115 protein-coding genes and 3 tRNA genes (2 of these 118 cut by a window edge) are annotated in these 108,754 nt (G+C 70.1%); 54 read left to right on the forward strand and 64 right to left on the reverse strand.

All coding sequences use genetic code 11. The features are described from left to right. From AC3ANR_RS05110 to AC3ANR_RS05150, 9 genes are all read right to left on the reverse strand, one after another. On the reverse strand, positions 1 to 708 hold the 5' portion of the coding sequence (locus tag AC3ANR_RS05110; RefSeq protein WP_488290795.1) for an ABC transporter substrate-binding protein. The gene continues 507 nt to the left of window position 1, outside the view; only the first 708 of its 1,215 coding nucleotides appear in the window; the start codon lies at positions 706 to 708; its stop codon lies beyond the left edge, outside the window. A gap of 30 nt (positions 709 to 738) precedes the next feature. Next, entirely contained in the window at positions 739 to 1,443 is a 705-nt protein-coding gene (locus tag AC3ANR_RS05115; RefSeq protein ID WP_488290796.1) for an ABC transporter ATP-binding protein, read from the reverse strand. Between the two features lie 85 nt (positions 1,444 to 1,528). Continuing rightward, positions 1,529 to 2,302, reverse strand: coding sequence for an ABC transporter ATP-binding protein (locus tag AC3ANR_RS05120; protein WP_488290797.1), 774 nt, complete (start codon positions 2,300 to 2,302; stop codon positions 1,529 to 1,531). A 168-nt stretch (positions 2,303 to 2,470) separates the two neighbouring features. Beyond that, complete coding sequence (icmF, locus tag AC3ANR_RS05125; RefSeq protein ID WP_488290798.1) at positions 2,471 to 5,764, reverse strand: fused isobutyryl-CoA mutase/GTPase IcmF; 3,294 nt, start codon at positions 5,762 to 5,764, stop codon at positions 2,471 to 2,473. Positions 5,765 to 5,947: 183 nt separating this feature from the next. Continuing rightward, positions 5,948 to 7,714, reverse strand: coding sequence for a sensor histidine kinase (locus AC3ANR_RS05130; RefSeq protein ID WP_488290799.1), 1,767 nt, complete (start codon positions 7,712 to 7,714; stop codon positions 5,948 to 5,950). 117 nt (positions 7,715 to 7,831) lie between these two features. Then, on the reverse strand, positions 7,832 to 8,191 hold the full coding sequence (locus AC3ANR_RS05135; protein ID WP_488290800.1) for a PA2779 family protein: 360 nt from the start codon (positions 8,189 to 8,191) through the stop codon (positions 7,832 to 7,834). A gap of 117 nt (positions 8,192 to 8,308) precedes the next feature. Next, positions 8,309 to 10,333, reverse strand: coding sequence for a TRAP transporter large permease subunit (locus AC3ANR_RS05140; protein WP_488290801.1), 2,025 nt, complete (start codon positions 10,331 to 10,333; stop codon positions 8,309 to 8,311). Further along, positions 10,333 to 10,986, reverse strand: a complete 654-nt coding sequence (locus AC3ANR_RS05145; RefSeq protein WP_488290802.1) for a TRAP transporter small permease subunit — start codon at positions 10,984 to 10,986, stop codon at positions 10,333 to 10,335. The genes AC3ANR_RS05140 and AC3ANR_RS05145 overlap by 1 nt, the downstream gene beginning before the upstream one ends. An 89-nt stretch (positions 10,987 to 11,075) precedes the next feature. Continuing rightward, positions 11,076 to 12,191, reverse strand: coding sequence for a TRAP transporter substrate-binding protein (locus AC3ANR_RS05150; RefSeq protein WP_488290803.1), 1,116 nt, complete (start codon positions 12,189 to 12,191; stop codon positions 11,076 to 11,078). A gap of 169 nt (positions 12,192 to 12,360) precedes the next feature. Here AC3ANR_RS05150 and AC3ANR_RS05155 point away from each other — a divergent pair, with 169 nt between their 5' ends. From AC3ANR_RS05155 to AC3ANR_RS05175, 5 genes are read left to right on the forward strand one after another with little or no spacing between them, the layout of a single operon-like run. Continuing rightward, on the forward strand, positions 12,361 to 13,146 hold the full coding sequence (locus tag AC3ANR_RS05155) for a fumarylacetoacetate hydrolase family protein (protein ID WP_488290804.1): 786 nt from the start codon (positions 12,361 to 12,363) through the stop codon (positions 13,144 to 13,146). Positions 13,147 to 13,180: 34 nt separating this feature from the next. Beyond that, positions 13,181 to 13,618, forward strand: a complete 438-nt coding sequence (locus tag AC3ANR_RS05160) for a rhodanese-like domain-containing protein (protein WP_488290805.1) — start codon at positions 13,181 to 13,183, stop codon at positions 13,616 to 13,618. A 21-nt stretch (positions 13,619 to 13,639) separates the two neighbouring features. Then, positions 13,640 to 14,866 (forward strand): bifunctional glutamate N-acetyltransferase/amino-acid acetyltransferase ArgJ, encoded by a 1,227-nt coding sequence (argJ, locus tag AC3ANR_RS05165; protein ID WP_488290806.1) that lies wholly within the window; start codon positions 13,640 to 13,642, stop codon positions 14,864 to 14,866. After that, positions 14,863 to 15,732: an ATP-binding protein gene (locus AC3ANR_RS05170; RefSeq protein ID WP_488290807.1), complete on the forward strand. Its 870-nt coding sequence runs from the start codon at positions 14,863 to 14,865 to the stop codon at positions 15,730 to 15,732. The genes argJ and AC3ANR_RS05170 overlap by 4 nt, the downstream gene beginning before the upstream one ends. Beyond that, positions 15,729 to 16,220: an NUDIX domain-containing protein gene (locus AC3ANR_RS05175; RefSeq protein WP_488290808.1), complete on the forward strand. Its 492-nt coding sequence runs from the start codon at positions 15,729 to 15,731 to the stop codon at positions 16,218 to 16,220. Before AC3ANR_RS05170 ends, AC3ANR_RS05175 begins: the two co-directional genes overlap by 4 nt. A gap of 6 nt (positions 16,221 to 16,226) precedes the next feature. Here AC3ANR_RS05175 and AC3ANR_RS05180 read toward each other — a convergent pair whose 3' ends face one another. The 9 genes from AC3ANR_RS05180 to AC3ANR_RS05220 form a co-directional block, all read right to left on the reverse strand. After that, positions 16,227 to 16,433 (reverse strand): DNA gyrase inhibitor YacG, encoded by a 207-nt coding sequence (locus tag AC3ANR_RS05180; protein ID WP_488290809.1) that lies wholly within the window; start codon positions 16,431 to 16,433, stop codon positions 16,227 to 16,229. Between the two features lie 9 nt (positions 16,434 to 16,442). Beyond that, entirely contained in the window at positions 16,443 to 17,198 is a 756-nt protein-coding gene (zapD, locus tag AC3ANR_RS05185; RefSeq protein ID WP_488290810.1) for a cell division protein ZapD, read from the reverse strand. A gap of 37 nt (positions 17,199 to 17,235) precedes the next feature. Further along, the gene (gene coaE / locus AC3ANR_RS05190) at positions 17,236 to 17,778 is read right to left on the reverse strand and encodes a dephospho-CoA kinase (RefSeq protein WP_488291755.1); all 543 of its coding nucleotides are present in this window, start codon (positions 17,776 to 17,778) and stop codon (positions 17,236 to 17,238) included. Between the two features lie 64 nt (positions 17,779 to 17,842). Beyond that, complete coding sequence (locus tag AC3ANR_RS05195; RefSeq protein WP_488290811.1) at positions 17,843 to 18,682, reverse strand: prepilin peptidase; 840 nt, start codon at positions 18,680 to 18,682, stop codon at positions 17,843 to 17,845. After that, a complete protein-coding gene (locus AC3ANR_RS05200) occupies positions 18,682 to 19,902 on the reverse strand; it encodes a type II secretion system F family protein (protein ID WP_488290812.1) in 1,221 nt (406 codons plus the stop codon). The genes AC3ANR_RS05195 and AC3ANR_RS05200 overlap by 1 nt, the downstream gene beginning before the upstream one ends. 31 nt (positions 19,903 to 19,933) lie before the next feature. Beyond that, a complete protein-coding gene (pilB, locus tag AC3ANR_RS05205; protein ID WP_488290813.1) occupies positions 19,934 to 21,676 on the reverse strand; it encodes a type IV-A pilus assembly ATPase PilB in 1,743 nt (580 codons plus the stop codon). Positions 21,677 to 21,882: 206 nt separating this feature from the next. Further along, positions 21,883 to 22,335, reverse strand: coding sequence for a hemerythrin domain-containing protein (locus AC3ANR_RS05210; protein ID WP_488290814.1), 453 nt, complete (start codon positions 22,333 to 22,335; stop codon positions 21,883 to 21,885). 261 nt (positions 22,336 to 22,596) lie between these two features. Continuing rightward, positions 22,597 to 22,673 (reverse strand) — tRNA-Pro (locus tag AC3ANR_RS05215). A gap of 32 nt (positions 22,674 to 22,705) precedes the next feature. Beyond that, a complete protein-coding gene (locus AC3ANR_RS05220; protein ID WP_488290815.1) occupies positions 22,706 to 23,689 on the reverse strand; it encodes a polyprenyl synthetase family protein in 984 nt (327 codons plus the stop codon). A gap of 154 nt (positions 23,690 to 23,843) precedes the next feature. Here AC3ANR_RS05220 and rplU point away from each other — a divergent pair, with 154 nt between their 5' ends. From rplU to proB, 4 genes are all read left to right on the forward strand, one after another. Beyond that, positions 23,844 to 24,155 carry a 50S ribosomal protein L21 gene (gene rplU, locus AC3ANR_RS05225; protein WP_488290816.1) on the forward strand — a complete coding sequence of 104 codons (312 nt, stop codon included), beginning with the start codon at positions 23,844 to 23,846 and terminating at the stop codon, positions 24,153 to 24,155. Positions 24,156 to 24,170: 15 nt separating this feature from the next. Then, positions 24,171 to 24,431 (forward strand): 50S ribosomal protein L27, encoded by a 261-nt coding sequence (gene rpmA / locus AC3ANR_RS05230; protein ID WP_488290817.1) that lies wholly within the window; start codon positions 24,171 to 24,173, stop codon positions 24,429 to 24,431. Between the two features lie 62 nt (positions 24,432 to 24,493). Further along, positions 24,494 to 25,576, forward strand: a complete 1,083-nt coding sequence (gene cgtA / locus AC3ANR_RS05235) for an Obg family GTPase CgtA (protein WP_488290818.1) — start codon at positions 24,494 to 24,496, stop codon at positions 25,574 to 25,576. Between the two features lie 38 nt (positions 25,577 to 25,614). Further along, positions 25,615 to 26,736 carry a glutamate 5-kinase gene (proB, locus tag AC3ANR_RS05240; protein WP_488291756.1) on the forward strand — a complete coding sequence of 374 codons (1,122 nt, stop codon included), beginning with the start codon at positions 25,615 to 25,617 and terminating at the stop codon, positions 26,734 to 26,736. Between the two features lie 6 nt (positions 26,737 to 26,742). On the opposite strand, the gene AC3ANR_RS05245 is transcribed toward proB, so the two are convergent. Then, positions 26,743 to 27,249 carry a CNP1-like family protein gene (locus AC3ANR_RS05245; RefSeq protein ID WP_488290819.1) on the reverse strand — a complete coding sequence of 169 codons (507 nt, stop codon included), beginning with the start codon at positions 27,247 to 27,249 and terminating at the stop codon, positions 26,743 to 26,745. Beyond that, positions 27,239 to 27,889, reverse strand: coding sequence for an RNA pyrophosphohydrolase (locus AC3ANR_RS05250; RefSeq protein ID WP_488290820.1), 651 nt, complete (start codon positions 27,887 to 27,889; stop codon positions 27,239 to 27,241). Before AC3ANR_RS05250 ends, AC3ANR_RS05245 begins: the two co-directional genes overlap by 11 nt. An 86-nt stretch (positions 27,890 to 27,975) precedes the next feature. Between AC3ANR_RS05250 and AC3ANR_RS05255 the strand changes: the two genes are divergently transcribed. Beyond that, complete coding sequence (locus tag AC3ANR_RS05255; protein ID WP_488290821.1) at positions 27,976 to 29,721, forward strand: proline--tRNA ligase; 1,746 nt, start codon at positions 27,976 to 27,978, stop codon at positions 29,719 to 29,721. Further along, positions 29,718 to 30,374 (forward strand): lytic transglycosylase domain-containing protein, encoded by a 657-nt coding sequence (locus AC3ANR_RS05260; RefSeq protein WP_488290822.1) that lies wholly within the window; start codon positions 29,718 to 29,720, stop codon positions 30,372 to 30,374. Before AC3ANR_RS05255 ends, AC3ANR_RS05260 begins: the two co-directional genes overlap by 4 nt. Positions 30,375 to 30,392: 18 nt before the next feature. On the opposite strand, the gene AC3ANR_RS05265 is transcribed toward AC3ANR_RS05260, so the two are convergent. The 5 genes from AC3ANR_RS05265 to hemA form a co-directional block, all read right to left on the reverse strand. After that, positions 30,393 to 31,391, reverse strand: coding sequence for an AAA family ATPase (locus AC3ANR_RS05265; protein WP_488290823.1), 999 nt, complete (start codon positions 31,389 to 31,391; stop codon positions 30,393 to 30,395). A 141-nt stretch (positions 31,392 to 31,532) separates the two neighbouring features. Then, entirely contained in the window at positions 31,533 to 31,868 is a 336-nt protein-coding gene (gene grxD / locus AC3ANR_RS05270) for a Grx4 family monothiol glutaredoxin (protein WP_488290824.1), read from the reverse strand. Positions 31,869 to 31,913: 45 nt separating this feature from the next. After that, entirely contained in the window at positions 31,914 to 32,741 is an 828-nt protein-coding gene (gene prmC / locus AC3ANR_RS05275) for a peptide chain release factor N(5)-glutamine methyltransferase (protein WP_488290825.1), read from the reverse strand. Next, positions 32,738 to 33,835: a peptide chain release factor 1 gene (prfA, locus tag AC3ANR_RS05280; protein ID WP_488290826.1), complete on the reverse strand. Its 1,098-nt coding sequence runs from the start codon at positions 33,833 to 33,835 to the stop codon at positions 32,738 to 32,740. The genes prmC and prfA overlap by 4 nt, the downstream gene beginning before the upstream one ends. A gap of 96 nt (positions 33,836 to 33,931) precedes the next feature. After that, positions 33,932 to 35,203: a glutamyl-tRNA reductase gene (hemA, locus tag AC3ANR_RS05285; RefSeq protein WP_488290827.1), complete on the reverse strand. Its 1,272-nt coding sequence runs from the start codon at positions 35,201 to 35,203 to the stop codon at positions 33,932 to 33,934. A gap of 61 nt (positions 35,204 to 35,264) precedes the next feature. Here hemA and AC3ANR_RS05290 point away from each other — a divergent pair, with 61 nt between their 5' ends. From AC3ANR_RS05290 to queF, 5 genes are read left to right on the forward strand one after another with little or no spacing between them, the layout of a single operon-like run. Then, on the forward strand, positions 35,265 to 35,540 hold the full coding sequence (locus tag AC3ANR_RS05290; RefSeq protein WP_488290828.1) for a hypothetical protein: 276 nt from the start codon (positions 35,265 to 35,267) through the stop codon (positions 35,538 to 35,540). A gap of 11 nt (positions 35,541 to 35,551) precedes the next feature. Further along, complete coding sequence (gene yaaA / locus AC3ANR_RS05295) at positions 35,552 to 36,328, forward strand: peroxide stress protein YaaA (RefSeq protein WP_488290829.1); 777 nt, start codon at positions 35,552 to 35,554, stop codon at positions 36,326 to 36,328. Continuing rightward, on the forward strand, positions 36,325 to 37,185 hold the full coding sequence (locus tag AC3ANR_RS05300; protein WP_488290830.1) for a 2OG-Fe(II) oxygenase: 861 nt from the start codon (positions 36,325 to 36,327) through the stop codon (positions 37,183 to 37,185). The genes yaaA and AC3ANR_RS05300 overlap by 4 nt, the downstream gene beginning before the upstream one ends. 16 nt (positions 37,186 to 37,201) lie before the next feature. Beyond that, positions 37,202 to 38,092, forward strand: coding sequence for an alpha/beta fold hydrolase (locus AC3ANR_RS05305; protein ID WP_488290831.1), 891 nt, complete (start codon positions 37,202 to 37,204; stop codon positions 38,090 to 38,092). Beyond that, positions 38,089 to 38,934 (forward strand): NADPH-dependent 7-cyano-7-deazaguanine reductase QueF, encoded by an 846-nt coding sequence (gene queF, locus AC3ANR_RS05310; protein ID WP_488290832.1) that lies wholly within the window; start codon positions 38,089 to 38,091, stop codon positions 38,932 to 38,934. Before AC3ANR_RS05305 ends, queF begins: the two co-directional genes overlap by 4 nt. On the opposite strand, the gene AC3ANR_RS05315 is transcribed toward queF, so the two are convergent. The 3 genes from AC3ANR_RS05315 to dinB form a co-directional block, all read right to left on the reverse strand. Continuing rightward, positions 38,902 to 39,204, reverse strand: coding sequence for a hypothetical protein (locus AC3ANR_RS05315; protein ID WP_488290833.1), 303 nt, complete (start codon positions 39,202 to 39,204; stop codon positions 38,902 to 38,904). The two genes, queF and AC3ANR_RS05315, sit on opposite strands and share 33 nt — an antisense overlap. Positions 39,205 to 39,285: 81 nt before the next feature. Next, positions 39,286 to 40,401, reverse strand: coding sequence for a hypothetical protein (locus tag AC3ANR_RS05320; RefSeq protein WP_488290834.1), 1,116 nt, complete (start codon positions 40,399 to 40,401; stop codon positions 39,286 to 39,288). 158 nt (positions 40,402 to 40,559) lie between these two features. Further along, a complete protein-coding gene (dinB, locus tag AC3ANR_RS05325; protein ID WP_488291757.1) occupies positions 40,560 to 41,747 on the reverse strand; it encodes a DNA polymerase IV in 1,188 nt (395 codons plus the stop codon). Positions 41,748 to 41,971: 224 nt separating this feature from the next. On the opposite strand from dinB, the gene AC3ANR_RS05330 reads away from it, so the two are divergent. From AC3ANR_RS05330 to AC3ANR_RS05360, 7 genes are read left to right on the forward strand one after another with little or no spacing between them, the layout of a single operon-like run. Beyond that, positions 41,972 to 42,367: a group III truncated hemoglobin gene (locus AC3ANR_RS05330; RefSeq protein WP_488290835.1), complete on the forward strand. Its 396-nt coding sequence runs from the start codon at positions 41,972 to 41,974 to the stop codon at positions 42,365 to 42,367. After that, the gene (locus AC3ANR_RS05335) at positions 42,367 to 44,010 is read left to right on the forward strand and encodes a cbb3-type cytochrome c oxidase subunit I (RefSeq protein ID WP_488290836.1); all 1,644 of its coding nucleotides are present in this window, start codon (positions 42,367 to 42,369) and stop codon (positions 44,008 to 44,010) included. Before AC3ANR_RS05330 ends, AC3ANR_RS05335 begins: the two co-directional genes overlap by 1 nt. Next, complete coding sequence (locus AC3ANR_RS05340; RefSeq protein WP_488290837.1) at positions 44,000 to 44,602, forward strand: cbb3-type cytochrome c oxidase subunit II; 603 nt, start codon at positions 44,000 to 44,002, stop codon at positions 44,600 to 44,602. Before AC3ANR_RS05335 ends, AC3ANR_RS05340 begins: the two co-directional genes overlap by 11 nt. Positions 44,603 to 44,606: 4 nt before the next feature. Continuing rightward, the gene (locus tag AC3ANR_RS05345; protein WP_488290838.1) at positions 44,607 to 45,209 is read left to right on the forward strand and encodes a c-type cytochrome; all 603 of its coding nucleotides are present in this window, start codon (positions 44,607 to 44,609) and stop codon (positions 45,207 to 45,209) included. A gap of 16 nt (positions 45,210 to 45,225) precedes the next feature. After that, on the forward strand, positions 45,226 to 45,687 hold the full coding sequence (locus tag AC3ANR_RS05350) for an RrF2 family transcriptional regulator (RefSeq protein ID WP_488290839.1): 462 nt from the start codon (positions 45,226 to 45,228) through the stop codon (positions 45,685 to 45,687). Beyond that, positions 45,687 to 46,310 carry an SCO family protein gene (locus AC3ANR_RS05355; protein ID WP_488290840.1) on the forward strand — a complete coding sequence of 208 codons (624 nt, stop codon included), beginning with the start codon at positions 45,687 to 45,689 and terminating at the stop codon, positions 46,308 to 46,310. Before AC3ANR_RS05350 ends, AC3ANR_RS05355 begins: the two co-directional genes overlap by 1 nt. Before the next feature lie 14 nt (positions 46,311 to 46,324). Then, a complete protein-coding gene (locus AC3ANR_RS05360) occupies positions 46,325 to 46,906 on the forward strand; it encodes a hypothetical protein (RefSeq protein WP_488290841.1) in 582 nt (193 codons plus the stop codon). A 135-nt stretch (positions 46,907 to 47,041) separates the two neighbouring features. Here AC3ANR_RS05360 and AC3ANR_RS05365 read toward each other — a convergent pair whose 3' ends face one another. Both AC3ANR_RS05365 and AC3ANR_RS05370 read right to left on the reverse strand, forming a co-directional pair. Then, positions 47,042 to 48,214, reverse strand: coding sequence for an alpha-hydroxy acid oxidase (locus AC3ANR_RS05365; RefSeq protein WP_488290842.1), 1,173 nt, complete (start codon positions 48,212 to 48,214; stop codon positions 47,042 to 47,044). 125 nt (positions 48,215 to 48,339) lie between these two features. Continuing rightward, complete coding sequence (locus tag AC3ANR_RS05370; RefSeq protein ID WP_488290843.1) at positions 48,340 to 48,753, reverse strand: VOC family protein; 414 nt, start codon at positions 48,751 to 48,753, stop codon at positions 48,340 to 48,342. Positions 48,754 to 48,814: 61 nt separating this feature from the next. Between AC3ANR_RS05370 and serS the strand changes: the two genes are divergently transcribed. From serS to AC3ANR_RS05415, 9 genes are all read left to right on the forward strand, one after another. Next, complete coding sequence (serS, locus tag AC3ANR_RS05375) at positions 48,815 to 50,125, forward strand: serine--tRNA ligase (RefSeq protein ID WP_488290844.1); 1,311 nt, start codon at positions 48,815 to 48,817, stop codon at positions 50,123 to 50,125. A gap of 57 nt (positions 50,126 to 50,182) precedes the next feature. Further along, positions 50,183 to 50,273, forward strand: a tRNA-Ser gene (locus AC3ANR_RS05380). A 281-nt stretch (positions 50,274 to 50,554) separates the two neighbouring features. Then, on the forward strand, positions 50,555 to 51,784 hold the full coding sequence (locus AC3ANR_RS05385; protein WP_488290845.1) for a tyrosine-type recombinase/integrase: 1,230 nt from the start codon (positions 50,555 to 50,557) through the stop codon (positions 51,782 to 51,784). Positions 51,785 to 51,791: 7 nt separating this feature from the next. Then, positions 51,792 to 52,433: a hypothetical protein gene (locus AC3ANR_RS05390; protein ID WP_488290846.1), complete on the forward strand. Its 642-nt coding sequence runs from the start codon at positions 51,792 to 51,794 to the stop codon at positions 52,431 to 52,433. A gap of 113 nt (positions 52,434 to 52,546) precedes the next feature. Next, positions 52,547 to 52,756, forward strand: a complete 210-nt coding sequence (locus AC3ANR_RS05395) for a DNA-binding protein (protein ID WP_488290847.1) — start codon at positions 52,547 to 52,549, stop codon at positions 52,754 to 52,756. Between the two features lie 217 nt (positions 52,757 to 52,973). Continuing rightward, positions 52,974 to 53,801, forward strand: coding sequence for a DUF7146 domain-containing protein (locus AC3ANR_RS05400; RefSeq protein ID WP_488290848.1), 828 nt, complete (start codon positions 52,974 to 52,976; stop codon positions 53,799 to 53,801). Further along, the gene (locus tag AC3ANR_RS05405; RefSeq protein ID WP_488290849.1) at positions 53,798 to 55,108 is read left to right on the forward strand and encodes an AAA family ATPase; all 1,311 of its coding nucleotides are present in this window, start codon (positions 53,798 to 53,800) and stop codon (positions 55,106 to 55,108) included. The genes AC3ANR_RS05400 and AC3ANR_RS05405 overlap by 4 nt, the downstream gene beginning before the upstream one ends. A 45-nt stretch (positions 55,109 to 55,153) precedes the next feature. Beyond that, complete coding sequence (locus AC3ANR_RS05410; protein ID WP_488290850.1) at positions 55,154 to 55,432, forward strand: hypothetical protein; 279 nt, start codon at positions 55,154 to 55,156, stop codon at positions 55,430 to 55,432. A 184-nt stretch (positions 55,433 to 55,616) separates the two neighbouring features. Next, a complete protein-coding gene (locus tag AC3ANR_RS05415; RefSeq protein WP_488290851.1) occupies positions 55,617 to 56,675 on the forward strand; it encodes a phage major capsid protein in 1,059 nt (352 codons plus the stop codon). 125 nt (positions 56,676 to 56,800) lie between these two features. Here the strand turns inward: AC3ANR_RS05415 and AC3ANR_RS05420 are convergent, their stop codons facing one another. From AC3ANR_RS05420 to AC3ANR_RS05430, 3 genes are all read right to left on the reverse strand, one after another. Beyond that, a complete protein-coding gene (locus AC3ANR_RS05420; RefSeq protein WP_488290852.1) occupies positions 56,801 to 57,289 on the reverse strand; it encodes a hypothetical protein in 489 nt (162 codons plus the stop codon). Positions 57,290 to 57,671: 382 nt separating this feature from the next. Beyond that, a complete protein-coding gene (locus AC3ANR_RS05425) occupies positions 57,672 to 58,184 on the reverse strand; it encodes a hypothetical protein (protein ID WP_488290853.1) in 513 nt (170 codons plus the stop codon). Continuing rightward, the gene (locus AC3ANR_RS05430; RefSeq protein WP_488290854.1) at positions 58,181 to 58,996 is read right to left on the reverse strand and encodes a DUF4145 domain-containing protein; all 816 of its coding nucleotides are present in this window, start codon (positions 58,994 to 58,996) and stop codon (positions 58,181 to 58,183) included. Before AC3ANR_RS05430 ends, AC3ANR_RS05425 begins: the two co-directional genes overlap by 4 nt. A 365-nt stretch (positions 58,997 to 59,361) precedes the next feature. Here AC3ANR_RS05430 and AC3ANR_RS05435 point away from each other — a divergent pair, with 365 nt between their 5' ends. Further along, positions 59,362 to 59,667, forward strand: coding sequence for an antibiotic biosynthesis monooxygenase (locus AC3ANR_RS05435; protein WP_488290855.1), 306 nt, complete (start codon positions 59,362 to 59,364; stop codon positions 59,665 to 59,667). A gap of 50 nt (positions 59,668 to 59,717) precedes the next feature. Here the strand turns inward: AC3ANR_RS05435 and AC3ANR_RS05440 are convergent, their stop codons facing one another. From AC3ANR_RS05440 to AC3ANR_RS05450, 3 genes are read right to left on the reverse strand one after another with little or no spacing between them, the layout of a single operon-like run. Beyond that, positions 59,718 to 60,374: a class II aldolase/adducin family protein gene (locus AC3ANR_RS05440; RefSeq protein WP_488290856.1), complete on the reverse strand. Its 657-nt coding sequence runs from the start codon at positions 60,372 to 60,374 to the stop codon at positions 59,718 to 59,720. Further along, positions 60,371 to 61,627 (reverse strand): 3-oxo-tetronate kinase, encoded by a 1,257-nt coding sequence (gene otnK, locus AC3ANR_RS05445; RefSeq protein WP_488290857.1) that lies wholly within the window; start codon positions 61,625 to 61,627, stop codon positions 60,371 to 60,373. Before otnK ends, AC3ANR_RS05440 begins: the two co-directional genes overlap by 4 nt. 48 nt (positions 61,628 to 61,675) lie before the next feature. Further along, complete coding sequence (locus tag AC3ANR_RS05450) at positions 61,676 to 62,056, reverse strand: TraR/DksA family transcriptional regulator (RefSeq protein ID WP_488290858.1); 381 nt, start codon at positions 62,054 to 62,056, stop codon at positions 61,676 to 61,678. Between the two features lie 253 nt (positions 62,057 to 62,309). Between AC3ANR_RS05450 and AC3ANR_RS05455 the strand changes: the two genes are divergently transcribed. Continuing rightward, the gene (locus tag AC3ANR_RS05455; RefSeq protein WP_488290859.1) at positions 62,310 to 62,537 is read left to right on the forward strand and encodes a hypothetical protein; all 228 of its coding nucleotides are present in this window, start codon (positions 62,310 to 62,312) and stop codon (positions 62,535 to 62,537) included. A gap of 58 nt (positions 62,538 to 62,595) precedes the next feature. On the opposite strand, the gene AC3ANR_RS05460 is transcribed toward AC3ANR_RS05455, so the two are convergent. The 4 genes from AC3ANR_RS05460 to AC3ANR_RS05475 all read right to left on the reverse strand — a co-directional run bounded on the left by AC3ANR_RS05460 (position 62,596) and on the right by AC3ANR_RS05475 (position 64,847). Then, on the reverse strand, positions 62,596 to 63,090 hold the full coding sequence (locus AC3ANR_RS05460; protein ID WP_488290860.1) for a hypothetical protein: 495 nt from the start codon (positions 63,088 to 63,090) through the stop codon (positions 62,596 to 62,598). Position 63,091: 1 nt separating this feature from the next. Continuing rightward, positions 63,092 to 64,081: a non-homologous end joining protein Ku gene (gene ku, locus AC3ANR_RS05465; RefSeq protein WP_488290861.1), complete on the reverse strand. Its 990-nt coding sequence runs from the start codon at positions 64,079 to 64,081 to the stop codon at positions 63,092 to 63,094. A 105-nt stretch (positions 64,082 to 64,186) separates the two neighbouring features. Then, positions 64,187 to 64,486, reverse strand: coding sequence for a hypothetical protein (locus AC3ANR_RS05470; protein ID WP_488290862.1), 300 nt, complete (start codon positions 64,484 to 64,486; stop codon positions 64,187 to 64,189). Positions 64,487 to 64,586: 100 nt separating this feature from the next. Continuing rightward, positions 64,587 to 64,847, reverse strand: a complete 261-nt coding sequence (locus AC3ANR_RS05475) for a KGG domain-containing protein (protein ID WP_488290863.1) — start codon at positions 64,845 to 64,847, stop codon at positions 64,587 to 64,589. A gap of 214 nt (positions 64,848 to 65,061) precedes the next feature. Between AC3ANR_RS05475 and AC3ANR_RS05480 the strand changes: the two genes are divergently transcribed. Continuing rightward, positions 65,062 to 65,346, forward strand: a complete 285-nt coding sequence (locus AC3ANR_RS05480; protein ID WP_488290864.1) for a hypothetical protein — start codon at positions 65,062 to 65,064, stop codon at positions 65,344 to 65,346. 81 nt (positions 65,347 to 65,427) lie between these two features. After that, positions 65,428 to 67,002, forward strand: a complete 1,575-nt coding sequence (locus tag AC3ANR_RS05485) for an amidase (protein ID WP_488290865.1) — start codon at positions 65,428 to 65,430, stop codon at positions 67,000 to 67,002. Here AC3ANR_RS05485 and AC3ANR_RS05490 read toward each other — a convergent pair. Next, complete coding sequence (locus tag AC3ANR_RS05490) at positions 66,999 to 68,375, reverse strand: sigma-54-dependent transcriptional regulator (RefSeq protein ID WP_488290866.1); 1,377 nt, start codon at positions 68,373 to 68,375, stop codon at positions 66,999 to 67,001. The two genes, AC3ANR_RS05485 and AC3ANR_RS05490, sit on opposite strands and share 4 nt — an antisense overlap. Before the next feature lie 448 nt (positions 68,376 to 68,823). Here AC3ANR_RS05490 and rpoN point away from each other — a divergent pair, with 448 nt between their 5' ends. Together rpoN and AC3ANR_RS05500 are read left to right on the forward strand one after the other, a co-directional pair. Beyond that, on the forward strand, positions 68,824 to 70,215 hold the full coding sequence (gene rpoN / locus AC3ANR_RS05495) for an RNA polymerase factor sigma-54 (RefSeq protein ID WP_488290867.1): 1,392 nt from the start codon (positions 68,824 to 68,826) through the stop codon (positions 70,213 to 70,215). Positions 70,216 to 70,320: 105 nt separating this feature from the next. Continuing rightward, positions 70,321 to 71,841 (forward strand): sensor histidine kinase, encoded by a 1,521-nt coding sequence (locus tag AC3ANR_RS05500; protein ID WP_488290868.1) that lies wholly within the window; start codon positions 70,321 to 70,323, stop codon positions 71,839 to 71,841. A 73-nt stretch (positions 71,842 to 71,914) separates the two neighbouring features. Here AC3ANR_RS05500 and AC3ANR_RS05505 read toward each other — a convergent pair whose 3' ends face one another. Genes AC3ANR_RS05505 through pcp form a run of 7 tightly spaced genes read right to left on the reverse strand, consistent with a single transcriptional unit; the run spans position 71,915 to position 77,702 of the window. After that, on the reverse strand, positions 71,915 to 72,529 hold the full coding sequence (locus AC3ANR_RS05505) for a response regulator transcription factor (protein WP_488290869.1): 615 nt from the start codon (positions 72,527 to 72,529) through the stop codon (positions 71,915 to 71,917). 49 nt (positions 72,530 to 72,578) lie between these two features. After that, positions 72,579 to 73,862 (reverse strand): tryptophan--tRNA ligase, encoded by a 1,284-nt coding sequence (locus tag AC3ANR_RS05510; protein WP_488290870.1) that lies wholly within the window; start codon positions 73,860 to 73,862, stop codon positions 72,579 to 72,581. A gap of 6 nt (positions 73,863 to 73,868) precedes the next feature. Next, positions 73,869 to 74,537, reverse strand: coding sequence for a site-2 protease family protein (locus AC3ANR_RS05515; RefSeq protein WP_488290871.1), 669 nt, complete (start codon positions 74,535 to 74,537; stop codon positions 73,869 to 73,871). A gap of 49 nt (positions 74,538 to 74,586) precedes the next feature. Beyond that, positions 74,587 to 75,222, reverse strand: coding sequence for an L-threonylcarbamoyladenylate synthase (locus AC3ANR_RS05520; RefSeq protein ID WP_488290872.1), 636 nt, complete (start codon positions 75,220 to 75,222; stop codon positions 74,587 to 74,589). Between the two features lie 3 nt (positions 75,223 to 75,225). Next, complete coding sequence (locus AC3ANR_RS05525; protein WP_488290873.1) at positions 75,226 to 76,134, reverse strand: DMT family transporter; 909 nt, start codon at positions 76,132 to 76,134, stop codon at positions 75,226 to 75,228. Then, the gene (locus tag AC3ANR_RS05530; protein WP_488290874.1) at positions 76,131 to 76,982 is read right to left on the reverse strand and encodes a 3',5'-nucleoside bisphosphate phosphatase; all 852 of its coding nucleotides are present in this window, start codon (positions 76,980 to 76,982) and stop codon (positions 76,131 to 76,133) included. Before AC3ANR_RS05530 ends, AC3ANR_RS05525 begins: the two co-directional genes overlap by 4 nt. A gap of 51 nt (positions 76,983 to 77,033) precedes the next feature. Further along, entirely contained in the window at positions 77,034 to 77,702 is a 669-nt protein-coding gene (pcp, locus tag AC3ANR_RS05535) for a pyroglutamyl-peptidase I (protein ID WP_488290875.1), read from the reverse strand. 29 nt (positions 77,703 to 77,731) lie between these two features. Between pcp and ypfJ the strand changes: the two genes are divergently transcribed. Together ypfJ and AC3ANR_RS05545 are read left to right on the forward strand one after the other, a co-directional pair. Continuing rightward, positions 77,732 to 78,604 carry a KPN_02809 family neutral zinc metallopeptidase gene (ypfJ, locus tag AC3ANR_RS05540; protein WP_488290876.1) on the forward strand — a complete coding sequence of 291 codons (873 nt, stop codon included), beginning with the start codon at positions 77,732 to 77,734 and terminating at the stop codon, positions 78,602 to 78,604. A 101-nt stretch (positions 78,605 to 78,705) separates the two neighbouring features. Further along, positions 78,706 to 80,145 (forward strand): DEAD/DEAH box helicase, encoded by a 1,440-nt coding sequence (locus tag AC3ANR_RS05545; RefSeq protein ID WP_488290877.1) that lies wholly within the window; start codon positions 78,706 to 78,708, stop codon positions 80,143 to 80,145. 108 nt (positions 80,146 to 80,253) lie between these two features. Here AC3ANR_RS05545 and AC3ANR_RS05550 read toward each other — a convergent pair whose 3' ends face one another. Next, complete coding sequence (locus tag AC3ANR_RS05550; RefSeq protein WP_488290878.1) at positions 80,254 to 81,087, reverse strand: symmetrical bis(5'-nucleosyl)-tetraphosphatase; 834 nt, start codon at positions 81,085 to 81,087, stop codon at positions 80,254 to 80,256. 24 nt (positions 81,088 to 81,111) lie between these two features. Here AC3ANR_RS05550 and AC3ANR_RS05555 point away from each other — a divergent pair, with 24 nt between their 5' ends. From AC3ANR_RS05555 to AC3ANR_RS05565, 3 genes are all read left to right on the forward strand, one after another. Then, positions 81,112 to 82,419: a hemolysin family protein gene (locus AC3ANR_RS05555; RefSeq protein ID WP_488290879.1), complete on the forward strand. Its 1,308-nt coding sequence runs from the start codon at positions 81,112 to 81,114 to the stop codon at positions 82,417 to 82,419. Continuing rightward, positions 82,416 to 83,168, forward strand: a complete 753-nt coding sequence (locus AC3ANR_RS05560) for a SapC family protein (RefSeq protein WP_488290880.1) — start codon at positions 82,416 to 82,418, stop codon at positions 83,166 to 83,168. The genes AC3ANR_RS05555 and AC3ANR_RS05560 overlap by 4 nt, the downstream gene beginning before the upstream one ends. A gap of 79 nt (positions 83,169 to 83,247) precedes the next feature. Then, positions 83,248 to 84,342 (forward strand): response regulator transcription factor, encoded by a 1,095-nt coding sequence (locus AC3ANR_RS05565; protein WP_488290881.1) that lies wholly within the window; start codon positions 83,248 to 83,250, stop codon positions 84,340 to 84,342. Between the two features lie 54 nt (positions 84,343 to 84,396). On the opposite strand, the gene AC3ANR_RS05570 is transcribed toward AC3ANR_RS05565, so the two are convergent. From AC3ANR_RS05570 to AC3ANR_RS05590, 5 genes are all read right to left on the reverse strand, one after another. Then, positions 84,397 to 85,077, reverse strand: a complete 681-nt coding sequence (locus tag AC3ANR_RS05570) for an OmpW/AlkL family protein (RefSeq protein ID WP_488290882.1) — start codon at positions 85,075 to 85,077, stop codon at positions 84,397 to 84,399. A 26-nt stretch (positions 85,078 to 85,103) separates the two neighbouring features. Continuing rightward, positions 85,104 to 86,261, reverse strand: coding sequence for an SGNH/GDSL hydrolase family protein (locus AC3ANR_RS05575; protein WP_488290883.1), 1,158 nt, complete (start codon positions 86,259 to 86,261; stop codon positions 85,104 to 85,106). Between the two features lie 100 nt (positions 86,262 to 86,361). Next, on the reverse strand, positions 86,362 to 87,204 hold the full coding sequence (locus AC3ANR_RS05580) for a class I SAM-dependent methyltransferase (protein ID WP_488290884.1): 843 nt from the start codon (positions 87,202 to 87,204) through the stop codon (positions 86,362 to 86,364). A gap of 221 nt (positions 87,205 to 87,425) precedes the next feature. Next, positions 87,426 to 88,544, reverse strand: a complete 1,119-nt coding sequence (locus AC3ANR_RS05585) for an ABC transporter substrate-binding protein (RefSeq protein WP_488290885.1) — start codon at positions 88,542 to 88,544, stop codon at positions 87,426 to 87,428. Positions 88,545 to 88,694: 150 nt separating this feature from the next. Next, positions 88,695 to 88,832, reverse strand: a complete 138-nt coding sequence (locus AC3ANR_RS05590) for a DUF3096 domain-containing protein (RefSeq protein WP_488290886.1) — start codon at positions 88,830 to 88,832, stop codon at positions 88,695 to 88,697. A gap of 239 nt (positions 88,833 to 89,071) precedes the next feature. Between AC3ANR_RS05590 and AC3ANR_RS05595 the strand changes: the two genes are divergently transcribed. Next, positions 89,072 to 89,551 (forward strand): hypothetical protein, encoded by a 480-nt coding sequence (locus tag AC3ANR_RS05595; protein WP_488290887.1) that lies wholly within the window; start codon positions 89,072 to 89,074, stop codon positions 89,549 to 89,551. A 90-nt stretch (positions 89,552 to 89,641) separates the two neighbouring features. After that, positions 89,642 to 90,202: a hypothetical protein gene (locus tag AC3ANR_RS05600; protein ID WP_488290888.1), complete on the forward strand. Its 561-nt coding sequence runs from the start codon at positions 89,642 to 89,644 to the stop codon at positions 90,200 to 90,202. A gap of 80 nt (positions 90,203 to 90,282) precedes the next feature. Here AC3ANR_RS05600 and AC3ANR_RS05605 read toward each other — a convergent pair. From AC3ANR_RS05605 to AC3ANR_RS05625, 5 genes are all read right to left on the reverse strand, one after another. Next, positions 90,283 to 90,358, reverse strand: a tRNA-Thr gene (locus AC3ANR_RS05605). Between the two features lie 34 nt (positions 90,359 to 90,392). Further along, complete coding sequence (locus AC3ANR_RS05610) at positions 90,393 to 92,201, reverse strand: alpha/beta fold hydrolase (protein WP_488290889.1); 1,809 nt, start codon at positions 92,199 to 92,201, stop codon at positions 90,393 to 90,395. After that, positions 92,198 to 94,714, reverse strand: coding sequence for a glycosyl hydrolase 2 galactose-binding domain-containing protein (locus AC3ANR_RS05615; RefSeq protein WP_488290890.1), 2,517 nt, complete (start codon positions 94,712 to 94,714; stop codon positions 92,198 to 92,200). Before AC3ANR_RS05615 ends, AC3ANR_RS05610 begins: the two co-directional genes overlap by 4 nt. Before the next feature lie 8 nt (positions 94,715 to 94,722). Next, complete coding sequence (locus tag AC3ANR_RS05620; protein ID WP_488290891.1) at positions 94,723 to 94,980, reverse strand: acyl carrier protein; 258 nt, start codon at positions 94,978 to 94,980, stop codon at positions 94,723 to 94,725. A gap of 15 nt (positions 94,981 to 94,995) precedes the next feature. Then, positions 94,996 to 95,451, reverse strand: coding sequence for a holo-ACP synthase (locus AC3ANR_RS05625; RefSeq protein WP_488290892.1), 456 nt, complete (start codon positions 95,449 to 95,451; stop codon positions 94,996 to 94,998). A gap of 86 nt (positions 95,452 to 95,537) precedes the next feature. Here AC3ANR_RS05625 and AC3ANR_RS05630 point away from each other — a divergent pair, with 86 nt between their 5' ends. The 3 genes from AC3ANR_RS05630 to AC3ANR_RS05640 are packed head-to-tail and all read left to right on the forward strand — an operon-like array spanning position 95,538 to position 98,637. Beyond that, the gene (locus tag AC3ANR_RS05630; RefSeq protein WP_488290893.1) at positions 95,538 to 96,710 is read left to right on the forward strand and encodes an acyl-CoA dehydrogenase family protein; all 1,173 of its coding nucleotides are present in this window, start codon (positions 95,538 to 95,540) and stop codon (positions 96,708 to 96,710) included. Then, on the forward strand, positions 96,710 to 97,624 hold the full coding sequence (locus AC3ANR_RS05635) for an amino acid--[acyl-carrier-protein] ligase (protein WP_488290894.1): 915 nt from the start codon (positions 96,710 to 96,712) through the stop codon (positions 97,622 to 97,624). Before AC3ANR_RS05630 ends, AC3ANR_RS05635 begins: the two co-directional genes overlap by 1 nt. 23 nt (positions 97,625 to 97,647) lie before the next feature. Beyond that, on the forward strand, positions 97,648 to 98,637 hold the full coding sequence (locus AC3ANR_RS05640) for a DUF1839 family protein (RefSeq protein ID WP_488290895.1): 990 nt from the start codon (positions 97,648 to 97,650) through the stop codon (positions 98,635 to 98,637). A gap of 46 nt (positions 98,638 to 98,683) precedes the next feature. On the opposite strand, the gene AC3ANR_RS05645 is transcribed toward AC3ANR_RS05640, so the two are convergent. Continuing rightward, on the reverse strand, positions 98,684 to 99,118 hold the full coding sequence (locus AC3ANR_RS05645; protein ID WP_488290896.1) for a YciI family protein: 435 nt from the start codon (positions 99,116 to 99,118) through the stop codon (positions 98,684 to 98,686). Between the two features lie 114 nt (positions 99,119 to 99,232). Beyond that, positions 99,233 to 100,522 carry a TIGR03862 family flavoprotein gene (locus AC3ANR_RS05650; RefSeq protein WP_488290897.1) on the reverse strand — a complete coding sequence of 430 codons (1,290 nt, stop codon included), beginning with the start codon at positions 100,520 to 100,522 and terminating at the stop codon, positions 99,233 to 99,235. 57 nt (positions 100,523 to 100,579) lie between these two features. On the opposite strand from AC3ANR_RS05650, the gene AC3ANR_RS05655 reads away from it, so the two are divergent. Further along, positions 100,580 to 101,017 carry a VOC family protein gene (locus AC3ANR_RS05655; RefSeq protein ID WP_488290898.1) on the forward strand — a complete coding sequence of 146 codons (438 nt, stop codon included), beginning with the start codon at positions 100,580 to 100,582 and terminating at the stop codon, positions 101,015 to 101,017. An 80-nt stretch (positions 101,018 to 101,097) separates the two neighbouring features. On the opposite strand, the gene AC3ANR_RS05660 is transcribed toward AC3ANR_RS05655, so the two are convergent. Together AC3ANR_RS05660 and AC3ANR_RS05665 are read right to left on the reverse strand one after the other, a co-directional pair. Beyond that, complete coding sequence (locus AC3ANR_RS05660; RefSeq protein ID WP_488290899.1) at positions 101,098 to 101,235, reverse strand: hypothetical protein; 138 nt, start codon at positions 101,233 to 101,235, stop codon at positions 101,098 to 101,100. Further along, a complete protein-coding gene (locus AC3ANR_RS05665; RefSeq protein WP_488290900.1) occupies positions 101,214 to 103,121 on the reverse strand; it encodes a hypothetical protein in 1,908 nt (635 codons plus the stop codon). The genes AC3ANR_RS05660 and AC3ANR_RS05665 overlap by 22 nt, the downstream gene beginning before the upstream one ends. A gap of 276 nt (positions 103,122 to 103,397) precedes the next feature. On the opposite strand from AC3ANR_RS05665, the gene AC3ANR_RS05670 reads away from it, so the two are divergent. Next, positions 103,398 to 103,865, forward strand: a complete 468-nt coding sequence (locus AC3ANR_RS05670; RefSeq protein ID WP_488290901.1) for a hypothetical protein — start codon at positions 103,398 to 103,400, stop codon at positions 103,863 to 103,865. 62 nt (positions 103,866 to 103,927) lie between these two features. Here AC3ANR_RS05670 and AC3ANR_RS05675 read toward each other — a convergent pair whose 3' ends face one another. Beyond that, positions 103,928 to 104,233, reverse strand: a complete 306-nt coding sequence (locus tag AC3ANR_RS05675; RefSeq protein ID WP_488290902.1) for a plasmid stabilization protein — start codon at positions 104,231 to 104,233, stop codon at positions 103,928 to 103,930. Positions 104,234 to 104,483: 250 nt separating this feature from the next. Between AC3ANR_RS05675 and AC3ANR_RS05680 the strand changes: the two genes are divergently transcribed. The 4 genes from AC3ANR_RS05680 to ftsH all read left to right on the forward strand — a co-directional run. Beyond that, positions 104,484 to 105,725, forward strand: coding sequence for a glycosyltransferase (locus tag AC3ANR_RS05680; RefSeq protein ID WP_488290903.1), 1,242 nt, complete (start codon positions 104,484 to 104,486; stop codon positions 105,723 to 105,725). A gap of 73 nt (positions 105,726 to 105,798) precedes the next feature. Beyond that, positions 105,799 to 106,107: an ATPase with chaperone activity gene (locus AC3ANR_RS05685; protein WP_488290904.1), complete on the forward strand. Its 309-nt coding sequence runs from the start codon at positions 105,799 to 105,801 to the stop codon at positions 106,105 to 106,107. A gap of 214 nt (positions 106,108 to 106,321) precedes the next feature. Further along, positions 106,322 to 106,774 carry a YbhB/YbcL family Raf kinase inhibitor-like protein gene (locus AC3ANR_RS05690; RefSeq protein ID WP_488290905.1) on the forward strand — a complete coding sequence of 151 codons (453 nt, stop codon included), beginning with the start codon at positions 106,322 to 106,324 and terminating at the stop codon, positions 106,772 to 106,774. A gap of 73 nt (positions 106,775 to 106,847) precedes the next feature. Beyond that, positions 106,848 to 108,754, forward strand: partial view of an ATP-dependent zinc metalloprotease FtsH gene (ftsH, locus tag AC3ANR_RS05695; protein WP_488290906.1) — the 5' portion only. It continues 97 nt past the right edge of the window; the window shows 1,907 of its 2,004 coding nt (coding positions 1–1,907); its start codon is at positions 106,848 to 106,850; the stop codon falls past the right edge of the window.

Raw genomic sequence — 108,754 nt, forward strand, 5'->3', positions numbered from 1 at the left:
CGTGTCGCCGCCGGCGTTGGCCAGGCCCAGGATCTGGGCCTTGCTGCCCTGTGCCTGCAGCAGGAAGGACGAGAAGTCGCTCGCGTTCAGCGGTGCGCGCACGGAGCCCACCACCTTGCCGCCGTTGGCCTCGACCACCTTGGTGGTGTCGGCCTGCAGCTGGTGGCCGAAGGCGTAGTCGGCCGTCAGGAAGTACCAGCTCTTGCCGCCCTGCTTGACCACGGCGGCGCCGGTGCCCTTGGCCAGGGCGGTGGTGTCGTACGCCCAGTGCAGGGTGTACGGGGTGCACTGGTCGTTGGTCAGCGCGGAGGTGGCGGCGCCGATCGACAGGAAGGGCTTCTTCTTCTCGGCGGCGACCTTGGCCATGGCCAGGTTCGTGCCGGAGTTGGTGCCGCCGATCAGCATGTCCACGCCCTGGGTGTCGAACCACTCGCGCGCCTTGGTGGCAGCAACGTCCGGCTTGTTCTGGTGGTCGGCCGAGAGGACCTCGATCTTCTTGCCGGCCACGTTGCCGCCCATGTCGGCGATTGCCATGCGGATGGCTTCCACGCCGCCCTGGCCGTCGATGTCGGCGTACACGCTGGACATGTCGGTGATGATGCCGATGCGGATCACGTCGCCCGAGTACTGCGCCTGCGCCGGGGTGGTGGCGCCGAACAGGGCGGCCGCAGCGAGGGCGCTGGCGGCGAAGAGTCGTTTGAGCTTCATGCTTGTCTCCTTCGAAAAGTCGGGCGGCGCCTAGACGCCGAGGTACTCCTGCAGCATGGACATGTTGTCCTGCAGCTGGTGCTGGGCGAATTCACGCACGATCTTGCCGTGCTCCATCACGTAGAAGCGGTCGGCCAGCGGCGCGGCGAACCGGAAGTTCTGCTCCACCAGCACGATGGTGTAGCCCTTGGCCTTGAGCGTGCGGATCATCTCGGCGAGTTTCTGCACGATCACCGGGGCCAGGCCCTCGGAGATCTCGTCGAGCAGCAGCAGCCGGGCGCCGGTGCGCAGGATGCGGGCGACGGCCAGCATCTGCTGCTCGCCGCCCGACAGGCGCGTGCCGGGGCTGGCGGCGCGCTCCCGCAGGTTCGGGAACATGCCGTAGATCTCTTCCACGCTCATGCCGCCGCTGGCGATGGTGGGCGGCAGCATCAGGTTCTCCTCGGCCGAGAGGCTGGCGAAGATGCCGCGCTCCTCCGGGCAGTAGCCCACGCCCAGGCGCGCCACCTTGTGCGGCGGCAGGGCGATGGCCTCGGTGCCGCGGATGCGGATGGAGCCGGTGCGCCGGCCCGTCAGGCCGACGATGGCGCGCATCGTGGTGGTGCGGCCGGCGCCGTTGCGGCCCAGGAGCGAGACGACCTCGCCCTCGCCGACGGTCATGTTGACGCCGTGCAGGACGTGCGACTCGCCGTACCAGGCGTTGAGGTTCTCGATGTGCAGCAGGTCGGTGGACATCAGTGGTCTCCGCACGGCCGCCCGAAGGAGACCACAGCCCCCTCGGGGGGCAGCGCACTACACGAAGTGAGAAGCGTGGGGGCCATCAGTGCGCCCCCTGGAGTTCGGTGACGGTGGAGCCCATGTAGGCCTCGATCACCTGCGGGTTGCGCGAGACCTCGGCGTACGGGCCGTCGGCGATGACCGCGCCGCGCTGCAGCACGGTGATGCGGTCGGCGATGGACGAGACCACGTTCATGTTGTGTTCGACCATCAGGATGGTGCGTCCGTGCGACACCTTCTTGATCAGCTGCGTGACCCGGTGCACGTCCTCGTGGCCCATGCCCTGGGTGGGCTCGTCCAGCAGCATCAGGTCGGGCTCGAGCGCCATCGTGGTGGCCAGCTCCAGCGCGCGCTTGCGGCCGTAGGGCAGGTTCACCGTGAGCTCGTCGGCGAATTCCTCCAGGTCCACCTCGGCCAGCAGGGCCAGCGCGCGCTCGTGCAGGTGGAACAGCGATTTCTCGGGCTTCCAGAAGTGGAACGAGGTGCCCAGGTTGCGCTGCAGCGCGGCGCGCACGTTCTCCATCACCGTCATGTGCGGGAACACCGCCGAGATCTGGAAGGAGCGCACGATGCCGCGCCGGGCCGTCTGCGCCGGCTTCTCGTGCGTGATGTCCGTGCCCAGGTAGGTGATCGTGCCGCGGGTGGGCGGCAGGAACTTGGTGAGCAGGTTGAAGAACGTCGTCTTGCCGGCGCCGTTCGGGCCGATCAGCGCATGGATGTCGCCCCGCCGCACCGTCAGGTCGACGTTGTTGACCGCGACGAAGCCCTTGAACTCCTTCGTCAGGCCCTTGGTCTCCAGGATGATCTCAGCCGACAAGCGCACGCACTCCTATGGGCGTGCTGGACACGCCGGAAGCCGGAATGCTAGGAATGCGTGCTGCAGTGCGGTAGCGGGGAACCCCCTAGGTAGTTCTGCGTGGCAGGGCTGCCCCGGCGGACCGGGCGGCCGCCAAGCTTGCGCGATCCTGACGCTGGGCGACCCGCCCTACATGTTCCGCCGGTACTGCCCGCCCACCTCGAACAGGGCGCTGGTGATCTGGCCGAGCGAGCAGACCCGCACGGCGTCCATCAGCACCTCGAACACGTTGCGGTTGTCGATCACCGCCTGCTGCAGGCGCCGCAGCAGGGCGGGCGCATCGCCGGCGTGGCGGGCATGGAAGGCCTGCAGGCGCTGCAGCTGCCCCTGCTTTTCCTCCTCGGTCGAGCGGGCCAGCTCCAGCTTCTCGGGGATCGGGTCGCCGTGCGGGTTGCGGAAGGTGTTGACGCCGATGATCGGCAGCTCGCCGGTGTGCTTGAGCATCTCGTAGTGCATGCTCTCGTCCTGGATGCGGCCGCGCTGGTAGCCGGTCTCCATGGCGCCCAGCACGCCGCCGCGCTCGGCGATGCGCTCGAACTCCGCCAGCACCGCCTCTTCCACCAGCTCGGTCAGCTCCTCGATCACGAACGAGCCCTGGCTCGGGTTCTCGTTCCTGGCCAGCCCCCACTCGCGGTTGATGATCAGCTGGATGGCCATCGCGCGGCGCACGCTGTCCTCGGTCGGGGTGGTGATCGCCTCGTCGAACGCGTTGGTGTGCAGCGAGTTGCAGTTGTCGTAGACCGCGATCAGCGCCTGCAGCGTGGTGCGGATGTCGTTGAACTGGATCTCCTGCGCGTGCAGGCTGCGTCCGGACGTCTGGATGTGGTACTTGAGCTTCTGGCTGCGCTCGTTGGCGCCGTACTTGTCCTTCATCGCCACGGCCCAGATGCGGCGGGCCACCCGCCCGAGCACCGTGTACTCGGGATCCATGCCGTTGGAGAAGAAGAACGACAGGTTGGGCGCGAAGTCGTCGATGTGCATGCCGCGCGCCAGGTACGCCTCCACCAGCGTGAAGCCGTTGGACAGCGTGAACGCCAGCTGGCTGATCGGGTTGGCGCCCGCCTCGGCGATGTGGTAGCCCGAGATCGACACCGAGTAGAAGTTGCGCACGTTGTGGTGCACGAAGTACTCGGCGATGTCGCCCATGACCTTGAGGCTGAACTCGGTGGAGAAGATGCAGGTGTTCTGGCCCTGGTCCTCCTTCAGGATGTCCGCCTGCACGGTGCCGCGCACATTGGCCAGCACCCACTCGCGGATCTTGGCCGCCTCGGTGTCGGTGGGCTCGCGGCCGTTGTCGGCGCGGAACTTCTCCAGCTGCTGGTCGATGGCGGTGTTCATGAACATCGCCAGGATGGTGGGCGCCGGGCCGTTGATCGTCATCGACACCGACGTGCTGGGGCTGCACAGGTCGAAGCCCGAGTACAGCACCTTCATGTCGTCCAGCGTGGCGATCGACACGCCGGAGTTGCCGACCTTGCCGTAGATGTCCGGGCGCTCGTCGGGGTCGTTGCCGTACAGCGTGACCGAGTCGAACGCGGTGGACAGCCGCTTGGCCGGCATGCCTTCGGACAGCAGCTTGAAGCGCCGGTTGGTGCGGAACGCGTCGCCTTCGCCCGCGAACATGCGGGTGGGGTCCTCGTTCTCGCGCTTGAACGCGAACACCCCGGCGGTGTAGGGGAAGCTGCCCGGCACGTTCTCCAGCATCAGCCACTTGAGGATCTCGCCGTGGTCCTCGAACGAGGGCAGGTAGACCTTGCGGATCGTGGTGCCGGAGAGCGACTTGCTCGTGAGCGCGGTGCGGATCTCCTTGTCGCGGATCTTCACCACGTACTCGTCGCCCGCGTACGCCTTGCGCATGTCCGGCCACTGCTGCAGCAGGTGGCGGGCGTCGGCATCGAGCCGTTCGCGCCGCTTGCCCGCCAGGTCCAGCGCGGCTTCCGACGCGGGAGCGCGGTCGGGCTTGCCCACGCGCAGCATGGTGGCGGCGGCTTCGAGCTGCTGGATCTCGCGCGCGAGCACCGCCTGGCCGCGGGCGCGCTTCTTGTACCCGCGCACCGTGTCGCTGATCTCGGCCAGGTAGCGCGTGCGGGCCGCCGGCACGATCGGCGTCTGGTTGGTGCTGTGGCGCACGGCCGCGGCGGGCAGGCGCCCTTCGGCCAGTGCGAGTCCCAGCGCCTGCAGGCGCGGCTTGAGCGCCTGGTACAGCGCGGTGACGCCGTCGTCGTTGAAGCGCGCGGCCATGGTGCCGAACACCGGCATCTCCTCGGGCTTCTTGCCCCAGGCCTCGCGGTTGCGCTGCACCTGCTTGGCGACGTCGCGCAGGGCGTCGGAGGCGCCCTTGCGGTCGAACTTGTTGATGGCCACGAACTCGGCGAAGTCGAGCATGTCGATCTTCTCCAGCTGGCTGGCGGCGCCGAACTCCGGCGTCATCACGTACATCGGCACGTCCACCAGCGGCACGATGGCCGCGTCGCCCTGGCCGATGCCCGAGGTCTCGACCACCACCAGGTCGAAGCCGGACGCCTTGCAGGCGGCGATGACGTCGGGCAGCGCGGCGGAGATCTCGCTGCCGAAATCGCGCGTGGCCAGCGACCGCATGAAGACGCGCGGCCCGGACCGCCACGGCCCGATCGCGTTCATGCGGATGCGGTCGCCCAGCAGCGCGCCGCCGCTCTTGCGGCGCGACGGGTCGATGGAGATCACCGCCACGCGCAGCCGGTCGTCCTGGTCGAGGCGCAGGCGCCGGATGAGCTCGTCGGTGAGCGAGGACTTGCCGGCGCCGCCCGTGCCGGTGATGCCCACCACCGGCACCTGGCGGGCCGCCGCGCGTTCGCGCAGCTGGCCCAGGAGCGCGCCGTCGGCGGCGCCGTTCTCGATCGCGGTGATGAGCTGGGCGAGGGCGCGCCAGTGCGCGTCGTCCTGTCCTTCGATGGCGCGCAGGTCCGTCGGCGCGTACGGCGCCAGGTCCCTGTCGCACCGCATCACCATCTCGCCGATCATCCCCTGCAGGCCCATGCGCTGGCCGTCCTCGGGGCTGTAGATGCGGGTGACGCCGTAGCCGTGCAGTTCGCGGATCTCCGCCGGCACGATGACGCCGCCGCCGCCGCCGAACACCTGGATGTGCTCGCCGCCGCGGCTGCGCAGCAGGTCCACCATGTACTTGAAGTATTCGACGTGGCCGCCCTGGTAGGAGCTGACGGCGATGCCCTGCACGTCCTCCTGCAAGGCGGCGGTCACCACCTCGTCGACGCTGCGGTTGTGCCCGAGATGGATCACCTCGGCGCCCATGCCCTGCAGGATGCGGCGCATGATGTTGATGGCCGCGTCGTGGCCGTCGAACAGGCTGGCCGCGGTGACGAAGCGCACCTTGTGCGTGGGACGGTAGTCGGCAAGCGCCTTGAATTCGGCGGACAGGTCGGTCATGGGATGGGTCTTCCGGAGGTCCCGCTCGCGCGGCGGGCTGGTGCGGCGAGTCTGCACCCGGCAGCTTAATTGACGTTTACGTCAACGTCAATTGAGTCCGCCTCGCGGCCATCCTGCCGAGCTCGGATGGCGGGGGTCCGGATGGCGCGGGCGGCCGGGCGCGCCGCCACCCCGAAGCGCCGGTCACGCCGCTTCGCGCGGCAGGGAGAAATAGAAGCGGGCGCCGCGGCCGGCCTGCGCGCGGCACCACACGTTGCCGCCATGGAGCATGACGATCCGCTGCACGGCGGCGAGTCCCACGCCGGTGCCGGGAAACTCGTCCTGCCCGTGCAGCCGCCGGAAGGGCTGGAACAGGCCGGCGGCCTGCTCGTCGTCGAAGCCCTCGCCGTCGTCGCCGACGACGAACACGGTCCAGCCCTCGGTGGAGGTCGCGCCGTCGCGCCCGAACGTGATGCGCGCCGGGGACCGGTAGGCGGTGAACTTCCAGGCGTTGCCCAGCAGGTTCTCCAGCACCTGGCGCAGCAGGGCGCGGTCGCCCTGGGCGCGCAGGTCCGCCTCCACGCTGGCATGGACCTCGCGATCGGGTTGGGACTCGCGCAAGCCGGCCAGCACCTCCAGTGCCAGGGCGCCGAGATCCACGTCCTGGCGCGCCAGCGGCGCCCGTGCCAGGCGACCCAGCTCCAGCAGGTGCCGGGTGAGTTCGTCCATGTGCGTCGCATTGGCCTGGATGCGCCTGAGGTAATGCTGGTGCTTCTCGTTGGTCGATTGCGCGACGGCCGGCGCCAGCGCCTCAGCGAATCCCGCGATGCTGGCCAGCGGCGCCCGCACGTCGTGCGCCACCGCATAGGAGAACGTCTCCAGGTCGCGGCAGGCCTGTTCGAGCTGCGCGGTCCGCTCGCGCACCTTGCTGTCCAGTTCCGCGTTCAGCAGGTGCAGGTCCGCCCTGGCCTGGATCAGGGAGTGCGCGCGGGCGTCGCTCTCGGCGTGCATCTGCGCCAGCAGCCCGAAGACCCCCGCCAGGCCGATCGTGACCAGCACGCACAGCACGAGGAACCGCGTCCGGCGCGCATGGAACTCGGCCAGCGCGTCGACGCCGGCGGTGGCCACGGCGATGCGCAGGCCTGCCTGCGGCATCGCGACGGACGAAACGAAGTAGTCCTGCCCGTCGATCGCGGCAATGCCCGCGTGGCCGGACTGCAACTGCGCCAGCGCCGCGAAGCGGGCGGGGTCGGAGACATGGCCCGCGTGCGAACGCCATGCCGCCCGGGGCCGGCCGTCGGCGCCCGTCACCAGCACGGCGGTGTCGTCGCGCAGCACGGCCGATTGCATGATCCCCAGCATCTTCTCGACGGGCACGAGGCCGACCGCCACCGCCAGGCGCCTTGCCCCGGGTCCCTCGATCGGCAAGGCCATCGGCACCAGCATCGCTCCGGCGGGACCGACCGGCGCCAGCACGGTCAGTGCCGGTCCGGGCGGCGTCTCGGCCCCTAGTTGCCTGCAGGCGGCCGCCGTCAGGCGTGCGCCCGGTGCCGGTGGCGGCAGGATTCGGCCATCGGCCAGGCACAGGCCGAGCTCCTGGAAGACGTCGTTGGCTCGCAGGCGGTCGGTGAGCAGGGAGGTCAGTTCGGCGTCGCCATGCCCGTGGGCCAGCAGGCCGCCGAGCAGTCCGTGCACCGCCTCCGCCGTGCGCAGCACCCGCACCAGGTAGTGCTCCACCGCCGTGGCCAGGTTGGTGTCGCGCTGGGCCAAGGCCGCGCGGGTCAGCTCATATTCGTGCCTGCCTTCCTCGATGAAGGCGAGCCAGACCAGGACCACGAGACCCAGGAAGACGGCGCGCAGCACGAGGCGCCAGCGCCGCGCCAGATGGACCAGCCGCGCCTCCTGTTCGTCCGGCGTGCTCTGGGCGAAGTCCGAGTCCGGTCGTACAAGAGAGGTTGCGCCTTCGCCCACGGCCGGCATGTTACCCGTGCATGAGGCATCGCCAGCTGCGCAACGGCGTGGCCGCGGGCTGGAAGGTCGGGCGGATCGCTCCGGTGGCTGCGACGACCGGCAGCCGCCGTGCGCGCCTTAGAGGACGACGATGATCAGCAGGGTCACCAGCAGGATCAGGATGATGTCCCGGTCGCTGATGGCGCCGCCCGCCGGCATGCCGTCGATGCGCTGCGCCAGGGCGTGCACTTCCTCTTCGCTCAGCGCGGCGACCCGGTCATGGGCGTTCAGGCCGGCCACGCCCATGGCCTCGAGCTTCTGGCGCACGTTGGCCCGCTCGAGGAACTGCTGCACCTTCGCCCTGTCGGTGTCGGCCTGGCTCGAGGCCGGGGAGGACATCGCGGCTTCCGGCGGCAGCATGCCTGCGTGGACGACGGATGCTTGGAGCGCCAGGGCGCCAACGAGGCTGCAGCAGAAGCGGCGGACCAGGGGTTGCATGCTCGGACCTTGGAATCGTGGAAAAGAGAAGGTCCCAATATATCGGCTTCGACCCTGCCGAGGGGCTGCCCGCCCCTGGATGAGTTGGGGAGGCGCGACGGCGCCTCCCCGTTGCTTCTAGCCGTACAGGTAGTTGGGCAGCCAGAGCGTCAGCGACGGCCAGATGTACATCAGGACCATGCAGACGATGACGATCAGCATGTAGGGCATCATGCCCGCGAAGATCTGGTTGATCGTCACGTGCGGTGGCGACACGCCCTTCAGGTAGAACGCCGACATCGCGACCGGCGGCGAGAGGAAGGCGGCCTGCAGGTTCACGAACACCAGCACGCCCCACAGCATCGGGTCGATCTGGAAGTGCTGCAGCAGCGGCAGGAAGATCGGCACGAAGATCACGATGATCTCGGTCCACTCCAGCGGCCAGCCCAGCACGAAGATGATCGCCTGCGACAGCAGCAGGAACTGCAGCGGCGTCATGTTCAGGCTGAGCACCCACTCCTCGACCAGGCGCTGGCCGCCCAGGATGGCGAACACCGCCGAGAAGATGGCCGAGCCGATGAACAGCCAGCACACCATGGCGGTGGTCTTGGCGGTGAGGAAGACCGCTTCCTTGATGCGTTGCCAGGTGAGGGTGCGGGCGTGCCAGGCCATCAGGAATGCCCCCGCCGCCCCCACGGCCGCCGATTCGGTGGCCGTGGTGATGCCGAACAGGATGACCGCCAGCACCACGAAGGTGAGGATGGCCAGCGGCATCACCGAGGAGGTGAGCATGCGCAGGATCTCGAACTGCTCGGCGTCGAAGCGCCAGTAGTACCAGAGCAGGAGCGCGGCGGCGATGGCGCAGGTGATCCAGAAGCCGATGTAGAAGCTCTGCGGGACGGCGACATGCGTTTCCTCCGCTGCCGCTTCGCCGAGCCGCGTGAGCGGCTGGTCGCCGCCGGAGGGCGCGGCGCCTGGCGGTTCGGACACGCCTTGCGATGCCGTCGCCGGCGCGTCGGGGCCCGGCGGCTCCTTCAGTCCACCGTTCGATGCAGGCCCACCCGCGTCGGCGGGCGGCTCCTTCAAGGCGCCAGTGTTGTCGGCCGGGGGTTCCTGCAGTCCGCCGCTGTTGTCCGCCGGCGGTTCCTTGAGGGCGCTGCCGTCCGCCGGCGGTTCCTGCAGGCCGGACGCGGCGCCGGCACCGGAAGCGGTCGCAGGCGCCTTCTGCGTGACCTGCGCCTTGGCGGGCTCGGGCGCATCGGTCTGTTGCGAATAGATGACGACGTACCACCACACCGTGCCGAGCGTGACGACGGCGAGCAGCACCGGCACGAGCGACAGCGCCAGGCTGCGGGCAAGGAAGCCCCAGGTGACCGCCGCGCCGTCGGCAGTGGCGCGCAGCGCGCGCGCCGGGGCGGCCACCGCGGCGGCCAGGGCGGGCAGCACCCGGCGGCCGTACGCGGTGGAGAGGTGCTGCAGCCACGGCGGGATGGGAACCGTCATCTTCTCCGGCGGCAGCTTCGGCGCGATCTTCGGGTTGAGCAGCACCCAGCCGATCACGTACACGAGGTAGAGCAGCGACAGGAAGAAGCCGGGGAACATCGCGGCGGCATAGAGCTTGACCACCGACTGCCCGGCGACCGCGGCATACACGATGATCATCACAGACGGCGGGATCAGGATGCCCAGCGTGCCGCCGGCGGTGATCACGCCGGAGGCCAGGCGCACGTCGTAGCCGGCGTTGAGCATCGGCCGCATGGCGATCACGCCCATCAGCACGACCACCGCGCCGACCAGGCCGGAGGCGATGCCCCAGAAGGTGCAGATGATCAGCGTGGTGACGGCCAGCGAGCCGGGGACGCTGCGAAAGGCGAGCTGCACGCTGTGGAACATCTTGTCCACCAGCGCGCCGCGTTCCATCACGTAGCCCATCAGCACGAACAGCGGGATGGACAGCAGCGTGTCGTTGTTCATCGCCCCGAAGGCGCGCTGCACCATCAGGTCGAAGATCCGGTTGTCCCAGAAGTGGACGCTCGGGTCGTAGAAAGCAACCCAGCCGAACATGATGCCCAGCCCCATCAGGGTGAAGGCGGTCGGGAAGCCCATCATGATCACGACCACGATCAGGCACAGCATCGTCAGGCCGAGGGCGGCGTTGGACATCATTCCTGCTCCATGCGCTGGCGCGCCGCTTCGTCGATGGACTTGGCCTTGGCGATCGCCTCGCGCCGCGCGTCCTCGTCCACGTAGGTGCTGCCGGCGAGCTGCTGCTCGACGACGTCGATCTCCTCGGCGTCGTCCAGCCGCGGGGTCCATTGGCCGGTGCGCAGGCACACCACGCACCGCAGGATCTCCGACAGGCCCTGCACCAGCACCGTGGCGCCGGCCACCGGGATGACGAACTTGAAGGGGTAGATCGGCAGCGGCGTCGCGTTGAAGGTGGTCTCGTGGATCGCCAGCGCGTCACCGGCGTACACCCAGCCGGCCCAGGTGAGCGCCAGGATGCCGGGCAGGAAGAACAGCACGTAGAGCACCAGGTCCAGCGCGGCCTGCCGGCGCGGCTTCATGCTGCCGTACAGGAAGTCGCCGCGGACGTGGCCGTCGTGCGCCAGGGTGTACGCGCCGCACATCATGAACAGCGTGCCGTACATCATGTTGCTCACGTCGAACACCCAGGCCGTGGGCATGTTCAGGATGTAGCGCTTGAACACCTCGACGCAGACGAGGAGCATCAGCGCCACGATCAGCCAGGCGAATGCCTTGCCGATCCAGGTGCTCATCGACTCCACGCCTTGCAGGAGCTTCTCGACGGTCATGCTCTCGGATCCCCTTGGCTTGGTTGGCGGAAAAAAGGCCAGCCGGCGGTACTCCCGCGCGGCTGGCCGCGGTCAGGCGGCGGCGCCCGTCAAGCCTTCTTGCCGCCGAAGTAGCGGTTGTAGGCCATCTTGAAGTCCACCATGTAGTCGTTCTGCCACTGGCCGGCGCGGCGGGCGAAGGACTTCTGCGAGTCGAGCACCTTGGAGAAGAAGGGGTTGTCCTTGGACTTGCTGGCGACCACCTTGTCCCACGAATCCAGCTGCGCGCGCAGGATGGCGTCGGGGGTCTTGTAGAAGTTGACCTTGTCCTTGGTCTTGAGGTCGACGTAGTCCTTGGAGTTGCGGTCGATCGCCTTCCAGCTGAAGTCGGCCGACGCCGCCTGCACGGCGTAGTCGATGATCGACTTCAGGTCCTGCGGCAGGCCGTTGTACTTGGTCTTGTTGAACAGCACCTCGAACTGTTCGCCGCTCTGGTGGAAGCTTTGCAGCATGCAGTTCTTGGCGACGTCGGGAAAGCCAAGGGCCTTGTCGGACGAGGCGTTGTTGAACTCGGCCGCCTCGATCAGGCCGCGGTCGAGCGCGGGCACGATCTCGCCGCCGGGCAGCGGGTTGACCGCGGCGCCCAGGTCGGTGAACAGGTCCACGGCCAGGCCCACGGTGCGGTACTTCAGGCCCTTGAGCTGCGACACGTTGGAGATCGGCTTCTTGAACCAGCCGAGCGGCTGCGTGGGCATCGGTCCGTACAGGTAGGAGACGACGTCCATGTTGATGGACTTGTAGATCTCCTCCAGCAGCGCCTTGCCGCCGCCGTAGTAGTGCCACGCCAGCACCATGTTGGGGTCCATGCCGAAGGCCGGGCCGGAGCCCCACAGGGCCAGGGCGGAGTTCTTGCCGTAGTGGTAGGCAACCACGCCGTGGCCGCCATCGAGCGTGCCCTTGTTCACCGCCTCGAGCAGCTGGAAGGGGGGCACCACCGCGCCCGCGGGCAGCACCTCGATCTTCAGGCGCCCGCCCGCCATGTCGTTCACCTTCTTGGCGAAGTCCAGGGCGAACTCGTGGAAGATGTCCTTGGCCGGCCAGGTGCTCTGGAACCGGAACGAGACGGCTTGCTGCGCGCGCGCCACCATCGGTGCGGACATGGCGCCGGCGGCGATCGCCGCGCCCTTGAGCAGGCTGCGGCGACGGGGGGTCTGGGCTTCCTTCATGGCTTGTCTCCTTGGGGCTTGGCTGTTGAACCGTGCTTGTTAGCACGCTATCTTTGGAGCCCCGTTCCGTCCGCGTTAAGAGGGTTTACACCAACGGTTGCAGGCGGGGCGCGCGGCGGGATACTCCCTGCGGGAGTCCATCCCGAAGACAAACCAAGGAGACAAGCAGATGGATCGCAGGACGTTTTTCGGCGGCACGGCCGCAGCGGCAGGCACGGTGCTGGCCGGATGCGCAAGCACCGCGGCGGGGTCGGCGGGCGGGCGCACGCCATTCGCCGTGGCCGGTACCACCATTCCCATCGTCGGGTCCGACGAGGTGTTTCCGGTGCGGCGCATCTACTGCATCGGGCGCAACTACGCCGCGCACGCCCGGGAGATGGGTTCGGACCCGAACCGCGAGCCGCCGTTCTTCTTCCAGAAGCCGACCGACGCGATCCAGTACGTGCCCAGCGGGACGGTGGCCGACCACCCCTACCCGTCGCTGACCAGGAACTACCACTACGAGGCCGAACTGGTGGCGGCGATCGGCAAGGGCGGACGCAACATTCCGGTGGCCCAGGCGCTGGAGCACGTCTACGGCTACACGCTCGGACTGGACATGACCCGCCGCGACCTGCAGCGCGCCATGGGCGACGAGAAGAAGCCCTGGGAGATCGGCAAGAGCTTCGACCATTCGGCGCCGCTCGGGCCGGTCCACCGCGTCGCCCAGACGGGGCACTTCACCAAGGGGGCGATCTGGCTCAAGGTGAACGGGCAGACCAAGCAGAACGCGAACCTGAACCAGATGATCTGGTCGGTGGCCGAGCAGATCAGCAAGCTGTCCGAGGCCAACGAGCTGTTTCCCGGCGACATCATCTACTCGGGCACGCCGGAGAACGTCGGGCCGGTGGTGCGCGGCGACGTCATCGAGATGCACATCGACGGCCTGCCCAACCTCAGCGTGCGCATCGTCTGAAGAAGGGCGCGGGCGCGCTGGCAAAATCGGGCGCATGAGCGCGCCCGATTCCCCTCCCCACGCCGATGGCGTGCGCCCCGCCCAGGGCTATGCCGGCGACGTCTCGCCGCAGCTGGCCCATGACTGGTGGCGGGCCGGCGACGCGGTGCTGGTCGACGTTCGCAGCGACGCCGAGCGCGAATGGGTCGGCTTCGTGCCCGGCGCGCTGGCACTGGCCTGGAAGCAGTGGCCCGGCATGGCGCCGAACCCCGCTTTCGACGACGGCATCCGCCAGGCCGTTCCCGCCGGCAAGAAGGCGGTCCTGCTGTGCCGCAGCGGCGTGCGCTCGATCGCCGCCGCCAGGCGCGCCACCGAACTGGGCATCCAGGCCTACAACATCCTCGAAGGCTTCGAAGGCGACGCCGACGAGCAGGGCCACCGCGGCCGCAAGGGCGGCTGGCGCCTGCGCGGGCTGCCCTGGCGCCAGAACTGATTTCCCCACCCGGACACACCCATGGCCGTCAACCTTTCCGCCCCGCAGGCGGACCAACTCCGTCCCGTGCGCGGGCTGTCGATCGGCGTGGCCGAGGCGGGCATCCGCAAGGCCAACCGCAAGGACCTCACCGTCTTCCTGCTCGAGCCGGGCGCCAGCGTGGGCGCCGTGTTCACCCGCAACCGCTTCTGCGCGGCGCCGGTGCAGGTCTGCCGCGAGCACCTGGCGGGCGGCGACATCCGCGCGCTGGTGATCAATACCGGCAATGCCAACGCCGGCACCGGCGAGGAGGGGCTGGTGCGCGCGCGCGCCACCTGCATCGCGCTGGCGCGCCACCTGAACGTGTCGCCGCAGCAGGTCCTGCCGTTCTCCACCGGCGTGATCATGGAGCCGCTGCCGCTGGACCGCATCGAGGCGGGCCTGCCCAAGGCGCTGGCCGACGCCCGGCCGGACCACTGGCTGCGCGCGGCCGAGGGCATCATGACCACCGACACGATCGCCAAGGCGTTCAGCGCCACGGCGCGCGTCGGCGGCAAGGACGTCACCGTCACCGGCATCAGCAAGGGCGCGGGAATGATCCGGCCCAACATGGCCACGATGCTGGGCTTCCTGGCCACCGATGCCTGCGTGGCGCAGCCGCTGATGCAGCAGCTCGCCTTCGAGCTGGCCGAAGGGTCCTTCAACCGCGTGACGGTCGATGGCGACACCTCGACCAACGACTCGTTCATCGTCATCGCCACCAACCAGGCCGGCCACGCGCCGGTCACGTCGCTGGACTCGGCCGATGGCCGCGCGCTGCGTGACGCGATGCTGCAGGTGGCGCGCCAGCTGGCGCAGGCGATCGTGCGCGACGGCGAAGGCGCCACCAAGTTCATCACGGTGCGCGTCGAAGGCGGCCGCGATGCGCAGGAGTGCCGCCAGGTGGCCTATGCCATCGCCCACTCCCCGCTGGTCAAGACCGCCTTCTTCGCCAGCGATCCCAACCTGGGTCGCATCCTGGCGGCCGTCGGCTATGCCGGCATCGACGACCTCGACCAGGCCGGCATCGACCTGTGGCTGGACGACGTGCACGTCGCCGTTCGAGGCGGGCGCAACCCGTCCTACCGCGAGGAGGACGGCCAGCGCGTGATGAAGCAGCAGGAGATCACGGTGCGCGTGGGGCTCGGCCGCGGCCAGGCCGCGGACACGGTCTGGACCTGCGACTTCAGCCACGAGTACGTGACCATCAACGCGGACTACCGGTCATGACCGACCGGCTGGACGAACTCCTGTCGCGGGCCAATCGCCTGCTGGACCGGCTGGAGGCCGTGCTGCCGCGGCCGCTGTCGGCGCCCGCCTGGCAGGAAGCCATCGCCTGGCGCTACCGCAAGCGCTCGTCGGGCCACGGCTCGCTCGAGCCGGTGCGGCACGTGGCGGGCATCCGCCTGGGCGACCTGAAGGAAATCGAGCCGCAGAAGGAACGCATCCAGCGCAACACCGAGCAGTTCGTCGCCGGCCAGCCGGCCAACAACGTGCTGCTCACGGGGGCGCGGGGCACGGGCAAGTCGTCGCTGATCAAGGCCTGCCTGAACGAATACGCCGCGCGCGGGCTGCGCCTGGTCGAGGTCGACAAGGCCGACCTGGTGGACCTGCCGGACATCGTGGACCTGGTCGCCGACCGACCCGAGAAGTTCATGGTCTTTTGCGACGACCTGAGCTTCGAGGAGGGCGAGGCCGGCTACAAGGCGCTCAAGTCCATCCTCGACGGCTCGGTGGCGGCGGCCTCGCCGAACGTGCTGATCTACGCCACCAGCAACCGGCGCCACCTGCTGCCCGAGTACATGAAGGAGAACCTCACCTACACCCACACCGAGGATGGCGAGGTCCATCCCGGCGAGGTGGTGGAAGAGAAGATCTCGCTGTCCGAGCGCTTCGGCCTCTGGGTGAGCTTCTATCCGTTCACGCAGGACGAGTACCTGGCGATCGCCTCGCAATGGCTGTCGTCCTTCGGCGTCTCCGAGCAGGGGATCGCGGCTGCCCGGCCCGAGGCGCTCGTGTGGGCGCTCGAGCGCGGCTCGCGCAGCGGACGCGTGGCCTACCAGTTCGCGCGCGACTGGGCCGGCCGCCATCCATGACGGGCGTTCCCGCGCAGGCCGGCGTGCTGGTGGCCGATGGCGACCGGCCGCGCGAGGGTGGGCCGCAGCGCGCCATCGTCGAAGTCGCCGTCGGCGTGCTGCTGCGCGCCGACGGCAGCTTCCTGCTCACCAGCCGGCCCGAGGGCAAGGTGTACGCCGGCTACTGGGAATTTCCGGGCGGCAAGGTCGAAGCGGGCGAAACGGTCGAGCAGGCGCTGCGCCGAGAACTGATCGAGGAGATCGGCCTGGTGATCGGCCCGGTGCAGCCCTGGCGTGTCGAGCTGGTGGACTATCCGCACGCGCTGGTGCGACTGCACTTCTGCAAGGTGGTCGACTGGAGCGGCGAGCTGCACATGCACGAGGGCCAGAGCTTTACGTGGCAGTCGCTGCCCGTGCAGGTGGGGCCGGTGCTGCCGGGCGCGGTGCCGGTGCTGCAGTGGTTCGCGCAGGAGCGCGGCTTCACCGGCGCCACGCAGCGCCCGGCCTGATGCGGCTCACTGCTGCTTGGGATCGCCGAACGGCTGGTCGTCGGGCGGCGTTTCGTCGGGCACGCGGAAACTCTCGCTGGCCCAGGCGCCCAGGTCCAGGTTCTTGCAGCGCTCGCTGCAGAACGGCCGGTACGGGTTGCTCGGCGCATAGATGCTCGGCCCGCCGCAGTGCGGGCAGGCCACGGTCCTCGGCTTGGGCGTGTTCTCCGGCATGGCGCGCTCCTACGAGCACAGGGTGAGTTCGAACTCGCCGTTCTCGTTGCTCGCGACGAGCTTGTCGCTGCTTTCCTGCCGCATCAGGCGCACCGACACCATCAGGCGGTTGCCGCTGATCTCCGGCACCAGGCGCGTGGCCGGATCGATGCGCAGCCGCAGCAGCTGGAAGGTGCGCCCCTGCGGCAGCGTCTGCTGGAACTGGCCGCCCGTCGCGATGACCTTCTGCGGCGTGCCCGAATCGCGCAGCAGTCGCAGCAGCACGTGGATCGATTCGGCCAGCGTGCCCAGCGGCCGGGCCCAGCGCCCGAGGTCGGCCTGGCGCGTGGCGGCGTCGAGCTGCTGCCAGGCGTAGTAGCCGGGCAGGTCGAATTCGCAGGTGCCGCCGGGGATGCCGATGCGGCTGCGGATGCTCATCAGCCACTCGTTGTCGGTGAGCGACTGGCCGGCCTTGCCGGGCACGCTGTTCAGCGCGGAGAAGCACTCGTCGAGCTTGCCGACCACCTCGTCCAGCACCGATTCGGCCACGCCCGGGTTGCCGCGGTAGCCATTGAGCAGCGTCTTTTGCTTCTCCAGGTCCTTCATCACGTCGGACTTGAGGTCGGCCCGGGCCGCCACGTCCATCACCTCGAAGATGGTGGCGAGCGCGTAGTGATGGTCGAGCGGATGGTCGCGGGGAACCAGCTCGCCGAGGCGCCGGAACAGGTGCTCCAGGCGCAGGTAGGTTCGGATGCGTTCGTTGAACGGGTATTCGTAGAGGATCACGCTCGAGGGTGCGTCAGGGGTTCACGCGAACGCACCATCATAGCCCGAAGGCCCGGGCCAGCCACCGCACTTCGGCCTGCAGCTGCTGCAGCGACAGGCCGTCGTTGAAGATGACCGCGTCGGCGGCCTGCAGCCGCAGGGCCCGCGGGGCCTGCGCGGCGATGATCGCCTCCACCTCGGCGGGCGCCAGGCCGCTGCGCGACTGCACGCGGGCGACCTGCGTGGCCGGCAGGCAATCGACCACCAGCACGCGGTCGACCTGCCGGCGCCAGCGGCCCGACTCCACCAGCAGCGGGATGTCGAACACGATGCAGCGCGCGCCCCGCGCCTCGGCCTGCCGCACCTGGCGCTCGGATTCGGCCCCCACCAGCGGGTGGATGATGGCCTCGAGCTCGCGCCGCGCCGCCGGGTGCGCATAGACGTGCACGCGCATGCGCTCGCGGTCCAGGGCGCCGTCGGCGGTGACGAATTCGGGTCCGAAGTGGCGGGCGATGGCGGCGATGGCCGACCCGCCGGCGGCGGTGGTCGAGCGCGAGATCGCGTCGGCGTCGATGGTGGCCGCGCCCAGCTGGCGCAGCATCTCCAGCACCGTGCTCTTGCCGCTGCCGATGCCGCCGGTCAGGCCGATGCGCACGGCGCCCCCGCTACAGGCCGATGGCGCGCAGGATCGACGCCGGGCCGAACACCAGCGCGGTGAGGCCGGCGACGGCCAGGAAGGGGCCGAACGGCACGTAGCCGCCCTCGCGCAGTTGGCTCGCGAACTTCATGGCGATGCCGATGATGGCACCGATCACCGAGGCCATCAGGATGATGGGAATGAGCGCCTGCCATCCGAACCAGGCGCCCAGCGCGGCGAACAGCTTGAAGTCGCCGTAGCCCATGCCTTCCCGTCCGGTGGTGAGGCGGAACAGGTGGTAGATGCTCCACAGCGACAGGTAGCCGGCGACGGCGCCCCACAGGGCCTGCGGCAGCGTGACGGGCGTCCAGCGCATGGCGGCCAGGATCAGGCCGGCCCACAGCAGCGGCAGCGTGATGTCGTCCGGCAGCAGCGTCGTGTCCCAGTCGATCAGGGCCAGGGCCAGCACGGCCGCACAGAAGCCGCACCAGGCCAGACCGGTGACGTTGGCGCCCCAGGTCCAGATGCACCAGGCGAAGAGCGCGCCCGTGGCCAGCTCGACCAGGGGGTAGCGCAGGCCGATCGGCGTGCCGCAGGAGGAGCACTTGCCGCGCAGCGCGAGGTAGCTCAGGACAGGGATGTTCTCGTACCAGCGGATGACGTGCCCGCACTGGCGGCAGCGCGAGCGCGGCACCAGCAGGTTGAACGGCTCGGCCGGTTCGGGCGTCTTGCCCGCCAGTTCGGCGCACTCGGCCGCCCACTGCCGCTCCAGGATCCTGGGCAGCCGGTAGATGACCACGTTGAGGAAGCTGCCCAGGAGCAGCCCGAAGACGCCCGCGAGGAGGGCGTCCAGTGCCGGCGAGACCATCAGACGACTTGGCCGAGCTTGAAGATCGGCAGGTACATCGAGACGACGATGCCGCCGATGATGGTGCCCAGGAACACGATGATGATCGGCTCCATCAGGCTGGACAGGCCCGCGACCATGTCGTCGACCTCGGACTCGTAGAAGTCGGCGGCCTTGCCCAGCATGTGGTCGATGGAGCCGGACTCCTCGCCGATGGCGCACATCTGCAGCACCATGGTCGGGAAGACGTTGGCGTTGGTCATGGCGGCCGTCAGGCTGGTGCCGGTGGACACTTCCTGCTGGATCCGGGTGGTGGCCAGCGCGTAGACCGAGTTGCCGGAGGCGCCGCCGACCGAGTCGAGCGCTTCCACCAGCGGCACGCCGGCGGCGAACATGGTGGACAGGGTGCGCGTCCAGCGGGCGATGACCGACTTGTAGACCAGGTCGCCGAACACCGGCAGCTTGAGCATCAGCCGGTCCATGAACATCTGCACCTTCTCGTTGCGCTTCCAGGCCTGCATGAAGAAGTAGAAGCCGCCGCCGAGGCCGCCGAAGATGATGTACCAGTACTTGACGAAGAACTCGCTCATGCCGATGACGAACAGCGTTGGCGCGGGCAGGTCGGCGCCGAACGAGGTGAACACCTGCTTGAACGCCGGGATCACGAAGATCATGATCACCGAAACGACGACGAAGGCCACGACGACCACCGCGATCGGGTACATCAGGGCCGACTTGATCTTCGACTTGATGCCCTCGGTCTTCTCCATGTAGACCGCCAGGCGGTCCAGCAGCGCCTCCAGGATACCGGCGGCCTCGCCGGCCTCGACCAGGTTGCAGTACAGGTTGTCGAAGTACAGCGGGTACTTGCGGAACGCGGCCGACAGCGACGTGCCGGTTTCGACGTCGGTGCGGATGTCGTTGAGCAGCTTGGTGACGCTGGCGTTGGCGTTGCCGCGGCCCACGATGTCGAACGCCTGCAGCAGCGGCACGCCGGCCTTCATCATCGTGGCCAGCTGGCGGGTGAAGATCGCGATGTCCTTGGGCCTGATCTTCTGGCCCGAGCGCATCTTGCGCTTCTTGATCTTGAGCGGCGTGACGCCCTGGCGCCGCAGCGAGGCCTGCACCTGGTTCTCGCCCGCGGCGCGCGTCTCCCCGCGCACGGACTTGCCGTTGCGGTCCCGGCCTTCCCATTCGAAGACGAATTCGGTCACTTTTGCGGTCGCTGCGGTGGTGGCCATGAAGGGCTACTCCTCTTGTCCTGCCTGATGGCTATTCGTTCGTGCAGCCGAGCACTTCCTCGAGCGAGGTGACGCCCAGCTTGACCTTGTGCAGGCCTGACTTGCGCAGGCTCCTGACGCCTTCGAGTTCCGCCTGCGCCGCGATCTCCATCGAGCTGCCGTCGCGCAGGATGATGCGCTGGATCTCGTCGCTGATCGGCATCACCTGGTAGATGCCGACTCGGCCCTTGTAGCCGTTGTTGCACATCGTGCAGCCCACCGGCCGGTAGGGCGTCCAGCTGCCGTCGACTTCTTCCTCGCTGTAGCCCGCGTCCAGCAGCGTCTCGTGCGGGATGTCGGCGGGCTGCTTGCAGTTGGGGCACAGCCGCCGCGCCAGGCGCTGGGCGGTGATCAGGATCACGCTGGAGGCGATGTTGAACGGCGCGATGCCCATGTTGCGCATCCGCGTGAGCGTGGTGGGCGCGTCGTTCGTGTGCAGCGTGGACAGCACGAGGTGGCCCGTCTGCGCGGCCTTGATCGCGATGTCGGCGGTCTCCAGGTCGCGGATTTCGCCCACCATGATCACGTCCGGGTCCTGGCGCAGGAACGACTTCAGGGCCGCGGCGAAGGTCAGCCCGGCCTTGTCGTTCACGTTGACCTGGTTCACGCCCGGCAGGTTGATTTCCGACGGGTCCTCGGCGGTGGAGATGTTCACCCCCGGCTTGTTCAGCATGTTCAGGCAGGTGTACAGCGACACCGTCTTGCCCGACCCGGTGGGGCCGGTCACCAGCACCATGCCGTAGGGGCGGTTGATCGCGTTGACCAGCCGCTCCTTCTCCTCGATCTCGTAGCCGAGCGCTTCGATGCCCAGCTTGGCGCTGCTCGGGTCCAGGATCCGGATCACGATCTTCTCGCCGAACAGCGTGGGCAGCGTGCTGACGCGAAAGTCGATCACCCGGTCGGGGCCGACCTTGAGCTTCATGCGCCCGTCCTGGGGGACGCGCTTCTCGGAGATGTCCATCCGCGAGATCACCTTGATCCGCGAGGCGAGCTTGTCCTTGATGGCCACCGGCGGCGAGGCGATCTCGCGCAGTTCGCCGTCGATGCGAAAGCGCACGCGGTAGGTGTGCTCGTAGGGCTCGAAGTGCAGGTCGGACGCGCGCATGCTGAACGCGTCCAGCAGCATCTTGTGCAGGAACTTGACGACCGGCGCGTCCTCGACCTCCGAGCCGCCCGCGCCCTTGTCGCCCTCGTCGACGACCGATTGCTCGACCGACTCCTCGTCGAATTCGAAGTCCTCGCCGATGATGCTGTCCATCGCCTCGCTGGCGCTGGTGGCGTTGGCCTCCACCATCTTGGTCAGCTTGTCGTACTCGGCGATGATCCAGTCCACGCCCATCTGGGTCGCGAACTTGATCTTCTCGGCGGCCTCCTGGTCGGACGGGTCGGCGGTGGCGACGATCAGCCGGTTGTTGCGCTTGGACAGCACCACCACCCGGTAGGACTGGCAGATCTTCTGGTCCAGCAGGTTCTTGGGCAGGCGCTGGACGTCGATCGCTTCCAGGTCCAGCAGCGGCGCGCCGAAGGCCGCGGACATCGTGTGCGCCAGGTCGGCCGCGGAGACCGCGCCCGAGCCGGTGAGTTCGGCGATGAAGCTGCTGCGGTTGGCCTGCGCCTTGCGATACAGGTCCTCTGCCGACTTCTGCCCGAGCTTGCCGGCGGACACCAGCGCGCGCGCCAGGCCGGGAAGGGCCAGCGACGGGGCTTCGGGTGCAGCGGGATCGACGGCAGCCATCGTTTTTGAGTGAGCGGTCACGCGCCTCCGGTGAACCGGACAACGCTCAGCTGATCATCGCCGAAAGGTGCTCAGCTGTAAATCTTGAGTGTGGTATGGCGCGCGAATGCCGCGGTGCGGTACCTGTCATTTCGCGCAGGAGTTCACGGCGGCCGCCGACCGGGCCGTTGCGCCGCGCATTTCAAGGCGCGCCGTGGCCGGCCGGATCAGCGCGGCTGGAGCGCGATGAATTCGCCCACGAGGATGGCTGCCGGGTAGAGGACCGCCTCCTCGGTTTGCGCATGCAGCACCAGCGCGTCCGCAAAGCGCTCGTATTCATTGCGTCCGGCGGCGCGTGCCGCTGCGCGCAGTGTCCCGAGCGCGGCGACGATCTGCTGGTGCTCGGCCAGCATGGAAGGCAGCTCGGCTTTCAGTCGCCGCGTCATCGTCAACACCTGCGCCGCGTGCTCGATGGGCTCGCCACGGGCCAGCGCACCGAGCAGGCCCAACGGCGGCATGGCGAACGCTTCCTCGCGCACGAGGTGCGGGTGCAGCAGGCGCGCGACCTCGCGCGCCGCGGCGCCGATGTCGCCGGGCTCGGCCGTCGCCGCGGCCAGTCGTGCATGCAGTTCTTCGTGCTCGGCGCGCAGGGGCGCGGGAATGTCGAGTCGGCTGGGCATGATCGTTCTCCGCGGGCAACGGCCCACACCGAGCTTGCGGGCGCGGCGCCGGTGCGCGCTTGACCGGCGTCACGCAGGGAGAAATTTTCCTGGTGCCATGGCGGCGGCGCAGGGCCGATTCGCGGACACGCCAGCGGTCCGGCTGGGCGGAAGAAAGGGGAGAAGGCGTTCGGCGTCGGTGCGTGCGCACCGTTGCCTGGCTGCGCAGGAGGCCGGGTGGCCGCCGCGAGATGATCCGAAGAGGATCTGAAGAAGGAAACCTGGTCGGGGTGAGAGGATTCGAACCTCCGGCCTCTACGTCCCGAACGTAGCGCTCTACCAGGCTAAGCTACACCCCGATTTCTTGCTGCGCGGGCAGCGTCGTCACCAGTCAGTTTCGACGTTGCAGCAATTGAGCCGCCAATTGTACCAAACCCTCGGCGTACTCATTTCGCGGCAGCTGGTTGGCGCAGTCGATCGCGACCTGGGCCTCGGCAGCCGCGGCTGCGCGGGTGACGTCGAGCGCCCCCGTTTCGCGCACGATCGCCACGATGGCATCGAGCTGATCGACCGCTCCGTGCTCGATGGCCTCGCGGATGGTGGCGCGTTGCGTCGCGGTGCCGCGCTGCATGGCGGCGATGAGGGGCAACGTCGCCTTGCCTTCGCGCAGGTCGTCACCGAGGTTCTTGCCCATCTCGGCGGCGTCGCCGTCGTAATCGAGCACGTCGTCGATCACCTGGAATGCGGTGCCCATCGCACGGCCGTAGCCGGCGCATGCTTCTTCCAGCTCGGGGGGCGTCCTGGCCAGCACGGCGCCCAGACGGGCGCTGGCTTCGAACAGCTTGGCGGTCTTGGAGCGGATCACGCGCAGGTAGCCCGCCTCGTCGAGCGAGGCGTCGTGCATGTTCATCAGCTGCAGCACCTCGCCCTCGGCGATGACGTTGGTGGCATCGGCCAGGATGGCCATGATGCGCATGTCGCCGGCGTCCAGCATCATCTGGAACGCACGCGAATAGAGGAAGTCGCCCACCAGCACGCTGGCGGGATTGCCGAAGCTCTCGTTCGCCGTGGCGCGCCCGCGGCGCAGGGTCGACTCGTCGACGACGTCGTCGTGCAGCAGCGTGGCGGTGTGGATGAATTCCACCACCGCGGCCAGGTTGAAGCGCTGCTCGCTGCGGCAGCCCAGGGCCGCGCTCACCAGCAGCAGCAGGGCCGGGCGAAGGCGCTTGCCACCGGCGGAGATGATGTAGCGGGAAACCTGTCCCACCAGCGGGACCCCCGAGTCGAGGCGGCGGGCGATGACCGCGTCGACTTCGAGCATGTCATCGGCGATCAGGGAGAGCACCGAGGCGGTGCTGGCGGAAGAAGCGGTCAAGGCGAGGAACGGCAGTTCGCGGTAATTATAGGAAGGGGGCCCCGCTCCTCCGGGCGGCCCGGACGCCTGACTTGTTAGTGACCGCAAACTATGCTATAGTCGCGGGCTCCTCGGAAATTCGTCCGGGGAGCTTCACGTTTTCAAGAGGTCCTCCATGTACGCGGTCATAAAAACCGGTGGCAAGCAGTATCGCGTTGCTTCCGGCGAAAAGATCAAGGTAGAACAGATTGCTGCGGACGTTGGCCAGGAAATCGTGCTCGACCAGGTGCTCGCTGTCGGTGACGGCGGCGGGTTGAAGGTCGGCACTCCCCTGGTGTCCGGGGCCACCGTCAAGGCGACGGTGGTGGCGCACGGCAAGCACGACAAGGTGCGCATCTTCAAGATGCGCCGGCGCAAGCATTATCAGAAGCACCAGGGGCATCGCCAGCAGTTCACCGAACTGCAGATCGGCGCGATCGCCGCTTAACCGGGAGCAGTTGAAATGGCACAGAAAAAAGGCGGCGGCTCGACTCGCAACGGCCGCGATTCGCAGCCCAAGATGCTGGGCGTCAAGGCGTTCGGCGGCGAGCTGATCAGCGCCGGCTCCATCATCGTGCGCCAGCGCGGCACCAAGTTCCATCCCGGCACCAACGTCGGCCTGGGCAAGGACCACACGCTGTTCGCGCTGGTCGACGGCCACGTGTCGTTCGCGGTCAAGGGCTCGCTGAACAAGCACACCGTGAGCATCATCCCGGCGGCTTGAGGTAACCTCCTGCCGCAGGTCCGAAGCCCCGACTTGCTCGGGGCTTCGTCATTTGGAATCCCATGAAATTCGTCGACGAAGCCTTCATCGACGTCGCCGCCGGCGACGGTGGAAACGGCTGCGTCTCGTTCCGCCACGAGAAGTACAAGGAATTCGGCGGCCCCAACGGGGGTGACGGCGGCCGGGGCGGGCATGTGTTCGCCGTGGCGGACCCGAACCTCAACACGCTGGTGGACTACCGCTTCTCGCGCCGGCACGAGGCCAAGCGCGGCGAGCACGGCATGGGCTCGGACATGTTCGGCCATGCCGGCGCCGACATCACGCTGAAGATGCCCGTGGGCACCATCATCACGGACGCCGAGACGGGCGAGGTGCTGCACGAGCTGCTCGAGCCGGGCGAGACCATCGTCCTGGCCAAGGGCGGCGATGGCGGCTTCGGCAACATGCGCTTCAAGAGCTCGATCAACCGGGCGCCGCGGCAAAAGACGCCCGGCTGGCCGGGCGAGAAGAAGAACCTGAAGCTCGAGCTGAAGGTGCTGGCCGATGTCGGCCTGCTGGGCATGCCCAACGCCGGCAAGTCGACGCTGATTGCGGCCATCTCCAACGCGCGGCCGAAGATTGCCGACTATCCGTTCACGACGCTGCATCCCAACCTGGGTGTCGTGCGCGTCGGGCCGGAGCAGAGCTTCGTCGTCGCCGACGTGCCGGGCCTGATCGAGGGCGCCGCCGAAGGCGCGGGCCTGGGCCACCAGTTCCTGCGCCACCTGCAGCGCACGCGCCTGCTGCTGCACCTCGTGGACATCGCGCCGTTCGACGAGGGTGTCGACCCGGTCGCGCAGGCCAAGGCCATCGTCGCCGAGCTGAAGAAGTACGACCAGGCGCTGTACGACAAGCCGCGCTGGCTGGTGCTGAACAAGCTGGACATGGTGCCGGCCGACGAGCGCGAGGCGCGGGTGAAGGACTTCATCAAGCGCATGCGCTACAAGGGGCCGGTGTTCCAGATCTCCGCGCTCACGCGCGAAGGCTGCGAGGAACTGGTGAAGGCCGTGTACCAGCACGTGCGCGCGCGCCAGGTCGAGGAACAGCCGCCGGCAGCCGTCGACCCGCGTTTTGCGGACGCCGACGGCGCCGCACCCACGGAGTGAGCGCCATGGTCGGCACGGAGCCCGGGCTCGACCCCGCCATGCAGGACCTGCTGCGCCAGGCGCGCCGCATCGTCGTGAAGGTCGGCTCGAGCCTGGTCACCAACGAAGGGCGGGGCCTCGACGAGGCCGCCATCGGCGAGTGGTGCCGGCAACTCGCGGCGCTGGCGCGCGACGGGCGCGAGGTGATCATGGTCTCCAGCGGCGCCATCGCCGAAGGCATGAAGCGGCTCGGCTGGACCGCCCGCCCGCACGAGCTGAACGAGCTGCAGGCGGCCGCCGCGGTCGGCCAGATGGGGCTGGCGCAGATGTACGAGACCAAGCTGCGCGAGAACGGCCTGGGCTCGGCACAGGTGCTGCTCACGCACGCGGACCTGGCGGACCGCGAGCGTTACCTCAACGCGCGCTCCACGCTGCTGACCCTGCTGTCGCTAGGCGTCCTGCCCGTCATCAACGAGAACGACACGGTCGTCAACGACGAGATCAAGTTCGGCGACAACGACACGCTCGGTGCGCTGGTGGCCAACCTGGTCGAGGCCGACGTGCTGGTCATCCTCACCGACCAGAAGGGGCTGTACACGGCCGACCCGCGCAAAGAACCCGCCGCCCAGTTCGTGCACGTCGCCCGCGCGGGCGATCCCGATCTCGAGGCAATGGCCGGCGGTGCCGGCTCCAGCATCGGCAAGGGCGGGATGATCACCAAGATCCTCGCCGCCAAGCGCGCGGCCCGCTCGGGGGCGTCGACCGTCATCGCCTGGGGCCGCGAGCGCGACGCGCTGCTGCGCCTGTCCCGCGGCGAGGCCATCGGCACGCTGCTGGCGGCGCCCACCCAGAAGAGCCAGGCGCGCAAGCGCTGGATCGCCGACCACCTGCAGCTGCGCGGCGCCGTGCTCGTCGACGACGGCGCCGTGGCCAAGCTGGTGCGCGAGGGCAAGAGCCTGCTGCCGATCGGCATGACGGCGGTGGAGGGCGAGTTCTCGCGCGGCGAGGTCATCGCCGTGCGCGACGCCGCGGGCCGCGAGGTCGCGCGCGGGCTGGCCAACTACGCCAGCGCCGAGGCCCGGCTGCTGTGCCGCAAGGCCTCGGGCGAGATCGAGCGCCTGCTCGGCTACATGGCCGAGCCGGAGATGATCCACCGGACGAACCTGGTGGTCACGGGGTAGGGCGCCTCAGCGCGCCTCGTTCTGGAAGCGGTACTTGACCGAGGCGCCCAGGTCGCGGGCGATCTGCTCGGCCGAGACGTTCGTGCCATGGCCCATGCAGGCGCCGTTGCGGGCGACCTCGAGGCTGTGCCGCGTGGCGGAGGCGCCTCGCAGCGGTTTCCATTCCGGCTTGGCGGGCACCCAGCCGCCGTCGCGCGACTGGCGGGCATAGACACGCACCTCGGCCGTCTCGCACCGGATGCCTTCGTAGGAAGCGTTGAGCGCGCCGTCACGGCCGAGCGCAACCACCACGTAGCGCACCACGCGGTCGGGACCGATGACGATGGATGCCGGATCGACACCCCAGCGCAGGTCGGTCGCCCGGCCCAGGTCGAGCGGCACCAGGGCGTCGGTCCTGAGCGGCGGCGGCACGGGCGAGTCGGCCTCCTTCCAGTCGGGGTCGGGCGGAACGAGCTGCGCACCGGCGGCGCCGCAAAGCAGGGCGAGCGAGGCGGCCAGCAGCTTACGGTGCACGGTTGCCTTCTTCCGGGTGCGCTTTCAGGCCGGCCTGCGGGTCCGGCTCGAAGGTCGCGCCAGGGGGCAGCTCGAACGGCGCGACGGCGTGCGGCTCCGGCGGATGGTCGTGGTGCAGGTGGTCGCGCGTGCGCATGCCGCTGCGCAGGTAGCGGTTGCGGTGGTCGTGCCGCGGCACGAAGCGCGCGAGCTCGGTGAGCGCCATCTCGTACACCCCGCGCTTGAATTCGACCACCACGTCCAGCGGAACCCAGTAGTCGTTCCAGCGCCAGGCGTCGAACTCGGGATGGTTGGTGGCGCGCAGGTTCAGGTTCCAGTCCTGGCCCGTCAGCTGCAGCAGGTACCAGATCTGCTTCTGGCCCTTGTAGTGGCCGCGCGCGTCGCGGCGGATGTAGCGGTCGGGCACCTCGTAGCGCAACCAGTCGCGCGTGCGGGCGATGATGCGCACGTGCTCGGGCATGAGCCCGACCTCCTCGTGCAGCTCGCGGAACATCGCCTGCTCGGGCGTCTCCCCGCGATCGATCCCGCCTTGCGGAAATTGCCAGCTGTGGGTGCGGATCCGCTTGCCCCAGAACACCTGGTTTTTCTGGTTGAGCAGGATGATGCCGACGTTGGGCCTGAAGCCGTCCCGGTCAAGCATAATCAAACCCCAAACTTGTGAACTGAGTCCATTATGCACGCCGCCTTGCGTGCGCGCCAAGAGCTCAGCCGTCCTCGCTTCCCCGAATGAAAGCCTCCCAGTTCCTGATCTCCACGCTCAAGGAAGCGCCCGCCGATGCCGAGGTGGTGAGCCACCAGTTGATGATGCGCGCCGGCATGGTCAAGAAGCTCGGTGCCGGCATCTACACGTGGCTGCCCATGGGGCTGCGGGTGGTGCGCAAGATCGAGGGCATCGTGCGCGAGGAGATGGATCGCGCCGGCGCCGTCGAACTGCTGATGCCGGTCATCCAGCCGGCCGAGTTCTGGCAGGAGACCGGTCGCTGGGACAAGATGGGCCCGGAGCTCATGCGGGTGAAGGACCGGCACGACCGCGACTTCATCGTGCAGCCCACCAGCGAGGAAGTGGTCACCGACGTCGCCCGGCAGGAGCTGCGCAGCTACAAGCAGCTGCCCAAGAACCTGTACCACATCCAGACCAAGTTTCGTGACGAGCGGCGGCCGCGCTTCGGCGTGATGCGCAGCCGCGAGTTCATCATGAAGGACGCGTACAGCTTCGACCGCGATCCCGCCAGCGCGAAGGCCAGCTACGCCGTGATGGCCAGGGCATACCGCGCGATCTTCGATCGCTTCGGGCTGCGCTACCGCGCCGTGGCGGCCGACAGCGGCGCCATCGGTGGCGACCTGTCGGAGGAGTTCCAGGTCATCGCCGCCACCGGCGAGGACGCCATCGTCTTCTGTCCGGACAGCGAGTACGCCGCCAACATGGAGAAGGCCGAGGCGCTCGCGCCGACCGGCCCGCGCGGCGCGGCGAAGCACCGCATGGAGAAGGTGCCCACGCCGGGCAAGAGCACGTGCGCCGACGTGGCCGCGCTGCTCGGCCTGCCGCTGCACGACACTGTCAAGTCGCTCGTGCTGGCAACCGACCGGCTGAACGAAGCCGGCGAGATCGTGCAGACGCAGGTCTGGCTGCTGCTGCTGCGCGGCGACCACGACATGAACGAGATCAAGGTCGCCAAGGTGCCGGGCCTGGATGCGGGCTTCCGCTTCGCCACCGGCGCCGAGATCGCCGAGCACTTCGGCGCGCCGCCCGGTTATCTGGGGCCGGTGGGCCTGAAGCAGCCGGTGAAGGTCGTCGCCGACCGCGAGGTCGCCGTCATGGCCGACTGGGTCTGCGGCGCCAACGACGAGGGCCATCACCTGACCGGGGTGAACTGGGGCCGCGACCTGCCCGAGCCCGACGCCGTCGCCGACCTGCGCAACGTGGTCGAGGGCGACGTGTCGCCCGACGGCAAGGGCCGCCTGGCCATCGAGCGCGGCATCGAGGTCGGCCACGTGTTCTACCTCGGCACCAAGTACAGCAAGCCGATGAACGCGACGTTCCTCGACGAGACGGGCAAGCCGCAGCTGATGGAGATGGGCTGCTACGGCATCGGCATCACGCGCCTGCCGGCCGCGGCCATCGAGCAGAACCACGACGAGCGCGGGATCATCTGGCCCGACGCCATCGCGCCGTTCACCGTGGTGCTGTGCCCGATCGGCATGGACCGCAGCGCGGAGGTGAAGGCCGCCGCCGAACGGCTGCACGACGAACTCGCCGCCGCCGGCGTGGACGTCATGCTCGACGACCGGGGCGAGCGCCCCGGCGCCATGTTCGCCGACTGGGAACTTGTCGGCGTGCCCCACCGCGTCGTCGTGTCCGACCGCGGCCTGAAGGAAGGCCAGCTCGAATACCAGCACCGCCGCGACGCCGCGGCCACCAAGGTGCCGGTGGCCGAGGTGGTGTCGTTCCTGCGCGGCCGCCTGGCCGTGTGATCACCCGCCGGGCCTGGTGGCCCGCCACGGCGGCGGCCCTGGCGGGCTGGCGCTGGGCGCCGGCCCACGCCGGCGCGCAGGTCGAGGAGCCGCTCGCCGATTCGGTGCGCACCGCGCTCAGTTCCGCCATCGGCCGCGCCGCGCCCCCGGTCCCCGAGTTCGGCAGCACCGAAGCGCGCCTGGCCTACCTGCGGTGGCTCGGCGCGATGAGCCCGCGGCTGGCCCGGCGCAAGGTCGACTGGCAGGAGCGCAAGGAATTCCTGCAGACCGTCTGGTACGAGTCGCGCCGCGCCGGCCTGGACACGGCGCTGGTGCTGGGCCTGATCCAGGTCGAGAGCGGCTTTCGCAAGTACGCGGTCAGCGTGGTGGGCGCGCGCGGCTACATGCAGGTGATGCCGTTCTGGAGTCGCCTGATCGGCGATGGCGACGCGGGCAAGCTGTTCCACATGCAGACCAACCTGCGGTTCGGCTGCGTGATCCTGCGGCATTACCTGGAGCGCGAGCGCGGCAACCTGTTCCTCGCGCTCGGCCGCTACAACGGCAGCCGCGGGCAGGCGCCGTATCCGAACGCGGTGCTGGCCGCGCGCCGGCAGTGGGAGCACGACGACACCGGCGCGCCCAGGGCGGCCGAAGCCGCGCGTGGCGGCCCCTGACGCGGCCGGGGCCGCGGGTTATTGCAGGAAGCCCATGCGGCCCTTGCCGGCGCCGGCCCGGGGCAGGTCGTCGACGGCGACCTGGCCGCGCTGGTCCAGCCGCGCGTTGCCGAATCCGGTCATGAGCGCGCGGCGCATGTCGCGCGGCGCCAGTTCCGCCAGGGCATCGAGCAGGTCGTCGGCCGGTTCCGGATCGAAGCGGCTGCCCCAGCCGTGTTCGCCGCGGATCGACAGGTAGAGGTTGCGTGCGATCTGGCGCGCCGCCTCCAGCGACGGCGGCTCGATCTCGAACACGTTCATGCGGTTGAGGATGGGCTCGGGGATGCAGCGTTCGTCGTTGGCCGTCATGATCCAGATGACCTGGCTGGCGTCGATCGCGATCTCGGCGAACTCGTCGATGAAGGAGCCGGCGGTGTCGTGCTCCAGCAGCCCGTAGAGCGCGCCCAGCGGGTCGTACTGCGCATCGGCCGCCGCCTTGTCGATCTCGTCGACCACGATCACCGGATTGGCATACTGCCCGTCCACGATGGCCTCGAACACCTTGCCCGGCCTGGCGCCCTTCCACTGCGAGGAGGCGCCCGACAGCAGCCAGCCGGCCGTCATGGAACTCATGGGGACCAGGTTCATCCCGGTGCCCAGCAGGTCGGCGAGCTTGCGGGCGAAATGCGTCTTGCCGATGCCCGGCGGGCCCAGCAGCAGCATCGGCGTGACCTCCAGGCCGTCGCGCGAATCCTGTGCCAGGGCGACGTGGCGCTTCACGTCGTCGAGGGCGTCGGTGAAGTTGGGAAGCTGCTCGTAGAGCGCGGCCATGTCCGGAATGCCGCTGGGCTTGACCTGGAAGCGTTCCGGGCCCCGCTCGAGCATGCGCTCGTACGTGGTGCGCAGGCTGTCGTGGTCCTTGCCGGGCAGCTTGGCCAGCTTGCGCTCGACCTCGTGGGGCCGGAACACGCTGCGCACGTTCGCGATGGGAAGCTTGAACGAGGACGCCTGATGGGGCACCAAACTGCGGCTGTCCATGCACACTCCTTGATCGGCTGCTGGTTGATTCCAGCATAGGCCGTGCCAGAGTTCAACCGGGCGCAGCCGCAGCCGCAACCGGATGTCAGGAAAATGCCGAAGAGGTTGGCAGCCGCGCGCTGCGGCTGCTGACGCGGCCCGTCAGGCCGCCGAGCCGCCGTCGGAGCCCAGCACCTGCTGCAGCTCGCCGCTCTGGTACATCTCCATCATGATGTCCGAGCCGCCGATGAATTCGCCCTTGACGTACAGCTGGGGAATCGTCGGCCAGTTGCTGTATTCCTTGATGGCCTGGCGGATCTCGTCGTCCTCCAGCACGTTGACCGTGGTCACGGCCTTGGGATCGACCCCGCAGGCCTTGAGGATCTGCACGGCGCGGCCCGAGAAGCCGCACATCGGGAAGCTGGCGCTGCCCTTCATGAACAACAGGACGTCACTGCCCTTGACCAGCTGGTCGATGCGTTGTTGAACGTCGCTCATTCGAATCACTCCTTGGTGGGCCCTGCCCGCTGACTTGAGGTTGGATTATCCGTGTTCGGGCCGGCACCCACCGGTGCAGCGCCCGATGCCCGCAAGGTCCGTGCGGGAGCCCACTTGCGCCAGTCCCGCCTGGCCCAGCAGCTCGCGCACCGCCGCCGCCTGGTCCCAGCCGTGCTCGAGCAGCACCCAGCCGCCGGGATTCAGGTGGTCGCGGCACTGGCGCGCGATCGCCCGCAGGTCATCCAGTCCGTCGGCGCCGGCCGCGAGCGCGCTGCCCGGCTCGTGGCGCAAGGCGGCCAGGTGCGGATCGTCCTCGGCCACGTACGGCGGGTTGCTCACGATCAGGTCGAAGCGGCCCGGGTCCGGGCGCAACCAGTCGCCGTGGCGCCAGTCGACGGCCAGGCCGAGCCGCTGGCCGTTGGCCCGTGCGACGGCCAGCGCCGCCTCGCTCGCGTCCACCGCCATCACCCGTGCGTCCGGCCGGGCATGGCGGATCGCCAGGGCGATGGCGCCGCTGCCCGTGCCCAGGTCGACGACCGCGGGGGCGGGCAACGGCGCAAGCACCTCCAGCGCCCATTCCACCAGCGTCTCCGTCTCCGGCCGCGGCACCAGCACGCGGGCATCGACGAGGAGGTCCAGGCCGAAGAATTCCTTGTGCCCGACGATGTAGGCGACGGGCTCGCCGGCGAGGCGGCGCTGCCAGGCTTCGTGGCAGCGCGCCTGCACCTCGGGCGGCACCACGTCGCCGTCATGGGCGACGAGCCATGCGCGATCGGTGGCCGGGCGGCCCAGCGCGTGCAGCAGCAGCAGCTGTGCGTCCAGCCGCGCGACCCCGGCGGCGGCGGCCTGCGCGAGCAGCTGCGCGACCGTCATGCGGCCGGGGCGCCCAGGCCCAGTTCCAGGTCCTCCAGCTGCTCGGCCTTGCGCGCCAGCAGCAGCCCCTCGACCAGTTCGTCGAGCTCGCCTTCCATCACGAACGTCAGCTTGTACAGCGTGAGGTTGATGCGGTGGTCGGTCACCCGCCCTTGCGGGAAGTTGTAGGTGCGGATGCGGTCGCTGCGGTCGCCGCTGCCGATCAGGCCCTTGCGCGTGGCGGCCTCCCTGGCCGCGCGCTCGGCGCGTTCCTTCTCCTTGATCCGCGCGGCCAGCACCTGCAGCGCCTTGGCCTTGTTGCGGTGCTGGCTGCGGTCGTCCTGGCATTCGGCGACGATGCCGGTCGGGATGTGCGTGATGCGCACCGCCGAATCGGTCTTGTTGATGTGCTGGCCGCCCGCGCCGCTGGCGCGGAACGTGTCGATGCGCAGGTCGGCGGGGTTGATCTGCACCGCCTGCGCCTCGTCCGGCTCGGGCAGCGCCGCCACCGTGCAGGCGCTGGTGTGGATGCGCCCCTGCGTCTCGGTGGCCGGCACGCGCTGCACGCGATGGCCGCCCGACTCGAACTTGAGCTTGCCGTAGGTGCCGTCGCCCACGACCCGCAGCACGACCTCCTTGAAGCCGCCGACGTCGCCCGCGCTCTCGCTGACGATCTCGCAGCGCCAGCCCTGGCGCTCCGCGTACCTGGTGTACATGCGCAGCAGGTCGCCGGCGAACAGGGCCGATTCGTCGCCGCCCGTGCCGGCGCGGATCTCCAGGAAGGTGTTGCGAACGTCGTCCGGGTCCTTGGGCAGCAGCAGCTTCTGCAGTTCCTCCTCGAGCTGCGGCAGTTGCGTCTCGAGCGTGGCCACCTCGTCCCGGGCCATCTCGGCCAGGTCCGGATCGCCGAGCATCTCCTGCGCCTGCGCCAGCTGCGATTCGTGCTCGCGAAAGCGCTGGTACAGGCCCGCGACTTCGCTCACCTCGGCGTGCTCGCGCGTGAGGGCGCGAAAGCGCTCCATGTCCTGCACGACTTCGGGCTGCTGCAGGAAGAAATCGAGTTCCTGCAGGCGGACCGGGTAGCGCTCGAGTTGCTGGCGGAGGAAGGGTTTCAAGGAAGGCCGGGATCGGTGGTGGAGGAAGGCGCGGCACCACCGGCGGGTGGCACCCACCCGGCAGGCGGCGCCGGCGCGGAACGCGCCGGAAGGCCGCTAACGGCCCTTGCGCAGGAAGAAGTGCTGGATGGCGTCGCTGGCGCGCTCGCGCGAGGCGGCGTCGCCGGCGTGCAGTTCGGCCATCGCGCCGTGCAACATCTTCTGCGTCAGGCCCCGGGAAAGCGCCTCCAGCACCGCGTCGACGTCCTCGCCGCGGGCCAGCAGCCGGCGGGCACGGGCCAGTTCCGCCGAGCGCCACTCGTCGGCCTGCGCATTGAGCTGCTGGATCAGCGGCACGGCGTGGCGCTGGTCCATCCAGTGCAGGAAGCTCTGGACGCCGGCGTCGATGATCGCCTCGGCCTGCGCCACCGCGGCCTGGCGCTGGGCCTGCCCGGTCTGCACGACGTGCGCGAGGTCGTCCACGGTGTAGAGGTACACGTCCTCCAGCGCCTTGACCTCGGGTTCGATGTCGCGCGGCACGGCCAGGTCCACCATGAACATCGGGCGGTGCTTGCGCGCCTTGATCGCGCGCTCCACGGCGCCCAGGCCGATGATGGGAAGCTGGCTGGCGGTGGAGCTGACCACCGCGTCGAATTCATGCAGCCGCCCCGGCAGGTCCGCCAGCCGCATCACCTCGCCGCCGAATTTGGCGGCGAGCTTCTCGCCGCGCTCGAGCGTGCGGTTGGCGATCGCGATGCCAGCCGGGTTCTTCGCCGCGAAGTGGGTGGCGGCCAGCTCGATCATCTCGCCGGCGCCCACGAACAGGACCCGGATCTTGCCCAGGTCCTCGAACAGCTGGCCGGCCAGGCGCACCGCGGCGGCCGCCATGCTGATGGAGTGCGCGCCGATCTCGGTGGCCGAGCGCACTTCCTTGGCGACGGCGAAGGAGCGCTGGAACAGCTGGTTCAGCGTGGTGCCCAGGGCGCCGGCCTGCTCGGCCACCCGCACGGCGTCCTTGAGCTGGCCGAGGATCTGGGCCTCGCCCAGCACCATGGAATCGAGGCCGCTGGCGACGCGGAAGGCATGGCGCGCGGCCTGGCCGTCGCTCAGGGTGTAGGCATGCGAGCGCAGCACCGAGGTCGACACGCCGCCCGACTGGGCCAGCCACTCGATGGTCGGATCGAGGGCGTGCTCCGGACCGGCGCAGTAGATCTCGGTGCGGTTGCAGGTCGACAGGATGGCGGCTTCCGGCCGGCGCGACAGGCCGCCGTGCAGGCTCTGGCGCAAGGCGGCCAGCGTGGGCTCGATCTGGTCGATGGCGAACGCGAACCGGCCGCGCAGGTCCACCGGCGCGGTCGTGTGGTTGATGCCCAATGCCCAGACAGCCATGACGGGGATTATAAAATTCGCCGCTCCTTCAAGTACTTACGCTGGATCAAGTCCCTCGCGGATGGGCCCCTTCGACACCCTGCTGCACCTCCTTGGCCTGCTGGCGCCGGCGATCTTCCTGGCCGCCGTCCTGCCTCCGGCCGCCCGGCTCGCGCTGCGGGGGGGCCGGCCGGTGCTCCCCGGCTGGGCGCAGGCGCTGGCCGTGCTGCTGGCTGGCTCGGCCGTTCTGGCCGCCGGCCTGTGGTGGTTCGGCCGCGACGGCAAGATGGCCACCTATGCGGCCCTGGTGGCCGCGGCGGCCACCGTGCAGTGGCTGGCGCTGCGTCCCTGGCGCTGAGCCACGACCCCATGCTGTTCCTCCTTTCGCCGGCCAAGACCCTCGACTACGAATCCCCCCTGCCGGACCTGCCGCAGACCCTGCCTGCCTTCGACGACCATGCGGCCAAGCTGATCGGCGTGCTGCGCAAGAAATCGGCGCGCCAGGTCGCCCAGCTGATGGACCTGTCCGACAAGCTCGCCGCCCTGAACGTCGAGCGCTACGCGGCCTGGACGCCCACGGCCACCGCCGCCGGCGCGCGGCCCGCGGTGCTGGCGTTCAACGGCGACGTCTACGAGGGCCTGCAGGCCGCCAGCCTGTCGCGGGACGACCTCGACTGGGCCCAGCAGCACCTGTGCATCCTGAGCGGCCTGTACGGGCTGCTGCGGCCGCTGGACCGCCTGCAGCCGTACCGGCTGGAGATGGGCACCGCGCTGCCGGTCGGGCGGGCGCGCAACCTGTACCAGTACTGGGGCGGCGCCATCGCCGAGGCGCTCAACGCGCGGCTCGCGGCCGACGCCACCCCGGTGGTGGTGAACCTCGCCTCGCAGGAGTACTTCCGCGCCGTCGACGCCTCGCGCCTGAAGGCGCGGGTGGTCGAATGCGTGTTCGAGGAAGGTCGCGCCGGGCAGTTCAAGGTCGTGAGTTTCTTCGCCAAGAAGGCCCGCGGCCGCATGGCGCGGTTCGCGATCCAGCAGCGCATCCGCACCCCACGCCGCCTTGAAGAGTTCGACCTCGACGGTTATGCCTTCGATCCGGCCGCATCGCAGCCGGACCGGCTGGTGTTCCGTCGCACAATGCAGGCATGACCACGCAGACCCAGCAGCAGATCACGCCCGAACTTCGCAAGTGGATCGTGGACCAGGCGCAGGCAGGTCACCCCGCCGAAGCCGTGCTGCGCTCCATGCTTGCCTCCGGGTGGGAGCACGACGTCGCCGTCGAGGCGATGGAGACGACCCTGCGCGAGCACCTCGCGGCCCAGGCCGCGCAGCAGGGCATCCCCCCGGCCGTGCCGGTGCCGGACCCGAAGCTGGAGGAATCGCCGCTGTACGTGGATGCGGGCGACCGGCGCGTGCACGTGCTGCAGACCCTGTACAACCCGCGCGTCGTCGTGTTCGGCAACGTGCTGTCCGACGAGGAGTGCGACGCGCTGATCGAGCAGGCGCGTCCGCGCCTGGCGCGCTCGCTCACGGTGGCCACCAAGACCGGCGGCGAGGAGGTCAATGACGACCGCACCAGCCACGGCATGTTCTTCCAGCGCGGCGAGACCGAGCTGGTGCGGCGCATCGAGGCGCGGCTGGCGAAGCTGGTGAACTGGCCGGAAGAAAACGGCGAGGGGCTGCAGGTGCTGCACTACCGGCCGGGTGCCGAATACAAGCCGCACTACGACTACTTCGACCCGAAGGAGCCGGGCACGCCGACCATCCTCAAGCGGGGCGGCCAGCGCGTGGGCACGATCGTGATGTACCTGGCCGAACCCGAAAAGGGCGGCGGCACCACGTTCCCCGACGTGCACCTGGAGGTGTATCCCAAGCGCGGCCACGCGGTTTTCTTCAGCTACGAGCGCCCGCATCCGTCCACCCGCACCCTGCACGGCGGCGCGCCGGTGCTCGCGGGCGAGAAGTGGATCGCGACCAAGTGGCTGCGCGAGCGGCGCTTCGATTGAGCGCGCCGTCCCGCGCATGAAAGTCCAGGCGAACGGCACCGCCATCGAGGTCGAGGACAGCGGCGAGGCGGACCGGCCCGCCGTGCTGCTGGTCATGGGCCTGGGCATGCAGCTGATCGCCTGGCCGTCCGCCTTCACGCAGGCGCTGCGCGACGCGGGCTACCGCGTGATCCGCTTCGACAACCGCGACGCCGGGCTCTCGCAGGCCTTCCCCCAGCTGGGCGTGCCCAACCTGATGCTGACGTCGCTGCGCCACCGGCTCGGGCTGCGCGTGCGCACGCCGTACACGTTGCACGACATGGCGGCGGACACCCTCGGCGTGCTCGACGCGCTGCAGGTCGTCAGCGCGCATGTGGTGGGCGTGAGCATGGGCGGCATGATCGCCCAGCGGCTCGCGCTGGCGGCGCCGCAACGGGTGCGCTCGCTCACCAGCGTCATGAGCTCCAGCGGGGCGCGCCACCTGCCCGGGCCGCGGCCGCACGTGCTGCGCGCGATGCTCAGCCGCCCGGCCGGGCGGTCGGAAGACGCCATCGTCGACCACACCGTGAACCTGCTGCGCGCCATTGCGAGCCCCGGCTTCGCCTGGGACGAGGCGCAGCTGCGCGAGCGGGTGCGCATCGCGACCCGGCGCAACTTCAATCCGGGCGGCACCGTCCGCCAGATGGTGGCTGTCGCCGCCGACTCCGCCCGCGCGGGGGAGCTGTCCGCCCTGCGCACGCCCACGCTCGTCGTGCATGGCCGGGACGATCCGCTGGTGCCCTTCGCCTGCGGCGACGACACCGCGCGCCGCATTCCCGGCGCCCGCCTGGTCGGCGTGCCCGGCATGGGCCATGACCTTCCGCCAGGGGTGGTCGATCGCCTGCTCGAGGCATTGCTGCCGCACCTGCGGCAGACTTCGGCCCAATGAACTCCCCCGACCAGTCGCTGCTCGGCAAGCCGGCGCCGTACCGCGACCACTACGACCCCACGCTGCTGTTCCCGATCCCGCGCGCGGCCAAGCGCGAGGAACTGGGCATCACCGCCCAGCCGCCGTTCTTCGGCGCCGACCTCTGGACCGCCTACGAGCTGAGCTGGCTGACGCCGCGCGGCAAGCCGGTGGTGGCGATCGCGCATGTCACGGTGCCCTGCGAGACGCCCAACATCGTCGAGAGCAAGTCGTTCAAGCTGTACCTCAACAGCTTCACCAACACGCGTTTCGCGTCGGCCGACGAGGTGCTCGCCCGCCTGCGGGCGGACGTGAGCGAAGCGGCGTGGCGCGGCGCGCCGGCGGGCGGCACCGTGGGCGTGCGCCTGCTGGCGCCGGACCTGTTCGACCAGCAGCAGGTGCACGAGCTGGACGGGTTCAACCTGGACCGCCTCGACATCGAGTGCACCGACTACACGCCGCGGCCGGAGCTGCTCACCGCCGCCACCGACGAGCAGCCGGTGGAGGAGGTGCTGGTGAGCAACCTGCTCAAGAGCAATTGCCTCGTCACCGGCCAGCCCGACTGGGGCAGCGTGCAGATCCGGTACGCCGGGCCGCAGATCGACCAGGGCGGGCTGCTGCGCTACCTGGTGAGCTTTCGCAACCACAACGAGTTCCACGAGCAGTGCGTGGAGCGCATCTTCATGGACATCCGGCGCCAGTGCCGGCCCACCAAGCTCGCCGTCTATGCGCGCTACACCCGGCGCGGCGGGCTCGACATCAACCCGTTCCGCACCAGCCACCCGGTGGCGTTACCGGCGAACGTCCGGACGGCGCGGCAGTGACCGCGGCGCGGCGGCGCACAGCCAGTCGCAACGCAGCCGCTGCAGCCGGTGGGCCCGGAAGCGCCAGGCGGTGTACAGGTCGGGCGCGGACATCGCCACCACGCACAGTGGCGCCACCCACAGCGAGCCGAACGCGAACAGCGGCAGCCAGCCGATCCAGCCCACCATCCAGAGCATGAGCATCATGTCCCACAGGTGGTACTCCACCGGGTGGGAGGTGCGGTGGCCGACGTGCCACCTCTTGATGTGATGGAGTTCGTCGAGGGTCATTCGTCAGTTCCGTGTCAGTGAAACGCCCTGGCTGGTGCGGAGGAAGCAGCGGCCGGCAGCCAGGAGGGAAGGGCCGTGCCGTCAGCCCTGGCGCTGGAACAGCACCAGGCGTTGGCCCGGGGTGGATTGCGCGCCTTGCGACGCACGCAGCTCGATCTCGAACCGCGTGCCCGGTGCGGCGCGATGCGGGCCGAAGCTGAAGCTGAAGTCGCCGTTGGCGTCGGCCTGCACCGTCTGCTCGGCGATGGCCTCGGCGACGATGGCGCGGCCGTTCGTGACCGGTGGCACGGCCTCGACCCGCGCATGCACCAGTGCGTTGGGTGCCGTGCGCCCCTGCACCAGGGCGCCGCCGTCCACCTGCGTGTTGGGCGCCGGGTTCAGCACCTGCAGCGTCAGCGCGGTGGCCGGGCTGACCGGCGCCGCCGCGCCCAGCACGCGGCTGGGATCGGCGGTGGCGCCGGCGAACGAGGTGAGCGGCGCGGCCAGCTGGGCGGTCGTCGTGCGGCCGCCCTGCTGCAGGTTCGCCAGCACCGGGCCGGGACGCACGGCATCCTGCCGCCGCAGCGTGTAGCGGCCCACGTAATGGCCGGGCCGCTCCTCGCGCAAGGGCAGCGCCTCGGCGATGCCGGGCACGCTGACCGACGCCGAAGCGCCCGGGCTGCCGTCGACGGTGAAGCGCAATTCGGCGCCGGGCTGCAGCTGGTCGACCGGATCGGCCCCGAACCCAGCGATGCGAAGTGCCTGCGTCTCGCCGGCGACCGGCGGTGCCACGGGGGCGAGCGCCTGGAACGAGGACGGTAAGCTGAAGTCGGACACGACGGTGCGCGGCCCGGCCGCGAGGATGGCGCGGATCGAGCCCTTGGCGTCGAGGCGATCGTTGCGCCGGACCGTGTAGCTGCCGGTGTAGCGCCCTGGCGCCGTCTCGCGAAGCGGCACCTCCACCCCGGTGCCCAGCAGTTGCACCCTGGCGCGGCCGGCGGGCGTTCCGCGCACCGCGATGTCCAGCGTCGATCCGGGCGCGAGGCCCGAATCGGCGTTGACCTCGACCCCGTCCACGACCGGCGCGCGCTCGATGCGCGTCGCCGGCGCGGACGGCGCCTGGGCCTGCGCCGCCGCCGGCGCGACCAGCAGGCACACCAGCGCTGCTGCGATCAGCAGGGCCGGGCGGCGATGCGGGCGGGGGAGGGCTCGGGCCATGGGTCGATCGGCGGGGATCGGTCTGCCTGCAAGGTAGGCCGCGCGATGGCGATGTGCTGTAGGCGGTGCCCTGCGCCAGCGGTAGGAATGGGCTAGAGCCTGCTGTCGCCCGTGCCCGGACACCACCAGGGCTGGCTCGGCCGCGGCGCGCGGCCGCCTCAGCCGGTCTGGAACAGGTCGGGCGTGTGTTCCTCGGCGCGCGGCGGTGCCGGGGCCCGGGGCGGCTCGTCCTGCGCCCCGGCGCGGGCCAGCTTGCCCACGCGCACGCCCAGCAGCCGCAGCTTGCGATCGAGCGGAACGCGCTTGAGGCATTGCCCGGCCACCTGCCGGATCGTGCGCGCGTCGTCGGTGAAGCGTTCGATGGTCTGGTCGCGCGTGGCGATGCGGAAGTCGTCGTAGCGCAGCTTGATGCCGATGGTCTTGCCCACGTAGCCCTTGCGGCGCAGGTCGTCCGCCACGCGTTCGCACAGGTCGGTGAAGATGGCGCCGAGCTCGGCGCGGTCGCGCACGGCGTGCAGGTCGCGGTCGAACGTGGTCTCGCGGCTCATGGAGACCGGCTCGCTCTCGGTGACCACGGGCCGGTCGTCGCGGCCCCAGGCGGCGTCGTGCATCCAGGCGCCGGTGGAGCGGCCGAAGTTGTCGACCAGCCACTCGCGCTCCTGCGCGGCCAGGTCGCCGATGGTCAGCACGTGCAGCCGGTGCAGCTTGGCCTCGGCCTTGGGGCCGATGCCGTTGATCTTGCGCACCGCCAGCGGCCAGATCCTGGTCTGCAGGTCCTGCTCGTGGATGACGCAGATGCCATTGGGCTTGTTGAACTCGCTCGCCATCTTGGCGATCAGCTTGTTCGGCGCCACGCCGATCGAGCAGGTGAGCCCGGTCGCATCGAGGATGGATTTCTGGATCAGGCGCGCCAGCACCCGCCCGCCCTCGCGCTGGCCGCCCGGCACGTCGGTGAAGTCGATGTAGACCTCGTCGATGCCGCGGTCCTCCACCAGCGGCGCGATGTCGCGGATCACCGCCTTGAACGCGCGCGAGATGCGGCGCACCTCGTCGAAGTCCGCCGGCAGCACGATCGCCTGCGGGCAAAGGCGCGCCGCCTTCATCATGCCCATGGCCGATCCGACGCCGAACTGGCGCGCCGGGTAGGTGGCGGTGGTGATCACGCCGCGGCCGACATAGTCCTTCAGCAGCGGGAAGGCCGCGGGCGGGATCTCCGACAGCGGCCGGTCGGCGAAGCGCTCTCGCACCATGTCGTCCACCCGCCGCCGGCCGCCGCCGATCACCACCGGCAGCCCCTTGAGCTGCGGGTAGCGCAGCAGCTCCACGGACGCGAAGAAGGCGTCCATGTCCAGGTGGGCGATGCGGCGCTGGCGGGCGGTCACGCGCGCATTGTCGCGGCACTGCGGCGGCCTGCGCCGAGTCTCGCCGCCATCGGGCGCGATCGCGGGCAGGGCCGCACGCACGCCCCCAAATTCCCGCAGTGACCGAGGCGTTTTTGAAGATGCATCAAAAGTTCATCTTAAAATCCCGGTCGCGGCCCCGTGCCGCCTTTCCAAGCAAAGACGACGACATGCCCACCCCCGATCTCTGTACCGAAGACGAGGTGCACGCCCTGGTCCACGGTTTCTACGCGCGGATCCGCCAGGACGCGGTCCTTGGCCCGATCTTCGACACCCACATCACCAACTGGGAGCCCCACCTGGCCAAGATGGTCGACTTCTGGTCCGGCGCGCTGCGCGGCACCGCGCGCTTCCGCGGCACGCCGATGCCCAAGCACATTGCGCTGCCGGGCCTGACGGCCGACCTGTTCCAGCGCTGGCTGGCCCTGTTCGAGCAGACCACCGCGACGCTGGGCAACCCCGCGATGCAGGAGCGTGCGAACGACCTGGCGCACCGCGTCGCCCAGAGCCTCTGGTACGGCTACCGCATCAGCCGCGGCGAGAGCACCCTGGACGAGGCGGCGTGATGGACAGCGCGATCCTCAGCCTGCTGGGCGCCTTCCTCCTGTCCATCATCGGGCTCTTCGTCTTCATCTGGTCGCTGCGCCAGGGCCTGCTGGTGGAGAATCCGGCCGCGGCCGGCGTCATCTTCGCGCGCGGCGAGGTCGGCCGCGTGGACGACCCGGCGCTGGACGGCGCCGGCCATGACTCGTTGCAGCGCGCCAGCCAGCCCGCGCCGCACCCCCCCGACGAAGACGACCTGCGCACGCGCGTGCTGGCGGACCGATCGACGGCGCTCCCGGTGTTCCTGTTCATCGCCTTCGCCGGCTTCTGGCTGCTGCTGGGGTCGGTCGCCGGCCTGACCTCCTCGATCAAGCTGCACGAGCCCGACTGGCTGGTGCAGCAGGCGTGGCTCACGTTCGGGCGCCTGCGCACGGTGCACCTCACCGCGGTCCTGTACGGATGGATCACCAATGCGGCGATCGGCACCATCCTGTGGCTGCTGCCGCGGCTGCTGCGCACGCGGCTGCATGGCGCGCCCTGGACCCTGCTGGGAGGCGCGCTGCTCAACACCGGCATCGCCGCCGGCATCGGCGCCATCGCCGCCGGCTGGAGCGACGGGATGGAGTACCTGGAGATCCCGTGGCAGATCGGCATCTTCATCGTCGCGGGCTTCGTGATGATCGTGCTGCCGGTGCTGTTCACGCTGGTCAACCGCAAGGCCGAGCACCTGTACGTGAGCGTCTGGTACATGGTGGCCGGCCTGCTGTGGGTGACCGTGCTGTTCCTGGTGGCCAAGCTGCCGGGCGTGCACACCGGCGTGCAGCAGGCGACCACGAACTGGTGGTACGGCCACAACGTGCTGGGCCTGTGGTTCACGCCGGTGAGCGTCGGCGCCATCTACTACTTCCTGCCCAAGATCATCGGCCGGCCGGTGCGCTCGTACAACCTGTCGATCCTGGGCTTCTGGACCCTGGCGTTCTTCTACGGCCAGGTGGGCGGCCACCACCTGATCGGCGGCCCGGTGCCCGGCTGGCTGGTGACGCTGTCGATCGTGCAGAGCCTGATGATGGTGATCCCGGTCATCGCCTTCACGATCAACATGGCCGGCACGCTGCGCGGTCGCATGCACCTGGCGCGCTGGTCGCCGACGCTGCGCTTCATGATGTTCGGCGGCCTGGTCTACCTGGCCTCGTCGTTGCAGGGCTCGCTGGAGGCGCTGCGCAGCGTCAACGCCGTCACCCACTTCACGCACTACACGGTCGGCCACGCGCACCTGGGCGCCTACGGCTTCGTCAGCATGGTGCTGTTCGGCGCCATCTACTTCATGATGCCGCGCGTCCTGAACTGGGAGTGGCCGTACCCGCGCCTGATCACGGTGCACTTCTGGCTCGCCGCCGTCGGCATCGCCGTCTACTTCGTTGCCCTGACGGTCGGCGGCTGGCTGCAGGGCCTGGCGATGCTCGATCCGGCCCGCGCGTTCATGGAGTCGGTGACGCTCACGCGGCCGTACCTGCAGTGGCGTTCGGTCGGCGGCACGCTGATGCTCGCCAGCCACGCCGTGTTCGTCGGCCATTTCCTGGCGATGGCGCTGCGCTTCGGGCCGATGCGCACCGGCGCCGCGCTGTTCGCGCCGCGCCAGGACCTGGAGCTCGCGTATGGAAAATGAACTCAAGCTCGCCTCGGGCGCGATGGTCGCCCTGGGCGTGGCGACCGCCGCGCTGGTCGTCATGCCGTACGTGCAGGTGCGCGACGTGGCGCCGCCGCCCAGGCTGCAGCCCTACACCGACGCGCAACTGCGCGGCCGCGCGGTCTACATCGCCAACGGCTGCGTGTACTGCCACAGCCAGCAGCCGCGCGACCGCGGCCTTGGGCCGGACCTGCAGCGCGGCTGGGGCCGCGCCTCGGTGCCGGGCGACTATGTCTACGACAAGCCGCACCTGCTGGGCAGCATGCGCACCGGCCCGGACCTGTTCAACATCGGCGCCCGCCAGCCGAGCAAGGACTGGCACCTGGGCCACCTGTACCAGCCGCGCGCCTACGTGAAGGACTCGATCATGCCGTCCTACCCGTACCTGTTCCGAGTCAAGGACGCCAAGGATGCCGAGCGCGAAGGCGAGCAGCCGCTCAACCTGCCCCCGCCCTACGGCCCGATGGTGGGCCAGGTGGTCGTGCCGACGCCGGAGGCGCTCGACCTGGTCAAGTACCTCCAGGGCCTGGACCACACCTATCCGGTCCTGCCCGAGCAACCGAAGCCCTGAAGCCATGCCCACCCCAGCTCCCGCGCCCACGCCGGCGCAACTCCGCGAGCAAGCGGACCCGACCGAGCGCAGCCAGCCGATCCCGCTGCTGGTCGCCGGCATCGCCCTGGCCGTGGTGCTGGCCGGCGCCGGCTACATCCTGTTCTCCGACCCGTTCGGCGTGCCCGCGCTGGGCGACCGCCGCACGCTGGCCGACCTGGCGCCGGCGCAATCCACCGGCGGCGCCGCGGACGGCAAGCAGGTGTTCACCGCCAACTGCGTCGCCTGCCACCAGGCCGGCGGCACCGGCCTGCCGGGCGTGTTCCCGCCGCTGGACGGCTCCGAGTGGGTCAACGGCAAGGACCGCGTGCTGGCCAGCATCCTGCTGCACGGCATCGACGGCGAACTGAAGGTCAAGGGCGTCGCCTACAAGGGCGCGATGCCGTCGTTCCGGCAACTGGGCGACGCCGAGCTCGCGGCGGTCGCCAGTTATGTGCGTTCGAGCTGGTCCAACCAGTCGCCCGCCGTCGCGGCCGACGTGTTCGCCGCCGAACGCAAGGACAATCCGCGCGACAAGCCGTTCAGCGGCGGCGCCGAGCTCGAGGCGCTGGCCGCCCGATCCCCCTGAGCTCGAGGAACACCCCATGCGGCTCGCGCGCATGACCGACTACGCCATCCGGCTGCTGATTTACGTGGGCCAGCGGCCGGAGCGGCTGTGCACGATCGCCGAGGTCGCCGCCGCGTACGGGATCTCCGAGACGCACCTGATGAAGATCACCCACCAGCTCGGGCTGGGCGGGTGGCTGCAGACGCTGCGCGGCAAGGGCGGGGGCATCCGCCTGGCCAAGGAGCCTGCGGCCATCGCGCTGGGCGCCGTCGTGCGCACGATGGAGCCGGACTTCGACATCGTCGAATGCTTCTCCACGGGCAACACGTGCACGCTGACCGGCGACTGCGCGCTCACCGGCGTGATGGACGGCGCGCTGCGGCGGTTCATGGAGTACCTGGACGCGCACACGCTCGCCGACGTGCTGCCGCCGGCGCCGGCCCAGGCCGGCACGAAGCCGCTGCGCTTCCAGCCGCGGGTCCGGGCCGGGGCAGCGTGATGTGGCGCACCGCCGGTGCCTGCGCGGCGCTGCTGTGGGCGGCGTACGCGAGCGCGGCCTGGCTCACGCACGACTTCCAGGCCTGGACGGCCGAGGACGCGCGCCGCCTCGAAGTGGCGCTCGCGCCGGTCGACGTTCCCGACGTGGCCATCGAGGGCCCGGGCCTTCCCGCCGGCGGGCTGCGCGACGTGCTGGCCAACGGCAGCAACGTGACCGTGGTGGAGTTCTTCTATGCCCACTGCGATACGGTCTGCCTGTCCCTGGGCGCCACGTTCCAGCAGCTGCAGGCTTCGCTGCAGGCCCAGCCCGCCGGCGTGCGGCTGCTGTCCATCAGCTTCGATCCGCGGCGCGACACCAGCGACGCGCTGCAGGCCTATGCCCGCCGGATGCGGGCCGACCCGGCGCACTGGCGGTTCGTCCGCGTGCCCGACCCGGCGGCCACGGCACGCCTGTTGCGGGCCTTCCAGGTGGTCGTGGTGCCGGACGGGCGCGGCGACTTCGAACACAACGCCGCGCTGCTGGTGGTCGACGCCCGGGGCCGGCTGGTGCGCGTCTTCGACATCGCGCAGCAGCAGCTGGCACTCGACTACGCGCGCCACCTGGCGGAAGGGGGGCGGTCGTGATGCGGACGGGATGGATGGATGGTGTCCGCGCGGCGCTGGCCGGCGCCGCACTGGCGGCCGCCCTGGCGCTGCCGCCCCTGCGCGAGCTGCTCGAGTCCAGCATGCGCCTGCACATGCTGGTGCAGGCGCCGCTGCTGGCACTGGCCGGCTGGCTGCTCGTGGCGGGCCTGCCGCCGCGCGCGCGTGCGTTCGTGGACCGCTGGAACGGCTACGGCATCACCGGCCTGGTCCTGTTCGCGGCGGGCATGTCGCTGCTGATGATCCCGCGCCTGCTCGACCTGGTGCTGGTCGACCTGCGCCTCGAAGCGGCCAAGTGGGTCGTGCTGCTCGCCTGCGGCGCCGCGCTGCGCTTGTCCTGGGGCCGTGCCGGCTGGCTGGTGCAGGGCTTCTTCCTGGGCAACGTGCTGCCGATGCTGGGCGTGGCGGGGCAGCTGTACCAGGACTCGCCTTTGCGCCTTTGCAACGCCTACGGGCTAGCGGACCAGGTGGCCCTGGGCGGCGTGCTGGTCGCCACGGCCATCGCCAGCGGGCTGGCTTGGGCGGCCTGCCTGTTCGCCACGCTGGCGCGACGCGAAGCCCGCAGCCTGCCCGCTTGAGGGGCGGCCCCGAACGCGCTGCGCGTCGAGGCGCGGGGCTTCGAACCGCGCCCGCTTGCGGCGGGAGTCTCCCGTCGCTTGCGGCACGTTCCACTGCCCGTCACGCACGACGACGGGCGGTCGCACTGACCGGGCTCAATAGCCCCGCGGCGTTCCGGTGGGATAGGTGCCGGGCAGCAGGATGCTGGTGTCCACCGTGTTGATGTCGGTGCGCCCGCAGAACGCCATCGACAGGTCCAGCTCCTTGTGGATCACCTCGAGGGAGCGCGTCACGCCCGCTTCGCCCATGGCGCCCAGGCCGTACAGCATGGCGCGGCCGATGTAGGTGCCCTTGGCGCCCAGCGCCACCGCCTTGAGGACGCTTTGGCCCGAGCGGATGCCGCCGTCCATGTGCACCTCGATGCGGTTGCCCACCGCCTCCACAATCTCGGGCAGCGCCGAGATGGAGGAGGGCGCCCCGTCGAGCTGCCGGCCGCCGTGGTTGGAGACGATGACCGCGTCGGCCCCGGAATCGACGGCGAGCCGGGCGTCCTCGATGTCCTGCACGCCCTTGAGGATCAGCTTGCCGCCCCAGCGCTGCTTGACCCATTCGACGTCGGCCCACGACAGCGAGGGATCGAACTGCTTGGCCGTCCATTCGGCCAGGGAACCCAGGTCGTCGATGCCCTTGACGTGGCCGAAGATGTTGCCGAACTGGTGGCGCCGCGTGCCCAGCATGCCCAGGCACCAGCGCGGCTTGGTCATCAGGTTCAGGAGGTTGCCGATGGTCGGCTTGGGCGGCACCGACAGCCCGTTCTTGATGTCCTTGTGGCGCTGCCCCATGACCTGCAGGTCCAGCGTGAGCACCAGCGCCGAGCAGCCGGCGGCCTTGGCGCGGTCGATCAGGCGGGCGATGAAATCGCGGTCGCGCATCACGTACAGCTGGAACCAGAAGGGGTGGTTGCCGGTGCCGGCGGCCACGTCCTCGATCGAGCAGATGCTCATGGTCGACAGCGTGAACGGGATGCCGAACTTCTTGGCGGCGCGCGCCGCCAGGATCTCGCCGTCGGCGTGCTGCATGCCGGTCAGGCCGGTCGGGGCGATGGCCACCGGCATCGCGACGGGCTGGCCCACCATGGTGGTGCGGGTGGTGCGCCCCTCCATGTTCACCGCCACGCGCTGGCGGAACAGGATGCGGTTGAAGTCGTCCTCGTTGGCGCGGTAGGTGCTTTCGGTCCACGAGCCGGAGTCGGCGTAGTCGTAGAACATGCGCGGAACGCGGCGCTGCGCGAGCACGCGCAGGTCTTCGATGGTAGTGATCACGGGCACGTTGGGGCTCTCCTCGTCGGCGCCGATGCTAGGCCGGCGCGCGGCCGCCCGCATTGATCTTTCTTGGCGCGGCCTGCAATTTTTCTCATCTTGCCATACGCGGCCGTGGCCCCTGCCACCGGTGCTCAGTGCTCGGAGCTGACCATCCAGGGCACGCCGAAGCGGTCGGTGACCATGCCGAAGTGGCCGCCCCAGAACGGCGGCGCGAACGGCATCGTCACCTTGCCGCCCTCGGCCAGCGCGTTGAAGGCGCGCTGCGCGCGGGCCAGTTCGCCCGGCAGGAACAGCGACATGGCAAAGCCCGAATACGCGGGCCTGGGCTGGCCCGGCATGGTGTCGCTGGCCATGAAGCGCGCGCCGTTGCACTCGAAGGTGGCGTGCATCACCTTGCCCTTCCACTCGGCGGGCATCTGCGGGCCGTCCATGGGCGAGCCCTCGTAGCGCATCAGGTTGGCGACCTTGCCGCCCAGGCAACGCTCGTAGAAGCCGAGCGCCTCCTCGCAATCGCCGCCGAAGAACAGGTAGCTCTCGATCTGCATGGCAGTCTCCTTCGGGTGGGTGGCGCCCGGCTGGCGCGGGGGCCACGAATAAAATCCAACGATGCTCGACATCGCCCTGCTTCGCAAGGACCTCGCGTCCGTCATCGCCCGGCTGGAGACCCGCAAGTCGCCCCAGCCCTTCCTGGACGTGGAGAAGTTCAAGTCGTTGGAGTCCGAGCGCAAGACCATCCAGAGCCGCACCGAAGAGCTGCAGGCCAGGCGCAACCAGCTGTCCAAGCAGATCGGCCAGCTCAAGGCCAAGGGCGAGTCGGCCGATGCCGTCATGGCCGAGGTGGCCGGCATCAAGGACGAACTGGACCGCTCCGCGCAGCGGCTCGACCAGCTGCAGCCCGAGATCCAGGCGCTGCTGCTGGCCATCCCCAACCTGCCGCACGAGAGCGCGCCGGTGGGCGCGGACGAGCACGGCAACGTGCAGGTGCGCCAGTGGGGCACGCCGCGCCGCTTCGACTTCGCGGTCAGGGACCACGTGGACGTCGGCACGCCGCTCGGGCTGGACTTCGACACCGGCACCAAGCTCAGCGGCGCCCGCTTCACCGCCATGCGCGGCCCGATCGCCCGGCTGCACCGCGCGCTCGCGCAGTTCATGCTCGACGTGCAGACGCAGGAGCACGGCTACACCGAGTGCTACACGCCCTACATCGTCAACGAGGCCACGCTGCGCGGCACCGGCCAGCTGCCCAAGTTCGAAGCCGACCTGTTCGCCGTCAGCAAGGGCGGCCAGGAGGGACTGGCCGCCGAGGAGCAGCAGGCGCTCTACCTCATTCCCACCAGCGAGGTCACGCTCACCAACTTCGTGCGCGACGAGGTGCTGAGCGAAGCCCAGCTGCCCATCCGCCTGACGGCGCACACGCCGTGCTTCCGCTCCGAGGCGGGCAGCGCCGGCCGCGACACGCGCGGCATGATCCGCCAGCACCAGTTCGACAAGGTCGAGATGGTGCAGATCACGCACCCCGACCGCAGCGCCGAGGCGCTGGAGCAGATGACCGGCCATGCCGAGGCCATCCTGCAGAAGCTGGGCCTTCCCTACCGCGTGATGCTGCTGTGCACCGGCGACATGGGCTTCGGCGCGGCCAAGACCTACGACCTGGAGGTGTGGCTGCCGGCCCAGGACACCTACCGCGAGATCAGCTCGTGCTCCAACATGGAGGCGTTCCAGGCCCGTCGCATGCAGGCCCGGTTCAAGACCGCCCAGGGCAAGAACGAGCTGGTGCACACGCTCAATGGCTCCGGCCTGGCCGTGGGCCGCACGCTGGTGGCGGTGCTGGAGAACTACCAGCAGGCCGACGGCAGTGTCGAGGTGCCGCAGGCGCTGCGCCCCTACCTGGGCGGCCTGTCGGTGCTGCGGCCCTGAAGGAGGCCCGCCGAGTCGGTTAGAATGCGGGGCTTCGCACCACGCGAACCGAAACAAGGAGCGGTGGCAGAGTGGTCGAATGCGCCGGACTCGAAATCCGGTATACGGTTCTCCCGTATCGAGGGTTCGAATCCCTCCTGCTCCGCCAGATGCTTTGTTAGGGTTCAGCAGCTTGCAACACCTCTCAATGGCCATCGCCAAGAAGACGTTTGAGATCAAGGGCCTAGCACACGGCCCGCTCTGATCTGAACGCCACTTCCAACTAACCTCATCGGCGTTCAACCCTCCCTAGTGCGCTAGGGATGTGGGTACACAGTGGGCACGAGCTAGGCCGTTTGGCTTGGCGTGCCCACATTTGCGTTGGCGCGTCCTCCAGATGGCTTCGAGGGCGGCGCACAGCCCTCTTTTCAACTCGAAAGGAGCCAAGCTGTGCCTACCAACCGTTTGACGGACCGGGAATGCCGCGCTGCCGTCTGCCCGCCCGACAAGAAATCTCGCAAGCTGCCCGACGGGCACGGCATGTACCTGCTGGTCAAGCCGTCCGCCGCCAAGGTCTGGCGCATGGCGTTCCGCATCCAGGGACGGGCGCAAACCGCCACGTTCGGTCCCTACCCCCTGGTCAGCCTCGCCCAGGCCCGGCAACGCCGCGACGAGTGGCGCTTGTGTCTGGCGCAAGGCATCGACCCCCGCTCCCGTTTTCGGGCCGCCCCCGAGCCGCAAGCGCCGCCCACCATGACGCTGCGGGAGGCGATGGACGCGTACTGGGCCTCGCGCGAAAACCTCTCGTCCGGCTACCGCCGCAACGCGATCCGGGGCTTCGAAATCCACCTTGCGCGCCTGCTGGACCAACCCATCGCGCAGATCGACCGGGCGGCACTGATGGAAGAGCTGCGCCGCATGGACGCCGCCAAGCTGTATGTCTATGTGCGCCGGGTGCGCATGTGGTCCTCGCTGGTCTTCGAGTGGGCGCTGGAGCGGCGCGAGGAAACCGGTGTCGCCGCCAACCCGGCCAAGGAAATTAACCCGGAGAAGGCGTTCGGGCGCGCGCCCACCAAATCGTTTGCGGCGCTCGGCCCGTCCGAGCTCCCCGCTTTCCTCCACCGGCTGTCGTACGAAGACAACGCCCTCCAGGCCGTGCAGGCGTGCCGGATGCTGGCCTTGACCTGGGTGCGCACGCAGGAGCTGCGCTTGATGGAATGGACCGAGGTCGAGCACGGTGGCGCGCTCTGGCGCATCCCGGCGGGCAAGATGAAGCGCAGGGCGGAGCACCTCGTGCCCCTTTCCAAGCAGGCGAGGGCGGTCCTCGACACCATGCGCGAGCGCACGGGAGGTGGCCGGTATGTGTTCCCCTGCGAGTCTGGCCGCCGGCCTGATCGGCCCATGAGCGAAAACGCCGTCCTGTACCTGATCGGCCGCATGGGCTTCAAAGGCCGGATGACCGGACACGGGTGGCGTTCTATCGCCTCGACGTGGGCCAACGAAAGCGGGCGCTATGGCAGAGACGCCATCGAGCGGCAGCTCGCGCACACGCCGGACGACAAGGTGCGCGCGGCGTACAACCGCGCTGCGTACTTGTCTGAACGCAAGCGCATGTTGCAGGATTGGGCTGACTACCTGGACCGGCTCGGCGTCACGCGCAGCAGCCGGGCCGCCGCCTAAGGAAAGGATGGACGAGTTGTCTACTCCCAAAACCGAGGCCGAAGCCCTGCGCCGCTGTTTGGCGATTCTCGGGCCCTTGCATGCGCCTCATGAGCGCAGGAACATGGCTCGGAACATCGAGCAGCGAATCAACGGCGCTTCATCTGCGCTGCTGGCGTTTAGGTTCGAGCAACTGGGCCCGTTGTTCCATCCCAGCGATCCCCACAGTGCGAAGGCGACCGCCGCTCTCTTGCAGGAGGCTGCCGACAAGGGTGAGTTGGTCACCGTGCTCCCGGCGCACGAACGCGGTGCGACGATCTCCGACCTCGCTTCGTGGCCGGGCTGCCCGACGCTTGCAGAAGATTCGCCTTTGCGCTTTTGGTTGCCCTCGATGGCCACCACCAGCCCGCCGACCGCCTATGCGCCGCTGCCTCAGAAGATGACCGAGCTGCGCAAGGAAGCGGTGCTCGCGTGCTGTCGGCAGTTTGGCTTCGACCCGTGTGCCATTCCCCGGCATGTCGGTCGAAGCAAGGGAGCGAAAGCCCGGATTCGGGACGCACTGGTCGGCCACAGCCCTCTATTTCCGAACTTTGGGGGTGAGTCCGCCTTCAAGAGAACCTGGGGACTGCTCCGAAGCTCCGGCCAGATCAAGGACGCTGACGAGCCGTAGGTCGTCTGAAATGTCTCCCCGGTAGGTGAGGCAGACACATTGCCTCGCCCATATTTGGCGCGAGATGCTCCCTCCCGTTCTCAACGCGCATCTCGATGCGCAAAGGAGGGGGCATGCAGACCAACATCACCCAGAAGTCCTCGCTGTTGCATGAAAAGCGGCTGGCGCTGACTACGGCAGAAGCCGCTTTTCACTTGAACAGGGCGGAGCAGACGCTGCGCCTCTGGGCATGCAAGAACAACGGGCCCATGCAGCCTGTGCGTGTGAACGGGCGTCTGGCTTGGCCGGTGGCCGAAATCAAGCGGCTGCTAGGGGCCGTCTAATGTCGGCGCGTCAGAACGAAAGCTCCGGCGGGCCGATGTGCCAGAGCGCGAATAAGGCGCTCGCCACGCTGAAAGCCCGCCTCGCCCTCACGGGCCATGCTGTTCATGAACTCGCGAGCGGCGGCTTCGTTGTCGTGCGCCCTGCCTGGGACGGAGTTCGCCACTGCCGGAACCTTGGCGAACTGGAAACGTTCGCCCGCCTCCTGGGAGTGCAGCCGTGACCATCTTCCAGCACCTTGAGGTCGGTAAGAGCCATCGCATGCCGTGTCCGGCGTGCAGGCGCGGCCCGAAAGACACGGCCCTTGGTGTCACTGTCGATCTCGACGGTGGCGTGGCGCATTGTTTCCGGTGCGGCTATGTCGAACACTGGGTACGTGACCGCGCCAAGATTTTCACCCACGGCAAGGTGCGTCCCGCGCCCGTGGTGCGCCCCAAACACGAGTCCCTCTCGGCCTACGGACGCGATCTCTGGACGGCATCGGGCTGCATTCAGGGGGACGGGCGGGCCTACTTGGTGGCACGCCGCTGCGTCTTGCCTCCCGCCGACGGCGACCTGCGGTTCCATCCCGAATTGCCGCATCCCACCGGCTATGTCGGACCTGCGCTGATCGCGCTTGTCACCGACGCTGTTACGCGCGAGCCGATCAGCCTGCATCGCACGTGGATCCGCAAGGACGGGGAGAAGGCAAACGTCGCTCCGGCGCGATTGCTGCTGGGCGGCCACCGCAAGCAAGGGGGTGTTATCCGTCTCTGGCCAGACGAATGCGTAACGACAGGGCTCGGCATCACCGAGGGCGTCGAAACCGCCCTCAGCCTCGCGCACGGCTTCCGGCCCGCCTGGGCGCTGGTCGATGCAGGCAATCTCGCTGCGATGCCGGTGCTTGCCGGGATCGAAGTTCTTTTGATCGGAAGCGACAACGACGACGCCGGGCAACGCGCCGCCCTCCGGTGCGCCGGACGCTGGCACGCCGCTGGTCGCGAGGCTTTCGTCGTAGTACCGGACCAAACCGGCGCGGACCTTAACGACGTCGCGAGGGCAGCATGACCGCAGAAGCCGTCCAGCGCATTGTCAACAGCGGACGCCCCTATGTGCCCGAAGCGTGGCCACAGCCTGCGGTGCGCCATTTCGACATAGTGCCGTTTGACGACCTGGACCGCGCTCCACCAAGGCCGCCGCTGTTCGCTTGGGAGGGGCTTGTACCGCAGGAGCACGTGACGATCCTCGGCGCACATGGCGGCGTCGGTAAGACCGAGGTGATGCTGATGCTGGCCGTATGCACCGCACTGGGTCGCCCCCTGTTCGGTATTCCCACCCGCCAGGGCAACGTGGCGTTTTACTCCGGTGAGGACGGCGCAAACCTGCTGCGCCACCGGCTGGCACACATCTTCCGGTCCATGGGTGTGCCATCGGCGGACCTTGCAGGGAAGCTGCACCTGCTGGATGCGGCATCGCACGACCCCGCGTTATTCACAGACGGTTCCCTGGCGGGAATCCGCGAAGGCCAGACCACTGCTGCCTACGGGTCCCTGCGCGAGTACCTCCAGGCTCACGAGATCAAGCTGCTGATCGTGGACAACGCCAGCGACGTCTTCGCCGGGAACGAGATCGCCCGCGCGCAGGTGCGCGGCTTCATGCGGGCCCTGGCAAGGCTGGCGAGGGAGCTGCAAGCGGCGGTCATCCTGCTCGCCCACGTCGATAAGGGCACCAGCAGGCAGGAGCGGACTGGCACCGAGACCTATTCGGGCTCCACGGCGTGGCACAACTCGGCGCGCTCGCGCCTGTTCATGCGCCGTGAATCGGACGGGTCGCTCGTGATCGAGCACCAGAAGCACAACCTCGGGCCGCTCCATGCGCCGCTACGCCTCGTCTGGCCTACCAACGGCCTGCCCCAGCTAGACGAAGCGTTTGGCCCTGTGGTTCAAGGGATCGCCGACCGCGAAAACGAGCGTGCGCTGTTGAAGCTCATCGCTGAATACACCGAACGGGGCGAGCACATCACGACGGCTGTGACTTCCCGCACGAACGCAGCCAAGGTCTTGCGGCAGGAACCCAGCTTCCCTAAACGGCTCAAGGACGCCGAAGTGTTCGACCTGCTGCGCAAGGCCGAACGCGACGGCTACTTGGAGCGGGTCCTCTACAAGGGTGCCGACCGCAAGTCGCGCGAGGGCTGGCGGGTCAGCCAATCCGGCCTGAATCTTACTGGGGGTGCGGCGACTGCGGCGACTCGCCATGTCACCGCGAACGGCGCACCCGCCGCGCAGCCTGCGGCGACTGCGGCGACTTCGCCGCAAGGGGGTATGGGGGAAATGCGCGCACACGAAGTGGCCGCGCAGCAGCAGTTGCGACCCTAACCCTAACGCACCTGCTGGACCCAGCTCTTCCAGTTCCAACATTCCATGAAAGGCGAATACATGACGAACACCGAAATCTGCCCCGCCGATATGACCGACGAGACGCTCCATCTCAAGCTCATGGAGCTCGCAACCGAAGCCGTCGCGCGGGTGATGAACCGTCACCCCGCCGCCCTGGATCACATGCTCGCTGGCGCGGGTGTGTCGGCGGAAGTGAAAGTCACTGGTCCTGCTCGCATCGGCGTTCTCCTGATCGATAGCAGCGACCGGCGAGTTGAGGTGGCGAACATCCCGTTCCTGGGGCGCTCGAGCCGCAGCCATTGACGGTTGCTACAGTTTTGGTAGCATGAATGCGGGCGCATCACATGCTGGTGCGGCGTCGCGGGAACGGTCACATGCGGGATGTATGTGGGCCACTTCCCTCGGCGAACCGATGTAGTCGGCCTGAGGGAGTTAGGTCCGGCGTACTAGGCGGCGTATTCGTCAACCTCTTACGTTGGAGGGCCACATGGCCTACGAGACCATTTTGAAGAGCCTCGACCGAGTCGAGAGCAACCTGTCCGACTTTCGCGACAGGCAGGACGAACTGGCCGACCGGATCACCTGTCTTGAGCAGCGCGGCGTGATGCGCGGCGAGCCGACCACCAGCAAGGCGGAAACGTTCGGCACCCAGGTCGTGAAGGCGTTCGCGGCCAACCGCGATCTGTTCGAGAAGACGCGTACTGTCCGTCTGGAGATCAAGGCTGCGACAGATCCCGTGACGACCACCAGCGGTCGCAAGATCCTCGGCGCAGGCGTCGGTGCTCCCGTGGGCGGTGTGCTGGGCCTCCAGAATGCGTTGCCTACTCGCGGTGCTTCCGCGACCAGTGCCGACTACAGCCGATACACGGGAGTCGAAGGGGCAGCAGCCGTCCAGGCCGCCGAGGGTGACACGAAGGCTGCCGTCCGCCCCACGCACACGCTTGTGACCCAGGCTGCGATCACGATTGCCGGGTACACGAAGATGTCGCGGCAGGCCCTCAATGACAGCGACGAGTTGCGCCGTGCCGTCGATACCACCCTCGCCCGCAGTGTCGCCACGGCGCTGGATGTTGCTCTGGTGGACGGTGTCGTTACTCCCTCGTTCAGCGGCTTCGAGGCGCTCGCGACTGCCTACACCTCGCTCGTGTACAGCACGATCCCCGACGCGGTGTCCGAGGCGGTGGCAACGATGCAGACCGCTGGATTTGCACCTGACTACGTGGTTCTGAACCCGAACGACTGGCTCGCGGTGACTGTTGCCAAGGGCACGGCGAACGACCACTACCTGTCTGGCTCCTACCTGGGTCTGCTGCCGATGGAAATGCGCGGGCTGCGCGTCGTGCTCTCGCCCACCATCAACGCAGGCAAAGCACTCGTGATGGATTCCAGCCATAGCGAACTCTTGGTCGTGGACGGCTTCGCGGTCGAGATGGCCTACAGCGGCGATGACTTCACGAAGAACCTGATCACGCTGCTCGGGGAAGTGCGGGTGATCCCTGTCTTTCGCACGGTGGGCAGTGCGCGTCTGATCACGCCTGCAACCTGACGCTTGTGTCGGGGAGGCGGTCCCTCGTTCGGGGCCGCCCGTGGATTAGCTGCGCGAGTGCCACGGACAAAAAAACCCGCAGCAGCTCGCGACGCCGTTGCTCCAGGCGGGCGCGGGCATCCCCCTTACGCCACTTCCTTTGCAGCTTCAACGGGGGGCGTTTTCAGCAGCTCACCGAGTTGCGCCTGGTCGAACGCGGAGCTATATGCGTCGTACGCCGCACTTTCACGCGCATCCGAAGCGGATTGCCAATCCGCGTACTCGGTTCCTCGGAAAAGCCAATGGCTTCCTCCAAGCATCCTTTTCTTCTCCTCGATCTCTTCTCCTCGGACTTCCGTCATCTTGGCGATTACTTGTTCCCGGGCGTCGCAGATTCTGTCCACGATGTCTGCCGGTAGTATCTTCTCGACCGTGACTAACAGTCCGTTGGTGGCTGACGCTCCATAACCGTAGCCGCCGCCCCACGAGGATTGCAAAGCAGTGCCGTTCGACAAGGCGTGAGCGTAGTAGTGGCCGACATCAACTGGCTGCACGGACACCAGAGTCCAGCCCCCACGAGTGATTAGGTTGGAAACTTGATTCCGAACTCGGATCACGTCGTTGTTCTGCGCCATGACCCAGCCGGAGTGGCCTCCATTCCAACTGTTCCTCTGGATCTTCCTGGCGTCTAGGTCGTAGTAATACGTGTGGACCAAGCGTTTCGTTTCCGGCATGTGCAACTTTGATTGATGGATTCTTGCTAGCGCGGATCGGACTGTTCTAGAGCGAGCCCCCCGCTTTATCATTGTGCCGCAAGCTGTTGAGTTCGCCCCATCTCCATTGCCATGCAGGCTGGCGAAGCTGCTTTTGGGGAGGGGGGGTCGGAAGTCATAAACGCCGCGCCCTCCAGACCGCCCGCCACCCCACGCCCGGATTAAATTCCGTTTAGAAAGGAGAGAGGCATGCCGCGCGCAGTCTGGAGGGCAACTTGCATCGGCCCTGGGATGTTGACCATCTTCACGCTGTGCGCCTAGCGTCTGTGATCGCTTTCATCAGGTCAACCATGCGCAAGCTCTGAGCTTTGACCTCTTCGATCTTCACCAGCACCTCGTGCAGGCTGGGCTCCTTCTCGGGGTTCCGTCCATTGACCATCTCGACGACGATGCGCACCTCGTTGGGGTCGTCAACCGCTTCATAGACGGTGAACATCGGCGGGTTGTGCGCAACGATGTTGCGGAATGCGCCAATCACCGTCAGGTTCTTGAAGACCTCGTTCAACTGCGCCTCCGGGATTCCAAGGTCGGCATCTTCGATTGCCGCTCGAGCGATGCGGCTGCGCGCCTCTAGTGCTTGCTGGCTGATGAGTGCGGCCACGCGGGGGGGAAGAAGCTCGCGCACGATCCGGTGCGTGAAGAACTCACACTCGGCAAATGACGTGATGAACTCGCCGATTGCGACGACCCACCGACCGTGTTCGGACAAGTGTGGGTCGCCGTCCGGCTCGATGGCGGCTCTCTCGAGGGGATTCACTTGCCTGACCCGTCCCGCCTCGCAATCGCGTCACGCTTGTCGGGCGGTAGCCTCGAGTAGATCTCCTGCGCACGCTTCGGACGGCTGATCATTTGAGCGGTGATGTCGTTCGCCAGATCGAACAACAACAGGGCAGTATCGCGATCATCGCGAAGGTCCATCTGGCCCGGGTGAACCGCTTCGTTTCCAATGACGCGGACAGCATCTAGAGCTTGCTGCACGCTAGGATCCAGGCCCTTTCGAACCAGCGCGCCGATGTCGTCGTTGATGTTGCCGCCTGCCAGACCTAGGTGCGCGCAAAGTTTCTGCACTAGCAATCTGAGTAGCGCAGCGGCGCCTCTGGGTGAAAGGTCAACGATGCGCCGCGCCTCTTCAAAGTCTGCCTGCAGCTCTTCTGGAAGGTCCGCATTCGGAGCAGGACCGGCCATTGCAGGCGGATAGATCATCCTGTCATGCACCCAGAGTGCAAGCTGGCGACACGTATAGCAGGCGCTCACGAACACATTTGAGAGGACGACCTGCGCGTTTATGTAGGGCTCGTGGTGCAGAAACGGCTCGCCTGCGAGCATCTTCTCTGCCCATCGGGCAATCCGTTCAAGCTTCTGTGCCTTCTCTTGATCGCTTGATCGGGCGCTTCCCGCAAATGCCCGCGCGTTCGCCGCAACCTTTTCCGTGGGGAGAACAGGAAGCCTGTTGTTCTCGTCGCTTTTTATTTGAGTTGCGAACACGTTGTACCAAGCCTGATCGGCGTGTGCTCCGCAATGCGGGCAGGCGAACGACTTGAGACTGGTGGACGGTTGAGGGACCATCATTCAACCCAATCGCACCCATACGGTGGGATCTGCCTGCTGGAAGTGGCTGTACTTGTTGAACCCCAAATCCATGTGTCGCCTCTGCCTGATGAGCTTGCATGGTAGGACAACGGTGGTTCGCTGTCATCTGCGCTAGGACTGCTGCGCGTCCGGGCGAGTTAGTAAGTTGTTCAAGGTCGTGTGGGCAAGAACGTGGGTATTTGACCAACGCATCAGCTGGAAGCCCGCGCGCCACGGTTGGTATGAAACCCTCCTGCTCCGCCAACCAGAAAACCCGCCTCGCGCGGGTTTTTTCATGGCCGCCGCGCCCTTGATGCTGCCGTCGCGCAGGTGTACATCTGTGGCGCAACCCCAAGGAGGCCGCCATGATCCTCACCGTTCTCGAAGCCCAGGTCGATCCTGGCCATGCAGCGGCATTGCGGACGGCGTATACCGCGGCGGGGTCGGGGCCGTTTCCGCCCGGCCTGGTGCGGACGGAACTGGTGCACGACCTGCAGGACGCCACGCGCTGGCGCATCCAGACCTGGTGGACGTCGCGTGAGGCGCTCGCCGCGATGCGCAGCGCCGGAACGCCCGCCGGCGTGCTGATGTTCCGCGCCGCCGGCGCCGAGCCGGTGTTGTCGGTCTTCGAGGTGGTGGCGGCCCTGCCCGCCGAGCCCGCCGCGCCCTGAGGGGCACCGATGATGCGCAGCCGGGGGTGCGCCCGGCAACCGGTGCCGCCTCACCAGCGCGCGCCGAACGCGGCGCGCAGGTCGGCCAGCGCCGCGTCGTCCAGCGGCTGCGGCCGGGGCGAGGCCAGCAGCCAGAGGCGGGCGGTCTCCTCCAGTTCCTCGAGCACCGCCATGGCCTGCGCAGGCGTGCGGTGCCACACGTTGGGGCCCAGGCGGGGCAGCATCACGGCCCGCACGGGGGCGCCCGCGGCGTGGCGGCGCCGGATCTCCGCCGCCACGAGGGCCGCCGTTTCGGGATCGCCCGGGCGGCGGTAGGGCAGCACCGGCACGCGGCCCACCTTCATCACGAAATACGGCGTGATGGGGGGAAGCAGCTCGTCGCCATGCGGCTGCAGCGTGATCGCGACGCAATGCGTGCTGTGCGTGTGGATCACGCAGCCTGCCTCGTCGCCGGCCGCCTCGTAGATGCGCCGGTGCAGCGCGAGCGTCTTGCTCGCCGGCTCGCCATCGAGCTGGCGGCCGTCGGCGTCCACCTTGGCCAGCTGGGCGGGCGCGAGAAAACCCAGGCACGCGTCGGTGGGCGTGATCAGGAAGCCGCCGCCCTCGAGCCGCACGCTGATGTTGCCGGCCGTGGCATGCACCAGCCCGCGCTCGAACAGGCTGCGGCCCACGCGGCAGATCTCCGCGCGCGCCAGGTCCTCGTTCATGCCAGCACCTCGAACGCGCGGGTGAAGAAGTCCGGGCCGCCAAAGTTGCCGGACTTCAGGGCCAGGTGCAGGTCCCGGCCCGCAGCGCCTTGCGCGAAGCACCAGGGCACGCCCGGGTCGATCTGCGGCCCGATGCGCAGCTGCGCGATGCCCAGTGCCTGCACGGCGGCACCGGACGTCTCGCCGCCGGCGACCACCAGCCGTCCCACGCCGGCCTGCACCAGGCCCCTGGCGATCGCGGCCAACGCCTGTTCCACCAGCGCGCCTGCACGGTCGACGCCCAGGCGCTGCTGCACCTCGCGCAGCGCATCGGCGCTCGCGGTGGAGTAGACGAGGACGGGCGTGTCGCCCAGCAGCGGCTTGGCCCACGCCAGCGCCTGCGCGACGACGTCCTCGCCCTCCGCGACGCGCAGCGGTTGCACCTCGAAGGCCGGCAGCCCGGCGTCGCGAAAGCGCTGCACCTGGGCCTGCGTGGCGGTCGAGCAGCTGCCGGAGACGACCGCCTTCGCACCGGCGGCTGCGGGCAGCCGGGCCGCCTGCGGCGAGGGTGCGATGCCGAAGTTGCGCGGCAGGCCGATGGCCAGCCCGGAGCCGCCCACCATGAAGGGGGCGCCGTCCAGCGCCTGCCCGAGCGTGCGCAGGTCGTCGTCGGCGATCGCATCGACGATGCCGAAGCGGCAGCCCCCCTCGCGCAGGGCGTCGATGCGGCCGCGGATCGCCTGGGCGCCGGCGCGCACCGTGGCCAGTTCGACCAGGCCCACGCGCTCGCGGCACTGGGCCTGCAGCACGCGCACGAGGTTGGCGTCCGTCATCGGGGTGAGCGGGTGGTGCCGCATCCCGGAGTCGCTCAGCAGCGCGTCGCCGACGAACAGGTGGCCCTTGTAGACGGTGCGCGCGTTCTCGGGAAAGGCCGGGGTCACGCAGCAAAAGGGCGCGCCCAGCGCTTCCCGCAGGGCCTCGGCCACCGGGCCGATGTTGCCCTGGGGCGTGGAGTCGAAGGTGGAGCAGACCTTGAAGTAGAACTGTGTGCAGCCCTGGGCCTGCAGCCACTGCAGCGCCTGCAGCGACTGCCGCACGGCGTCGGGGGGCGCGATGGTACGTGACTTGAGCGCGACGACGATCGCATCGACGTCGCCGACGTCGCCGGTGGGAACGCCGATCGTCTGCACGGCGCGCATGCCGCCACGCACCAGCGTGTTGGCGAGGTCGGTGGCGCCGGTGAAGTCGTCGGCGATGCAGCCAAGTCGGGGCAAGGGGTGCTCCTGGGGTCGTGCTGGCGCGACTCTACCGCGCCGGCGGCCTCAGGACTGCACCGGCCCGTTCTGCGAGTGCGCCTTCTCCCATTCCTCCTCGTGGCGGATGCAGAAGCGCGCCTCGGGCCGCACCTGCAGGCGTTCGAACGGGATGGGCTCGTCGCACTCCTCGCAGCGGCCGTAGTCGCCCCGGCGCATGCGCTCGCGCGCCTCGCGCACCTCGCGCAACTCCTCGTCCTGCCGGCGCAGCTGCGTCACGTCGATGCTGGCCAGCGTGCGGGCGTCGCCGTCCTCGCCGGAATCGCGCACGGTGCCCGTGCCGGCGTCGGGCGAGGCGATCTCGTCGCGCAGCCCACGCACGGCCGCTTCCAGCTCCGCCGCCCGTGCGTCGAGCAGGCGCTCCAGTTCGCTGCGTTGTTGCTCGTTCATGCCGCCATTCTCGACAGGAGCCCCCTCGAAGGGGCGGCGGGCGCACGGCTGTTACCGGAGTTTCCCGCCGCACACGGGCCCGCCCAACTGGCTGCCGAGCCGCAGCTCATCGGCGGAAGGGGACCGACCGCACTGGCTGGCTGAGCCGTTGAGCACATTGAGGAAAGCTGCCGACGGCCACCAGAGGCGTTGTCCTACAGAGGGGCCGCTGAGCTTCGCCAAGGATGGGCAACCTTTTCACCAGGAGCTCCAGATGACCCCCACGGATACCCCTCGCAAGCGCGGTTTCGCCCTGCTCGATGCCGAGAAGATGAAGCAGGTCGCCGCACTGGGCGGCCGCACCGCGCACGCCGCCGGCCGCGCCCATCAGTTCTCGCGCGAGGAGGCCCGTGCGGCTGCCCGCCGCAGCGTCGAAGTGCGCACGCGCCGCGCCGCCGAAGCCCGTGCGGGTGGCAGCGACAGCAGCGCTCCCAGCGCCTGACTCCTTGACCGCGAGCGCAAAGCCCCGGCTTGCCGGGGCTTTTGCTTTTCCGGGCCGCTCAGGCCGGAAAGACCGATTCCGGTTCCGCGTCCACCAGCAGTTGCCCGGCCCGCTCGCGCAGGCGATCGGCCAGCGCATGCACCGCGGCCCGGTGCTCGCGCCACAGCGCCATGAACCGCGCGTCGTGGTCGGACTCGAGCCAGGCCTCGGGGTCGCCGGCGCGCAGCAGTTGCTGGCGCCACAGGAAGTCGAGGATGCGCGCATGGACCTCCAGCAGTTCCACCATCGCCGGCGCGTGCTCGGGGAACGAGGCCTGCTGCAGCTCGCGCACCCTCGCCAGCGGCGAGGCTTCGCCGCGATCGCCCTGGAAGCCGGCCTGCCGCCGTTGCGCGGCGAGCCATTCCGAGTAGCGCGCGAGCGCGTCGAGCGCCTCCTCGGCGTCGCGCCGCCGCCGGTCGCGCACGCGCAGCCGCGTCGCCAGCACGGCGCTCGTGGCCGCGATGACGCACAGCGCCAAGGCCATCCAGAGCGCGTGGTAGGCGAGGGGCGTCATGTCACGCGGCCCGGCGCGCGCGGGTCTTCGCCGGCGTGGTCTTCTTGGGCGCCGCCCGCTTCCTGGCGGCCGGCTCCTTGGCGGCCGGCTGCTTGCTGGCAGGCGCGCCGGCTTTGCCGCGCCTGGCAGCCGGCGCGCGGGCCGGGGCCGGCGCCGCGGACGAGCGGCCGCCCAGGCTGCGACGCAGCAGCTCGGTGAGGTCCACCACGTTGGTTTCCCCGGCCGCCGGCGCCTTCTCCACCGGCGTCACGTGCTCGGTCTGGCCGGCCTTCGCCTTGGCTTCGACAAGCTTCATGATTTCGTCCTTGAAGGAATCGCGGAAGGCGTCCGCGCTCCAATGCGCGCTCATGCCCTCGATCAGCTGCTTGGCCATGTTCAGCTCGGCGTCCTTCACCCCGGCGGCCTTGGCGTCCGTGGGCGGCAGCTTCAGGTCCTCCCAGGAGCGGATCTCGCCGCCCCAGCGCAGCAGGTTCAGCACCAGCGCGGGACCGCTCGGGATCAGCACGGCCAGGTGCTGCTTGGTCTGGATCACCACCTTGGCGATGCCCACCTTGTGCGTCTGCTTCAGGCCCTCGCGCAACAGGGCATAGACCTTGTCGCCCCGGTTCACGGGCGCGACGTAGTAGGGCCGCTCCAGGTAGACGAACGGCACCTCGTCGGCATCGACGAACGACTCGATCTCGATCGTCTGCGTGGTGCGCGGGTAGGCCTCGGCGATCTCGTCGGACGTGAGCACGACGTACTCGCCGTTGTCCCGCTTGACGCCCTTGACGATGTCGTCCTTGTCGATTTCCTTGCCGGTCTTCTTGTTGACCCGCTTGTAGCCCACCGGGTCCATGGTGCGCTTGTCGAGCCAGTCGAAGTCGACGTCGCTCTCGGCCGTGGCCGAGTACAGCCCGATCGGGATGTGCACCAGCCCGAACGTGATGGCGCCCTTCCACAGCGTGCGCGTGGAGGTGGGGGCCATGCCCTTGGCTTTGGATTGCGCCATGTTCGTGCGTAGGTGTTGCAGCAGTCTGCAAATGTTCCGGCGCGCGGCTTGTCGGCACCGCCCGGTGCGCGGTGTAGGTGAGTGCGTACAACGGTCGAGCCGCCGTCAGCCCACGCCGAGGTGCGCCAGCAGCCGCCGCCAGGGGCTGGGCGGCGGGTCGCCGTGCAGGTGCGCCGCCTTGGCGTGCCAGCGCGAGCCGAGCCGGGCGAAGCGGCGCCGGCAGTCCTGGGAGAAGCAGTCCTGCTCGCGCAGGGTGTCGAAATTGCGGGCGATCCGCTTGGCCATCAGGTAGCGGTGCGCGGGCGACTGGGTCTGCATGAACGCGGCCATCAGCGACAGCGTGGCCAGCCAGAGGGCCCGGCTGGCGTCCTGCAGCGACGGTGTGGAAAGCGGTGCGGTGTCCATGGCGCGTGAGCCATTCTGGGAACGCGCCCGCGCGCGCCCTGTCGGCGGGCTGCGCGGCGTCGCGCCCCGCCGCGTCCTACAGCCCGGCAGTGGCAGCCCGTCAGCGGCTGCCCTGGCCGCCGCCGCTGCCGCCGGTGGTGGTTCCGCCGGTGGTATTGCGTGCCGCATGCCGTTTCTTGCCGGCCGCGCGCGCCTCCTCGGTGGTGAATTCGTGCGCGTGTCCACTTTGGTGCGCGGCACGCCCACCGAGGCTGGCGATCTCGCGCTGGCGCTGGGGGTCCATCGCGGCGAATCCGCGCAGGCTGCGCTTGGCGCCGGTGCCGCTGTCCTGCTTCTGGGGTGACGAGTCCTGGGTTGCCATGGGGTCCTGTCCTTTCTGAAGTGATGCCGGAAGGGGCGTGCAACTCTCGGCAATGGGCGTGCCCGGCCTCCGGCCGGCCGGCTAGCACCGGTTCGATCCGGCCGTCCCGCAGTTCGTCGCGCGTGGCCGCAGCCTGTCGCATGCCGCGTGCGGCGCCGGGGCCGCTTTCCTACAGTGCATCCATCGGGCCAGCGTGGCCCCCCTGGAGCAGACCATGAACCGTTACGAGCCCAACGCCTTCTTCCGCCATCCCGGTGCCGTGCGCACTGTCCGCGCCGTGGCGGGCCTGTCCATCGCCGCGGTGGTCGCCACCGCGTGGCTGACCGCCGGCCCCGGCAACGGCCACCAGGCGCCGCCCGAGCGCACGCTGGTCACGCTGCCGAGCGTGCTGGTGGTCGGCCATCGCGAGACGCTGGCGCAGGACGGCCGCACCGCAATGGTCGCCGGCTGCGAGCGCCAGACCGCCGAGGCGCCGCGCGCCGCACGCAAGATGGCCTGACGCTTTTCACGGGCCGGCGCGGCGATGCCGACGTCGCGCCGGCCTGCCTCTACCATCGCGGGCGCACCACCAGCCCGCACCATGCCGCCCAGACGCCTGCTTCGCTTCCTTCCCTTCCTGGTCCTCCTGGCCGGTGCCCCTTCGGTGGCGCCGGCCGCGGAGCTTTCGGTCGAGCAACTCCAGGCCGCGATGGCGCAGGGGCGCCTCACGGCCGAAGCACTCACCCGCGAGAGCCTCGAGCGCATCCGCCGCCACGACGGCGGCCCGGCCGGCTTGCACGCCGTGATCGAGGCCAACCCGGACGCGATCGCCATCGCCCGTGCGCTCGACCGCGAGCGCCAGGCCGGGCGCGTGCGCGGCCCGCTGCACGGCATCCCGGTCCTCGTGAAGGACAACATCGACACCGGCGACCGCATGCTCACCACTGCCGGCTCGCTGGCGCTGGTGGGCTCGCCCGCGCCGCAGGACGCCTTCCTCGTGCGCCGGCTGCGCGAGGCGGGCGCCGTGCTGCTGGGCAAGACCAACCTCTCGGAGTGGGCGAACATCCGCTCCGGCCGGTCCAGCAGCGGCTGGTCCGCGCGGGGCGGCCAGACGGCCAATCCGTACGGCGCCGGCCGCAACCCGTGCGGGTCGAGTTCGGGCACGGGCGCGGCCATCGCCGCCGGCTACGCGGCGCTCGGCGTCGGGACCGAGACCGACGGCTCCATCCTCTGTCCCAGCAGCGTCGCGGGACTGGTCGGCATCAAGCCCACGGTCGGGCTCGTCAGCCGCAGCGGGATCATCCCCATCTCGCGCTCGCAGGACACCGCCGGCCCGATGACGCGCAGCGTGGCCGATGCCGCGGTGCTGCTCAACGTGCTGGCCGGTGCCGACCCCGGCGATCCCGCCACCGCCGAGGCGCCCGGCCGCATCGCGCCGGACTACCGGGCGTTCCTGCGCGCCGACGGCCTGCGCGGCATGCGCATCGGCGTCGCGCGCAAGCGGGTCACCGGCTACAACCGCCACACCGACCGCCTGTTCGAGCAGGCGCTGCGCGACCTGCAGCGGCTGGGCGCCGTGCTGGTGGATCCGGCCGACTTCGGCTCGCTCGGCGACTACGACGACGAGGAGATGGAGGTCCTCCTGCATGAGCTGAAGGACGGGCTCGACCGTTACCTCGCCGGCCGCACCGGCGTGCCGGTGCGCACGCTCGCCGACGTGATCGCCTTCAACGAGCGCAACGCCGACACCGAGATGCCGCATTTCGGCCAGGAGCTGTTCCTCAAGGCCCAGGCCAAGGGGCCGCTCACCGACGCGGCCTACCTGCAGGCGGCGGCCAAGGCCCGGCGGCTGGCGCGCGAGGGGATCGACCAGGTCCTGCGCGCGCATCGCCTCGATGCCATCGTCGCGCCCACCGGCGGGCCGGCCTGGCTGACCGACCACGTGAACGGCGATGCCTACCAGGGCGCGAGTTCGACCCCGGCCGCGGTGGCGGGCTATCCGAGCATCACGGTGCCGATGGGCCAGGCCCACGGGCTGCCGGTCGGGCTGAGCTTCGTGGGCACGGCGTGGAGCGAGGGCCGGCTGCTGCAGTTCGCGTATGCCTACGAGCAGGGCACCGGCCACCGGCTCGCGCCGGTGCTGACGCCGGCCACGCACCTGCCGCTGGTGCGCTAGAGGCCGTAGTCCTTCAGCCGGTTGTAGAGCGTCTTCAGGCTCACGCCGAGCGCGGCGGCGGTCCGCTCCTTGTGGTGGCCGAAGTGCTCGAGGGTGGCCACGATCACCTGCCGCTCGACGGCCGAGAGCGGCGTGCCGATGCCCACGGCGATGGTGCCGGCCTGCCCGGGCGGGGCCGCGCCGGCCGCGTCTCGCGGCAAGGCGCCCGGGGGCTGCTGCGCGGGGCGGGGCAGCCACTGCTCGGTGATCTCGGCGCCGCTCGCCATCACCCACGCGCGCTGCAGCACGTTGCGCAACTCGCGGACGTTGCCCGGCCAGCGGCCTAGCGCCAGTCGCTCGAGCGCGGCGGGGGTCGCCTGCTTGGCCGTCCCCTCGCGGCGCGCCATGTCGCCCAGGAAGTGATCGACCAGCAGCGGCAGGTCGTCCAGCCGTTCACGCAGCGGCGGCAGCTCGATCGGGAAGACGTTCAGGCGGTAATGCAGGTCCTCGCGGAACCTGCCCTGCGCGAGTGCCAGCGCCGGGTCGCGGTTGGAGGCGGCGATGACGCGCACGTCGGTCTCGATCGGCGTGGTCGAGCCCACGCGCATGAAGGTGCCCGTCTCCAGCACCCGCAGCAGCTTGACCTGCAGCTCCAGCGGCATCTCGGTGATCTCGTCGAGGAACAGCGTGCCCCCGTGCGCGCGCTCGAAGAAGCCCTGGTGCTGGCGCTCGGCGCCGGTGAAGCTGCCCTTCTCGTGGCCGAAGATCTCGCTTTCCATCAGGTGCGGCGAGATGGCCCCGCAGTTCACCGCCAGGAAGGCCTTGGCGCGCCGGCGGCTGAGGTCGTGCACGGTGCGCGCGACCAGCTCCTTGCCGGTGCCGCTCTCGCCGGTGACGAACACCGTGACCGAGGTGGGCGCGACCCGCTCGACCTGCTCGTACACCGCCACCATGGGCGCGGAGCGGCCCACCAGGTGGCCGAAGCGCCCGGTGCGCCGCAGCCCCTCGTGCAGCGACCGCACCTCGTCCTGGATGACCGCGGGCTTCATCACCCGCGACAGGATGCCGTGCAGCTGGCGCGCGCTCACCGGCTTGACCAGGTAGTCGGCGGCGCCGCAGCGCAGGGCCTGGATCGACGTCTCCAGGCTCGCGTGGCCGGTCATCAGCACCACTTCCGCCTGGCCGATCAGGTCGGTGTCGTCGAGCAGCGCCATCCCGTTGCCGTCGGACAGCTTCAGGTCCAGCAGCACCACGTCCGGCTGCTGCATCGCCATCTGCCGCCGCGCCTCGTGCAACGACTGCGCCGTCGCCGCGGAGAAGCCCTCCTTGGCGATCAGCTGCGCCATCGTGCGCGCGGCGTCGGCGTCGTCCTCGACGATGAGTGCGTGGCCCATGGGACTCCTGTGTGCCGGCTGCTCCGCCGTCGGCGAAATGCCGGGCTGATGATTCCACACGCCGGGCACGCCGGTCTGCACGGCCCTGTAACGGCACGCAATGCGTTCGAGCAATCACGCGTTGCTGAGGCAGGCCCGCCCGTGGTCGCTATCACTGTCGCGCGGCGCCGCCGCTCAGCAGCCGCAATCGGCCCAGCACGGCAGAGGCGTCGCGCGCACCGGCGACGCTGCTGCAAACCGGTCCCGCGGGCCCGTTCCCACGCGTCGGCTTGGTACGGAAGATTACAGAATGCCAAACACGCTCGGCCGCTGGTGCCTACGCTGTGGCTGACACAGACGGGCTGGCGAACGACGCGCTGTCCACGGCGACAGGCCTCTTGGACGCCGGGCACGGGATGCGAACGGCCGCCACCTGCTCGTCTGGACCAGCCAATCCACAGGAGAAGGAATGCACACGCTGAGCCTGCAGTTCGGGACCCACCTGCAGACCACGCTCTCGCCACGGCTGCAACGGGCCGTGAAGCTGCTGCAGATGTCCTCGCTGGACTTCTCGCAGGTGGTGCGCGACGCGCTCGACAACAACCCGTTCCTGGAGTCCGACGACGCCTCCGGCATGGTGGACCTGCCCGTGGCCGAACCCGACGCGTCGGCGGCCGAAGCGCCCGAGGCGGGCGGCTGGGGGGCCGAGCCGATCGCGCGCGCGCGATCGGTCGACGGCGAGGGTGCGTTCGACACGCTGGCGGCCCAGGCCACGCTGGCCGATCACCTCCTCGCGCAACTGAACGTGCTGCCGCTGTCGCAGCGTGACTGGATCCTGGCCGCCGCGGTGGTCGAATCGCTCGACGACGACGGCTACCTGCGCACGCCGCTCGCCGACATCGGCCTGCTGGTGCCGCTGGACCCGCCGGCCGACCCTGACGAAATGGCGATCGCGCTGCGCCGCGTGCAGGCGCTGGAGCCGGCCGGCGTGGGGGCGCGCGACGTGGTCGAGTGCCTGCGCCTGCAGCTGCCCCTGGTCGCCGGCGAGCCGCGGCAGGACCTGGCCGCGCGCATCCTGCGCGAGTGCGTGCAGTGCCTGGCCAACCGTGACATGCAGGCGGTGGCGCGGCGCCTGGGCGTCGCCGTCTCAGATGCCGACGCGGCCTGCGCGGCGATCCGCCGGCTGGATCCGCGGCCCGGCTGGCGCTTCGGCTCGCCGGCGATCCAGTACGTCACGCCGGACGTGATCGTGCGCAAGGTCCGGGGCCAGTGGACCGCGTCCCTCAACGACGCCGTGGTGCCCAAGGTGCGCCTGAACCGCAGCTATGCCGAGCTCTTTCGCCGCCACCGCAGCGCCGAGCATGCCGAGCTCGGCGCGCACCTGCAGGAGGCGCGCTGGACCGTGCGCAACGTGGAGCAGCGCTTCTCGACCATCCTGGCCGTCGCGCAGGCGATCCTGAAGCGCCAGCACCGGTTCCTGGCCTATGGCGCGATGGCGATGAAGCCGCTCGCGCTGCGCGAGATCGCCGAGGAGGTGGGCGTGCACGAGTCGACGGTGTCACGGGTGACCAACAACAAGTTCATGGCCACGCCCTGCGGCGTGTTCGAGCTGAAGTACTTCTTCTCGCGCGGGCTGGCGACGGCCAGCGGGGGCGAATGCTCGCCGACGGCCGTGCGGGGCCTGATCCAGGAGCTGATCGCCGCCGAGCGGCCGCAGCAGCCGCTGTCGGACGTGGAGATCGCGCGCGAGCTGTCGGTGCAGGGGCTGAAGGTGGCCCGCCGCACGGTGACCAAATACCGCCAGCTGCTGAAGATCGAGTCGGCCGAGCGCCGCCGCGGCACGGCGCTGCCGCGGGCCTGAGCGGCCGCCCGGGCGGACGCCCGCATCCGCGCCTTCGGCCGCACGGCCTGCGGGCCGCGGGCCGCTGCCGAACGCGGGAGCCCCGCCCGGTGTGAAAATCGGCGCGTGAAGCCCGACACGACGCCCGCCAGTCCCACGCCCGCCGAAGCGCGGTGGGTCGAGGGCGAGCTGGTGCGCGGGCTGATGCGCACCCAGCGCAACACCCAGTTCCTGGGCCTGCTGCTGATCCCGGTGCTGGTGCTGGTGCTGTGGCAGGACGTCACCCACACCGGGCTGGTGGTGTGGGCCGTCGGCACGGGGGCGGTGGCCAGCATCCGCTTCGTCGTGCTGCGCCAGTACGCGCGCGACGTGGTCCAGGCCGGCCCCGACGAGCACATGCGCTTCCTGCAGCGCTGGTGGCCCGCCTGGCCCGCCGGCGGCATCGCCTGGGGCCTGAGCACGCTGCTGTTCTTCGACCGCGCGCCGCTTGCCGAGCAGTTCGTGTGCTGGCTGGTGCTGGCCGGGCTGGCGATGTTCGCCATCATCACGCTGTGCAGCCAGCTGCCGACGATGCGCCACTACCTCGACGCGCTGGCGGGCACCGCGCTCGCGGTGATGGTCTGGCGCACGGGCGTGGAGCTGCACTTCGCGGGCCCGGTCCACCATGCCTGGATGATGGTGCTGCTGCTCATCTTCTGGCAGGTGCTGCGGCAGGCGGGCCTGTTCCTGCACGTCACCCTGCGCCGCAACTATGAACTGCAGTACCGCAACAACCAGCTGATCGATTCGCTCACGCGCCAGACGCAGGCGGCGCTGGATGCGGTGGAGATCAAGAACCGGTTCCTCGCCAGCGCGGCGCACGACATCCGCCAGCCGGTGCATGCCTTGGGGCTCTATGCGGACTGGCTGGGCAGCGAGCCGGAGATGGTGCACGACATCGCGCCCAAGATCGTGGAGTCGACCAAGGCGGTGAACGCGCTGTTCGATTCGCTGTTCGACCTGGTGCGGCTGGACTCCGGCAAGATCCGCCTGAACATCGAGCAGCTGCGGCTGGACAAGCTGCTGCACGACCTGGAACTGCAGTACCGGCCGCTGGCCGAGGCCAAGGGGCTGGAGTTCCGCGTGCATGCGGTGCCGGGCACGGTGACGTCCGACCCCATCCTGCTGCAGCGCGTGGTCGGCAACCTGATCTCCAACGCCGTCAAGTACACCCAGAAGGGCGGCGTGCTGGTGGCGGCGCGCATGACCCCGTGCGGGCCGCGCATCGAGATCTGGGACACCGGCGTGGGCATCCCGCCGGCGCACCAGCGCGAGATCTTCCGCGAGTTCTACAAGGTGCCGGGCCACAGCGGCACGGAGGACGGCTTCGGCCTGGGCCTGTACATCGTGTCGCGCCTGTCGCACATCCTGGGCCATCCGCTGCAGCTCGCCTCGCGCCCGGGGCGAGGCACCGTCTTCCGGCTGCTCGTGCAGCCCACCAACGAGCAGGAAGCCGCCGAGCGCGCGGCCTCGTCCATCGATCGCATGCGCAATGCGTGGGAGCCGAGGGGCCTGCGGGCGGAAGGCGTACAGCCCGGCGGCGCTGCGGCCCCCACGGGGTCCGAGCCATCGTCCCCGCAGCGGGGGCGGGTCCAGCCGGCCCGGTGATCGGCCGGTGCGGCGCGCGGCCAGCGCCTGGTGAAGTGCGATCCGTGAACCGGCGCGGCGCGCCGGCCGCCGCTCAGTGGCTCAGGAGGCCGTGCGTGCGCGCGTAGTGGATCGTCTGGGTGCGGCTCTTGACGCCCAGGCGGCGGAACAGCCGCCACAGGTGCACCTTGACCGTGTGCTCGCTGATGCCCAGTTCGTCGGCGATCTCGCGGTTGGACAGCCCGCGGTCCAGCATCACGATCAGCTGCTTCTGGCGCTTGGACAGCTTGTTGTCCGTGGGCGCGAGCTCCTCGAAGCTGCCGTCGGTGTTCAGCAGCGCGCGCAGCGCATTGCCGATCTCCTGCGCGCCGGAGGACTTCTCGATGTAGATGTCCGCGCCCGCCTCGATGCAGGCCTCCTCGGCGTCGGACGCGGGCGAGGCGGACAGCACGGCCAGCGGCGCTTCGGCGAAGCGGTTCTTCATCTCGTGCACGCCCGACGTGCCGGTGGTGTCGGGCAGCTTCAGGTCCAGGCAGATCAGGTCGGGGAAGCCGTGCTGGCGCACGGCCGCCTCCATGCCGCCGATGCGGTCGAGCTCGATGACATTGGCGCCCGGGCGGATGCGGCGCAGCAGCATCACGACCGCCTCGCGCATCAACGGGTGGTCGTCGATCACGTACAGCGTGGCGGGGTTCGGTGTCGGCTTCATGGCGACCGCAAGCATACCCCCAGTTCAGCCGTGCGCCGGCCCTGGGCGCTCAGCCGGCCAGCAGCGCCAGCGCCGCGCGCACGGTGGCGCCGTCGACACCCGCTGCCGGCGTGGCGGCGGCGTCGCCCTCGCTCCAGCCTTCCTGCTTCAGGCGGGCGACGGCACGGCCGGCCTCCTGCGGCGAGTCGAAGCCGGCGCTCTGCAGCAGCAGGGCACCGCCCGCATCGACCAGCTTGAAGTAGTGCCTGCCGTCGGCCTCGCGGTACTGCTTGAACGACGGCAGCGCCGCCTTGGCCTTGGCCTTGGCGCTGCCCCGCTGCGCATCGGCCAGGCTGCGCAGGCCGACGGCCTGGCGCAGCTCGCCCATGAACGGCGTGGCGAGCTCGCGCACCCTGCGGGCGCCGGCCTGCAGGATCTTCTCGATCTCCTGCGGATGGGCCATCAGCGCGTCGTAGCGCTCGCGCATGGGCGCGATCTCGCGGTCGATGCGCTCGAACAGCAACTGCTTGGCGTCGGCCCAGGAGATGCCGTCCGCGTACGCCTTGCGCAGCGCCTCGGTCTCCTCGCGCGAGGCGAACGCCTCGTAGATCTGGAACAACGCCGAGCCCTCGACGGGCTTGGGCTCGCCGGGCGCGCGCGAGTCGGTCACGATGCCGGCGATCTGCTTGCGCAGCTGCTCGCGCGTGCAAAAGAGCGGCAGCACGTTGTCGTAGCTCTTGCTCATCTTGCGGCCGTCGGTGCCCGGCAGCAGCGCCACCGACTCGTCGACCTGTGCCTCGGGCAGCACCAGGTGCTCGCCGTAGAGGTGGTTGAAGCTCGAGGCGATGTCGCGCGCCATCTCGATGTGCTGCACCTGGTCGCGGCCGACCGGGATCCGGTGCGCCTTGAACATCAGGATGTCGGCGGCCATCAGCACCGGGTACATGAACAGTCCGGCCGTCACGTCGGCATCCTGGTCGACGCCGGCCGCCCGGTTCTTGTCGACCTGGGCCTTGTACGCGTGGGCCCGGTTCAGCAGCCCCTTGCCGGTCACGCAGGTCAGCAGCCAGGTGAGCTCGGGGATCTCGGGGACGTCCGACTGGCGGTAGAAGTGCACCTGGTCCGGATCGAGCCCGATCGCCAGCCAGCAGGCCGCGATCTCGAGCGTGGAGCGCTGCACGCGCGCCGGGTCCTCGCACTTGATCAGCGCGTGGTAGTCGGCCAGGAAATAGAAGTTCTCGGTGCCGGGCCGGCGGCTGGCTTCGACCGCCGGGCGCAGCGCGCCGACGTAGTTGCCGATGTGCGGCGTGCCGCTGGTGGTGATGCCGGTGAGGTAGCGGATGGGAGGAGCCATGGCGGATCAGGAAAACAGGGCGGTGAGCGGCATGAGCAGCACGTCGAGCGCGGTGTAGCCGATGGCGATCAGGGGCCGCAGCCAGTAGTCGCCCACCACGCGGGCGATCACCAGCGCCATCACGATGTAGAAGCCCCAGGGCTCGATGCGGCTGTAGGCCTCGGCGGCCCGCGGCGGCAGCAGGCCGGCAACGATGCGGCCGCCGTCCAGCGGCGGCAGCGGGAACAGATTGAAGGCCCACATCACCAGGTTGACCAGCACGCCGGCCTTGGCCATCTCCAGGAAGAACCGCTCCTGCACGCCGGCGCCCACCAGCAGCGTGAACGCGATCGCCCACAGCAGCGCCTGGATGAAGTTGGAGGCCGGCCCGGCCAGCGCCACCCACACGCTGTCGCGGCGCGGGCGGCGCAGGCGGCCGAAATTCACCGGCACCGGCTTGGCGTAGCCGAACAGGAAGGCACCCGAGGTCGCGAAGTACAGGAACAGCGGCATCAGGATGGTGCCGATGGGGTCGATGTGCTTGATCGGGTTGAGGGTCACCCGCCCGAGCATGTAGGCGGTGCTGTCCCCCAGGTAGCGCGCGACGTAGCCGTGGGCCGCTTCGTGGATCGTGATCGCGAACAGCACCGGCAGCGCGTAGATCAGGACCGTCTGGATCAGGTTGTCGAGGTTCACCGCGGGATTGTCTCAGAGCCGTCATGGCCTCCCGGCGCGGGAGGATGCCTCAGAGACCGAGCTTGGCGGGATCGCCGCGGCCCTGACGCGTGACGACGGCGTCGCCGCCCGTGCCCATCGCGGTCAGGTCGACCACCGTGGTCGGCTCCAGCGGGCAGGCACCGGCGTCGATGACCCCGGCCAGCTGGTGCTGGAAGCGCTGGCGGATCTCGCCGGCGTCGTTCAGCGGCTCCGATTCGCCCGGCGGGATCAGGGTGGTGGCCAGCAGCGGGCCGCCGTGCAGCTCCAGCAACTGCTGCAGGGCGGGGTGGTCCGGCACGCGCAGGCCGATGGTCTTGCGCTGCGGGTGGCTCACCCGGCGCGGCACCTCGCGGGTGGCCTCCAGGATGAAGGCAAACGGCCCGGGCGTGCCCAGCTTGAGCAGCCGGTACTGGCGGTTGTCCACGCGGGCGTAGTTGGACAGCTCGCTCAGGTCGCGGCACAGCAGCGTCAGGTGGTGCCGGTCGTCGATGCCCCGGATCTGCCGCAGGCGGTCGGCCGCCGCCTTGTCGTCCAGCTGGCAGGCCAGCGCGTAGCTCGAGTCGGTGGGCACGGCGAGCACGCCGCCCTGCGCCAGCAGGGCGACCGCCTGCTTGAGCAACCGCAGCTGCGGGTTGTCGGGGTGCAGTTCGAAGTACTGGGCCACGGCTCAGGCCTCCGCCGTCGCGCGCAGGGGCAGGCGCGCCTCGCGCACCGTCAGCCAGGCGCCGGCCGCCCCGCAGGCGGCGATCAGCGCCATGCCCAGCAGCGACCAGCCGTCGGGCACGTGCGCGAACACCAGCCAGCCGCCCAGCATGGCGAAGCCGATCTGCGAGTACAGGTACGGCGTCAGCGTGGCGGCCGGGGCGTTGCGGTAAGCGAGGATCAGCATGAAATGGCCCACCGTCGCCATGATGCCCATGAAGCAGAGCCCCGCCCACAGCCAGGGGTCGCGCACCGGGGTCCACACGGCGGGCAGGGCGAGCGAGGCAACCAGCGTGCCGACCCAGCCCGTGTACAGGTGCATCGTGACCGGGTCCTCGGTGCGCGCCAGGCGGCTGGTGAGCACCTGGAACCAGGCGTTGCTGACCACCAGGCCCAGCGGCAGCAGCGTCGCCCAGCTGAAGGTCTCGCCACCCGGCCGGATGATCACCAGCGTGCCCGCGAAACCGCCGGCCACGAGCGTCCAGCGCAGCGGCGACACGTGCTCCTTGAGGACCGTGGCCGCCAGCAGCGTCACGGCCAGCGGCGCCATCATCACGATGGCCGTGAACTCGCCCACGGGCATGTAGCGCAGGCTGGCGAAGGCCAGCAGGCTGCTGGTAAGCAGCAGCAGGCCGCGCAGGCACTGGAAGGGCAGGTGGCGCGTGCGCAGCACCGTCCAGCCACGCCAGGGCAGGACCGCCGCGGTGGTGGCGACGGCCTGGAAGGCGTAACGGAACCACAGCGCCATCAGCAGCGGCACGGAGGCGCTCACGACCTTGGTGGTGGTGTCCAGGGCGGAAAAGCAGGCGGCCGCGCCGAGCACGAGCGCGATGCCGAGCAGTTCGGCGCGCGGGCCGCGTGGAGCGGCCGTCACCGGATGCGGTCCGCCAGCAGCTCCCACACGGGGGTGAGCTCGCCGGGCAGGTAGGGCAGCCGGCCGAGGTCGGTGTGGCTCTCGTCCGGGCTGTGGAAGTCGCTGCCGCGCGAGGCGGCCAGGCCGAATTCCCGGGCGGTGGCGGCGTATCTCACCGCTTCGGCCGCGGTGTGGCTGCCGGTGACGACTTCCACCGCCTGCCCGCCATGGGCCTTGAACTCGGAGAACAGGGCGTATTCCTCGGTGGGCGTGAACCGGTAGCGGGCCGGATGGGCGATGACGGCCATGCCGCCCGAGCGCGTGATCCAGTGCACCGCATCGCGCAGCGACGCCCAGCGGTGCGGCACGAAGCCCGGCTTGCCCTCGGTCAGGTAGCGCCGGAAGACCTCGCTCGTGTCCCTGCACAGGCCGGCCTCGACCAGGAAGCGGGCGAAGTGCGTGCGCGAGATGAGCTCGGGGTTGCCGACGTACTTGAGCGCGCCTTCGTAGGCGCCCTTGATGCCCACCTGCGCGAGCTGCGCGGACATCTCCTGCGCGCGGGCGCCGCGGCCGCCGCGCGTGGCCAGCAGGCCCTCGCGCATCTGCGGGTCGTCGGGGTCGAAACCCAGGCCGACGATGTGCACCGTCTCGCCGGCGAACGTGACCGAGATCTCGGTGCCGGTGAGGTACTTCATGCCGTGCTCGCGGGCCGCCGCGGCCGCGCGGTGCTGGCCGCTGATCTCGTCATGGTCGGTCAGCGCCCACAGCTCGACGCCGTTCGCCTTGGCCCGCGCGGCCAGCACCTCCGGTGTGAGCGTGCCGTCGGACACGACGGAGTGGCAGTGCAGGTCGGCGTTGAGGATGGACACGGCCCGATTTTCGCTCACATCGCTCATGGTGTTCGGCCCCGGGGGCTTGGCTCAGTTGAGGGCGCCGGCTTGCAGCCGCACGTCGGCGCGGGTGCGCAGCGCGCAGCGCAGCGCCACCTCCAGGCCGTGCGCGATCTGTTCCTGCGTCATCGACGGCGCGCCCTGCTGCGGCAGCCAGGGCACGTGCACGAGGCCGCCGCGGGTGCCGGCCCAGGCCGGGCGCGCCAGCAGGTGCATCAGGCCGTAGAAGACGTGGTTGCACACGAAGGTGCCCGCCGTCTGCGACACGTCGGCGCGCACGCCCTCGGCCAGCATCGCGGCGAGCATGGCCTTGATGGGCAGGCTGGTGAAGTAGGCGGCGGGGCCGCCCTCGACCACCGGGGTGTCGACCGGCTGCGCGCCGGCGTTGTCGGCGATGCGCGCGTCGTTGACGTTGATCGCCACCCGCTCCAGCGAGATGGCGGAGCGCCCCCCGGCTTGCCCGGTGCAGACCACGAGGGCGGGCCGGTGGTGCTCCAGCAGCTCTTGAAGCGCCCGCAGCGAGCGCCCAAATTGGGTCGGAAGCTGGGCCGCCACGACGGCGTGCCCGTCGAGCTGGCGGCCATGCAGCATCTGGGTGGCCAGCCAGCTGGGGTTGATCGGCTGGCCCCCGAATGGGTCGAAGCCGGTGACCAGGATGCGGGGTTGGCCGACAGGCGCTGGGGCGCGGTCGCTTAGCATCGATTCACTGTACAGCAAGGGGTGCGACCATGCGTTGGGAAGGCGAGCGCGAATCGGGCAACGTGGAAGATTACCGGGGCACCGGGGGCGGGGGCGGCGGATTCGGCTTCGGCGGCGGCACGCTGAGCATCGGCGCGATCGTGATCGCGCTGGTGGGCGGGGCCATCTTCGGCATCAATCCGCTCACCATCCTCGGGCTGCTGAGCGGCGGCCCGGCGCCGGTGCAGCAGGAGGCGCAGCCGCACCGACCGCCCGAGGACGACCGCACCGCCAAGTTCGTGTCGGTGGTGCTGGGCAACACCGAGGACGTCTGGACCCAGGTGTTCTCCAAGGGCGGCGCCAACTACACGGCGCCCAAGCTGGCGATCTACGACGGCGCCATCCGCACCGGCTGCGGCTCGGGGCAGGCGGCGATGGGCCCGTTCTACTGCCCGCAGGACCAGAAGGTCTACATCGACCTGGGCTTCTACCGCACGCTGCGCGAGCGGCTGGGCGCGCCCGGCGAATTCGCGCAGGCGTACGTGATCGCGCACGAGGTGGGCCACCACGTGCAGCACCTGCTGGGCATCACCGACCGGGTCGACCAGCTGCGCGCGCGCAGCAGCCAGGCGCAGGGCAACGCGATGAGCGTGCGGCTGGAGCTGCAGGCCGACTGCTTCGCCGGCGTGTGGGCGCACTACTCGCAGCAGTCCAAGCAGTGGCTGGACCCGGGCGACATCGAGGCGGCGATGAACGCGGCGCAGAAGATCGGCGACGACACGCTGCAGCGCTCGGCCGGCCGGGCCGTGGTGCCCGAGAGCTTCACGCACGGCAGCAGCGCCCAGCGCCAACGCTGGTTCAACACCGGCTGGCAGAACGGCAGCGTCAAGGCCTGCGACACGTTCAGCGCGTCCAGCTTGTAGGTGTCGGGTCGGGCCCCGCCAAGGGGCGGGACCGGGCGCCGCGAAGGGGCGTTCGGCCGTCCGGAGCCGGTCCGTGGGCCAAATGAGACAATACGCGGTTGATGACTGCATCCTTCTCCAACCTGTCGCTGGCTGAGCCGCTGGCGCGTGCGGTGGCCGACATGGGCTACGAGCAGATGACGCCGATCCAGGCGCAGGCGATTCCCGTGGTGCTGACCGGCAAGGACGTGATGGGCGCGGCCCAGACGGGCACCGGCAAGACCGCGGCCTTCTCCCTGCCCCTGTTGCAGCGCCTGCTCAAGCACGAGAACAGCTCCACGTCGCCCGCGCGGCACCCGGTGCGCGCCCTGGTGCTGCTGCCGACCCGCGAACTCGCGGACCAGGTGGCCCAGCAGGTCAAGCTCTACGCCAAGTACACCAACCTGCGCAGCACGGTCGTGTTCGGCGGCATCGACATGAAGCCGCAGACCGCCGAGCTGAAGAAGGGCGTCGAGGTGCTGGTCGCCACGCCCGGCCGCCTGCTGGACCACATCGAGGCCAAGAACGCGGTGCTCAACCAGGTCGAGTACGTGGTGCTCGACGAGGCCGACCGCATGCTGGACATCGGCTTCCTGCCGGACCTGCAGCGCATCCTGTCGTACCTGCCCAAGCAGCGCACCACGCTGCTGTTCTCCGCCACGTTCTCGCCCGAGATCAAGCGGCTGGCGGGCAGCTACCTGAACGACCCGGTGACGATCGAGGTGTCGCGCCCGAACGCCACCGCCTCCACGGTGGAGCAGCACTTCTACAGCGTGCACGACGACGACAAGCGGCGCGCGCTCAAGCAGGTGGTGCGCCAGCGCGGCATCACCCAGGCGTTCGTGTTCGTCAACAGCAAGCTCGGTTGCGCGCGGCTGGCGCGCTCGCTCGAGCGCGACGGCCTCAAGACCACCGCGCTGCACGGCGACAAGAGCCAGGACGAGCGCCTGAAGGCGCTGGCCGCCTTCAAGGCCGGCGAGGTCGACCTCCTGGTGGCCACCGACGTGGCGGCCCGCGGCCTGGACATCAAGGACGTGCCGGCGGTCTTCAACTTCGACGTGCCGTTCAACGCCGAGGACTACGTGCACCGCATCGGCCGCACCGGCCGCGCTGGCGCCTCGGGCCTGGCGGTGACGCTGGTGTCGGGCAACGACGGCCGCTCGATGGCCGACCTCGAGAAGCTGCTGAAGAAGAAGATCGAGCTCGAGGCCATCGAGTGGGACGACGACCGCCCGCGCGGCCGCATCAACGACGGCCGCCGCACCTGGCGCGAGCGAGGCGAGACCGGCGACGACCGCGACACGATGGACGCCCAGCGCGAACGCGAGCGTCCGCCGCGGCCTCCGCGCGAGGTGCGTCCCGCGCCCGCGCCGCGCGACCCGTTCTTCGAGCAGCCGTACCAGCCGCCCGCCGGCGACGTGCAGCCGGCCTGGGAAGGCGCCGCCAAGCCCGCCACGAACCGCGTCTCGACCAACATCAAGACCAAGCGCAAGGTGGCGGCGCTGTTCAAGCAGCCGCAGTAGCGGCGCGCTGGCGGCGGGCCGTCCCGCCGCTCTCTGTCCCTCCTCGCCCTCGTCGCTGGCCGGGTCAGGCCCGTCCCGGACGGGCCGCGCCTTCCCGGCGCGGCGCGGTCATTCCCCCGGCGCCTGCGCCTGCTCGCAACGCACCTGCACCACCTCGCGCGAGCCGGTGGCGGGATCCAGCCGCAGCGCGCTCAGGCAGCCGCCCCACACGCAGCCGGTGTCCAGCGCGATCAGGTCGTCGCGCAGCAGCAGCCCGAGCTGCGACCAGTGGCCGAACGCCACCGGCGTGCCGGCGGTGCGGCGCCCCGGCACGTCGAACCACGGCAGGGTGCCTTCAGGCGCCTCGTCCGGCGGACCCGCGGCCTTCAGGTGCATCACGCCTTCGGGCGTGCAAAAGCGCAGGCGCGTGAGCGCGTTGACCACCACGCGCAGGCGGTCGGCCCCCTGCAGGTTTTCGCGCCAGGCATCGGGCTGGTTGCCGTACATCTCGCGCAGGAACGACGCCATGCCGGGTCCGCGCAGCGCGTCCTCGACCTCGCCCGCCAGGCGCAGCGTGTCGGCCACGTCCCACTGCGGCAGCACCCCGCCGTGCACCATCAGCAGCCCGTGGGCGTGGATGGCCATGCGCTGGTGGCGCAGCCACTCGAGCAGCTCGGCCCGGTCGGGGGCGTCCAGCACGTCGCCCATGGTGTCGTTGCGGTGCGGCGCCCGGAACCCGTGCGCCACCGCCAGCAGGCTCAGGTCGTGGTTGCCCAGCAGGCATTCGGCGGCGCCGCCCAGCGCGGCCAGCCGCCGCAGCACGGCGCCCGAGGCCGGCCCGCGGTTGACCAGGTCGCCCAGCAGGTACAGGTGGTCTCGGCTGGGGGAGAAGCCGATCCGCGCGAGCAGCCGCCCCAGGGGCGCGTCGCAGCCTTGCACGTCCCCGATCAGATACAGTGCCATCGTGTCGGATTCTCGCCGCGAGCCATGGATTTCCTGCTGATCGCGCTGTTGACGCTGCTCAACGGCGCCTTCGCGATGTCCGAGCTCGCACTGGCCTCCAGCCGCAAGGCGCGGCTGCTGGCGCTGGCCGAGGAGGGCGACAAGGGCGCGTCGATGGCGCTGCGGCTGCTGGAGCACCCGACCCAGTTCCTCTCCACCGTGCAGGTGGGCATCACCTCCATCGGCATGCTCAACGGCATCGTCGGCGAGGCGGCCTTCAGCGCCGCGCTGACCGCCTGGCTCACCGGCTACGGCCTCGCGCCCGCGGTGGCCGGCGTCGCGGCGACCGCGATCGTGGTGATCCTGATCACCTTCGTCACCATCATCTTCGGCGAGCTGGTGCCCAAGCGCATCGGCCAGCTGTATCCCGAGGCCGTCTCGCGCGTGATCTCGCGCCCGATGGCCTGGCTCGCCCGCGCGGCCGGCCCGTTCGTCAGGCTGCTGTCGGCGACCACGCAGGCGGTGCTGAAGATCCTGAGCATCGACACCACCCGGGCGCGCGGGATGACCGAGGAGGAGATCGCGCACAGCCTGGAGGAGGGCGTGGACGCCGGCGTCATCGAGGAGCAGGAGCACCAGATGGTGCGCAACGTGTTCCACCTCGACGACCGCGCGCTCACGTCGATGATGGTGCCGCGCTCGGACGTCGAGTGGTTCGATGCGTCCGCGCCGGTGGCCGACTGCCTGCGCCAGGCCGGCCACGACGGCGCGCATTCCTGGTACCCGGTGTGCCGCGGCTCGCTCGACGACGTGGTGGGCGTGGTGAGCGTCGCGCGGCTGCTGTCGCTGGGGCCGCAGCACGAAGGGCGGGTCGAGCCGCATGCCGTGCCCGCGGCCTTCGTGCCCGAGACGCTCAGCGGCATGGAGCTGCTCGAGCAGTTCCGCCGCCAGTCGCAGCGCGTGGTGTTCGTGGTCGACGAGTACGGCGTGGTGCAGGGCTTGCTGACGCCGCGCGACCTGCTGGAGGCGATCACGGGCGAGCTGCGCCCGCAGGCCACGGCGCAGGCCTGGGCCACCCCGCGCGAGGACGGCTCGTGGCTGCTCGACGGGCTGATGCCGGTGGCGGAACTGAAGGCGCGGCTGGACATCCGCGAGCTGCCCGAGGAGGACCGCGGGCGCTACAACACCGTGGCCGGCCTGCTGCTCGCGGTGTCCGGCCACCTGCCCAGCGTGGGCGAAAAGATCGAGTGCGGCGACTGGCTGTTCGAGGTGGTCGACCTCGATGGCCGCCGCATCGACAAGGTGCTGGCCAGCCGCCTGGCGCTGGCCGAGACGACCCAGGAACGCAGATGACCCAGACGCTGTACTACGACAAGCCGGTGCTGCTCAATCGCGACACGCACCGCCGGCGCCGCATCCGCCCGAGCACCGGGTTCGGCTTCGCGCGCCAGGCCAACTCGATCTACCTGGCCGGCGTGGAGTTCAACGAGGCGTGCAAGGAGTACGCCATCGTCTTTGCCCGGCAGCCCGGCGGCGCCATCGCGCCGGTGGTCGTGCTGGGCCTGCGCAAGCAGGAGAACCTGTTCGTCGACAGCCGGGACCGCTGGACCGCCGCGTACATCCCGGCCTTCGTGCGCCGCTATCCCTTCGTGCTGGCCGACCTGGGCGGCCAGCAGATGGGCGTGTGCGTCGACGAGGCCTTTTCCGGCCTGAACGAGACCGAGGGCGAGGCGCTGTTCGACGAGCAGGGCGGCAACACGCCGTTCCTGCAGAACGCGCTGGACTTCCTGCAGCGCTACCAGGCCGAGCACCTGCGCACGCAGGCGTTCTGCCGCAAGCTCGAAGAGGCCGGCCTGCTCACCGAGATGAGCGCCCGCGCCGACCTGGTCGACGGCCGCACGTTCACCGTCGCCGGCCTGATGATCGTGGACGAGAAGAAGCTGGCGGAGCTGCCGGACGCCACCGTGCTGTCGCTGTTCCGCACCGGCGAGCTGCACCTGGTCTCGATGCACCTGCTGTCGCTGTCCAACCTCAACCGGCTCGTGCAGCGCATCGCGGACCGCGCCGCTGTCGCGATGCCGCGCGCGCCGCAACCCGCCTGAGATCCACCGGAGGCCGGGCCCCGCCGCACGCGCGTGAGCCCCTCGCGCGCGCTCTCGCGGCCGGATAATCGCCGCTCCCATGGCGGCACTCCTCCTGATCGATGACGACCCGCACCAGCGCGCCTTCGCGGCGCTGGTGCTCGCGGAGGCCGGACACGCGGTGCGCGAGGCCGCCGACGGCGTGGAGGGCCTGCGCATGGCGCTCGACGAGCCGCCGGAGCTGATCGTGTGCGACGTGGTCATGCCGGGCATGAACGGCTACCAGCTGGTGGCGGCCGTGCGCGGCGAGCCGGCGATCTGCACCACGCCCGTGATCCTGCTGACCTCGCTGTCCGGCCGGACCCAGGTGCGCGTGGGCATGACGGCCGGGGCCGACGACTACCTGCCCAAGCCGTTCCAGCCGGCCGAACTGCGCGAGGCCGTGGACGCGCTGCTGCAGCGGCGCCGGGTGCAGTACGAGGCGATCGCGGGCAGCGTTCGGCAGGGCATGGACGCCGTGCTGGAGCACCAGCGCGAGCTGCTCGCCGCCCGCTACGAGTCGCAGCTGCTGCAGGAGATCAACTCGCGCTGGAAGATCGACGTCGCCGCCGGCGGCGAGGTGGGCTTCGACGCCGCCACCGTCCTGGTCGCCGACCTGTTCGCGCTGGTCGAGCAGGAAGGCGCCGGCCGCGCGGACCTGGCCGACCTGCTCAAGCGCGCGCACGAGGCGGCCAGCGATGCGCTCTATCTCTTCGGCGCGGTGCACGTGCTGCACCACGGGCACGACATCGTGGGCGTGTTTCCGCCTTCGGGCAAGGGCACGGTCGAAGTCGGCAAGCCGGTGCGCGCCGCCTTCGCCTTGCAGGCCGCGGCTGCCGGCGTGCTGGGCGGCGACACCGGCTGGGATCCGTCGCAGCTGGCCATCGGCGTCGACGCCGGCCCCGTGTCGCTGCTGCGCCTGCACGATCCCCTGCATGGCGATGCAGGCATCGCGCCGGTGCCCGGCCCGACCCTGCAGCGGGCGCAGGCGCTGCGCGCGCTCGCCCGTGCGCAAGGCTGGCCGATCGCCGTGCGCGGCGAGGTCGCGCAACTGCTGCCGCCGGGCATTGCCTCCACCGGCGGCACCGCCGTGCGGCCCGGCATCACCGACGGGACCGACGTCACCGTCGTCGAGCTGCTGCGCTGGCGCGGCTGACGATCCCATGAAAAAGGGGCCCGCGCGGGCCCCCGTGATCGGCCGGCGGCGCGATCAGAAGCGCATGCCGACGCCGACCCCGTACACGTCGGGGTCCAGGCGCGTGGAGATGCTCTGGCCGGTGGACAGCGTCGTCCTGGTCTTGAGCAGCGGGCGCGAGTAATGCACGTCCACGAACCACTTGTCGTTCAGGAACGCGGTGACACCCACGCCGGGGGCGAGGGCGAAGCGCGACTCCACCGACAGGCCGGTGCCGCCGGGCGGGTTGAGCGGGTTGATCGCATTGAGCGCCGCGCTGCCGCGCGCGCCGTAGAAGTGCGCGTAGGTCAGGCCCAGCATCGCGTAGGGGCGGATGCGCGAGCTGGGCTCCAGGAAGCGGTATTGCGCATAGACCGTCACGGGCAGCACCTTCACGGTGCCGATCTGGCCCACGCCCGCGATGCCGCCCGTGCCGGTGATGCCGTGCTTGTAGCGCAGGCCCAGCGGCACCTCGACGGACCAGTGGTCGTCCAGCATGCGCGTGATGGAAACGGTCGGCTGCGTGTCGCCGCCGATGTCGACCATCGTGCCGGGGGACGAAGGCGCGCTGAGCGTGCCGCTGGCGACATTCGGCTTGATCTGCGTGGCGCCCACGCTGACCATCCAGGTGCCGGCCGATTGCGCCTGCGCGGTGAGCGCGGCGCCCGCCAGCACGGCGGCGGCGGCGAAACGAACCAGGTTCTTGTCGTTGTGCATCGTGGTGTTCTCCTCGTGGGTCGCCATCACAGCCAGCCGGCGCGGGCCAGGGCGCGGCTCACCGAGGAGGCGAGCAGCCGGTGGCCGAAGGGGCTCGGGTGGAAGCCATCGGAGAACGCCCAGGTGTGCCACCAGCCGGCGGCCAGGCCCGCGGGCGGCGCGGCATCCAGCGCCGTGTCGGTGCAGGTCTGCGGGAAGCCGCTGACCGGGCACGACTGGGTCGTGACGTTGGTCAGGGCGTACGCCGCCGGATTGGTGACTTCGTCGGTGAAGTCGGCATAGAACGGCACCAGCGCGACGCGCGCATCACCGGCGACGCGGCTGGCCAGCTGCGAGTTGAACGCGCCGATCCATTGCTGGATCGCGCCCTGCAGCGTGGCGGCCGCGGTTGCGCCTGCCGTGCCGCCGCCGTTGGCCGCCGCCACCTGCGCCAGCACGCCACGGAAGCGCGGCGTGATCGTCACGTCGGGCATGTTGAGCACGGCGACATGCGTCGCACCCTTGTCCAGCGCGTTGGCCTTGATGGCGGCGTAATACGTGTCGGCCAGCTTCTGCATGTACAGGCCGGCGGCGACGGCGGGGCCGTTGGCACCCGGCAGCGTGGCCGCGATGGTGGCCGGATCGAGCTGCTGCGCGAGGAAGGTCTGGAATGCCGTCAGGCCGGCGGCGCCGCCCGCGAGCCCGAGGTACGACGACACGAGGTCCGCCGCGTCGTTGCCGCCGCCATCCACCAGGATCAGGTCGGTCGTGGTCCAGGTGCCGCCGGCGGCCTGCACCGCCGTGGCCAGCTGCATCGGCACGCCGAACGGCGCCGCGGCGCCGCCCTGCGAGGCCGGGTTGACCACCCGGCCGCCGCCCACCGCATAGTTGGTGCAGCCGGCGCGCGTGCCGAAGCTCTGGCCGTTGGTGGACGAGAAGAAGGCGCACTGGCCGCTCAGGCCGAAGTTCTGGCCCACGATCTCCGGGAAGATCGGGTAGCCCGCGGCCGGATTGGCGGCGTTCTGCACCGTGAACTTTGCGCCGAACACGCCCACGTCGGCCAGGCTGTCGCCGGCCACCACCATGCGCGTGATCGACTGCTTGGGACCGGCGTCGCTGTTGCCGCCGCCACCGCAGGCGGCCAGGATTGCGGCAGCCGCGCAGGCAGAAAGCAGCAGGGCTCGTCTTGTTCTCTTGAATTGCATGCTGTACCTTTGAAAAAAGAACGACCGTTCGTATTCGGCCGGCACAGCATAAGCGTCCCCATGAGGCATTCGTCACAGGGTTTGCGCGAGGGAAACAGGTTCAGTGCAGGGGCTTGCGCGCGACGTGGTGGAACCACCAGATGGCGTGGGTGTCCTGCGGATCGTCAAGGCAGGCTTCGGTCAGGTTGTCGAAGCTCGCTTCGACCACGAAGCCCGCCTGCGCGAGTTGCCGGCGCTGCTCCGCCAGCGTCGTGTAGACCACCAGCAGCCCGAAGCCGTGCGCGCCGGCATTGCGCAGCGCCCATTCCTCGTGGTCCTCGTTCGCCGACCGGTATCGCAGGTGGTTCTGCAGGTTGCGCGGCATGGCCGCCAACTGGCGCATGAACCGCCAGCCCAGGCGCAGCGGATTGGGGCTCCAGGCCACGTGCCACGGCTTCTCGAGCACGCCGGGGCCGTGGCGGTTGTGCGAGGACACGACGAACAGTCCGCCCGGGCGCAGCACGCGGTGCACTTCGGCCAGGATGCGAAGGCGGTCGGGCGGCGGCACGGAGTCGATGCCGTTGAACGAGAACACCGCCAGCTCGAAGTGGCCGTCCGGCAGCTCGAACATGTGGCGGGCATCCATCTGCCGGAAGCTCACCCCGGGGTACGTCTTGCGGCAGGCCGCCACCATCTCCGGCGTGTAGTCGATGCCCAGGTAGTCTTGGCTGATCGGCCACAGCAGCGGCGTCGTTCGCCCGGCGCCGACACCGATGTCGAGGATCGGCCGGCCCCGCGCTTGCGCCGTGACGCGCTCGATGGCCGCGCGCTCGCCCGGATCGGTCCATCCCTGCAGCCGTTCGTACACCTGCACGGTGTCGGGCCGCTGCCAGGTCCCGCGATTGACCTGGTCGGGCTGGTAGCGCGCTTGGCGCTGCGCGCGGTTCGCCTCTGTCGTGTTCATGGCGGGCCTCCCTCGGGCTGGCACCGCGGCAACATCGCCGCGGCGTCCCCTCGCATGAACGTCAATGAGGCGCCGCCATTTCCGGCCGAGCCAGCCGAAGTTGTGACAGTCGGTGGCGGCAGGGGTGCGGCGAAAAGCATCGAGGCACCGCGCGCGATGCGCACGCGGTGCCTCGAACGCAAACCAAATCACTCAGGCCGCCCGCCGGCGGCACGGCACCATCAGCGCGCGAACGAGCCGTCGGCGCGGATCATCGTCAGCGCGACGAAGCGCGAGCCCAGGTTGCTTTGCTTGCCGTAGGAGACGGCAAAGCCGCCGAGGTCCTCGTTGGTCAGGCCTTCCAGCGTGGAGATGACCTTGGCCCGCGACAGCGGGGCCGGCGCGCGCGAGAGCGCCGTCGCCACCAGCTTGGCGTTGAGGAAGCCTTCCATGCTGTTGTAGCTGTATTTCTTGTCCGGCAGCTGGCCCATCGCCTTCTGGTATTCGCGCACCACGGGGTTGCCCAGTTCGGTGAACGGATACGGCACCACCTGCGACACGATGACGCCGGCGGCGGTGGGGCCCAGGTCCGCATGGAGCCCCGAGGCCACGCTCAGGACGAAGAACTGCGGGTTCGAGCCCTTGGCGCGCATGCCCTGGATCAGCGCCGCGGCGGGCTTGGACTGGCCGATGAAGATCACGGCCTGCGGGTTCGCGGCCGCGACCGTCTCGATCGCCTTGGCCACGTCGACGGTGCCGCGCGGCACGGGCGCGACGGCCACCGGCGTGCCGCCGCGCTTTTTCACCGCGGCGTTCAGCGCCTCGACACCTTCCTTGCCGAAGGCGTCGTCCTGGTAGGCCGCCGCGATGCGCGTCACGCCGATGGTCCAGGCGTGGTTGACTGCCGCCTCGATCTCGTCGCTGCTGCTGGCGCGCAGGTGGAACAGGTTGGGCACGTGCGGCTCGCGCAGCGACCTGGCGCCGCTGGTGTTGCCGATCTGCGCGATGCCCGCGGCCTGCACGATGGGCAGGATCTTCTGCACGTTGGCCGTGCCGCGGTAGCCCACGAGCGCGAGCACGTTCTGGTCGATCAGTGCCTTGGTGTTGTCCGCGGTCTTGTCCGGATTGAAGCCGTCGTCCAGGCTCACCAGCCGGATCTTCTCGCCGCGGATGCCGCCCTTGCGGTTCACCTCGTCGAAGTACGCGTTCATGCCGCGCAGGTAGTCCTTGGTGAGCGCCGCGGAGGTGCCCGAGAGATCGCCGGAGTGGCCGAGCGCGATGTCCGCAAACGAGATTGCCGGCGCCATGGCGGCAAGCAAGGCCAGCGCGCGTGCGGCGCGGGCCATCGTCGAATACTTCATGGGTCCCCTGTTGTCGTTCTGCACGGCAACTGCGCCGTGTCACGTCACGCTAACGCAACAGCACGCGCGGCACGACCCGGGCTGTCCCTAGGGCGTTGCGCGAACGCCGCAGGGCAGCGCGGGGCCAGGGATCCTGGAAGCGACCCGCCGTCAGCGGCCGAACAGGCCCACCGCGCCGATCACGATCAGGTAGATCGCGACGATGAAATTGAGCAGCCGCGGCATCAACAGGATCAGGATGCCGGCGATGAGGGCGGCGACGGGGCCGATGTGGGTCGTGAGGTTCATGCGCTTCTCCCGGCAGGCGCGCGGCGAAGTCCGCGCGGCGGGTCCGATGCTAGAAGCAGTTTCGTGGACGCCGTGTCAGCAGGCAGGCACGGCCGTTGTCGGTCGGCCGGGCGCGGCTCACCGTCCGATGGTCGAATCAGGAGCGCGTCGTCGCGCCGATGGCCAGCCGGCCCCCGCCCGGGGCCGGCTGGCGCTCGCGTCACTTGGTCGTGGTCACTCCGCCGGAGCTCGACGCACCGGTGGACCCGCTGGTCCCCGAGCTGCTCGACGAACCGGCCGTGCCGGACGCCGGCGCGGTGGTGGTCGAACCGCTCGACGCGCCCATCCCGGAGGACGAACCGGACGACGTGCCTGTGCTCGGGGCCGTGCTGGTGGTCCCGGCGGTGGAGGGGCTCATCGAGCCGTTCATCGACCCGCCGGCCGCCCCCATGCCGGAAGCGGATCCGGATGCCGAGCCCGACATCGAGGGCCCGCTTCCGCAGGCGGCGAGGGAACACGCGACGGCGATGGCTGCGAGCAGTTTGGTCATTGGCAACTCCTTTTCATCAGTGGTGAAGCCAAGCATGCAGATGCTTGTTGCATGGGATCGCCTCCCATCGGCTCGGCTCCCCGTGAGAGAGGCGCCGTCAAGGCTGTCGGAGCAATCGCACAGCGCGGTGGCGTTCGGGGTGCCCAGCCCCGTCCTTTCCGCACCTGACCAAACCGTCAGGTGCACGTAACGCGGAGTTACCTTCATAGGCGAGCTGGCCCAGCACCCGTAACATTCCCCGAAACAGCAGCGGTGACCGCGACCGGAGGCGGTGCCGCGCATGACCTGGAGGAGAGCGATGGTGGGCTTCCTGCGCTGGATGGGATCGGGCGGTGCCTGGATCCGCTCGCCCTATGGCGAACTGCCCGCGATCCACGAGACACCCGATCCCGAATTGCGCCAGTGGTGCGCGCTGGCCGGTGGACTGGCCCTGGTGCTGTCGCGCGCCAGCGACGACGAGATCCAGGGCAGGTTCGGCTCGGCGCAAGCCCTGTACCTGCAAGTGCGCCGGAGCCTGGGGCAGGGCCGGCCGCCGAAGGTGTCGTCCAGGCTCCTCGCCACGGCGCTGCGCGAGATCGACGTCCTCGCCGACCCGCTGACCAAGGCCGCCGGCCGCGCCTGCATGCGGCCCAAGACCCGGCCGGCGGCCGGCCTCAGCCCGTCCGAAGCGGCCTTGGCCGCCGCCACGGAGCGCACGCAGGGCTCGCTCGCGGGCACGGCCTCCACCGGCACCACCGATTTCGCCGACCTGGACACGCAGCTGAGCCCGGACGTGTTCACGCGCCGATCCGAAGTGCTGCGCAAGACCGTCGCCGGCGCGCGGACCGGCACGGGGCAGTGACGCTGCGCGCGCAGCGGGGCGATCGCGGTCGGGAATGAAAAAGGGCCTGTGGCCGGGAAGGCGACAGACCCTTGGTCTCGTGGTGCCGGAGAGAGGAATCGAACCCCCGACCTTCTCATTACGAATGAGCTGCTCTACCGACTGAGCTACTCCGGCACGCGAACCCAAGATTATAGCGGGGCCGCAGGCGCTAGCCGCTGGACCGCACCTGTCCGAGCCAGGCGGGCGGCTCGGGTGTCCTGGCCGCCTTCGCCGCCCTGCCGGCGCGCTGGTCCAGGTGGCGCAGCAGCTCCCGCAGCACGTGGTCCTGGTTGCCCGGGCGCGAGAAGGTGTGGTCCGCATCGGGCACGTAGGCCATGCGGAAGTTCGGGTGGGCGCGCATGCGCCGGCCCGCGGTGCCGAAGTGGAACTCGACGTAGTCGCGCCCGTCGTCGGCGTCCGAGACCATCATCAGCACGTCGGTGCCCCGCCCGCACAGCCGCTGCATCTTGGCCAGCAGCGTCTCCTCGCGCGAGGCGCCGAAGGCCAGCAGCCGCCGCAGCCGCGCGACGGTCAGGGCGACGAAGCGCCGCGCGATCAGCCGCACGTTGATCTCGCCGCGGAACAGGCGCCGCCAGGCCTCGGGCTGGAGCGCCGCGCGGCGGTAGTAGTCGGTCGACTTGGCGTACTGCTGCATCGAGTTCTGCCAGGTGTCGCCGGCCTTGCCGGGCGTCCACTCGAGCAGGCGGGAGTTCATCAGCACGACGCCGTCCACGCGCTCGTCGAGCAGGGCGGTCTGGAACGAGACGTACGACCCCGAGCAGATGCCCATGACCACGAACTCGCGGCAGCCGCGCAGCGCCAGCGCGTCGATCGCGGCGCGCACGTCCTGCGCCGACTCGCGCGCGTACAGGTTGCCCCAGGGCTGGCCGGCTGCGGGCGGGCTGTCGCCCAGGCCGGCGATGTCCAGCCGCAGCACCGGGTGGCCCGCCGCCGCGAGCGTGCGCGCCATGGCCACGTAGATGCGGTGCGGCCCGACGCGGTAGTTGCCACCGACGTTCAGCAGCACCAGGCCCGTCTGGCCGCGGCGCTCGCCGGCGACGCCCGCGGCCGGCTCGGTCAGCACGCCCAGCAGCGAGCCGCCCGGGCCGCAGCGCACCGCAGTCTCGCGCACGGCGCCACAGTCGCGCCACTGCAATTCCTCGGTGAGGGCCGGCGTCGCGTCCTCGCGCGCATTGGCGGCCGGGGAAGCTGCGAACCAGTCGCAGACGGACTGCAAGGTGCGCGCATCCAGCACGCCGGCGCGCGGCTCGTCGACCATCGCCGCGTAGCCGGGCCACACGGCGTAGTCCACGTGCGCGCCCGTCGCGCGCAGGGCGTTCGGCAGCGGCCCTTCGACCGGCAGGTCGTCGCGTCCGATCACCAGCACGCGGGCGGCGGGGCGGCACGTGGGGCGGGTCGCGTCCAGCCGCTGCAGCGCCTGCAGGGTCTCGGCGCTGTAGCGGTCGCCCAGGGCGAGCAGGCCGCCATCGCGCTGCTCGGTCCCGGCCGCGCGGAGTTCGCGCACGAACGACTTGCCGGTGGGGCAGGGCGCCCACAGCAGCAGGCTGTCCACGCCGCCGAGGCGCGCCGCCGCCTCCACCGCCAGCGTGGCGCCCAGGCGGATGCCCAGCAGCGCCACGTGCCGGGCCTGCGAGCGTTCGCGCGCCTGCCCGATCGCCGCGTGCAGGCTGGCGATCCACGCCTGCACGCGCTGCGCATCCTCGGCCTGGCCGCTGGAGTCGCCGCAGCCGTGGTAGTCGAAGCGGAACACCGGGAAGCCTGCCTGGGCCAGCGCGCCGGCGAGCTGCACCTGGGTGGGGTAGCTGCAGATGGCTTCGTGGCCCACCGGCGGGCACAGCACCACGGCGACGTCGCGCCACGGCAGCGCCGGCGGGTGGTACCAGCCGAAGCACCAGCCGTCGGCGGTGTCGAAGGTGACGCAGACGGCGGGCGGGGGGGCGAAGGCCAGGGCGGTCATGCCTGCGCCTCCACGGCCAGGGCCGACGAGAGGTTCAGCGCATGCACCAGGCCGCAGGCATCGCTGCCTTCGCGCACCTGCCGCAGCCGCACCGTGCGCGTCTCGTCAGGCAGCAGGTGGAAGTGGTCGTCCTCGCCCTGCCAGCCGGGCATGTCGACCTGGACGTCGATCGCCCAGTCGCGCGTGGCCAGTTGCAGCTCCGCCTCGCCGGGGTGGCGCAGCGTGCAGCGTGCCGTGAGTCCGAGGTCGCGCCGCGGCGCGGCGACGAGGTGCCCGATGCCGAGCGGAAAGTGCACGGCGCGGGCGAGTTCCTCGCCGCCGTCGCCGTGCAGGCGCACGGCCGCCAGCTCGCAAGCCGGCGGGCCGAAGCGCCACGCGTGGTTCAAGTCCATGAAGTGGTCCAACAACTGCGCAATCGGGACGGCAACAACGCCGCGTGCGGGAATCTCGAGGTCGCGCCGCCCTTCGGCCACGCGCACGTCGCCGTCGCGCCAGGCCGTGAAGGTGAGCCGGACGCGCCGGGGGGCGGCGCCTTCGTTGACGGCATGGGCGACCAGGCCGTCGCCGCCCTCGTCGGTCACCACGACGGCCAGCGGCTGCAGCACGCGCCGCAGCGCATGCCAGCACGACTTGGGGCCGCCCTGCTCGTCGAGAACGCCCCAGCCGGCGCCGGCCCACAGGTCGCGCAGGAAGAGCAGCAGGGCGCCGTTGCATTCGGTGCCGGCGCGGCGCCATTCGCTGAACGCCGCCACCATGGTCTCGGCCGTGGCGGCGCGCCCGAGGGCGAGATAGCGGTCGTGGTCGGAATGGCGCAGCCGCGCCGGGTCGATGCCGAACAGCTCGCGCACGTAGTGGTCGCGCACGTCGTCGAAGTCCCAGCCGGCGCCCAGGTCGCGCGGGGAGCGGGTCTTCCAGTGCGGATGGTGCACGCGCGTGGCGAGCCCGCCGGGCAGCCGCTCCAGAGCGGGAGCCGACGGGATGTTCGCGAACGCCAGGCACTCGGTGGCGAACTTCAGGCCGCTGCGGCGCGCATCGGCCAGGGGCCGCTCGTACGCGCCGACGCCGTAGTACGACGTGGTGCCGGCGCCCGCCTGGTGCGGGAACGCGCCGCCGTGCGCGCTGGAGGGCCAGTACGCCGCCGAGGGTGCCTCCTCGGCGCAGACGCCGGCGGCGGTCTCGTGGAAGAACGGCTGCTGCCAGCCTTCGCGCGGCACGCCCCACATCGCGGCCTGCTGCTCCACCTCGCTGTTGCCGCACAGCACGGCAACGCAGGCATGCGGCGCCAGCCGGCGCGCCTGCTGGCGCACCTCGCGCGCCGCGCCCTCGGCGAAGCCCGCGTCGGCGAACGGGTAGTCCATGCTGGCGAACATGAAGTCCTGCCAGACCAGCAGCCCCAGCTCGTCGCAGGCGTCGTAGAAATGGTCTTCCTCGTAGGCGAGCGTGCCCGCGATGCGCAGCATGTTCATGCCCGCGGCGCGCACCTGCTCCAGCGCCGCGCGGCACGCCTGCGGGGTCGAGCGCAGGCTCACCGGGTCGAGCGGCGTCCAGCCCGCGCCGCGGCAGAACACGCGTTCGCCGTTGATGCGCAGGGCGAAGCCGCCCCCGTCGCGGTCGACCTGCACGGTGCGGAATCCGACCGATCCCAGCGCGATTTCCTGGCGCTCGCCGCCGCGCACGTGCAGGCGAAGCAGGGCGCGGTACAGCGCCGGCTCGCCATGCGTGTGCGGCCACCACAGCGCGGGGCGCGCAATGCGCAGTTGCGCGGCGAAGGCGCCGTCGCCGCCGGCCAGCTGCTCGACGTGCTGGGCGCCATCGGGCGCGATGAGCACCAGCTCCGCGGAGTCGACGCGCCGGTCCCAGCCGGCCTGCGCCTGCAGGCGCACGTCGCAGCAGCCCTGGCCCTGGTCGACGAAGGTGCCCAGGCGGTGCGTCCAGTCCGCCTCCGGCGCGAGGGCGATGTCCCGCCACGGGCCGACCACGGCCGCCGGCGGCGACCACCCGGGCGTGCGCCCGAGCAGCGTCGTGCGGACCCACCGCAGCTGCTGGTGCGCCACCATCGGCGTGCGCCAGCGCGGGCGCGGGCGCCGGCGGGCCAGTTCGGGCGCCAGCGCGCCGAAGCGGATGAGGAGATCGTTGTCCGTGCGCCGCAGCCGGTCGCCGGCGGCGACGCGATGCGCGGCGAACATGTTGTCGGACTGCAGCAGCGGCTGGCCGTTCAGCCAGGCCTGCGCCAGCGTCGCCAGGCCGTCGAAGCACAGGGTCGTGGCCTGCTCGTCGGGCGCATCGAACCGGGCACGGAACCACCAGTCGCTGGCATCGAAGTCACGCGGTGGCGCATCGAGCGACCACTCGCCCCGCTCACGCAGTGCGGCAGCGACGCTCTGGGGAGCACGGGTCTCCTTCCAGGCGCTGTCGTCCGCGGGCGGCGCTTCCGCGCTGCCGGCGTCGGCGGCGCAGAACCGCCAGCGCGCGGCCAGCGGCCGCCGCGCGTGCGGAGCAGGTACTGCATCCATGACCGCGCTCAGGCGGCAATCAGCTCACGCAGCGCCCGCTCGATCGAGCTGATGCTGCGAAACACGTTGCGCTTGAGCATGTGGTCCGGGAACTCGACGTCGAACTCGCCTTCGAGGGCCAGCATGACGTTGACGCTCGCGTGCGAGGTCATGCCCGATTGGTACAGGTCCGCGTCCACCCCGAGCTTGTCCGGGTCCACCGCCAGGCGGCCGTGGTCGCGCAGCACGCGTCGGATCGCGGTGTCAGCTTGTTGCAGGTCTGTCATGCGAGTGAATTCTGGTCAGCCCTGTGGCTCGACCATGTCGGACAGTGCCGCAACCACTGCCGCGGCGTAATCGCCGTCATGGCTCAAACAGACTAGGACGCCGCTGATGCCTTGTGCGCGCGCCGCCGCCAGCGCGCGTCCGTGCAATTGCAACGTGCACGAACCGTCGTCCGCGCGCTGCACTTCCATCTCGTGCCAGCCGACGCCGGCCTCCGACAGCGACAGCGCCTTGATGGCCGCTTCCTTGGCGGCGAAACGGGCCGCGTACCGCTGGGCGCGGTCCGCCGGCGAGGCCTCGGCGTAGGCGATCTCGCCGGGCGCGAACAGCTTGGCGGCAAAGCGCGGGCCGAAGTGGCGCAACGACTCTTCGATGCGCGGGATATGCACGAGATCGATGCCGAGTCGGACAACGCCCGCTGGCTGTGCAGTCCACTGCCGCAACAACGAATGGATGAGTTTCTGGCTGTGCAATTTGGTCGCGCGATCGCCCCACGGGCGGAGGACGCGGTGCTATTGTCCCCGCACACAACATTCTCATGCTTGGGAGGTCGAGAAGTATGGATTTCCGTTCGGCATCGGGATTCGCGCAACTCATCGACGACGTGCGCAAGGTGGCTGCGGACGTCGCAGCCGCGCAGGCGGCCGACGTCGATGCGAAGGCGCGGTTCCCGATCGAAACGCTGGCGGCACTGCGCGAATACCACGTGCTGTCCGCGGCCGTGCCGCGCGAGCTTGGCGGCGCCGGCTGCAACATGGAGGAGCTCGCGCAGCTGTGCGCCACGCTCGGCCAGGCCTGCGGCTCCAGCGCCATGGTGCTGGCGATGCACTACATCCAGCTGGCGTGCATCGCGCGCCACGGCATGGAGAGCGAGCACTTTCGCGACTACCTGCGCGACCTCGTCAAGCGCCAGTACCTGCTCGCGTCGATGACGTCGGAGAACGGCACCTTCGGCGACACGCGCTCGAGCATCTGTGCCGTGCGTCGCAGCGACGGGCGCTTCCAGCTCGACAAGGACGCCACGACCGGCTCGTACTGCGCGCACTCGGACGCCATCCTGGTCACCTGCCGCAAGGACGAGGAAGCCGCGCGCAGCGACCAGGTGCTGGTGCTGGTGCGGCGCGAGGACTGCACGCTCACCCAGACCACCAGCTGGGACACCATGGGCATGCGCGGCACCTGCAGCCCCGGCTTCAAGCTCGAATCGCACGGCGACGAGCGGCAGGTCCTGCCCGTGCCCTACGCCGACATCTCGGCGCAGACCATGGTGCCGTACTCGCACATCCTGTGGTCGTCGCTGTGGTGGGGCATCGCCGCGGGCGCCGTGAACAAGGCCGCCAACTTCGTGCGCGGCCAGGCCCGCCAGAACCCGGGCTCGGTGCCGCCGACCGCCGCGCGCCTGGCCGAGGCGCAGGTGCAGCTGCAGACGATGAAGCAGAACTGGCTGTCGGCCGCGCGCGACTTCGACGCGCTGGGCGAGCACCGCGAGCCGCTCAACGAGATGGGCTGGGCGCTGCGTCTGAACAACCTGAAGATCGCCAGCTCGGATGCGGCGCCGCAGATCGTGCACCGCGCGCTGCAGATCGTCGGCATCCTGGGCTACAAGAACGACAGCCCCTTCAGCCTCGGTCGCCACTACCGCGACGCGCTGTCGGGCTCGCTGATGATCTCCAATGAACGCATCGCCGCCAAGAACGCGTCGATGCTCCTCGTCTTCAAGGACGCGTCGTGATGGATACCCGCACCTATGACATCCAGGGCTTTGCCGAAGGCCTGGTCGAACATGGCCTGGTCGTGCCGACCGGCATCAAGGGCGCCTATGGGCGCGGCCCGGTGTTCGAGGACATCCTGCGCCGCTTCAACGACCTGGTCAGCCGCACCGCCGCGCCCGACAACGCGCAGGAACTGATGTTCCCGCCCATCCTGGCCCGCTCGATGATCGAGAAGGTGGGCTACATGGACAACTTCCCGCAGCTGGCCGGCTCGGTGCACAGCTTCATGGGCACCGACAAGCAGGCGCGCGAGCTGTCGGCCAAGGTGAACGCGGGCGAGCGCTGGGAAGACATGCTGGCGCCGACGGACGTGATGCTCACGCCCGCCGCGTGCTATCCGGTCTACCCCACCTTCAGCGGCCTGCTGCCCGAGGGCGGCCGGCTGGTGACCGTGCTCAACTGGGTGTTCCGCCACGAGCCGTCGGACGAGCCGACGCGCCTGCAGCACTTCCGCATGCGCGAGTTCATCCGCGTGGGCAAGCCGGACGACGTGGTGGAGTGGCGCGACAGCTGGCTGCAGCGCGGGCTCACGCTGCTGGAGGGCCTGGGGCTGCCCGTGCAGAGCGACGTCGCCTCCGACCCGTTCTTCGGCCGCGCCGGCAAGATGATGGCGGCCAACCAGGTCGACCAGCGCCTGAAGTTCGAGATCCTCTGCCCGGTGATCTCGCGCGAGAAGCCGACGGCGATCTGCTCGTTCAACTGGCACCAGGACCACTTCAGCTCCAAGTTCGGCATCCGCAATGCCGACAGCACGGTGGCGCACACGGCCTGCCTCGGCTTCGGCCTGGAGCGCGTCACGCTGGCGCTGATCAAGGCGCACGGCTACGACCCGGCCGACTGGCCCGATCGCGTGCGGTCCCAGCTGTGGCCTTGAGCGCGACTGCCGAGAGGAGCCGCATGAGCACGCTTGCCGTCCTGCCCGGCCTGACGCCCGAGAGCTACCGGCGCCATCCGCTGCATGGCGAGGGTGCCGCCTGGCCGGAAAAGAACTGCTACGCCGACCTGTGGATCGGCTTCCTGCACACGCTGGGCCTGGAGCCGCTGGCCATGCTGCCGTTCACGGTGGCGGTGGACTTCGAGGGCGACCAGTGGACCTTCTTCAAGCCCCCGCTGGAGGAACTGCGCAGCCTGTACGGCGTGGACGTGCAGGAGCTGACGGTGTGGCGCCCGCTGATCGAGCATGCCCGCGAGCACCTGGCGGCGGGCAAGCTGATCAGCACCGAGTCCGACGCGTTCTGGCTGCCCGACACGGCCGGCACCGACTACCGCCGCAGCCACACCAAGACCACCATCCTGATGGCGGAACTGGACCAGCAGCGCGAGCGGCTGCGCTACTTCCACAACGCCGGCTACTACGAGCTGGAGGGCGAGGACTTCCGGCAGCTGTTCCGCCTGGACGCGCCGGCCGACCCGGCGTTCATGCCGCTGTTCGCCGAGGTGGTGCGCATCGACCGGCTGGTGCGGCGCGGCTCGTCCGAGCTGTCCGACCTGTCGTTCGAGCTGCTGCGCCGCCACTTCGCCTGGCGCCCGCGCAGCAACCCGTTCTCGCGCTTTGCCGCGCGCCTCGCGCAGGACCTGCCCGCCATGCACGACAAGGGCCTGCCGTACTACCACCAGTGGGCGTTCGCCTCGGTGCGCCAGGCCGGCGCCGCGTTCGAGCTGCTCGGCGCGCACCTGCGCTGGATGGCCACGCAGGGCTACCCGGAGCTGGGCGAGGCGGCCGAGCGCTTCGAGGCGATCGGCCAGGCCAACAAGACGCTGATCCTCAAGGGGGCCCGCGCGGTCAACTCGGGGCGGCCGCTCAACGCCGACGACCTGCTGCAGGGCATGGCCGCCGACTGGGAGCGGGGGATGGCGTCGCTGGGGCCCCTGTTGGCCGAGAGCTGACGCGCCGCTGCCGGCCCGGCTCGCGGGAGCCGGCGCCCGCAGCCGGCTAACGCGGCTGGTCCTGCGCCTGCAGCTGCGCGCGCAGCCGCTCCTCCTGCTGGCGCAGTTCCGGCGTGAGCTCGGCGCCGAAGTCCTCGGCCTCGAAGATCTGGCGGATCTCGATCTCCGAGTCGGACGGCATCGGGTTGGGGCAGCGCTTGACCCACTCGATGGCCTCCTGCAGCGAGCCGCACTTCCAGATCCAGAAGCCGGCGACCAGCTCCTTGGTTTCGGCGAACGGGCCGTCGATGACCTGGCGCTCCCGGCCGGAGAAACGCACGCGGGCGCCCTTCGAGCTGGGCTGCAGCCCCTCGCCCGCCTGCATCACGCCGGCCCGCACCAGCTCCTCGTTGAACCGGCCCATCTGCGCGAACATCTCCTCGCTGGGCATCACGCCCGCTTCGCTGTCGGCGGTCGCCTTGACCAGGACCATGAATCGCATGGAAGTCTCCTTTTCAGATCCGGAACGATCTTGCTCCAGCCGCACGACGATTGGGCGGTGCGCAAATCGACACCGCGGCAGTCAGATCCCGACAAACGCCATCCCGGGCTGCCGTCAGGACGGCGTCCGCGCCAACCACTGCAGCGCGGCCTCGCCTGCCGCCCGGCCGGTGGCCAGGCAGGCGGTGAGCAGGTAGCCGCCGGTGGGCGCTTCCCAGTCGAGCATCTCGCCGGCGCAGAAGACGCCCGGCAGGGCGCGCAGCATGCCGCGCTCGTCGAGCGACTCGAACGTGAGGCCGCCGGCGGTGCTGATCGCCTCGTCCAGCGGCCGCGGCCGCGCCAGCACCAGCGGCAATGCCTTGAGCGCCTGCGCCAGCTGGGCCGGGTCGTTCAGCTGGGCGGGGGTCAGCAGCTCGTGCAGCAGCGCCATCTTCACGCCCTCCACGCCCAGCCTGCTCTTGAGGTGCGTGGACAGGCTGCGCGAGCCGCGCGGGCGCGACGTTTCCGCCAGCACCTGCTCGGCGCTGTGCTGGGGCAGCAGGTCGACCAGCCACGTCGCCTGCCCGTGGGCCGCGATGGCCTCGCGCAGGCGCGCGCTGAAGGCATAGACCAGGCTGCCCTCGACGCCGGTGTCGGTGAGGACGAACTCGCCTTGCAGCCGTTCGGTGTGGCCGGCCGCATCGGTGAAGCGCGCCGCCACCGGCTTGACCGGCTGGCCGGCGAAGCGCTGGCGCAGGTGATCGCTCCAGCCGCCGCGGCCGGGCCCGGTCGGCGCCACGTCGAAGCCGCTGTTCGAGGGCTTGAGCGCCGCCACGCCGACGCCCCGATCCTGCAGCCTCGGCACCCAGGCGCCGTCGCTGCCCAGGCGGGGCCAGCTGGCGCCGCCCAGCGCCAGCACGACCGCGTCGGCCGCCTGCACGAGCGGTCCGGCAGGGCTGTCGAACCGCAGGGCGCCGTCGTCGTTCCAACCCGTCCAGCGGTGGCGCGTGTGCACGCGCACGCCGGCTGCGCGCAGCCGGTGCAGCCAGGCGCGCAGCAGCGGCGCCGCCTTCATGTCGGTCGGAAACACCCGGCCCGAGGTGCCGACGAAGGTCGCGATGCCCAGGCCCGCGGCCCAGTCGCGCACGGCCGGGCCGTCGAAGGCCGTGATGGCGCCGCGCAGGGCCTCGCTGCGCTCGGCGTACCGGCGCAGCAGGTCGGCCGTGGCCTCGGAGTGCGTGAGGTTCAGCCCGCCGCGGCCGGCCAGCAGGAACTTGCGGCCCACCGAGGGCATCGTCTCGAAGAGGTCCACCTGCGCGCCGCCCCGGGCCAGCACCTCGGCCGCCATCAGCCCCGCCGGGCCGCCCCCGATCACCGCGACACGGCGGGCTGCAGGAGGGGATGGAGGGGCAGGCTGGTGATCCATGGGGGGCCGATTGTCGCGCGCGCCGGCGGCTCGTCCGCCGCAAGCGACAATGAACGCATGTCCGATACGCAACCTGCCGCCATGCCCCCGTTCCACCTCGCGTTCCCGGTGCGCGATCTTGCCGAGGCGCGGCGTTTCTATGGCGACCTGCTGGGCTGTCCCGAAGGGCGCAGCTCGCCCGACTGGATCGACTTCAACTTCTACGGCCACCAGATCGTGGCGCACCTGGCGCCCGACGAGTGCAACATCAGCCAGGTCAGCGCGGTCGACGGCCACGGCGTGCCCGTGCGCCATTTCGGCGCCGTGCTGTCGATCCCCCAGTGGGAGGCCATGGCCGACAAGCTGCGCGCGGCCGGCACGGAGTTCGTCATCGAGCCGTACACACGCTTCAAGGGCCAGGTGGGCGAGCAGTCCACCATGTTCTTCCGCGACCCGTCGGGCAACGCGATCGAGCTCAAGGCGTTCGCGAACCTCGACTCTCTGTTCGCGAAGTAGGCGCACCGGCGCCGGCCCGGCCCCACCGGCCATCGACCTGGCGCCCGCGGGCTCAGGGCCACGCCGCGCGCCGTGCCCGCTCAGCGGCCAACCACATTGATGCTGCTGCCCGCCTGCCAGCTGTCGTAGGCGGCGACGAAATGGCCGTCGGCGCCGCCGGCCAGCGACGTGTCGCCGCTCGCCGGGCCGGTCGTCGTCACCAGGCCGAAGTTGGCCACGGTCTCCACCCCGCCCACGGACGTGCCGGTCCCGTGAACCGCTGCGTCTGCAGATTCGCCCGCGTCTCCCGGATCGACGCCGGCTGGGCGGCGAGCCAGCTCACCACGAAGCCGTCGGCGCCCAGCGCCGCCACGTTGGGGTCGCTCAGCGCCGCGCCGATGGTGATCGGCAGTTCGGTGGCGCCCGCCACGGTGTCGCCGTTGGCGGCGAGCAGCTGCACGTTGATGCGCGTCGTCCCGCTGGTGGCGCCGAACGACTGCCACGCCAGCGCCAATGTTCCGTTCGCCAGCCCGGCGAGCGAGAAATCGAACGGCACGTTGCCCGCCGCTGAGGCGAGCTGCCGCTCGGCGGCAAGGGGCTGCCCGGCGGCATCGAACCGACGCAGGGCGACGGCGTAGAACGGCAGGGCGCTGCCTGGCGCGCCTTGCCGCCATGCCAGCACGACGGAGCCGTCGGGCAGCACGGCCAGGCGTGGCAACCGCTGCGGGCCGGCCGCCTGGCCTGCGACGGCCGCGGAGCCGACCGGGGCCCCGTTGGCGTCGAAGCGTTGCATGCCCACCCGTGCGTCGCCGGTGGCGCTGGGCGCGCCGGACCAGGCCACCACATAGCCCCCGTCGGCGGTCGGCGCGGCCGTGGACTCCAGGATGGAAGCCAGGCTGCCGGTGCCCACCTGCTGCGCCGCCGCCAGCGGCACGCCGGCGGCGGAAAGGCGCCGCGTCCACAGGGCCGGCCCGGCCGTGCCGCCCGAAGTCCATGTCACCACGAAGCTGCCGTCGTCCAGGGCCGCCAGCCCTGGCTTGCCGGACGCGACACCGCCTGCCGCCGCTTCGATCGGGGCGCCGACCAGCGCACCGCTGTCGTCGATCCGCTGCACAAGCAGCGCCCCGGCGACAGTGCGCCAGGCGACGACCGAGCCGCCGCTGGCCAGCCGCGTGACGGCCGGTGGCTGCGACTCGTTGCCGTTGGTCGCCACCAGCACGGGCGCGAAGGCGGTGAAGGGCGACGGGGCTGGCGCAGGCGCAGGCGCGGGGGCCGGTGCAGGCGCGGGCGCGGGCGCGGGCGCGGGTGCGGGTGCGGGTGCGGGTGCGGGTGCGGGTGCGGGTGCTGGTGCCGGCACGGTGCCCTTGAAGCCGAACACGAAGAAGCCTTCCGCGTTCCCGCCGGTGAGGGCCATGGCCGCCAGGGCCGGCGGACTGGAGGTGGTGTCGAGCAGCGAGATCCCGTTCGCGACCGCCCCGTCGCCCAGGGCGCAGGTCGTGCCCGAGAAGCGCACCTGCAGGTCGAAGACGTTCTTTCCGCTCGCCCGCGGCGTGGCATGGCCGGCGATGGTGCAGCCGTTGTCGACGACCGTGAACGCGCCGGAGGAGTCGATCGTCATCGGAAACTGGAAGGTGGACGCGAACGTGCGGCCCGCCACGGTGTACGCGCCGGCCAGGTCGCCCAACCGGGCGGGCCGGTCGTAGGTCATGTCGTAGGCGAGGACCAACGGTCCGGCGCCTGCCACCTGCGCGTCGATGCGCGAACGCGGCGACACCGTCCCGGTCAGTTGCAGCGGCACGCGGACGCCGTGCAGGAAGTCGAAGTCCGTGAGGTTGGCGGTGAACGCGAGCGCGCTGGTGGTCGTGGTGCCCTGCAGCGCGCCCCCGATGTTCGGCACGCCGCCGCCATAGAGGCCCCAGGTCTGGCCGTTCTCCAGGATGACGATGGCCACCGATGCGCCCGTCGGTGTCGATCCCGTCCACATGCCCTCGGCGGGCATGCCGCCCACGGCCACGGGCGGGCTGGTCCCCGCCGCCGGTTCGCCACCACCACCGCCACCGCCGCAACCCGCGAACAGCAGGGAAGCCAGGGGCATCGACCAGGCGAGCGACAACCGGTATTGCATACGACCTCCAGGGCAATGCAGCGATTGGGAGCGGCGACTGCGGCCGCCTCAATGGGAGCTTTGTCCCACCGGCGGATGGGCGCCCCTGGTTCGAGCAATGCGAAGGGCTTCAGGCGTGGCGCCCGGTGAGGCCTGTCGATCTACATGCCTCCGCCCGCCGCCTGCAGCGCTTGGGAGGATTCGACCATCGACGTTGCGACGGGCGACGGCTCGAATGGGCCTGAGCCTGCACGCACCGGCGGGCCCGGATCCGCAACCGACGCCAAGGAGACCGAGATGAAGACCGTCATCGCATCAGCCGCGGCCGTGGCCGCCTTCTGCTTCGCCCCAGCGGCGCACGGCGAAGTCGTCCTGAACGACAGGATCGACCTGAACCTGCTGGTGTACGTCCCGTGCGCCAACGCGGGCGCGGGGGAGGTGGTGAGCCTGAGCGGGCCGCTGCACGTGCTGGTCGCCTACACCGTCAACGGCAACCGGATCCGGGGCAAGACCCACTACCAGCCGCAAGGGATCTCCGGCATCGGCCAGACCACCGGCGACACCTACCGTGCCACCGGCGAGACCGAGAGCCACTTCAACGAGTCGCTCCAGGACGGGCGCTACAGCGCCGTGTACGTGAACAACTTCAGGATCATCGGCCAGGGCCAGGGGAACAACTTCCTGGTCCACGAGAACTTCCGCATCGCCTTCGTCGATGGACAGCTGAGCACCGCGCACGACAACCTCAGCGTCGAGTGCAGATAGCGCGGGCAGCCCGGCCGGCTGCCGCGGCCGTCCGTCAACGAAGGCGTGGCGCCGGGCCGGTGCTACTTCTTCGCGTTGCGCTTGCGCGTGGCGGCGGCCTTCCTGGCCGACGCGGAGCGCTCGGCCGCGCTGCGCGATGCGGACGCGCGCCCGCCGGCCTCGCCGCCCTTCCTGGAGGGGCTGGTGTCCGTCGCGTGGCCGCGGCCAGAGCCGCTCTTGCGTCCGCCGCCGGTCTCCTTGTTGACGGTCGCCCAGGCGCGCCGTTCGGCCTCGCCCTCGGCGACCCCTCGCTTCTCATAGCCCTTCTCGATGTGTTCTGCCTGGCGCTTCTGCTTGTCGGTGTACGACGACTTGTCTCCGCGTGGCATCGTTGCCTCCTTTCGCAGTGGAAACCGCATTGGGCGACGCGACCGGGCCGGGCGGGCGTAGGACGGCGTTGGCTCCCGGCCCACGAATCGCCGCACAACGGCCAGCGCAACCGCGACAGGGCCGTCGCCGCGGCGCACGGTCGCGCCGGTGCGCGCACGACCAGCGTGCCTCAGCAGTCCCTCGGCGGGCCTGCCTGCGTTACGCTGTGGCCATCCCAACGCCGGCGGCCGTGCCACCGCCTCGTCCGTCATGGACCACAAGTTCCGGCCGATTCGCATCGAGCAGTACGAGCCCCTCATCGGGCCCGAGGCCGTCGAGCGCCTGGAGACCAAGGCGCGGCGGCTGGCGGGCCTGCGCGTGGTGAACGTGAGCTCGACGTTCTATGGCGGCGGGGTCGCCGAGATCCTGTCGTCGCTGACGCTGCTGCAGCACTCGCTGGGCGTGCGGGCGGACTGGCGGCTGATCCAGGGCAGCCCCGAATTCTTCAGCGTCACCAAGAAGATGCACAACGCGCTGCAGGGCGCGCAGATCAACCTCAGCGAGCTGAAGAAGGACGTCTACGAGGGCGTGGTGTGCCAGAACGCGATGCGCATGGACCTGGATGACGAGCTGGTCGTCGTCCACGACCCGCAGCCGCTGCCCCTGATCAGGCACTTCCGGCACCGCAGTCCCTGGATCTGGCGCTGCCACGTCGACCTGTCGCGCCCGGACATGCCCACCTGGGACTACCTGCGCGGCTTCGTCGAGGACTACGACGCCACCATCGTGTCGCTGCCCGAATACGCGCGCGAGCTGGCGATCCCGCAGCTGTTCTTCATGCCGGCGATCGATCCCTTCGCCCCCAAGAACCGCGACCTGACCGACGCCGAGATCGACGACCGCTTCACGCACTACGGCATCCCGACCGACCTGCCGATCGTGGCGCAGATCTCCCGCTTCGACCGCTGGAAGGATCCGACGGGCGTCATCCAGGCCTTCAAGCTCGCGCGGCGCGAAGTGGATGCCACGCTGGTCATGCTCGGGAATGTCGCCACCGACGACCCCGAGGGGCAGGCGATGTTCGAGTCGCTGCTGGCCTGCAAGGAAGACCGGATCCTGATCCTGACGGCCGAGGACAGCACGCTGGTCAACGCGCTGCAGCGGCGCGCGGCGGTGGTCGTGCAGAAGTCGCTGCGCGAGGGCTTCGGCCTGACGGTGACCGAAGCGATGTGGAAGGGCGCGGCGGTGATCGGCGGCCGCTGCGGCGGCATCTGCCATCAGATCGACGACGGCGTGAACGGCATGCTCGTGTCTTCGGTGGAAGAGACCGCCGAGCGCATGGTGGCGCTGCTGCGCGACGCCGGCCTGCGCAAGCGCCTGGGCGCCGCGGCGCGCGCGAGCGTGGCGGCACGGTTCCTGATGCCGCGCCTGGCCGAGCAGTACCTCGATCTCTACACCTCCTTCGAGCCCCGCTTCACCCTGCACCGCAAGCCCGCCGGCCTGCCCGGCTGACGCCGGCCCACCCGCGACCCGCCCGGCCGTGCCCGGGTGGTGGATACTGCGTGCCGCTTCAGACCGATCACCGATGGACGATCCCAACCAGATTGCAGTGCCGCCTTCGTTCGTGGCACTGTTCACCTCACCTTCCGGGCACCGATTGACGCAGCCGATGCAGGTGGTGCGCGAGCGCTACGAGCTGTGCGAAGACCTGGCGCAGATGCTTGCCGAGCAGGCCTCGGTCGCCTCGTTCAAGTCGGGCGCCCCCGACAGCGAAGTGCTGGCCGGGATGCGGCGCGGGCTGTCCGGCCCCGAGTCGGGCCTGCAACCGCAGGAAACGGCATGGGTGGTGACGCGCCTGGCGGAGGTGCTGGGCTGGGAGGCGCCCGAGACCTGAGCGGCCAGGCGCCAGGGCAGGCGCGCTGCTCGACAGAGCTACGCATTGCGCCCCGCCGCCGAAGGCCCTAGATTGGCGCTGCACCACCCGGATCCGGCGCACCACAACCGTTTCGTCCATGCACCCCAGGCTGATGAACGCAACCGGCGCCGCGTCCGCCGCCTTGGCAATCGCTGCGCTGGTCCTGGCCGGCGCAGCCAACGGGGAGACGCGCATGGAACTCTCATCCTCGAGCATCGTCGACGGCCGGATCCGGCAGCCGCACGCGTGCCGCGGCAAGGGCGGATCGGACCAGCCGCTGCAGCTCACCATCCGCGGCCTGCCCGCGGACGCGAACTTCATCGCGATCGTCGGCGACGATCCCGATGCGGTGAAACCGGCAGGCAAGGTGTGGGTGCACTGGAACGTGTTCAACGTCCCGGCGCACGGGCAGCTGGCCATCGCCGCCGGCCAGCCACCCGCGGGCGATCGCGGCAAGACTTCCGGCGGCGGCCGCGGGTACGAGGGCATGTGCCCGCCCGACGGGGTGCACACCTACCGCTTCGCCGTGTTCGCGTTCCCGGACAAGCTGCGCGTGGACACCCAGGTGGCGTGGACCATCGACGAGTTCGAAGCCAGCCACGGCCGCCAGGCGCTCGCCAAGGCACAGATCACCGGGCAGTTCTAGCGCGCGCCTCGCACGCCGGCGCCCGGCGCCGAACGGCCCCGCGCCGCCCCGGTTTCGCGGCATGATGCCCGGCATGGACAGCGCACCACCCCCGCGCACCCCGGCGCCAGGCGCCGCGTCCCCCCGGCCTGCGCTGCCGCCGCGCAAGTCCTGGCCCTGGTTCCTGCTGCTCCTGCTGGTCAACTACGCCCTGGTCAGCCTGCTGCTCCCGCAGCCCGATGCGCCGCTGACCGTTCCCTACACGGTCTTTCGCGAACAGGTCGCCGCCGCCAACGTGACGGCGCTCTACAGCCGCGGCACGACCATCGAAGGCCGCTTCAAGGCGGCCGTGACCTGGCCCACGTCGGACGAGCTCAAGCGGGCGGCCGACGCCCCCGCCCGCAATGCGCTCGACCGCCGCCTGCTGCCCGCGCAGCGCACCTCGGTCTACTTCACCACCGAGCTGCCCGCCTTCTTCGACCGCGACCTGGAGACGTTCCTGATCGACCACGACGTCGAGATCAGCGCGGTCCCCATCCAGAAGGACAGCGTGTGGGGCACGCTGCTGTCGTTCACGCCGGCGCTGCTGCTGATCGGCTTCTACGTCTGGATGTACCGCCGCGCGTCGCAGGGCGGCGGCATGGGCATGGGCATGGGGGGCCTGTTCGGCATCGGCAGCAGCCGCGCCAAGCGCTACGACACGACCGATCCGTCCCGGCGGATCACCTTCGACGACGTGGCCGGCATCGACGAGGCCGAGGCCGAGCTGGTGGAGATCGTCGACTTCCTGAAGGCGCCCGACAAGTACACGCGGCTGGGCGGGAGCGCGCCCAAGGGGGTGCTGCTGATCGGCTCGCCCGGCACGGGCAAGACGCTGCTGGCCAAGGCCGTGGCGGGGGAGGCGGGCGTGCCGTTCTTCTCGATGAGCGCCTCGGAGTTCGTCGAGATGATCGTCGGCGTGGGCGCGGCGCGCGTGCGCGACCTGTTCAAGCAGGCGCGCGAGAGCGCCCCGGCCATCATCTTCATCGACGAGATCGACGCGATCGGCCGGGCCCGCGGGCAGGTGGCGTTCGGCGGCCAGAGCGAGCAGGAGCAGACGCTGCAGCAGATCCTGACCGAGATGGACGGCTTCACCGGCCGCGAGGGCGTGATCGTGCTGGCGGCCACCAACGCACCGGACGTGCTGGACCGCGCCTTGCTGCGGCCCGGCCGCTTCGATCGCCGCGTGGTCGTCAACCTGCCGGACAAGGCCGGCCGCGAGGCCATCCTGCGCGTGCACGTGCGCAAGGTTCCGCTCGATGCCGACGTGAGCCTGGAGCAGCTGGCGCAGACGACGCCCGGCTTCTCGGGCGCCGACCTGAAGAACCTGGTCAACGAGGCGGCGCTGCTGGCCGCGCGGCGCAACGAGTCGGCCGTGCAGCACAAGGATTTCCTGGACGCGCTGGAGAAGATCGTGCTCGGCCCCGAGCGGCCGCTGCTGCTGAGCGCCGAGGACCGCCAGCGGATCGCGTACCACGAGAGCGGCCACGCGATCCTGGCCCTGGTGGTGGCCGGCGCCGATCCCGTGCACCGCGTGAGCATCGTGCCGCGCGGGCAGGCCCTGGGCGTGACCTACCAGCGGCCACAGACGGATCGCTACAACTATCCGGAAGGCTACCTGCGCGCGCGCATCATCGGCATGCTGGGCGGGCGCGCGGCGGAGGAGGTGGTGTACGGCACGCGCACCACCGGCGCCGAGAACGACATCGAGCAGGCCACGGCCCTGGCGCGCAACATGGTGACGCGCTGGGGCATGAGCGAGGCCGTGGGCATGGTGCAGCTGGCCCCGCGCGACAACCCGTTCCTGCGCGGTCCCGTGGGCTTTGGGGGCGACAAGCCGTTCAGCGAACAGACGGCGGCCCTCGTCGACGCCGAGGTGCAGCGCATCATCCACGAGTGCCACGAGGAGGCCAAGCGCCTGCTGCGCGAGCACCGGCCCGCGCTGGAGGCGCTGGTGGCGGC

This window comes from Ramlibacter sp. JJN2-2R (assembly GCF_057747835.1).

Coding starts and splice junctions, on each gene's coding strand:
- AC3ANR_RS05115 (WP_488290796.1), bottom strand. CDS start 1,443: ATGTCCACCGACCTGCTGCACATCGAGAACCTCAACGCCTGGTACGGC.
- icmF (WP_488290798.1), bottom strand. CDS start 5,764: ATGACCGACCTGTCCGCCGAATTCAAGGCGCTTGCCGACTACCGTCCC.
- AC3ANR_RS05135 (WP_488290800.1), bottom strand. CDS start 8,191: ATGCAACCCCTGGTCCGCCGCTTCTGCTGCAGCCTCGTTGGCGCCCTG.
- AC3ANR_RS05140 (WP_488290801.1), bottom strand. CDS start 10,333: ATGTCCAACGCCGCCCTCGGCCTGACGATGCTGTGCCTGATCGTGGTC.
- AC3ANR_RS05145 (WP_488290802.1), bottom strand. CDS start 10,986: ATGACCGTCGAGAAGCTCCTGCAAGGCGTGGAGTCGATGAGCACCTGG.
- AC3ANR_RS05150 (WP_488290803.1), bottom strand. CDS start 12,191: ATGAAGGAAGCCCAGACCCCCCGTCGCCGCAGCCTGCTCAAGGGCGCG.
- AC3ANR_RS05155 (WP_488290804.1), top strand. CDS start 12,361: ATGGATCGCAGGACGTTTTTCGGCGGCACGGCCGCAGCGGCAGGCACG.
- AC3ANR_RS05160 (WP_488290805.1), top strand. CDS start 13,181: ATGAGCGCGCCCGATTCCCCTCCCCACGCCGATGGCGTGCGCCCCGCC.
- argJ (WP_488290806.1), top strand. CDS start 13,640: ATGGCCGTCAACCTTTCCGCCCCGCAGGCGGACCAACTCCGTCCCGTG.
- AC3ANR_RS05170 (WP_488290807.1), top strand. CDS start 14,863: ATGACCGACCGGCTGGACGAACTCCTGTCGCGGGCCAATCGCCTGCTG.
- AC3ANR_RS05175 (WP_488290808.1), top strand. CDS start 15,729: ATGACGGGCGTTCCCGCGCAGGCCGGCGTGCTGGTGGCCGATGGCGAC.
- AC3ANR_RS05180 (WP_488290809.1), bottom strand. CDS start 16,433: ATGCCGGAGAACACGCCCAAGCCGAGGACCGTGGCCTGCCCGCACTGC.
- coaE (WP_488291755.1), bottom strand. CDS start 17,778: ATGCTGCGCCAGCTGGGCGCGGCCACCATCGACGCCGACGCGATCTCG.
- AC3ANR_RS05195 (WP_488290811.1), bottom strand. CDS start 18,682: ATGGTCTCGCCGGCACTGGACGCCCTCCTCGCGGGCGTCTTCGGGCTG.
- AC3ANR_RS05200 (WP_488290812.1), bottom strand. CDS start 19,902: ATGGCCACCACCGCAGCGACCGCAAAAGTGACCGAATTCGTCTTCGAA.
- pilB (WP_488290813.1), bottom strand. CDS start 21,676: ATGGCTGCCGTCGATCCCGCTGCACCCGAAGCCCCGTCGCTGGCCCTT.
- AC3ANR_RS05210 (WP_488290814.1), bottom strand. CDS start 22,335: ATGCCCAGCCGACTCGACATTCCCGCGCCCCTGCGCGCCGAGCACGAA.
- rplU (WP_488290816.1), top strand. CDS start 23,844: ATGTACGCGGTCATAAAAACCGGTGGCAAGCAGTATCGCGTTGCTTCC.
- rpmA (WP_488290817.1), top strand. CDS start 24,171: ATGGCACAGAAAAAAGGCGGCGGCTCGACTCGCAACGGCCGCGATTCG.
- cgtA (WP_488290818.1), top strand. CDS start 24,494: ATGAAATTCGTCGACGAAGCCTTCATCGACGTCGCCGCCGGCGACGGT.
- proB (WP_488291756.1), top strand. CDS start 25,615: ATGCAGGACCTGCTGCGCCAGGCGCGCCGCATCGTCGTGAAGGTCGGC.
- AC3ANR_RS05250 (WP_488290820.1), bottom strand. CDS start 27,889: ATGCTTGACCGGGACGGCTTCAGGCCCAACGTCGGCATCATCCTGCTC.
- AC3ANR_RS05255 (WP_488290821.1), top strand. CDS start 27,976: ATGAAAGCCTCCCAGTTCCTGATCTCCACGCTCAAGGAAGCGCCCGCC.
- AC3ANR_RS05265 (WP_488290823.1), bottom strand. CDS start 31,391: ATGGACAGCCGCAGTTTGGTGCCCCATCAGGCGTCCTCGTTCAAGCTT.
- grxD (WP_488290824.1), bottom strand. CDS start 31,868: ATGAGCGACGTTCAACAACGCATCGACCAGCTGGTCAAGGGCAGTGAC.
- prmC (WP_488290825.1), bottom strand. CDS start 32,741: ATGACGGTCGCGCAGCTGCTCGCGCAGGCCGCCGCCGCCGGGGTCGCG.
- hemA (WP_488290827.1), bottom strand. CDS start 35,203: ATGGCTGTCTGGGCATTGGGCATCAACCACACGACCGCGCCGGTGGAC.
- AC3ANR_RS05290 (WP_488290828.1), top strand. CDS start 35,265: ATGGGCCCCTTCGACACCCTGCTGCACCTCCTTGGCCTGCTGGCGCCG.
- yaaA (WP_488290829.1), top strand. CDS start 35,552: ATGCTGTTCCTCCTTTCGCCGGCCAAGACCCTCGACTACGAATCCCCC.
- AC3ANR_RS05300 (WP_488290830.1), top strand. CDS start 36,325: ATGACCACGCAGACCCAGCAGCAGATCACGCCCGAACTTCGCAAGTGG.
- AC3ANR_RS05305 (WP_488290831.1), top strand. CDS start 37,202: ATGAAAGTCCAGGCGAACGGCACCGCCATCGAGGTCGAGGACAGCGGC.
- queF (WP_488290832.1), top strand. CDS start 38,089: ATGAACTCCCCCGACCAGTCGCTGCTCGGCAAGCCGGCGCCGTACCGC.
- AC3ANR_RS05315 (WP_488290833.1), bottom strand. CDS start 39,204: ATGACCCTCGACGAACTCCATCACATCAAGAGGTGGCACGTCGGCCAC.
- AC3ANR_RS05320 (WP_488290834.1), bottom strand. CDS start 40,401: ATGGCCCGAGCCCTCCCCCGCCCGCATCGCCGCCCGGCCCTGCTGATC.
- dinB (WP_488291757.1), bottom strand. CDS start 41,747: ATGGACGCCTTCTTCGCGTCCGTGGAGCTGCTGCGCTACCCGCAGCTC.
- AC3ANR_RS05330 (WP_488290835.1), top strand. CDS start 41,972: ATGCCCACCCCCGATCTCTGTACCGAAGACGAGGTGCACGCCCTGGTC.
- AC3ANR_RS05335 (WP_488290836.1), top strand. CDS start 42,367: ATGGACAGCGCGATCCTCAGCCTGCTGGGCGCCTTCCTCCTGTCCATC.
- AC3ANR_RS05340 (WP_488290837.1), top strand. CDS start 44,000: ATGGAAAATGAACTCAAGCTCGCCTCGGGCGCGATGGTCGCCCTGGGC.
- AC3ANR_RS05345 (WP_488290838.1), top strand. CDS start 44,607: ATGCCCACCCCAGCTCCCGCGCCCACGCCGGCGCAACTCCGCGAGCAA.
- AC3ANR_RS05350 (WP_488290839.1), top strand. CDS start 45,226: ATGCGGCTCGCGCGCATGACCGACTACGCCATCCGGCTGCTGATTTAC.
- AC3ANR_RS05355 (WP_488290840.1), top strand. CDS start 45,687: ATGTGGCGCACCGCCGGTGCCTGCGCGGCGCTGCTGTGGGCGGCGTAC.
- AC3ANR_RS05360 (WP_488290841.1), top strand. CDS start 46,325: ATGGATGGTGTCCGCGCGGCGCTGGCCGGCGCCGCACTGGCGGCCGCC.
- AC3ANR_RS05370 (WP_488290843.1), bottom strand. CDS start 48,753: ATGCAGATCGAGAGCTACCTGTTCTTCGGCGGCGATTGCGAGGAGGCG.
- serS (WP_488290844.1), top strand. CDS start 48,815: ATGCTCGACATCGCCCTGCTTCGCAAGGACCTCGCGTCCGTCATCGCC.
- AC3ANR_RS05390 (WP_488290846.1), top strand. CDS start 51,792: ATGGACGAGTTGTCTACTCCCAAAACCGAGGCCGAAGCCCTGCGCCGC.
- AC3ANR_RS05395 (WP_488290847.1), top strand. CDS start 52,547: ATGCAGACCAACATCACCCAGAAGTCCTCGCTGTTGCATGAAAAGCGG.
- AC3ANR_RS05405 (WP_488290849.1), top strand. CDS start 53,798: ATGACCGCAGAAGCCGTCCAGCGCATTGTCAACAGCGGACGCCCCTAT.
- AC3ANR_RS05410 (WP_488290850.1), top strand. CDS start 55,154: ATGAAAGGCGAATACATGACGAACACCGAAATCTGCCCCGCCGATATG.
- AC3ANR_RS05415 (WP_488290851.1), top strand. CDS start 55,617: ATGGCCTACGAGACCATTTTGAAGAGCCTCGACCGAGTCGAGAGCAAC.
- AC3ANR_RS05420 (WP_488290852.1), bottom strand. CDS start 57,289: ATGGCGCAGAACAACGACGTGATCCGAGTTCGGAATCAAGTTTCCAAC.
- AC3ANR_RS05430 (WP_488290854.1), bottom strand. CDS start 58,996: ATGATGGTCCCTCAACCGTCCACCAGTCTCAAGTCGTTCGCCTGCCCG.
- AC3ANR_RS05435 (WP_488290855.1), top strand. CDS start 59,362: ATGATCCTCACCGTTCTCGAAGCCCAGGTCGATCCTGGCCATGCAGCG.
- AC3ANR_RS05440 (WP_488290856.1), bottom strand. CDS start 60,374: ATGAACGAGGACCTGGCGCGCGCGGAGATCTGCCGCGTGGGCCGCAGC.
- AC3ANR_RS05450 (WP_488290858.1), bottom strand. CDS start 62,056: ATGAACGAGCAACAACGCAGCGAACTGGAGCGCCTGCTCGACGCACGG.
- AC3ANR_RS05455 (WP_488290859.1), top strand. CDS start 62,310: ATGACCCCCACGGATACCCCTCGCAAGCGCGGTTTCGCCCTGCTCGAT.
- AC3ANR_RS05460 (WP_488290860.1), bottom strand. CDS start 63,090: ATGACGCCCCTCGCCTACCACGCGCTCTGGATGGCCTTGGCGCTGTGC.
- ku (WP_488290861.1), bottom strand. CDS start 64,081: ATGGCGCAATCCAAAGCCAAGGGCATGGCCCCCACCTCCACGCGCACG.
- AC3ANR_RS05470 (WP_488290862.1), bottom strand. CDS start 64,486: ATGGACACCGCACCGCTTTCCACACCGTCGCTGCAGGACGCCAGCCGG.
- AC3ANR_RS05475 (WP_488290863.1), bottom strand. CDS start 64,847: ATGGCAACCCAGGACTCGTCACCCCAGAAGCAGGACAGCGGCACCGGC.
- AC3ANR_RS05480 (WP_488290864.1), top strand. CDS start 65,062: ATGAACCGTTACGAGCCCAACGCCTTCTTCCGCCATCCCGGTGCCGTG.
- AC3ANR_RS05485 (WP_488290865.1), top strand. CDS start 65,428: ATGCCGCCCAGACGCCTGCTTCGCTTCCTTCCCTTCCTGGTCCTCCTG.
- AC3ANR_RS05490 (WP_488290866.1), bottom strand. CDS start 68,375: ATGGGCCACGCACTCATCGTCGAGGACGACGCCGACGCCGCGCGCACG.
- rpoN (WP_488290867.1), top strand. CDS start 68,824: ATGCACACGCTGAGCCTGCAGTTCGGGACCCACCTGCAGACCACGCTC.
- AC3ANR_RS05505 (WP_488290869.1), bottom strand. CDS start 72,529: ATGAAGCCGACACCGAACCCCGCCACGCTGTACGTGATCGACGACCAC.
- AC3ANR_RS05510 (WP_488290870.1), bottom strand. CDS start 73,862: ATGGCTCCTCCCATCCGCTACCTCACCGGCATCACCACCAGCGGCACG.
- pcp (WP_488290875.1), bottom strand. CDS start 77,702: ATGCTAAGCGACCGCGCCCCAGCGCCTGTCGGCCAACCCCGCATCCTG.
- ypfJ (WP_488290876.1), top strand. CDS start 77,732: ATGCGTTGGGAAGGCGAGCGCGAATCGGGCAACGTGGAAGATTACCGG.
- AC3ANR_RS05545 (WP_488290877.1), top strand. CDS start 78,706: ATGACTGCATCCTTCTCCAACCTGTCGCTGGCTGAGCCGCTGGCGCGT.
- AC3ANR_RS05550 (WP_488290878.1), bottom strand. CDS start 81,087: ATGGCACTGTATCTGATCGGGGACGTGCAAGGCTGCGACGCGCCCCTG.
- AC3ANR_RS05555 (WP_488290879.1), top strand. CDS start 81,112: ATGGATTTCCTGCTGATCGCGCTGTTGACGCTGCTCAACGGCGCCTTC.
- AC3ANR_RS05560 (WP_488290880.1), top strand. CDS start 82,416: ATGACCCAGACGCTGTACTACGACAAGCCGGTGCTGCTCAATCGCGAC.
- AC3ANR_RS05565 (WP_488290881.1), top strand. CDS start 83,248: ATGGCGGCACTCCTCCTGATCGATGACGACCCGCACCAGCGCGCCTTC.
- AC3ANR_RS05570 (WP_488290882.1), bottom strand. CDS start 85,077: ATGCACAACGACAAGAACCTGGTTCGTTTCGCCGCCGCCGCCGTGCTG.
- AC3ANR_RS05575 (WP_488290883.1), bottom strand. CDS start 86,261: ATGCAATTCAAGAGAACAAGACGAGCCCTGCTGCTTTCTGCCTGCGCG.
- AC3ANR_RS05580 (WP_488290884.1), bottom strand. CDS start 87,204: ATGAACACGACAGAGGCGAACCGCGCGCAGCGCCAAGCGCGCTACCAG.
- AC3ANR_RS05585 (WP_488290885.1), bottom strand. CDS start 88,544: ATGAAGTATTCGACGATGGCCCGCGCCGCACGCGCGCTGGCCTTGCTT.
- AC3ANR_RS05590 (WP_488290886.1), bottom strand. CDS start 88,832: ATGAACCTCACGACCCACATCGGCCCCGTCGCCGCCCTCATCGCCGGC.
- AC3ANR_RS05600 (WP_488290888.1), top strand. CDS start 89,642: ATGACCTGGAGGAGAGCGATGGTGGGCTTCCTGCGCTGGATGGGATCG.
- AC3ANR_RS05610 (WP_488290889.1), bottom strand. CDS start 92,201: ATGACCGCCCTGGCCTTCGCCCCCCCGCCCGCCGTCTGCGTCACCTTC.
- AC3ANR_RS05615 (WP_488290890.1), bottom strand. CDS start 94,714: ATGGATGCAGTACCTGCTCCGCACGCGCGGCGGCCGCTGGCCGCGCGC.
- AC3ANR_RS05620 (WP_488290891.1), bottom strand. CDS start 94,980: ATGACAGACCTGCAACAAGCTGACACCGCGATCCGACGCGTGCTGCGC.
- AC3ANR_RS05630 (WP_488290893.1), top strand. CDS start 95,538: ATGGATTTCCGTTCGGCATCGGGATTCGCGCAACTCATCGACGACGTG.
- AC3ANR_RS05635 (WP_488290894.1), top strand. CDS start 96,710: ATGGATACCCGCACCTATGACATCCAGGGCTTTGCCGAAGGCCTGGTC.
- AC3ANR_RS05640 (WP_488290895.1), top strand. CDS start 97,648: ATGAGCACGCTTGCCGTCCTGCCCGGCCTGACGCCCGAGAGCTACCGG.
- AC3ANR_RS05645 (WP_488290896.1), bottom strand. CDS start 99,118: ATGCGATTCATGGTCCTGGTCAAGGCGACCGCCGACAGCGAAGCGGGC.
- AC3ANR_RS05650 (WP_488290897.1), bottom strand. CDS start 100,522: ATGGATCACCAGCCTGCCCCTCCATCCCCTCCTGCAGCCCGCCGTGTC.
- AC3ANR_RS05655 (WP_488290898.1), top strand. CDS start 100,580: ATGTCCGATACGCAACCTGCCGCCATGCCCCCGTTCCACCTCGCGTTC.
- AC3ANR_RS05665 (WP_488290900.1), bottom strand. CDS start 103,121: ATGCAATACCGGTTGTCGCTCGCCTGGTCGATGCCCCTGGCTTCCCTG.
- AC3ANR_RS05670 (WP_488290901.1), top strand. CDS start 103,398: ATGAAGACCGTCATCGCATCAGCCGCGGCCGTGGCCGCCTTCTGCTTC.
- AC3ANR_RS05675 (WP_488290902.1), bottom strand. CDS start 104,233: ATGCCACGCGGAGACAAGTCGTCGTACACCGACAAGCAGAAGCGCCAG.
- AC3ANR_RS05680 (WP_488290903.1), top strand. CDS start 104,484: ATGGACCACAAGTTCCGGCCGATTCGCATCGAGCAGTACGAGCCCCTC.
- AC3ANR_RS05685 (WP_488290904.1), top strand. CDS start 105,799: ATGGACGATCCCAACCAGATTGCAGTGCCGCCTTCGTTCGTGGCACTG.
- AC3ANR_RS05690 (WP_488290905.1), top strand. CDS start 106,322: ATGGAACTCTCATCCTCGAGCATCGTCGACGGCCGGATCCGGCAGCCG.